The 110996-nt window shown below is 71.6% G+C and carries 110 protein-coding genes, 1 other RNA gene and 1 pseudogene (2 of these 112 only partly in view); 54 read left to right on the forward strand and 58 right to left on the reverse strand.

Translation table 11 applies throughout. The features are described from left to right. Positions 1-986, forward strand: the 3' portion of a protein-coding gene (locus tag ACFVQ0_RS20440; protein WP_390089919.1) for a PHB depolymerase family esterase. The gene continues 502 nt to the left of window position 1, outside the view; only the last 986 of its 1488 coding nucleotides appear in the window; its start codon lies off the left edge, out of view; its stop codon occupies positions 984-986. A gap of 53 nt (positions 987-1039) precedes the next feature. Here ACFVQ0_RS20440 and ACFVQ0_RS20445 read toward each other — a convergent pair whose 3' ends face one another. The 7 genes from ACFVQ0_RS20445 to ACFVQ0_RS20475 form a co-directional block, all read right to left on the reverse strand. Then, on the reverse strand, positions 1040-1924 hold the full coding sequence (locus ACFVQ0_RS20445; RefSeq protein ID WP_390089921.1) for an alpha/beta hydrolase: 885 nt from the start codon (positions 1922-1924) through the stop codon (positions 1040-1042). Next, on the reverse strand, positions 1921-3033 hold the full coding sequence (locus tag ACFVQ0_RS20450; protein WP_390089923.1) for a branched-chain amino acid ABC transporter permease: 1113 nt from the start codon (positions 3031-3033) through the stop codon (positions 1921-1923). Before ACFVQ0_RS20450 ends, ACFVQ0_RS20445 begins: the two co-directional genes overlap by 4 nt. Continuing rightward, on the reverse strand, positions 3030-3917 hold the full coding sequence (locus ACFVQ0_RS20455; protein WP_390089925.1) for a branched-chain amino acid ABC transporter permease: 888 nt from the start codon (positions 3915-3917) through the stop codon (positions 3030-3032). The genes ACFVQ0_RS20450 and ACFVQ0_RS20455 overlap by 4 nt, the downstream gene beginning before the upstream one ends. Then, positions 3917-4663 (reverse strand): ABC transporter ATP-binding protein, encoded by a 747-nt coding sequence (locus ACFVQ0_RS20460; protein ID WP_390089927.1) that lies wholly within the window; start codon positions 4661-4663, stop codon positions 3917-3919. Before ACFVQ0_RS20460 ends, ACFVQ0_RS20455 begins: the two co-directional genes overlap by 1 nt. Next, a complete protein-coding gene (locus ACFVQ0_RS20465) occupies positions 4660-5460 on the reverse strand; it encodes an ABC transporter ATP-binding protein (RefSeq protein ID WP_390089929.1) in 801 nt (266 codons plus the stop codon). The genes ACFVQ0_RS20460 and ACFVQ0_RS20465 overlap by 4 nt, the downstream gene beginning before the upstream one ends. A gap of 3 nt (positions 5461-5463) precedes the next feature. Then, a complete protein-coding gene (locus ACFVQ0_RS20470; protein WP_390089931.1) occupies positions 5464-6765 on the reverse strand; it encodes a substrate-binding domain-containing protein in 1302 nt (433 codons plus the stop codon). A 137-nt stretch (positions 6766-6902) separates the two neighbouring features. After that, positions 6903-7514 carry a TetR family transcriptional regulator gene (locus ACFVQ0_RS20475; protein ID WP_390089933.1) on the reverse strand — a complete coding sequence of 204 codons (612 nt, stop codon included), beginning with the start codon at positions 7512-7514 and terminating at the stop codon, positions 6903-6905. A gap of 230 nt (positions 7515-7744) precedes the next feature. On the opposite strand from ACFVQ0_RS20475, the gene ACFVQ0_RS20480 reads away from it, so the two are divergent. The 3 genes from ACFVQ0_RS20480 to ACFVQ0_RS20490 all read left to right on the forward strand — a co-directional run bounded on the left by ACFVQ0_RS20480 (position 7745) and on the right by ACFVQ0_RS20490 (position 10999). Then, positions 7745-9085 carry a glycosyltransferase family 4 protein gene (locus ACFVQ0_RS20480; protein ID WP_390089935.1) on the forward strand — a complete coding sequence of 447 codons (1341 nt, stop codon included), beginning with the start codon at positions 7745-7747 and terminating at the stop codon, positions 9083-9085. 67 nt (positions 9086-9152) lie between these two features. Then, a complete protein-coding gene (locus tag ACFVQ0_RS20485; protein ID WP_390089937.1) occupies positions 9153-9929 on the forward strand; it encodes a class I SAM-dependent methyltransferase in 777 nt (258 codons plus the stop codon). Further along, entirely contained in the window at positions 9926-10999 is a 1074-nt protein-coding gene (locus ACFVQ0_RS20490; RefSeq protein WP_390089939.1) for a prenyltransferase, read from the forward strand. Before ACFVQ0_RS20485 ends, ACFVQ0_RS20490 begins: the two co-directional genes overlap by 4 nt. Before the next feature lie 19 nt (positions 11000-11018). Here ACFVQ0_RS20490 and ACFVQ0_RS20495 read toward each other — a convergent pair whose 3' ends face one another. Beyond that, positions 11019-11309, reverse strand: coding sequence for a hypothetical protein (locus ACFVQ0_RS20495; protein ID WP_390089941.1), 291 nt, complete (start codon positions 11307-11309; stop codon positions 11019-11021). Between the two features lie 136 nt (positions 11310-11445). Between ACFVQ0_RS20495 and ACFVQ0_RS20500 the strand changes: the two genes are divergently transcribed. From ACFVQ0_RS20500 to ACFVQ0_RS20510, 3 genes are all read left to right on the forward strand, one after another. Beyond that, positions 11446-11997: a hypothetical protein gene (locus tag ACFVQ0_RS20500; RefSeq protein ID WP_390089943.1), complete on the forward strand. Its 552-nt coding sequence runs from the start codon at positions 11446-11448 to the stop codon at positions 11995-11997. Between the two features lie 39 nt (positions 11998-12036). Next, positions 12037-12816: a maleylpyruvate isomerase family mycothiol-dependent enzyme gene (locus ACFVQ0_RS20505; protein ID WP_390089945.1), complete on the forward strand. Its 780-nt coding sequence runs from the start codon at positions 12037-12039 to the stop codon at positions 12814-12816. A gap of 75 nt (positions 12817-12891) precedes the next feature. Continuing rightward, entirely contained in the window at positions 12892-13935 is a 1044-nt protein-coding gene (locus ACFVQ0_RS20510) for a PHP domain-containing protein (RefSeq protein ID WP_390089947.1), read from the forward strand. Here ACFVQ0_RS20510 and ACFVQ0_RS20515 read toward each other — a convergent pair. The 8 genes from ACFVQ0_RS20515 to ACFVQ0_RS20550 all read right to left on the reverse strand — a co-directional run bounded on the left by ACFVQ0_RS20515 (position 13925) and on the right by ACFVQ0_RS20550 (position 23426). Next, positions 13925-14935: an LLM class F420-dependent oxidoreductase gene (locus ACFVQ0_RS20515; protein ID WP_390089949.1), complete on the reverse strand. Its 1011-nt coding sequence runs from the start codon at positions 14933-14935 to the stop codon at positions 13925-13927. The two genes, ACFVQ0_RS20510 and ACFVQ0_RS20515, sit on opposite strands and share 11 nt — an antisense overlap. A 123-nt stretch (positions 14936-15058) precedes the next feature. After that, complete coding sequence (locus ACFVQ0_RS20520; protein ID WP_390089951.1) at positions 15059-15865, reverse strand: hypothetical protein; 807 nt, start codon at positions 15863-15865, stop codon at positions 15059-15061. 220 nt (positions 15866-16085) lie between these two features. Further along, positions 16086-17024: an N-acetylmuramoyl-L-alanine amidase gene (locus ACFVQ0_RS20525; RefSeq protein WP_390089953.1), complete on the reverse strand. Its 939-nt coding sequence runs from the start codon at positions 17022-17024 to the stop codon at positions 16086-16088. A 63-nt stretch (positions 17025-17087) separates the two neighbouring features. Beyond that, on the reverse strand, positions 17088-17732 hold the full coding sequence (locus ACFVQ0_RS20530) for a class I SAM-dependent methyltransferase (RefSeq protein WP_328867241.1): 645 nt from the start codon (positions 17730-17732) through the stop codon (positions 17088-17090). A gap of 158 nt (positions 17733-17890) precedes the next feature. Beyond that, positions 17891-19507: a chitobiase/beta-hexosaminidase C-terminal domain-containing protein gene (locus ACFVQ0_RS20535; protein ID WP_390089955.1), complete on the reverse strand. Its 1617-nt coding sequence runs from the start codon at positions 19505-19507 to the stop codon at positions 17891-17893. A 243-nt stretch (positions 19508-19750) separates the two neighbouring features. Next, positions 19751-21079, reverse strand: coding sequence for a M20/M25/M40 family metallo-hydrolase (locus ACFVQ0_RS20540; protein WP_390089956.1), 1329 nt, complete (start codon positions 21077-21079; stop codon positions 19751-19753). Then, positions 21076-22473, reverse strand: a complete 1398-nt coding sequence (locus tag ACFVQ0_RS20545) for a cytosine permease (RefSeq protein WP_390089958.1) — start codon at positions 22471-22473, stop codon at positions 21076-21078. The genes ACFVQ0_RS20540 and ACFVQ0_RS20545 overlap by 4 nt, the downstream gene beginning before the upstream one ends. Then, complete coding sequence (locus ACFVQ0_RS20550; protein WP_390089960.1) at positions 22473-23426, reverse strand: DUF1177 domain-containing protein; 954 nt, start codon at positions 23424-23426, stop codon at positions 22473-22475. The genes ACFVQ0_RS20545 and ACFVQ0_RS20550 overlap by 1 nt, the downstream gene beginning before the upstream one ends. Positions 23427-23582: 156 nt before the next feature. Between ACFVQ0_RS20550 and ACFVQ0_RS20555 the strand changes: the two genes are divergently transcribed. Further along, positions 23583-24410, forward strand: coding sequence for an IclR family transcriptional regulator (locus ACFVQ0_RS20555; protein ID WP_390090726.1), 828 nt, complete (start codon positions 23583-23585; stop codon positions 24408-24410). 59 nt (positions 24411-24469) lie between these two features. Then, a complete protein-coding gene (gene pepE, locus ACFVQ0_RS20560) occupies positions 24470-25198 on the forward strand; it encodes a dipeptidase PepE (protein WP_390089962.1) in 729 nt (242 codons plus the stop codon). On the opposite strand, the gene ACFVQ0_RS20565 is transcribed toward pepE, so the two are convergent. Next, the gene (locus ACFVQ0_RS20565; RefSeq protein ID WP_390089963.1) at positions 25161-26954 is read right to left on the reverse strand and encodes an MFS transporter; all 1794 of its coding nucleotides are present in this window, start codon (positions 26952-26954) and stop codon (positions 25161-25163) included. The two genes, pepE and ACFVQ0_RS20565, sit on opposite strands and share 38 nt — an antisense overlap. A 269-nt stretch (positions 26955-27223) precedes the next feature. On the opposite strand from ACFVQ0_RS20565, the gene ACFVQ0_RS20570 reads away from it, so the two are divergent. The 3 genes from ACFVQ0_RS20570 to ACFVQ0_RS20580 all read left to right on the forward strand — a co-directional run bounded on the left by ACFVQ0_RS20570 (position 27224) and on the right by ACFVQ0_RS20580 (position 32149). Continuing rightward, positions 27224-29413 (forward strand): acyl-CoA dehydrogenase, encoded by a 2190-nt coding sequence (locus ACFVQ0_RS20570; protein ID WP_390089965.1) that lies wholly within the window; start codon positions 27224-27226, stop codon positions 29411-29413. A gap of 12 nt (positions 29414-29425) precedes the next feature. Continuing rightward, on the forward strand, positions 29426-30622 hold the full coding sequence (locus ACFVQ0_RS20575) for a lipid-transfer protein (RefSeq protein WP_390089967.1): 1197 nt from the start codon (positions 29426-29428) through the stop codon (positions 30620-30622). Positions 30623-30724: 102 nt separating this feature from the next. Then, positions 30725-32149, forward strand: coding sequence for an MFS transporter (locus ACFVQ0_RS20580; RefSeq protein WP_390089969.1), 1425 nt, complete (start codon positions 30725-30727; stop codon positions 32147-32149). 12 nt (positions 32150-32161) lie between these two features. Here the strand turns inward: ACFVQ0_RS20580 and ACFVQ0_RS20585 are convergent, their stop codons facing one another. The 3 genes from ACFVQ0_RS20585 to ACFVQ0_RS20595 form a co-directional block, all read right to left on the reverse strand. After that, positions 32162-32794 carry a response regulator gene (locus tag ACFVQ0_RS20585; protein ID WP_390090728.1) on the reverse strand — a complete coding sequence of 211 codons (633 nt, stop codon included), beginning with the start codon at positions 32792-32794 and terminating at the stop codon, positions 32162-32164. A gap of 107 nt (positions 32795-32901) precedes the next feature. After that, a complete protein-coding gene (locus ACFVQ0_RS20590) occupies positions 32902-34056 on the reverse strand; it encodes a N(5)-(carboxyethyl)ornithine synthase (RefSeq protein ID WP_390089971.1) in 1155 nt (384 codons plus the stop codon). A gap of 143 nt (positions 34057-34199) precedes the next feature. Then, the gene (locus tag ACFVQ0_RS20595) at positions 34200-34853 is read right to left on the reverse strand and encodes a hypothetical protein (RefSeq protein WP_390089973.1); all 654 of its coding nucleotides are present in this window, start codon (positions 34851-34853) and stop codon (positions 34200-34202) included. 93 nt (positions 34854-34946) lie between these two features. Here ACFVQ0_RS20595 and ACFVQ0_RS20600 point away from each other — a divergent pair, with 93 nt between their 5' ends. Further along, positions 34947-35852 carry a serine hydrolase gene (locus ACFVQ0_RS20600; protein ID WP_390089975.1) on the forward strand — a complete coding sequence of 302 codons (906 nt, stop codon included), beginning with the start codon at positions 34947-34949 and terminating at the stop codon, positions 35850-35852. Here the strand turns inward: ACFVQ0_RS20600 and ACFVQ0_RS20605 are convergent. After that, positions 35832-36635, reverse strand: a complete 804-nt coding sequence (locus tag ACFVQ0_RS20605) for a hypothetical protein (protein ID WP_390089977.1) — start codon at positions 36633-36635, stop codon at positions 35832-35834. The genes ACFVQ0_RS20600 and ACFVQ0_RS20605 overlap by 21 nt on opposite strands. Before the next feature lie 116 nt (positions 36636-36751). Beyond that, on the reverse strand, positions 36752-37183 hold the full coding sequence (locus tag ACFVQ0_RS20610) for a MarR family winged helix-turn-helix transcriptional regulator (RefSeq protein WP_390089979.1): 432 nt from the start codon (positions 37181-37183) through the stop codon (positions 36752-36754). A 97-nt stretch (positions 37184-37280) separates the two neighbouring features. Between ACFVQ0_RS20610 and ACFVQ0_RS20615 the strand changes: the two genes are divergently transcribed. The 4 genes from ACFVQ0_RS20615 (at position 37281) to ACFVQ0_RS20630 (ending at position 40625) form a co-directional block, all read left to right on the forward strand. Next, positions 37281-38234, forward strand: coding sequence for a zinc-binding alcohol dehydrogenase family protein (locus ACFVQ0_RS20615; RefSeq protein WP_390090730.1), 954 nt, complete (start codon positions 37281-37283; stop codon positions 38232-38234). Between the two features lie 77 nt (positions 38235-38311). Further along, the gene (locus ACFVQ0_RS20620; RefSeq protein WP_390090776.1) at positions 38312-38695 is read left to right on the forward strand and encodes a hypothetical protein; all 384 of its coding nucleotides are present in this window, start codon (positions 38312-38314) and stop codon (positions 38693-38695) included. Further along, positions 38581-38841 carry a hypothetical protein gene (locus ACFVQ0_RS20625; protein WP_390089981.1) on the forward strand — a complete coding sequence of 87 codons (261 nt, stop codon included), beginning with the start codon at positions 38581-38583 and terminating at the stop codon, positions 38839-38841. Before ACFVQ0_RS20620 ends, ACFVQ0_RS20625 begins: the two co-directional genes overlap by 115 nt. A gap of 443 nt (positions 38842-39284) precedes the next feature. Continuing rightward, the gene (locus ACFVQ0_RS20630) at positions 39285-40625 is read left to right on the forward strand and encodes a hydrogenase expression protein HypA (protein WP_390089983.1); all 1341 of its coding nucleotides are present in this window, start codon (positions 39285-39287) and stop codon (positions 40623-40625) included. Between the two features lie 627 nt (positions 40626-41252). Here ACFVQ0_RS20630 and ACFVQ0_RS20635 read toward each other — a convergent pair. Genes ACFVQ0_RS20635 through ACFVQ0_RS20650 form a run of 4 tightly spaced genes read right to left on the reverse strand, consistent with a single transcriptional unit; the run spans position 41253 to position 42422 of the window. Further along, positions 41253-41582 carry a hypothetical protein gene (locus ACFVQ0_RS20635; RefSeq protein WP_390089984.1) on the reverse strand — a complete coding sequence of 110 codons (330 nt, stop codon included), beginning with the start codon at positions 41580-41582 and terminating at the stop codon, positions 41253-41255. Next, positions 41579-42031 carry a hypothetical protein gene (locus ACFVQ0_RS20640; protein ID WP_390089986.1) on the reverse strand — a complete coding sequence of 151 codons (453 nt, stop codon included), beginning with the start codon at positions 42029-42031 and terminating at the stop codon, positions 41579-41581. Before ACFVQ0_RS20640 ends, ACFVQ0_RS20635 begins: the two co-directional genes overlap by 4 nt. Then, a complete protein-coding gene (locus ACFVQ0_RS20645) occupies positions 42028-42219 on the reverse strand; it encodes a hypothetical protein (RefSeq protein ID WP_390089988.1) in 192 nt (63 codons plus the stop codon). The genes ACFVQ0_RS20640 and ACFVQ0_RS20645 overlap by 4 nt, the downstream gene beginning before the upstream one ends. An 8-nt stretch (positions 42220-42227) precedes the next feature. Continuing rightward, positions 42228-42422, reverse strand: coding sequence for a hypothetical protein (locus ACFVQ0_RS20650; RefSeq protein WP_390090732.1), 195 nt, complete (start codon positions 42420-42422; stop codon positions 42228-42230). Between the two features lie 201 nt (positions 42423-42623). On the opposite strand from ACFVQ0_RS20650, the gene ACFVQ0_RS20655 reads away from it, so the two are divergent. The 5 genes from ACFVQ0_RS20655 to ACFVQ0_RS20675 all read left to right on the forward strand — a co-directional run bounded on the left by ACFVQ0_RS20655 (position 42624) and on the right by ACFVQ0_RS20675 (position 44611). Next, positions 42624-43403 carry a helix-turn-helix transcriptional regulator gene (locus tag ACFVQ0_RS20655; protein ID WP_390090734.1) on the forward strand — a complete coding sequence of 260 codons (780 nt, stop codon included), beginning with the start codon at positions 42624-42626 and terminating at the stop codon, positions 43401-43403. Continuing rightward, entirely contained in the window at positions 43400-43615 is a 216-nt protein-coding gene (locus tag ACFVQ0_RS20660) for a DUF397 domain-containing protein (protein WP_390089990.1), read from the forward strand. The genes ACFVQ0_RS20655 and ACFVQ0_RS20660 overlap by 4 nt, the downstream gene beginning before the upstream one ends. 61 nt (positions 43616-43676) lie before the next feature. Beyond that, complete coding sequence (locus ACFVQ0_RS20665; RefSeq protein ID WP_390089992.1) at positions 43677-43886, forward strand: DUF397 domain-containing protein; 210 nt, start codon at positions 43677-43679, stop codon at positions 43884-43886. A gap of 244 nt (positions 43887-44130) precedes the next feature. Then, complete coding sequence (locus ACFVQ0_RS20670) at positions 44131-44340, forward strand: DUF397 domain-containing protein (protein WP_390089994.1); 210 nt, start codon at positions 44131-44133, stop codon at positions 44338-44340. 61 nt (positions 44341-44401) lie between these two features. After that, positions 44402-44611 (forward strand): DUF397 domain-containing protein, encoded by a 210-nt coding sequence (locus tag ACFVQ0_RS20675; protein WP_390089996.1) that lies wholly within the window; start codon positions 44402-44404, stop codon positions 44609-44611. Here the strand turns inward: ACFVQ0_RS20675 and ACFVQ0_RS20680 are convergent. After that, positions 44540-46168, reverse strand: coding sequence for a glycosyltransferase family 39 protein (locus tag ACFVQ0_RS20680; RefSeq protein ID WP_390089998.1), 1629 nt, complete (start codon positions 46166-46168; stop codon positions 44540-44542). The two genes, ACFVQ0_RS20675 and ACFVQ0_RS20680, sit on opposite strands and share 72 nt — an antisense overlap. 337 nt (positions 46169-46505) lie before the next feature. Between ACFVQ0_RS20680 and ACFVQ0_RS20685 the strand changes: the two genes are divergently transcribed. Next, the gene (locus ACFVQ0_RS20685; RefSeq protein ID WP_390090000.1) at positions 46506-47117 is read left to right on the forward strand and encodes a hypothetical protein; all 612 of its coding nucleotides are present in this window, start codon (positions 46506-46508) and stop codon (positions 47115-47117) included. Positions 47118-47352: 235 nt separating this feature from the next. Here the strand turns inward: ACFVQ0_RS20685 and ACFVQ0_RS20690 are convergent, their stop codons facing one another. Further along, a complete protein-coding gene (locus ACFVQ0_RS20690) occupies positions 47353-47925 on the reverse strand; it encodes a TetR/AcrR family transcriptional regulator (protein WP_390090002.1) in 573 nt (190 codons plus the stop codon). 83 nt (positions 47926-48008) lie between these two features. Between ACFVQ0_RS20690 and ACFVQ0_RS20695 the strand changes: the two genes are divergently transcribed. Further along, a complete protein-coding gene (locus ACFVQ0_RS20695) occupies positions 48009-48959 on the forward strand; it encodes an NADP-dependent oxidoreductase (RefSeq protein WP_390090004.1) in 951 nt (316 codons plus the stop codon). A gap of 142 nt (positions 48960-49101) precedes the next feature. Here the strand turns inward: ACFVQ0_RS20695 and ACFVQ0_RS20700 are convergent, their stop codons facing one another. From ACFVQ0_RS20700 to ACFVQ0_RS20710, 3 genes are read right to left on the reverse strand one after another with little or no spacing between them, the layout of a single operon-like run. Then, a complete protein-coding gene (locus ACFVQ0_RS20700; RefSeq protein WP_390090006.1) occupies positions 49102-50343 on the reverse strand; it encodes a histidine kinase in 1242 nt (413 codons plus the stop codon). Positions 50344-50354: 11 nt separating this feature from the next. Next, entirely contained in the window at positions 50355-51077 is a 723-nt protein-coding gene (locus ACFVQ0_RS20705; RefSeq protein ID WP_390090007.1) for an ABC transporter permease, read from the reverse strand. Next, positions 51077-52021, reverse strand: coding sequence for an ABC transporter ATP-binding protein (locus ACFVQ0_RS20710; RefSeq protein ID WP_390090009.1), 945 nt, complete (start codon positions 52019-52021; stop codon positions 51077-51079). Before ACFVQ0_RS20710 ends, ACFVQ0_RS20705 begins: the two co-directional genes overlap by 1 nt. Before the next feature lie 306 nt (positions 52022-52327). On the opposite strand from ACFVQ0_RS20710, the gene ACFVQ0_RS20715 reads away from it, so the two are divergent. From ACFVQ0_RS20715 to ACFVQ0_RS20725, 3 genes are all read left to right on the forward strand, one after another. Next, complete coding sequence (locus tag ACFVQ0_RS20715; protein ID WP_390090011.1) at positions 52328-53200, forward strand: MaoC/PaaZ C-terminal domain-containing protein; 873 nt, start codon at positions 52328-52330, stop codon at positions 53198-53200. 96 nt (positions 53201-53296) lie between these two features. After that, positions 53297-54373, forward strand: a complete 1077-nt coding sequence (locus ACFVQ0_RS20720; RefSeq protein WP_390090013.1) for a Zn-dependent alcohol dehydrogenase — start codon at positions 53297-53299, stop codon at positions 54371-54373. 48 nt (positions 54374-54421) lie between these two features. Beyond that, a complete protein-coding gene (locus ACFVQ0_RS20725) occupies positions 54422-55363 on the forward strand; it encodes a 3-oxoacyl-ACP reductase (RefSeq protein WP_390090014.1) in 942 nt (313 codons plus the stop codon). Positions 55364-55475: 112 nt separating this feature from the next. Here ACFVQ0_RS20725 and ACFVQ0_RS20730 read toward each other — a convergent pair whose 3' ends face one another. Both ACFVQ0_RS20730 and ACFVQ0_RS20735 read right to left on the reverse strand, forming a co-directional pair. Further along, the gene (locus ACFVQ0_RS20730) at positions 55476-55646 is read right to left on the reverse strand and encodes a hypothetical protein (RefSeq protein WP_390090016.1); all 171 of its coding nucleotides are present in this window, start codon (positions 55644-55646) and stop codon (positions 55476-55478) included. Between the two features lie 135 nt (positions 55647-55781). Continuing rightward, positions 55782-57140: a hypothetical protein gene (locus ACFVQ0_RS20735; protein ID WP_390090018.1), complete on the reverse strand. Its 1359-nt coding sequence runs from the start codon at positions 57138-57140 to the stop codon at positions 55782-55784. A 197-nt stretch (positions 57141-57337) separates the two neighbouring features. On the opposite strand from ACFVQ0_RS20735, the gene ACFVQ0_RS20740 reads away from it, so the two are divergent. The 4 genes from ACFVQ0_RS20740 to ACFVQ0_RS20755 all read left to right on the forward strand — a co-directional run bounded on the left by ACFVQ0_RS20740 (position 57338) and on the right by ACFVQ0_RS20755 (position 61341). Further along, on the forward strand, positions 57338-58381 hold the full coding sequence (locus ACFVQ0_RS20740) for an ABC transporter substrate-binding protein (protein ID WP_390090020.1): 1044 nt from the start codon (positions 57338-57340) through the stop codon (positions 58379-58381). 85 nt (positions 58382-58466) lie between these two features. Then, positions 58467-59303, forward strand: a complete 837-nt coding sequence (locus ACFVQ0_RS20745; protein WP_390090022.1) for a Nif3-like dinuclear metal center hexameric protein — start codon at positions 58467-58469, stop codon at positions 59301-59303. After that, positions 59300-60043, forward strand: coding sequence for a zinc ribbon domain-containing protein (locus ACFVQ0_RS20750; protein ID WP_390090735.1), 744 nt, complete (start codon positions 59300-59302; stop codon positions 60041-60043). The genes ACFVQ0_RS20745 and ACFVQ0_RS20750 overlap by 4 nt, the downstream gene beginning before the upstream one ends. Further along, positions 60043-61341: a bifunctional RNase H/acid phosphatase gene (locus ACFVQ0_RS20755; RefSeq protein WP_390090024.1), complete on the forward strand. Its 1299-nt coding sequence runs from the start codon at positions 60043-60045 to the stop codon at positions 61339-61341. Before ACFVQ0_RS20750 ends, ACFVQ0_RS20755 begins: the two co-directional genes overlap by 1 nt. A gap of 231 nt (positions 61342-61572) precedes the next feature. On the opposite strand, the gene eda is transcribed toward ACFVQ0_RS20755, so the two are convergent. Then, positions 61573-62193, reverse strand: coding sequence for a bifunctional 4-hydroxy-2-oxoglutarate aldolase/2-dehydro-3-deoxy-phosphogluconate aldolase (eda, locus tag ACFVQ0_RS20760; RefSeq protein WP_327336617.1), 621 nt, complete (start codon positions 62191-62193; stop codon positions 61573-61575). Positions 62194-62287: 94 nt separating this feature from the next. Further along, complete coding sequence (gene yaaA, locus ACFVQ0_RS20765; RefSeq protein ID WP_390090026.1) at positions 62288-63088, reverse strand: peroxide stress protein YaaA; 801 nt, start codon at positions 63086-63088, stop codon at positions 62288-62290. 280 nt (positions 63089-63368) lie between these two features. Here yaaA and ACFVQ0_RS20770 point away from each other — a divergent pair, with 280 nt between their 5' ends. From ACFVQ0_RS20770 to rnpB, 4 genes and pseudogenes are all read left to right on the forward strand, one after another. Next, positions 63369-64811, forward strand: coding sequence for an RNB domain-containing ribonuclease (locus ACFVQ0_RS20770; protein ID WP_390090028.1), 1443 nt, complete (start codon positions 63369-63371; stop codon positions 64809-64811). A gap of 109 nt (positions 64812-64920) precedes the next feature. Further along, a complete protein-coding gene (locus ACFVQ0_RS20775) occupies positions 64921-65451 on the forward strand; it encodes a TetR/AcrR family transcriptional regulator (RefSeq protein WP_390090030.1) in 531 nt (176 codons plus the stop codon). A gap of 122 nt (positions 65452-65573) precedes the next feature. Next, positions 65574-65963, forward strand: a pseudogene (locus ACFVQ0_RS20780) (Uma2 family endonuclease); the annotation flags it as partial. A gap of 44 nt (positions 65964-66007) precedes the next feature. Beyond that, an RNA gene (gene rnpB / locus ACFVQ0_RS20785) (RNase P RNA component class A) lies at positions 66008-66409 on the forward strand. A 73-nt stretch (positions 66410-66482) separates the two neighbouring features. On the opposite strand, the gene ACFVQ0_RS20790 is transcribed toward rnpB, so the two are convergent. Beyond that, complete coding sequence (locus ACFVQ0_RS20790) at positions 66483-67151, reverse strand: DUF998 domain-containing protein (RefSeq protein WP_390090032.1); 669 nt, start codon at positions 67149-67151, stop codon at positions 66483-66485. 325 nt (positions 67152-67476) lie between these two features. Between ACFVQ0_RS20790 and ACFVQ0_RS20795 the strand changes: the two genes are divergently transcribed. The 3 genes from ACFVQ0_RS20795 to ACFVQ0_RS20805 all read left to right on the forward strand — a co-directional run bounded on the left by ACFVQ0_RS20795 (position 67477) and on the right by ACFVQ0_RS20805 (position 70747). Continuing rightward, positions 67477-68583, forward strand: coding sequence for a winged helix DNA-binding domain-containing protein (locus tag ACFVQ0_RS20795; protein WP_390090034.1), 1107 nt, complete (start codon positions 67477-67479; stop codon positions 68581-68583). A gap of 254 nt (positions 68584-68837) precedes the next feature. Next, positions 68838-69803: a Ku protein gene (locus ACFVQ0_RS20800; protein ID WP_390090036.1), complete on the forward strand. Its 966-nt coding sequence runs from the start codon at positions 68838-68840 to the stop codon at positions 69801-69803. A gap of 185 nt (positions 69804-69988) precedes the next feature. Further along, on the forward strand, positions 69989-70747 hold the full coding sequence (locus tag ACFVQ0_RS20805; protein WP_390090737.1) for an HAD family hydrolase: 759 nt from the start codon (positions 69989-69991) through the stop codon (positions 70745-70747). Between the two features lie 123 nt (positions 70748-70870). Here the strand turns inward: ACFVQ0_RS20805 and ACFVQ0_RS20810 are convergent, their stop codons facing one another. Further along, the gene (locus tag ACFVQ0_RS20810; protein ID WP_390090039.1) at positions 70871-71248 is read right to left on the reverse strand and encodes a VOC family protein; all 378 of its coding nucleotides are present in this window, start codon (positions 71246-71248) and stop codon (positions 70871-70873) included. 104 nt (positions 71249-71352) lie between these two features. Further along, positions 71353-72015 carry a ScbR family autoregulator-binding transcription factor gene (locus tag ACFVQ0_RS20815; protein WP_390090041.1) on the reverse strand — a complete coding sequence of 221 codons (663 nt, stop codon included), beginning with the start codon at positions 72013-72015 and terminating at the stop codon, positions 71353-71355. Positions 72016-72269: 254 nt separating this feature from the next. On the opposite strand from ACFVQ0_RS20815, the gene ACFVQ0_RS20820 reads away from it, so the two are divergent. Together ACFVQ0_RS20820 and ACFVQ0_RS20825 are read left to right on the forward strand one after the other, a co-directional pair. After that, entirely contained in the window at positions 72270-73202 is a 933-nt protein-coding gene (locus tag ACFVQ0_RS20820) for a ScbA/BarX family gamma-butyrolactone biosynthesis protein (RefSeq protein ID WP_390090043.1), read from the forward strand. Then, positions 73199-74140, forward strand: coding sequence for an NAD-dependent epimerase/dehydratase family protein (locus ACFVQ0_RS20825; RefSeq protein WP_390090045.1), 942 nt, complete (start codon positions 73199-73201; stop codon positions 74138-74140). Before ACFVQ0_RS20820 ends, ACFVQ0_RS20825 begins: the two co-directional genes overlap by 4 nt. On the opposite strand, the gene ACFVQ0_RS20830 is transcribed toward ACFVQ0_RS20825, so the two are convergent. The 3 genes from ACFVQ0_RS20830 to ACFVQ0_RS20840 form a co-directional block, all read right to left on the reverse strand. Beyond that, entirely contained in the window at positions 74130-75029 is a 900-nt protein-coding gene (locus tag ACFVQ0_RS20830; protein WP_390090047.1) for a PhzF family phenazine biosynthesis protein, read from the reverse strand. The genes ACFVQ0_RS20825 and ACFVQ0_RS20830 overlap by 11 nt on opposite strands. A 59-nt stretch (positions 75030-75088) precedes the next feature. Then, positions 75089-75556, reverse strand: a complete 468-nt coding sequence (locus tag ACFVQ0_RS20835; RefSeq protein WP_390090049.1) for a lamin tail domain-containing protein — start codon at positions 75554-75556, stop codon at positions 75089-75091. Positions 75557-75722: 166 nt separating this feature from the next. Next, positions 75723-76496 (reverse strand): SDR family oxidoreductase, encoded by a 774-nt coding sequence (locus ACFVQ0_RS20840; protein WP_390090051.1) that lies wholly within the window; start codon positions 76494-76496, stop codon positions 75723-75725. 322 nt (positions 76497-76818) lie between these two features. On the opposite strand from ACFVQ0_RS20840, the gene ACFVQ0_RS20845 reads away from it, so the two are divergent. Next, positions 76819-78453, forward strand: a complete 1635-nt coding sequence (locus ACFVQ0_RS20845) for an alkaline phosphatase D family protein (protein WP_390090052.1) — start codon at positions 76819-76821, stop codon at positions 78451-78453. Positions 78454-78458: 5 nt separating this feature from the next. Here the strand turns inward: ACFVQ0_RS20845 and ACFVQ0_RS20850 are convergent, their stop codons facing one another. Then, a complete protein-coding gene (locus tag ACFVQ0_RS20850) occupies positions 78459-79463 on the reverse strand; it encodes a Gfo/Idh/MocA family protein (protein WP_390090054.1) in 1005 nt (334 codons plus the stop codon). Between the two features lie 78 nt (positions 79464-79541). Here ACFVQ0_RS20850 and ACFVQ0_RS20855 point away from each other — a divergent pair, with 78 nt between their 5' ends. Both ACFVQ0_RS20855 and ACFVQ0_RS20860 read left to right on the forward strand, forming a co-directional pair. Continuing rightward, on the forward strand, positions 79542-80843 hold the full coding sequence (locus tag ACFVQ0_RS20855) for a multidrug effflux MFS transporter (protein WP_390090056.1): 1302 nt from the start codon (positions 79542-79544) through the stop codon (positions 80841-80843). Positions 80844-80893: 50 nt separating this feature from the next. Next, positions 80894-81886: a small ribosomal subunit Rsm22 family protein gene (locus ACFVQ0_RS20860; RefSeq protein WP_390090058.1), complete on the forward strand. Its 993-nt coding sequence runs from the start codon at positions 80894-80896 to the stop codon at positions 81884-81886. Here the strand turns inward: ACFVQ0_RS20860 and ddaH are convergent. Beyond that, on the reverse strand, positions 81883-82791 hold the full coding sequence (gene ddaH, locus ACFVQ0_RS20865; RefSeq protein ID WP_390090060.1) for a dimethylargininase: 909 nt from the start codon (positions 82789-82791) through the stop codon (positions 81883-81885). The genes ACFVQ0_RS20860 and ddaH overlap by 4 nt on opposite strands. Positions 82792-82979: 188 nt before the next feature. On the opposite strand from ddaH, the gene ACFVQ0_RS20870 reads away from it, so the two are divergent. Then, positions 82980-83726 carry a bifunctional DNA primase/polymerase gene (locus tag ACFVQ0_RS20870; protein ID WP_390090062.1) on the forward strand — a complete coding sequence of 249 codons (747 nt, stop codon included), beginning with the start codon at positions 82980-82982 and terminating at the stop codon, positions 83724-83726. Positions 83727-83748: 22 nt separating this feature from the next. Here ACFVQ0_RS20870 and ACFVQ0_RS20875 read toward each other — a convergent pair whose 3' ends face one another. From ACFVQ0_RS20875 to ACFVQ0_RS20905, 7 genes are all read right to left on the reverse strand, one after another. After that, positions 83749-84732 carry a hypothetical protein gene (locus ACFVQ0_RS20875; protein WP_390090739.1) on the reverse strand — a complete coding sequence of 328 codons (984 nt, stop codon included), beginning with the start codon at positions 84730-84732 and terminating at the stop codon, positions 83749-83751. Further along, the gene (gene efeU / locus ACFVQ0_RS20880; protein WP_390090064.1) at positions 84614-85585 is read right to left on the reverse strand and encodes an iron uptake transporter permease EfeU; all 972 of its coding nucleotides are present in this window, start codon (positions 85583-85585) and stop codon (positions 84614-84616) included. The genes ACFVQ0_RS20875 and efeU overlap by 119 nt, the downstream gene beginning before the upstream one ends. A 39-nt stretch (positions 85586-85624) precedes the next feature. Further along, positions 85625-86899, reverse strand: coding sequence for an iron uptake transporter deferrochelatase/peroxidase subunit (gene efeB, locus ACFVQ0_RS20885; RefSeq protein WP_390090065.1), 1275 nt, complete (start codon positions 86897-86899; stop codon positions 85625-85627). 33 nt (positions 86900-86932) lie between these two features. Next, a complete protein-coding gene (gene efeO, locus ACFVQ0_RS20890) occupies positions 86933-88069 on the reverse strand; it encodes an iron uptake system protein EfeO (RefSeq protein WP_390090067.1) in 1137 nt (378 codons plus the stop codon). Between the two features lie 189 nt (positions 88070-88258). Beyond that, entirely contained in the window at positions 88259-89098 is an 840-nt protein-coding gene (locus ACFVQ0_RS20895; RefSeq protein ID WP_390090069.1) for a heme ABC transporter ATP-binding protein, read from the reverse strand. Beyond that, positions 89095-90192: a FecCD family ABC transporter permease gene (locus ACFVQ0_RS20900; RefSeq protein ID WP_390090071.1), complete on the reverse strand. Its 1098-nt coding sequence runs from the start codon at positions 90190-90192 to the stop codon at positions 89095-89097. Before ACFVQ0_RS20900 ends, ACFVQ0_RS20895 begins: the two co-directional genes overlap by 4 nt. After that, on the reverse strand, positions 90189-91268 hold the full coding sequence (locus ACFVQ0_RS20905; RefSeq protein WP_390090073.1) for a hemin ABC transporter substrate-binding protein: 1080 nt from the start codon (positions 91266-91268) through the stop codon (positions 90189-90191). The genes ACFVQ0_RS20900 and ACFVQ0_RS20905 overlap by 4 nt, the downstream gene beginning before the upstream one ends. A 134-nt stretch (positions 91269-91402) precedes the next feature. Here ACFVQ0_RS20905 and ACFVQ0_RS20910 point away from each other — a divergent pair, with 134 nt between their 5' ends. The 3 genes from ACFVQ0_RS20910 (at position 91403) to ACFVQ0_RS20920 (ending at position 95251) form a co-directional block, all read left to right on the forward strand. Continuing rightward, a complete protein-coding gene (locus tag ACFVQ0_RS20910) occupies positions 91403-92821 on the forward strand; it encodes an HtaA domain-containing protein (RefSeq protein ID WP_390090075.1) in 1419 nt (472 codons plus the stop codon). Positions 92822-92934: 113 nt separating this feature from the next. Continuing rightward, a complete protein-coding gene (locus ACFVQ0_RS20915) occupies positions 92935-94503 on the forward strand; it encodes an HtaA domain-containing protein (protein WP_390090077.1) in 1569 nt (522 codons plus the stop codon). A 76-nt stretch (positions 94504-94579) separates the two neighbouring features. Next, complete coding sequence (locus ACFVQ0_RS20920) at positions 94580-95251, forward strand: PhzF family phenazine biosynthesis protein (RefSeq protein WP_390090079.1); 672 nt, start codon at positions 94580-94582, stop codon at positions 95249-95251. Positions 95252-95336: 85 nt separating this feature from the next. Here ACFVQ0_RS20920 and ACFVQ0_RS20925 read toward each other — a convergent pair whose 3' ends face one another. Together ACFVQ0_RS20925 and map are read right to left on the reverse strand one after the other, a co-directional pair. Further along, positions 95337-96002 carry a heme oxygenase (biliverdin-producing) gene (locus tag ACFVQ0_RS20925; protein WP_390090081.1) on the reverse strand — a complete coding sequence of 222 codons (666 nt, stop codon included), beginning with the start codon at positions 96000-96002 and terminating at the stop codon, positions 95337-95339. 249 nt (positions 96003-96251) lie between these two features. Then, the gene (gene map / locus ACFVQ0_RS20930; protein ID WP_311306002.1) at positions 96252-97109 is read right to left on the reverse strand and encodes a type I methionyl aminopeptidase; all 858 of its coding nucleotides are present in this window, start codon (positions 97107-97109) and stop codon (positions 96252-96254) included. A gap of 58 nt (positions 97110-97167) precedes the next feature. On the opposite strand from map, the gene ACFVQ0_RS20935 reads away from it, so the two are divergent. Then, complete coding sequence (locus ACFVQ0_RS20935; RefSeq protein WP_024494784.1) at positions 97168-97401, forward strand: hypothetical protein; 234 nt, start codon at positions 97168-97170, stop codon at positions 97399-97401. Positions 97402-97438: 37 nt separating this feature from the next. Here ACFVQ0_RS20935 and ACFVQ0_RS20940 read toward each other — a convergent pair whose 3' ends face one another. Both ACFVQ0_RS20940 and ACFVQ0_RS20945 read right to left on the reverse strand, forming a co-directional pair. Continuing rightward, positions 97439-98749 carry an MFS transporter gene (locus ACFVQ0_RS20940; RefSeq protein WP_390090084.1) on the reverse strand — a complete coding sequence of 437 codons (1311 nt, stop codon included), beginning with the start codon at positions 98747-98749 and terminating at the stop codon, positions 97439-97441. Between the two features lie 78 nt (positions 98750-98827). After that, positions 98828-99430 carry a hypothetical protein gene (locus ACFVQ0_RS20945; RefSeq protein WP_390090086.1) on the reverse strand — a complete coding sequence of 201 codons (603 nt, stop codon included), beginning with the start codon at positions 99428-99430 and terminating at the stop codon, positions 98828-98830. A gap of 138 nt (positions 99431-99568) precedes the next feature. Between ACFVQ0_RS20945 and npdG the strand changes: the two genes are divergently transcribed. Together npdG and ACFVQ0_RS20955 are read left to right on the forward strand one after the other, a co-directional pair. Next, positions 99569-100279: an NADPH-dependent F420 reductase gene (gene npdG / locus ACFVQ0_RS20950; RefSeq protein WP_390090088.1), complete on the forward strand. Its 711-nt coding sequence runs from the start codon at positions 99569-99571 to the stop codon at positions 100277-100279. Between the two features lie 95 nt (positions 100280-100374). Next, complete coding sequence (locus tag ACFVQ0_RS20955; protein WP_389219738.1) at positions 100375-100551, forward strand: hypothetical protein; 177 nt, start codon at positions 100375-100377, stop codon at positions 100549-100551. A 4-nt stretch (positions 100552-100555) separates the two neighbouring features. Here ACFVQ0_RS20955 and ACFVQ0_RS20960 read toward each other — a convergent pair whose 3' ends face one another. After that, positions 100556-101344: a site-2 protease family protein gene (locus tag ACFVQ0_RS20960; protein ID WP_390090090.1), complete on the reverse strand. Its 789-nt coding sequence runs from the start codon at positions 101342-101344 to the stop codon at positions 100556-100558. A 203-nt stretch (positions 101345-101547) separates the two neighbouring features. Here ACFVQ0_RS20960 and ACFVQ0_RS20965 point away from each other — a divergent pair, with 203 nt between their 5' ends. Continuing rightward, the gene (locus ACFVQ0_RS20965) at positions 101548-104931 is read left to right on the forward strand and encodes a BTAD domain-containing putative transcriptional regulator (RefSeq protein WP_390090092.1); all 3384 of its coding nucleotides are present in this window, start codon (positions 101548-101550) and stop codon (positions 104929-104931) included. Positions 104932-104976: 45 nt separating this feature from the next. Here ACFVQ0_RS20965 and ACFVQ0_RS20970 read toward each other — a convergent pair whose 3' ends face one another. From ACFVQ0_RS20970 to panB, 3 genes are all read right to left on the reverse strand, one after another. Next, entirely contained in the window at positions 104977-105840 is an 864-nt protein-coding gene (locus ACFVQ0_RS20970) for an ABC transporter permease (protein ID WP_390090094.1), read from the reverse strand. Then, entirely contained in the window at positions 105837-106853 is a 1017-nt protein-coding gene (locus ACFVQ0_RS20975) for an ATP-binding cassette domain-containing protein (protein WP_311306017.1), read from the reverse strand. Before ACFVQ0_RS20975 ends, ACFVQ0_RS20970 begins: the two co-directional genes overlap by 4 nt. 121 nt (positions 106854-106974) lie before the next feature. Further along, complete coding sequence (panB, locus tag ACFVQ0_RS20980) at positions 106975-107871, reverse strand: 3-methyl-2-oxobutanoate hydroxymethyltransferase (protein ID WP_390090097.1); 897 nt, start codon at positions 107869-107871, stop codon at positions 106975-106977. A gap of 187 nt (positions 107872-108058) precedes the next feature. Here panB and ACFVQ0_RS20985 point away from each other — a divergent pair, with 187 nt between their 5' ends. From ACFVQ0_RS20985 to ACFVQ0_RS20995, 3 genes are all read left to right on the forward strand, one after another. Further along, positions 108059-109675 (forward strand): DHA2 family efflux MFS transporter permease subunit, encoded by a 1617-nt coding sequence (locus ACFVQ0_RS20985; RefSeq protein WP_390090099.1) that lies wholly within the window; start codon positions 108059-108061, stop codon positions 109673-109675. Between the two features lie 83 nt (positions 109676-109758). Next, complete coding sequence (locus tag ACFVQ0_RS20990) at positions 109759-110451, forward strand: TetR/AcrR family transcriptional regulator (protein ID WP_390090101.1); 693 nt, start codon at positions 109759-109761, stop codon at positions 110449-110451. Between the two features lie 190 nt (positions 110452-110641). Beyond that, positions 110642-110996 carry the 5' end (the start) of an endonuclease/exonuclease/phosphatase family protein gene (locus ACFVQ0_RS20995; RefSeq protein WP_390090103.1) on the forward strand. It continues 677 nt past the right edge of the window, so only the first 355 of its 1032 coding nucleotides appear in the window; it begins with the start codon at positions 110642-110644; the stop codon falls past the right edge of the window.

Here is a 110996-nt window from a genome sequence, read left to right on the forward strand (position 1 = left end):
ACCTGCTGGCCGCCTACCCGGACGTGTTCGCGGGCGGCTCTGTGGCCTCCGGGCTGCCCGCCCAGTGCGCGACGAGCCAGGCGGCCGCGTCGGGCTGCCAGACCGGCCCGCAGAAGCTCACCCCCGCCCAGTGGGGCGACAAGGTCCGGGGCGGCTATCCCGGTTACGGCGGGCCCTGGCCCCGGGTGGCGATCTGGCAGGGCACCTCTGACTACACCGTGTACCCGGCCAACGCCACGGCCCTGCGCGACCAGTGGACGAACGTGTGGGGCATCGGCCAGACGCCGTCCGCCACCGACACGCTCCCCGGCAACACCACGCGCAGCGTCTACAACGACTCCGCCGGGCGGCCGGCCGTGGCGACGTACTCCGTCTCCGGCATGGGCCACGGCCTCCCGGTGAGCCCCGGTACGGGGGCGGAGCAGTGCGGGAAGGCGGCCGCGTACTTCCTGAACACGGTCTGCTCCTCGTACTACACGGGGGTCTTCTGGGGCCTGGACGGTGGCACCCCGGGCGGGGGCGGTGACGACGGGCTCCCGGCCCCGGCGGGCGTGAGCGTCTCCGGTACCACCGACACCACCGCCTCGCTGTCCTGGAACGCGGTCACGGGCGCCGCCTCGTACACGGTCATGCGCGACGGTACGAAGATCGCGTCCCCGTCCGGCACGGCCTACACGGACACCGGCCTCACCGCCGGGACCGCCTACCGCTACACAGTGGCGGCCGTGGACTCCTCAGGTGCGGCGGGCGCCGCCTCCGCCCCGGTGACGGCGACCACCACCGGCGGCAGCGCCCCCGCGAAGTGCTGGACCGCGACCAACTACGCGCAGGTGGCCGCGGGCCGGGCCCACACCACCGGCGGGTACGTCTACGCCAACGGCTCCGAGGCGAACATGGGCCTGTACAACGTCTTCGTCACCCACACCCTCAAGGAGTCGCCCGCCGGGTACTTCGTGATCGCGGACAGCGGCTGCACCACGGGCTGACAGGTGCGGTGGTGCGGGGCCCGGCGGACAACCGCCGGGCCCCGCACCCCGGTTCAGGCCCGCGCGTACGCCACCAGCCGGTCGGCGATCTCGCGGGCGCCCCGGTCGCCCGTGAGCACCGTGTAGTGGTTCACGTCCGGTACCGCGACCGGTGTCAGCCGGGTCCCGGCGAGGTCCGCCGCCGCGAGGCGCTTCTCGTCGTACAGGCCCTGTTCCTCGTCCATCAGGCCGCGGGCGGCCCAGAGCAGGGTCGCCTCCACGGGCAGCTTCCGTACCGCAGAGAGCACCTCCTCGTCGAAGAGGCCGATGCCGTCCGTGCGGACCGCCTCGATCCGGCACGTCGAGCGCATGGCCGGTTCCGCGCCCGTCAGATCGCGCTGGATGTAGGCGTCCACCTCGTCCGACCAGGCGCCCGCGAACGCCGGGTGCGCCTGCCAGAAGGCCCGGTAGGCGGCCCGGTCCGGGAACGTCATCGACAGCCGGTCCATCGCCGGGCCGATCACCGCCGTCATCAGCTCGTCCGGCGACAGGTGCGTGGGAGCCGGGAAGCCGATGCCGCCGTCGACGAGCAGCAGCGGCCCGAAACGGTCCGGGTGGCGCACCGCGGCCAGCGCCGCGACGAACGCCCCCATCGAGTGGCCCGCCAGCACCACCCGGTCCAGGCCCAGCGCCTCGGTCAGGGCGGCGACGTCGTCCGTGTGCGCGGTGACGCCGTACGGGCCGGGAAGGTGCGAACTCCCCGCCCTGCCCCGCAGATCCGGGGCGACCAGGGTGACGCGCCCGGCCAGCCGCCGGGCCACCGGGCCCCAGGAGAGCGCGTTGGCCGTGATGCCGTGCAGCGCGACCACCACCGGCGCGTCCGGCTCCGCGGCCGGCCAGCGAACGGCCGCCAACTCGCCGCCGTTCACAGGGACTTTGATCTCCTCGTGCGGAATCACTGGTGTCCGGTCTCCTTCCGGTACGGGACGGCTCTCAGCCTGGACGGCAGTCGGGCCAGACCGCCGGGCAGCAGATGTACCACGGCCACGAACAGCACGCCCAGCAGGAACAGCGGCTGGGAGAGCGGGACCCGGAGCACCGCCGGGAGTCCGGCGACCGCGCCGGAACCGGCCAGGTCCCCGAGCCGGTGGTCGGCCCAGGTGTAGAGGATGCCGCCGGCCATCGGGCCCCAGCGGGTTCCGGAGCCGCCGAGCACCACCATCACCAGCAGCGACAGCGTGAAGTCGGACGTGGTCGTCTGCGGGGTGGAGCCGCCGGTCAGCAGCAGGTGCACGATGCCGCCGAGCGCGGCGAGGGCGCCCGCGAGGACGAAGGCCGTCAGCTTGAACCCGTACGGCTTCAGCCCCAGCACCTCCACCCGGCGCTCGTTCTCCTTGATGCCCTCCCAGACGCGTCCGGTGGGGGAGTGGACCGCCCAGTGGACGACACCCAGGGTGAGGACGAGATAGGCGAGCGCGATCCAGTAGAGGTTCGCGGTGTGGTCGATGCCGACCAGCCAGGACGGCAGCAGATCGGCGGGGGCCGCCCGGCCCTCCTCGCCGCCGGTGAAACCGCCCGGGTCGCGGGAGACCAGGATCGAGCCCGCCTGGGCGAAGGCGAGCGTCACCATGGAGAAGCCGATGCCGGTGACGCGCAGGCTCACCGAGCCCAGGACCAGGGCCAGGGCGATCCCGAAGAGCAGGCCGAGCACTGCGGCGAGGGCGAAGGGCAGCCCCGCCTCAAGGAGGAACACATTGGTGGCGTAGCTGCCCGCCGCGAAGTACAGGGCGTGGCCGAACGAGAGCAGCCCGGTGCGTCCGAGCAGCAGGTCGTAGCCGGTCGCCAGGGCGCCGAACAGCAGGCAGGTGGCCAGGAGTTGCAGGCTCCCGGCGCTGCCGAGCGGGCCGTCGAGCAGGCCCGGTACGGGGACGGCGCTGTAGGGCGCCACGACCAGGACGAGCAGGACGGCGGCGGGCCACCAGCGCAGCAGCCGGGCGCGGGCCGGGGGCGCTGGGGCCGCCGGGGGCGGGCCGTCGGTGCGTTCCGGTGTCTCGATGGTGGCGCTCACGCGAGCCTCCCCGTCAGTCCGCGCGGGCGGATCAGCAGCAGCGCGGCGAGCAGGACGACGACCGCGAGATCGCCGAGCCCCGCCGCGGTGTAGTAGTTGGCGAACTGCTGGACCAGGCCGATGACCACGGACGCCACGGCGGCGCCGGTCACCGAGCCCATGCCGCCGGTGACCACCACGACGAACGCGAAGATCAGCAGCGAGGTGCCCTGACGGGGGTCGACCGAGCCGAAGTACAGCCCGCCGAGCGCCCCGCCCAGGGCCGCGGCGCAGCCCCCGATCGCGAAGACGAGGGTGAACGCCCTGCGGACGTCGATGCCGAGCGCGGTGACCATCGCCCGGTCCTCGACCCCGGCCCGTACGACGAGTCCGTGCCGGGTCCGGCCGAGGAAGAGCCGCAGCGCCACCAGGACCACGACCGCCGCCGCCACCAGGACGAGCCGGTTGACCGGGACCTGCGCGCCCAGCAGTCCGAAGGTGCCGGACAGCGCCTTCGGACCGGGGAAGGTCCGGGCGTCCGCGCCCCAGATCCCGGACAGCAGCGCGGGGACCGCGAGCCCGACCCCCACGGTGGCGAGGACCTGCTCGCGCGGCCGGGTGTAGAGCGGGCGGACGACGGCGAGTTCGAGGAGCACCGCGGCGGCGGTGCCCACCGCCGTGCCGAACAGCACCGCGAGGACGAAGCCGGCCCCGCCGGGGCCCGCGCCGGGAAGGTTCCCGGACGCCGCCCACCAGGTGCCGTACGCGCCGATGGAGAGCAGGGCGCCGTGCGCGAAGTTGAGCACGTCCATCAGGCCGAAGATCAGCGAGAGTCCGGACGCGACGAGGAAGTAGAGGGCTCCCAGACCGAGTCCGGTCATGGTGAGCAGGACGAGGGTGGACATCAGGAATCCGCCTCCACGGAAGGTGCTTCGGTGACCGGCCCGTGCCCCACGCCGAGCAGCCGGCGGGCCGCCTCCGCGTCGCCGAGCAGCTCCGCTGCCGGGCCCCGGTGGGCGGTCCGGCCGTCGGCCAGCACCACGCAGTGCCCGGCCAGCCGGCGTACGACGGCGAGGTTCTGCTCCACGAGCAGCACCGGCACCGCCTCTGCGGCCCGCTCCAGCACCCGCGCCACCTCGGTGACCACCTTCGGCGCGAGGCCCTTGGTCGGTTCGTCCGCGGTGATCAGCCGGTTGGCGTTGAGCAGGGTGCGGCCGATGGCGACCATCTGCTGCTGACCGCCGGACAACGTTCCGGCCAACTGCCTGGCCCGCTGCTTGAGTTCCGGGAAGAGTTCATGGACCAGGGGGTAGTCGGGTTCGCCCGCGCCGGGCCGCTCGGCCAGCCGCAGGTTCTCCGCCACGGTCAGCCCGGCGAAGACGCCCCGGTCCTCCGGGGCGTACCCGACACCCCGCCGGACCACGGCGTGGGTGGGCAGGGACACGGTCTCCTCGCCGTCCAGCCGGACGCTGCCGCTGCGCGGGACGAGCCCGAGGATGCCCCGTACGGTCGTGGTCTTCCCGGCGCCGTTGCGGCCCAGCAGCGCGGTCACGCCGTGGGCGGCGACGTCCAGGGCGACGCCGTGCAGGATGTGCCGGCCGCCGATCAGGACCCGCAGGTCCCGTACGTCGAGCAGGGGGTGCTCGCTCACAACCCCTCCCCGAGGTAGGCCTGTTGCACGGTCGGATCGGCGGTGACGGCCTCCGGGGTGTCCAGGGCCAGCAGCCGCCCGTGGTGCATCACCGCGAGCCGGTCCGCCAGGCCCAGGAGCACGTCCATGTGGTGTTCGACCATGAGGACGGTGCGCCCCTCCTCGCGGTGCAGGGTGCGGATGAGCTCGGTGAGCGCGGGGACCTCCTCCGCGCTCACCCCGGCCATCGGCTCGTCGAGCAGCATCAGCCGGGGCTCGCCCACCAGCAGCACGGCCAGCTCCAGCTTCCGCTTCTCGCCGTGCGACAGTTCGGCCGCCGTCGCCCCGGCCCGGTGGCCGAGGCCGGTGCGCTCCAGCACGCCGGCCACCTGCGCGGTGTACGGGTCCGCGCGCCGCCAGAGCCGGTACGAGCCGCCCCGCGCGGCCTGCGCGGCCAGCCGTACGTGGTCGGCCACCGTCATCGCAGGCCAGAGGCTGGAGGTCTGGAACGTCCGGCCGATGCCGCGCCTGGCACGTACGTGCGCGGGCCGGTCCGTCAGATCGGCGCCGTCCAGCGCGACCGTGCCGCAGGTCGGCATGACGGTGCCGCTGATGAGGTTGAACAGGGAGGTCTTTCCGGCCCCGTTGGGGCCGATGAAGGCGAGGAACTCGCCCTCGTGGACGCCGAGCGTGATGTCCTCAAGGATCGTCGCGCCACCGACGCTCCAGCCCAGTCCGTCGAGGCTGAGCACGGGAGCGGCCGGGTGCGCGGCGTCCGCCCGGCCGTCCCGGCGGCCGAGGGGGTGCGGTGCGGTCATGGTTCAGCCCGCCGAGGGCTTCACGGGCGGCGCCACGGCGTCCATCGGCTCGGTGTCGAGCAGCTCCGGCTTCAGGGCGGCGCCCTTGCCGGTGAGCCGGGCCACGAACATCGGCTGCACCAGGGCGTGGTCCTCGGCCCTGACCTGTGCCTTGCCCTTGACGCCGTCGAAGGTCCAGCCCTCCAGGGCCTTCACCATCGCGGCCGGGTCCGTGGCGCTGCCCTCGGCCACGGCGCGCACGATCATCTGGGCCGCGGTGAAGCCGTCCGGGGTGAACAGGTCGGGGGTGCCGCCGGCCTTCTCCACCGAGCCGAGCATGGCCTTCTCCGCCGCGTTGCCGCCGCCGGCGCCGGGGAAGTAGTGGGCCAGGAAGGACACCTTGGCCCCGGCCGCCCCGAAGACCGGGTACGAGGCCGTCCCGGCCAGACCGGTGACGACCTTGCCCGCGCCCAGCACGCCCTGCTGGTCCAGCGCGGTCCACAGCGCCGGGGCGGTGGAACCGGCCCAGGCCACGAAGACCAGATCCGGCCCGCCCGCCTTCACCTGCCGGGCGAACGGCGTCAGGTCCGTCGCGCTCGGCGGCGCCAGTACGGAACCCACCTTCGCGCCCTTCGCGCCGAGCACCGCCTTCACCGCGGCGACGTTCGCCTGGCCGAACGTGGAGTCCTGGGCGAGCACCGTGACCTTCTTGCCCTTGGCGTCCCCGAGCATCGCCCCCGCCGTCAGGATGTCCTGGTAGGACTGGCGGCCCGAGCGGAAGGTGTAGTCGTTGATCCCGGTCACCGCGTCGGTGGCGGCCGGTCCGCTGATGTAGAGCACCTTGTTCTGGGCGGCGAGCGGCGCCATCTGGAGGGCGACGCCGGAGTCGGTGGTGCCGGCCAGCACCTTGTAGCCCTTGCCGATCAGGTTCTTCGCGGCGGAGACCGCCTTGCCGGGGTCGCCCGCGTCGTCCTGCTCCGTGACCTCGATGCGGTGGCCCGCGACCTTGCCGGTGCCCTTGGTGGCGTAGTCCAGGCCCGCCATGAAGCCGTCCCGGTACTGCTTGCCGTAGTCCGCGAGCAGCCCGGTCCTTGAGTAGACCAGCCCCACCTTCACGGCCGAGGCGCTGCCGGACTTCCCGGACCCGGCGTCCTCGCTGCCCGCCTTGCCGGCGGCGCTGCACCCGGTCAGCAGCAGTCCGGCCACGGCCAGTGCGGCGACGGCCGGCAGGGCCGCGGGCCGGACGGCGCGGGTGGTGCGGGCGGCCCCGACGGTGGTGCCGGCTCTGCTCGTGCTGCTGCTCGTTCTGCTGGCTCTGCGACCCATGACGACCGGCTCCTCGGCGTGTTCCTGTGATGTCGCCGAACCGTATGAACACCGTGCCGTCGTCGATATGGTGCAGGGCACCTCACCTGACCGGGGAGGCGTGTGGGCACCGCACATGGGCGGTGCCCGGGGGCCGCTCAGCGGGGCGGGTCCGGTGACGTCACGTCGATCAGCTGGCACACCGTCTCGATGTCTATCTTCACCTGCGCGATCGACGCCCGGCCGGACAGCCAGGTGATCAGTGCCGAGTGCCAGGTGTGCTCGATCACCCGGACGGCCGAGAGCTGCTCCGGTGTCGGGTGCTCAAGCCCCATCGCGTCCAGGATGATCGCCGTCGTGAGCCGCGAGACGGTGTCCACCTCGGGGCTCACGCTGCGGTCCGCGAAGGTCAGCGCGCGCACCATCGCGTCCGCCAGATGCGGTTCCCGCTGCATCGCGCGGAACGCCCGCATCAGGGTGTCGGCGACCCGGTCCGCCGCGTCGGCCCCGGCGGGGGGACGTTTGCGCAACGTGCCGTGCATGTGCTGGAGCTGGTCCTGCATGGTGGCGACCAGCAGGTGGACCTTGGACGGGAAGTAGCGGTACAGGGTGCCCAGGGCGACCCCGGCGGCCTCCGCCACCTCGCGCATCTGGACGGCCTCGAATCCGCCCCTGCTGGCGAGCTGCGCACTGGCGTGCAGGATGCGGCGGCGGCGGGCCTCCTGGCGTTCTGTCAGGGGCGGCGATGCCGGTCTGGCTTCCGCTGTCATGTGTCCCATCCCCGTGGCTTCTGTCCGCGACCGCGAGGACGCGAGGGCCGGTCCGGCGGCGCACAGCATGCCAGGGTGTGTGCCGTGGCGCGAATCACCTGATCCGGCCGTTGCACCGTCGCTACCTGCCGGTAGATTCGTAGCTCGTTGAACGATCCGGTCTATAACTTGTTCTAGATTAGCGTGAGCGGTTACGCTCCGGCGAACACGCAGTGAGAAGGGGGCCGAGTGTGACCGCTGAGGCCATAGAGTCGGGCCCCCGCACGGGCGTCGGTACGTCGGACACGGAGGCAGGCACCGAAGGCGACCGGCCGCTGCGCATCGCACTCCTCACCTACAAGGGCAACCCCTTCTGCGGCGGCCAGGGCGTCTACGTACGCCACCTCGCCCGCGAACTCGCCCGGCTCGGCCACAGCGTCGAGGTCATCGGCGCCCAGCCCTACCCGGTGCTCGACGAGGGCGTCCCGCTCACCGAACTGCCGAGCCTGGACCTCTACCGGCAGCCGGACCCCTTCCGCACCCCGAAGCGCGGCGAGTACCGCGACTGGATCGACGCCGCAGAGGTCGCCACCATGTGGACCGGCGGATTCCCCGAACCGCTCACCTTCAGCCTGCGCGCCAGACGCCATCTCGCCGCCAGGCGCGGCGAGTTCGACGTCATCCACGACAACCAGACGCTCGGTTACGGGCTCCTCCCGGACCTCGGCGCCCCCCTCGTCACCACCATCCACCACCCCATCACCGTCGACCGGCAGCTGGACCTGGCCGCGGCACCGAACCGCCGCCGCCGCGCCTCCGTCCGCCGCTGGTACGCCTTCACCCGGATGCAGAAGCGGGTCGCGCGCCGGCTGCCGTCCGTGCTCACCGTCTCGGGCTCGTCCAAGCAGGAGATCGTCGAACACCTCGGGGTGGACCCCGGCCGCGTCCACGTCGTGCACATCGGCGCCGACACGGAGCTGTGGTCGCCCGACCCCGCCGTCGAAGAGGTCGAGGGCCGCATCGTCACCACCTCCAGCGCCGACGTACCGCTCAAGGGCCTCGTCCACCTGGTCGAGGCGCTCGCCAAGCTCCGTACCGAGAACCCCGCGGCGCACCTCGTGGTCGTCGGCCGCCGGGCCGAGGACGGGCCCGTCGCGCAGGCCATCGAGCGGCACGGGCTCGGGGACGCCGTCGAGTTCGTCAAGGGCATCAGCGACGCCGAACTCGTCGACCTGGTGCGCGGCGCCCAGATCGCCTGCGTCCCCTCGCTGTACGAGGGCTTCTCGCTGCCCGCCGCCGAGGCCATGGCCACCGGCACCCCGCTCGTCGCGACGACCGGCGGAGCGATCCCCGAGGTCGCGGGCCCGGACGGCGAGACCTGCCTGGCCGTGCCGCCCGCCGACGCCGGGGCGCTGGCCGACGCGCTGGGCCGGCTGCTCCGCGATCCCGCGCTGCGCGAGCGGCTCGGGGCGGCGGGCCGCGCCCGGGTCCTCGCCCGGTTCACCTGGAAGCAGGCGGCGATCGGTACCGCCGCGCTCTACCGGGAGGCCATCGCCGCCCGTGCCGCCACCCGGCCCGACGGCCGCCGCTGACTCCGCACCGCCCCGGACGCCCCGGCGTCCCGCCCCCTTCGAACCCCGACCGCGAAAGCAGGCATTCGTGCTGACCGTGGATTTCACCCGCTTCCCGCTCGCCGCAGGTGACCGAGTGCTCGACCTGGGCTGCGGCGCCGGACGCCACGCCTTCGAGTGCTACCGGCGCGGCGCCCAGGTGGTGGCTCTCGACCGGAACGGCGAGGAGATCCGCGAGGTCGCGAAGTGGTTCGCCGCGATGAAGGAGGAGGGCGAGGCCCCCGAGGGCGCCACCGCCACCGCGATGGAGGGCGACGCGCTCAACCTGCCGTTCCCCGACGAGTCCTTCGACGTCGTGATCATCTCCGAGGTGATGGAACACATCCCCGACGACAAGGGCGTGCTCGCGGAGATGGTCCGGGTCCTGAAGCCCGGCGGCCGGATCGCCGTCACGGTGCCGCGCTACGGCCCCGAGAAGATCTGCTGGACGCTCTCCGACGCCTACCACGAGGTCGAGGGCGGCCACATCCGCATCTACAAGGCCGAGGAGCTGCTCGCCCGGATGCGCGGCGCCGGACTCAAGCCGTACGGCACCCACCACGCGCACGCGCTGCACTCGCCCTACTGGTGGCTGAAGTGCGCCTTCGGCGTCGACAACGACAAGGCGCTGCCGGTACGGGCGTACCACAAGCTGCTCGTCTGGGACATCATGAAGAAGCCGATGGCGACCCGGGTCGCCGAGCAGCTGCTCAACCCGGTCGTCGGCAAGAGCTTCGTCGCCTACGCGACCAAGCCGCACCTGCCCGCCGCGGCGGCCACCGACGCCCCCGCGAAGACCGGCGACTCCGTCAGGTCAGAGGCGTGACACTTCCCGAGCGGACCGAACACCTCGTACTGCCCGGAGTGCTCACCGCCGGACAGGCCGCCGAGACCGTCGCCGCGCTGCTGGCCGTGCAGCGCGAGGACGGCGCGCTGCCCTGGTTCCGGGGCCACCACCTCGACCCGTGGGACCACACGGAGGCCGCCATGGCGCTGGACGCCGCGGGCGAGCACGAGGCCGCGGAACGCGCCTACGAGTGGCTGGCCCGCCACCAGAACGGCGACGGCTCCTGGTACGCCGCCTACCACGACGGCGACCCGCGGCGGCCCACCGACCGGGGCCTGGAGACCAACTTCTGCGCGTACGTGGCCGTCGGCGTCTGGCACCACTACCTCGCCACCGGCGACGACGCGTTCGTCGACCGGATGTGGCCCACCGTCTTCGCCGCCGTCGAGTTCGTGCTGAGGCTCCAGCAGCCCGGCGGCCAGATCGGCTGGAAGCAGGAGGCCGACGGCACCCCGGTGACGGACGCGCTGCTGACCGGCTGCTCCTCCATCCACCAGGCACTGCGCTGCGCGCTCGCCATCGCGGAACGCCGCGAGGAGCCGCAGCCCGACTGGGAGCTGGCCACCGGCGCACTCGCCCACGCGATCCGCAGCCACCCGGAACGCTTCCTGGACAAGAGCCACTACTCGATGGACTGGTACTACCCGGTCCTCGGCGGCGCGCTCGAAGGACCGGCGGCCACCCGGCGCATCGAGGAGGGCTGGGACCGCTTCGTCGTCCCGGACCTCGGCGTGCGCTGCGTACTGCCCAACCCCTGGGTGACCGGCGGCGAGAGCTGTGAACTGGCCCTGGCGCTCTGGGTGATGGGCGAGTCCGACCGGGCCCTGGAGATCCTCCAGTCCATCCAGCACCTGCGGGCCGGTGACGGGATGTACTGGACGGGGTACGTCTTCGAGGGCAACCGGGCCTTCTGGCCGGAGGAGCGCACCGCCTGGACCGCCGGTTCGCTGCTGCTGGCGGTGGCCGCGCTCGGTGGGGACGAGGCGACCACCGCGGTCTTCAGCGGGGAGCGGCTGCCGAAGGGGCTGGAGCCGGACTGCTGCGGCTGACGTCCGGCCCCGGGCTTCCTCAGCGGCGGATGCGGCCCGCGACGGCGTGCCCGATGAACAGGTACACGACGGCCGCGAGGCCGTAACCGGCGACGACGTTGGCCCACGCCTTGTCGAACGTGAACAGGTCGTACGACCAGCCGGCGAGCCAGCGTGCGCTGTGCCGCACGAACTCGACCAGGTCGTTGCCCCGGTTCGCGTCGAGCAGGTACATCAGGATCCAGAGGATGATGATGAAAGCCATGATGTCCGCCACCACGGCTATGACACGTGCTGCGGTGCTGCTTCCGTTGCCTCTTCTGTACGCCATGGACACCGGATTGCCAGTTTCCCCGGGGTGAAACCCGGACGGCGCACCCCGGTGGCGGGTGGTCCGCGCCGGCGTGAGCCTGGCTGGGGAGTGCCGGGCTCCGGCACTCCCCAGTGCCGTGCCCGGGAGGCCCGCCGTGCCCCGTTCCGTACCGTTCCGCCGCCTGTTCATGGCATTCCTGCTGTCCTGCGCCGTGCTGATGGCCACCACCGCGTGCGGCGGCGACGACAGCACGACGAGCAGCAGTTCCGCGTCGCCCACGGGCACGTCGTCGGCGGAGGCGCAGAAGTTCGCCAAGACCCGGTTCGTCGCCAACGCCGGGCTGGCCGCGGGCGCCACCTACCAGTGGGTCGTCAAGCCGTACCGGGCGGGCAAGTTCAAGAAGGGCGCCGACGGGCGGACCTTCGCGCTCGTCAAGGCCGGACTCGCGGGCGGCTTCGCCTACAACCGGCTCAAGGCCGCCACCGAGAACGCCAAGGGCGACCCGCTCCTCTCGAAGGCCGTCGCACCGCTGACCGCCGGGATCGCCTCGCTCAAGGGCATGGCCACCAAGCTCCGCAAGGGCGAGGCGGGAGCGGGCGACATCGGCGCCTTCGAGAGCGTCATCAGCTCCATCAAGGACGCCGGGAAGAGCGCGGGCGCCGAGGTGAAGGACAAGGTCCCGTCCGCCTCGCAGCTCGGCGGATAACTTCTGGGACCGGGGCCGCGGAGACCTTAGGCTGCGGCCATGAACCCTCTCACCCATGAGCGCTACTGTGACGAAATCGTCCTGAGGACGGACGCGTTGAGGTCCGCGGTGGCCGACGGCGACCTCGACGCGACGGTACCGACCTGCCCCGACTGGACGCTGCGCGATCTCGCCGTCCACGTCGGCGGCGCCCACCGCTGGGTCGGTGAGATCGTGCGCACCCGGGCCACGGAGGAGGTCCCGGACGAACGGGTGCCGCACTTCACGCCGGACGGCGACGACCCCGACGTGCTGGACGCCTGGCTGGCGGAGGGGGCTGCGCGGACCGCCGGAGCGCTGCGGGAGGCCGGACCGGAGCTGCCGGTCTGGTCCTGGTCCTGGGAGCGCACCGCCGGGTTCTGGGCCCGGCGCATGGCGATCGAGACGGTCGTCCACCAGGCGGACGCCGCCCTGACCGCGAAGGTGCCCTACGCGATGGCACCGGAGCTGGCGGCGGACACCATCGACGAGTGGCTGGACATCGTCGCCTTCGCGGCGAGCTCCGGATACGACCCGCAGGCGGCGGAGCTGCGCGGCGGCGGGCGCTCCATCCATCTGCACGCCACCGACGTCCCCGGTGCCGAGTGGCTGATCGAGTTCGGCGAGGACGGCTTCACCTGGCGCCGTGCGCACGAGAAGGCGACCGTGGCCCTGCGGGGACCGCTCACCGACGTGATGCTGGTCTTCAACCGCCGCCTCGCCCCGGACAGCGACCGGGTCGAGGTCCTGGGCGACGCGGAGCTGCTGGACTTCTGGCTGGCGCGGTCGTCCTTCGGCTGACGGCCGGTGTGCGGGCCGGGCGCCGCTGGGCCAAGCTGGAACGGCAGCCCGTCCCCGTCCGGCGAGGAGGTTCCGATGGACCCGGTCAGGGCCCTGGAGCGGATCGCCTTCCTGCTGGAACGCGGCGGGGCCGACACCTACCGCGTACAGGCCTTCCGCACGGCCGCCCGCACCGTCGCCGCCATGGCCGAGGGGGAGGCCGTCCAGCGGGTGACGAACGGCTCGCTGGAGCGGGTCAAGGGCATCGGCCCCCGGACCGCTCAGGTCATCCGGGAGGCGGTGGCCGGGGAGGTGCCCGGCTACCTGGAGGGGCTGGAGACCGAGACCGAGGAGCACGGGCCGCTCGCGGAGGGCGGCGAGCGGCTGCTCGCGCTGCTGCGCGGCGACTGCCATCTGCACTCCGACTGGTCGGACGGCGGCAGCCCGATCGAGGAGATGGGCCGTACGGCGGCGGAGCTCGGCCACGACTGGGCGGTGCTCACCGACCACTCGCCCCGGCTGAAGGTGGCCAACGGGCTCTCGCCGGAACGGCTGCGGGAACAGCTCGACGTGGTGGCCGAACTCAACGAGCGCTGGGCGCCGTTCCGGCTGCTCACCGGCATCGAGTGCGATATCAACCTGGACGGCACCCTGGACCAGGAGGACGAACTGCTGGCGCGGTTGGACCTGGTGGTCGTCTCCGTCCACTCCAAACTGCGGATGGACCCCGGGCCGATGACCCGCCGCCTCCTCGCCGCCGTCCGCCACCCGCGGGCGAACGTCCTCGGACACTGCACCGGCCGGCTGCTCACCGGCCGGGGCCGCCCGGAGTCCCGGTTCGACGCGGAAGAGGTCTTCGCCGCCTGCGCGGAGGCGGGCACGGCGGTGGAGATCAACTGCAGACCCGAGCGGCTCGACCCGCCCAGGCGGCTGCTGCGCCAAGCCGTCGCGGCGGGCACCCTGTTCGCCGTCGACACCGACGCGCACGCCCCCGGCCAGCTCGACTGGCAGATCCACGGCTGCGCCCGCGCGGAGGAGTGTGGGGTCCCGGCGGAGCGCGTGGTGACGACGTGGACGGCGGACGAGCTGCTGGCCTGGACGGGGGACGGCGTGGTTCCGGACCGGGCGGCTACAGACTGAGCTCCGCGAGCACGCGCAGGGTGTGCGGGTCCGGCGCGGTCACCAGCAGGTCGGTGACCGGTCCCTTGCGCCACAACTCCAGCCGCTCCGCGATGCGTTCGCGCGGTCCGATCAGTGAGATCTCGTCCGCGAACGCGTCCGGGACGGCCAGCACGGCCTCCTGTTTGCGGCCCTCCAGGAACAGCTGCTGGATCCGCCGCGCCTCCTCCGCGAACCCCATCCGCGCCATCAGGTCCGCGTGGAAGTTGCGGGCGGCGGCGCCCATGCCGCCGATGTAGAAGCCGAGCATCGCCTTCACCGGCAGCAGCCCCTCCGCGACGTCGTCACAGACGTGCGCGCGGGCCAGCGGCGCGATCATGAACCCGTCGCGCAGGCCGGTGAGCGAGGTCTCGTACACGTCGGGGCGCAGCGGCGACCAGTACAACGGCAGCCAGCCGTCCGCGATCTTGGTGGTCTGCGCGATGTTCTTCGGGCCCTCCGCGCCGAGCAGCACCGGGAGGTCCGCCCGCAGCGGATGGGTGATCGGCTTCAGCGGTTTGCCGAGCCCGGTGGCGTCCGGCCCGTCGTACGGGTGGGAGTGGAACCGGCCGTCCAGCGCGACCGGTGCCTCGCGGGCGAGCACCTGGCGCACCACGTCGACGTACTCGCGGGTCGCGGTGAGCGGGCTGCGGGGGAACGGCCGCCCGTACCAGCCCTCGACGACCTGCGGTCCGGAGAGCCCGAGGCCGAGCATCATCCGGCCGCCGGAGAGGTGGTCGAGGGTCAGCGCGTGCATGGCGGTCGCGGTCGGGGTGCGGGCCGCCATCTGCGCGATGGCGGTGCCCAGCCGGATGCGGGAGGTGTGGGCGGCGATCCAGGTCAGCGGGGTGAAGGCGTCGGAGCCCCAGGCCTCCGACGTCCACACAGAGGTGTAACCGAGATCCTCGGCCTCGCGGGCGAGGTCGAGATGGGCCGGGTCCGGGCCGCGGCCCCAGTATCCGAGAGCGAGTCCGAGCCGCATTTTGCTGCCTCCCAGTGTCCCTGGCGATCTGACGCTTCATCAGATGTAGCCGGAGGGTACGACAGCGGCCCCCCGCCCGGAAGGGGCGGGGGGCCGCTGTCGGTGGTGCCGTTGTGCCGGGTGTCAGCCGCGCTGGATGCCCGTGGTGTCCTGGAGCACACCACGACGGCCGTCCTGGGTCTGGGCGATGAGGCCCGGACCGCGCTGCTCCACCGCGAGGTACCAGGTGCCCGGAGCCAGTTCGGCGATCGGGGACGGCGAACCGTCCTCGCCGTACAGCGGACGGGCCACCGGAACCGCGAACCAGAACGGGGTGAAGTCACCGGCGGGCGCGGCGTCGGCCGCCGGGGCCTGCTGGGCCGGCGCGGCCGCCTGCTGCGGCTCGGGCTGACCGGGCTGGCCGGGCTGCTGTGCGCCGTACGGCTGCGGCTGGCCGGGCTGCTGACCGCCGAAGGACGGCTGCTGCTGCGCGCCCGGGTAGCCGTAACCCTGGCCGGGCTGCGGGTGACCGCCGTACGGCGGGTGCACGGCCTGCGGCTTCGGGGCGCCCGCGAGCGGGGCCTTGAGCGCCGGAACCATCGGGGACGCGACCGCGGCACCCGCCAGCACCAGAGAGGCGATCATGCCGAGGATCAGACCGGCGCCGGCGTCGATCGAACCGAGGTCGAGGATCGTCCACAGGAGGTGCCAGGCGGTGATGACCGTGGCGGCCACACCGAACGCGGCCAGGTCCAGTCCGAGGACCTTGCGCGGCTGGGGCTGCGAGCGCGAGAGCACGATCAGCGCCGCGCCGGCCACCCCGACCAGGTAGACGCCGATCGCGATGCCCAGCGAATCCCAGGCATTCGGTGCGTCGATGCTGGAGTTCCCATAGGAGTAGTAGTCGAGGAAAGAGGCGATGAACAGCACGACCGCTGCTCCGATCACCACGCCATCGCCTCGACTGAGGGAGCGGATATTCACGTGAAGGTCCTTAATAGGTCGTCTCGTCGGGGCGGTCGTCGCTGCCACCGATACGGCGGGCACGGCGCGAAGCTCGGGGGCGGCTCCCCATCGTACGGATGAATCTATCGTCTGCCCGGTCGGGTTGTGCCCCCTGTCCGGACGTTGGCCGGGCATCCCCCCGAATTCATCGCAGAACCACCCCTTACTACCCGTTGAGGTAGCTGCTGATGCCGTCGGCGATGCCCTGGGCAGCCTTCTGGCGCCAACTCGCGCTGGTGAGCAGGGCCGCGTCCTTCGGATCACGCATATTGCCGCATTCGATGAAGACTTTGGGCACGCTGGACAAATTCAGTCCGCCCAGATCCTTACGGGTGTCCAGTCCGGTATTGCCGCCGATGTAATTGGAAGGCGCACTTCCGGTAGCCCGGACGAAGAGTCCGGCGATACGCGTACCGAGATCGCGCGACGGACCGACGATCTTGGAGGTGTCCGCGCCGCCGCCGCGCACCGATGCGGGGAGGATCACATGGAAGCCCCGGTTCCCCGCCGCCGATCCGTCCGCGTGGACCGAGACGACCGCGTCGGCCCCGGCCTTGTTGCCGATCCGGGCGCGTTCGTCCACGCACGGGCCGAACGGCCGGTCGTTGTCGTACGTCAGCACCACCTTCGCGCCCTGCGCCTTCAGCAGCGTGCGCATCCGGTGCGCCACATCGAGGGTGAACTCGGCTTCCGCGTAACCGCCGTTGGTGGAGGTGCCGGTGGTGTCGCACTCCTTGTGCGTGGTGCCGATGCTCACCTGGCGGGCGATCTCGGCGGTGTGCAGGTGGTTGCGCGGGTTGTGCCCGGGGTCGATCACGACCGTCTTCCCCGACAGCGGCCCGGACGGGGCGTCCGGCGCGGACGCGGAGGGGGCGGGCTTCCGCCCGGCGGGGGCCGCCGGGCCGCTGCGCGCCGGCGAGGGGGAGGCCGGGGCCGGTGCGGAGGCCGTCGCGGAGGACGGCGACGCGGCTTCGGGGCCCGGCCGGGCCTGCGCGGTGTCACCGCCGCCGCAGCCGGTGGCGCCCAGACACAGCACGGTCAGCGTCGCGGCGGCGAACAGGGCCGGGCGGCGCGGGGTGGGGGGAACGCTCTTGTCGTCACGCACCCGGCGATGCTATCCGGCGCCCCGTCCGGCGTCCGGAGGCCTCGGGACCGGTACCGGGGGCTGTCAGATCCCGGGCCCGGTGCGCCGCAGGACCCGCAGCGAGTCGGTGACCGAGATCTCGGTGAACGCCCCGGAGGCCAGCGCCCGCAGATAGATCCGGTACGGGGCCTGCCCGCCGTGCGCCGGGTCCGGGAACACGTCGTGGATCACCAGCAGCCCGCCCTCCGCCACGTGCGGGGCCCAGCCCTCGTAGTCGCCGTTCGCGTGCTCGTCGGTGTGGCCGCCGTCGATGAAGACCAGGCCGAGCGGGCCGCCCCAGACGGCCGCGACCTGCGGGGAGCGGCCCACCAGAGCCACCACGTGCTCCTCAAGACCGGCCGCGTGCAGCGTCCGGCGGAAGGTGGGCAGCGTGTCCATCCGGCCGACCTCCGGGTCCACCACGGTCGGGTCGTGGTACTCCCAGCCGGGCTGCTGCTCCTCGCTGCCCCGGTGGTGGTCGACGGTGAGGGCCGTGGACCCCGCGGCGCGGGCGGCGTCCGCGAGCAGGATGGTGGAGCGCCCGCAGTACGTGCCCACCTCCAGCAGCGGCAGCCCGAGCGCGGCGGCCTCCGCGGCGGCCGCGTACAGGGCCAGCCCCTCCACCACCGGCATGAAGCCCTTGGCGGCCTGGAACGCGGCGAGAATCTCCGGCTTGGGCTCGGCGGCCACGGGGTTCCTCCAGTTGGGGCGGGATACGGGGACGGGGCATGTCAACGGCGCCCCATCGTGCCGTACGCCCCCGCCGCGGCCTCGCGCGGGGTCCGTCCGGCCGCGGGGGTGTGCGCCGCCCCCGCGGCCGCCGGATCAGCCCTTGAAGGCCGCCCGGCTCAGCCCTTGAAGGCCAGCGACACGGGCCGGGAGGCGTTCCCGTACGCGTCGACGGCGACGACGTCCGCGCGGTAGCGGTGGCCGGCCACCGCGTCCGTGACCGGGATGTCCAGGGCGTTGGGGCGCGGCATGAAGTAGAAGTCGGACAGCACCTTGGACGAGACGGCCTTCGCGCCGGTCGTCGTGTCCGTGATGTCGACCGTGTAGTGGTGGACCATCTGGTCGTCCCTGGCCTGCGCGACCCGCAGCGCCGTGCCGCGCCCGGCGACGCGCACCGCCGTCAGCGGCTTGCGGGTGGTGAACTTCGGGGCCACCGTGTTGCGCCGGTCGGCGGTGTAGCGGAAGTTGTCCTTGATCTGCTGGTTCGTGCGGCCCTTCAGCCGTACCGTCCAGCCGGGACCGCTCAGCGTGCCGGCGCTCGCGTACGGCGGCTGCCAGCTCGCCGACCACTGGCCGCCGGTGTAGATGTCGTGCTTGTCGGCGGCCATGTTGAGCCGGTCGATCTCGGTGCGGTCCTTGTAGACCTCGACGAACAGCGCCTGCGCGGTGGGCGCCTCGAAACGGTCCGCGAGACCGTCCTCGGTCACCATCCGGTAGCCGTGGTCGACCTCCACGTACGACATCGAACCGTCGTTGACGGAGGTGAAGTCGCCCTGGTACATGGACCGGTCGTCGTTGTTGTTGAGGTGCGAGTGGCCGGAGAAGAGGATCGCCTGCGGGAAGGCGCTCAGGTCCGCCGCCAGCCCCGGGTTGGCGGCCTGCTGGCCGTCCATCGTGGTGCCCGTCGTGGGCCGGTGGCCCTGGACCAGGACCGGCTTGCGGGAGGCTCCCGGAGCGGTGGTGAGCGCGGCCAGCCGGCTCTTCAGCCAGGCGCGCTGCGCGCTGTCGCCGTCGTACGTCTCGGTGTTCACCGTGAGCAGGTGGACGCCCTTGACGTCGGACTCGTAGTACCCGCCGCCCGAGTCGGGGAACCAGGCCTTCGGGTAGCCGGCCCGGATCGCGGCGAGGCTGTCGTCGTGGTTGCCGTTGGACAGCAGCACCTGGGTGCCGGTCATGCCCTTGCGCTTCAGGTTCGCCCGGAAGATGTCGGAGACGATGCGGTGGTCGGGGCCCTTGCCGTCGCCGTTGTCGTTGATCATGTCGCCGTTGGACAGGATCGCGTCCGGGTGCGGGAAGACCGAGCCGATGGTGTCGAAGAAGCTCTCGTACTTCTTGTCGTTGTTCTTGTGGTCCCCGACATGGACGTCCGACATGACGACGAAGCGGGCGAGCGGCTTCTCCTTCGTCTTGATCAGATAGCCGTACGCGACGGGCACACTGGCCCGGTTGCCGTGGAAGGCGACGGCCGTGACGTTGGTGTCCTCGGCGATCCGCAGCGGCCGGCCGGGGGAGTAGGCGCGGCTCTCCCGGGTCGGGGTCGAACCGTCCAGCGTGTAGCGGACGGTCTCGCCGTGCCCGGCGCGGAAGTTCAGCGACACCGTGTGGTCGTACCGTCCGCCGGGGACGCTGACGCCGGGTGCGGCCGGCGGACCGGCGGGCTGCGGCCGGGCCTGCGCGGCGGCCGGGGCGGCGAGCGCCAGGCAGGAGGCGGCGATCACGAGCGGGGTGAGTCTCACGGGGGTTCCTTCTCTGCGCGAAATCGTGATAACGGACCGGTAACCGGTCTGAACCATCGACGTTAGGCAGCGCGGACCAGCCGGAGGGGAGGGCCGGCTGGCCTTCCGGTGAAGTGCCCGTGAATGTCCGTGGTGCGCCCCCCCGTGGGACGCCGTACGCCCCCGCGGACGAGGTCTGCGGGGGCGTACGGGTGGGGTGAGCCCGGGTCGGGGCGGGCCCCTGGCGGAGCCGTGACGGAGGGATCAGCAGCTCTGCCAGAGTCGGGTCATGACGCGGACGCCGAAGCGCAGTCCCTCCAGCGGGACGCGCTCGTCCACGCCGTGGAAGAGGCGGCCGTAGTCCAGGTCGTGCGGGAGCTTCAGGCCCTTGAAGCCGAAGCAGCGGATGCCGAGGTGGGTGAAGGCCTTGGCGTCCGTACCGCCGGGGTTGCAGTACGGCACCGGGTGGCCGTCCGGGTCCTCCGCGCGCACCGCGTCGCACATGGCGTCGACGAGCGGGCCGTCGAAGGTGGTCTCCATCGCGATGTCGTGGTTGACCCACTCGCGGCTCACCGACGGGAGGAGCAGCTTGTCGATGGTGTCGATCAGCTCCTGCTCGTGGCCGGGCAGGAAGCGGCCGTCGACGCGGGCGGTGGCCTTTCCGGGGATGACGTTGGTCTGGTAACCGGCGTTGAACATGGTGGGGTTCGCGGAGTTGCGGAGCACCACCTGCATGAAGTCGGAGACCGGGCCGAGCTTCGCGAGGCTGCCCTCGATGTCGTTCTCGTCGAACTCGACACCGTAGAGCCGGGCGGCCTCTTCGAGCAGCGCGCGGACGGGTTCGATCAGCCGGATCGGGAAGGTCTCGCGGCCGATCCGGGTCAGCGACTCCGCGAGGTCGGTGACCGCGTTCTCGTCGTTGGGGGAGGAGCCGTGGCCGGCCCGGCCGGTCGCGGTGAGCTCCATCCAGGCCATGCCGCGCTGGGCGTTCTCGATCGGGTAGAGGCGCCGGGTGTCGTCGATCGCGAAGGAGAACCCGCCACCCTCACCGATGGCTTCGGTGACCCCGGCGAACAGCTCCGGGCGGTGCTCGACGAGCCAGTGGGCGCCGAACTTGCCGCCCGCCTCCTCGTCCGCGAGGAAGGCCAGGACCAGATCGCGGGCGGGCTTCGTACCGGTGCGGGCGAAGTGCCGGGCGGTGGCCAGCATGACGGCCACCGTGTCCTTCATGTCGATCGCGCCCCGGCCCCACAGGTAGCCGTCCCGGATCTCGCCGGAGAACGGCGGCACCTGCCACTCGGAGGCATCGGCGGGGACCACGTCCAGATGGCCGTGGACCATCAGCGCGCCGCGCTCCGGGTCGCGGCCGGCGATCCGGGCGATGACGCTGGCCCGGCCCGGCGCGGACTCGACGAGCTCCGATTCGATGCCCACCTCCGCGAGGCGGCCCACCACCCAGTCGGCGCTGGCGCGCTCGTCGCTGGTGGGGTTGGAGGTGTCGAACCTGATCAGTTCGGCGCAGAGGTCGACGACCTCGGCCTGCGCCTCGTCGGAGGCGGGGACCAGGGGTGCGGTGGAATCGGTGGTGCTCATGCTGCTCCCACGGGGGTGCTGGTGCGGGCGTCGGGGGCGGTGCCGTCCGCGCCGTCCTCGTCGTCCAGGGTGGAGGTGCCGTACGGCTTCACCCAGCCCAGCAGGCCGAGCACGCAGTACAGGACGAAGGCGGTGGCCAGCGAGTTCAGGGCCGGTATGCCGCCGTCGTAGAACTTGCCGACGCAGAAGGCCACGATCCAGATGACGATGGACATCGGCACCCAGGTCGGCGAGGTCTTGGGCAGGGTCTGGGATTCCCGGGTGTCGTCCAGCGGCTTGCGCATCTTCTTCACGACCCAGTACTCGGCCACGATGATGCCGCCGATCGGCGGGATGGCGACCCCGAGGATCGTCAGGAACTCGGTGAAGTGGGTCATGATCCCGACCGCGGACAGCAGCGTGCCGGCGACGCCGAGGACGATGGTGACCGCGCCGCGGTGGACGCGCTTGCCGAAGACGACCTGGAAGAAGTTGACGACGCCGAGCGAGGAGCCGTACAGGTTCCAGTCGTTGATCTTGGCGGTGGACATCAGGACCACGATCACGCCGAAGGCACCGGAGGTGGAGAGCACGATGTGCGAGACCTCGTTGCTCTTCACCAGGTGGCCGAGCAGCACACCGGTCAGCCCGACGATGTACTCGGAGAGGATCATCGAGGAGGCGCTCTGCAGGAAGACGTGCGAGCCCTTGCGGTTGTAGCGGGTCATCTCGGGGGAGACGATCGCGCCGGTCATGTAGCCGCCCGCGATGGCGGTGGCGGCGACGGCGAGGGGGATCGTGTCGCCGGGCGGCGGCGAGTGGATCAGGTCGCTGAACGAGTGGTCGCTCAGGGTCCGGATGACGGAGAAGGCGACCATCGCGAAGAACAGCGGCGTGACGATCTTCGCGAAGTTGGCCATGTACTTGAAGCCGAAGATCACCAGGGCGGTGATGGCGATGCCCGCCAGCACGCACCACATCCAGGACGGTCCGCCGACCAGCGCGGAGACGCTGTCACCGAAGATCGTGTTCTGGACGCCGAACCAGCCGACCAGGCTGACCGCGATGACGAAGCTGACCAGCGCGGAGCCGTTGCGGCCGAAGCCCACCCAGCGGGTCAGCATCGGGGTCGCGAGGCCCTCGCGCATACCGGCCAGGCCGATCGCGAAGATCACGATCTCCAGGATCACCGCGCCGAGCGTGAAGGCGAGGAAGGCGTTGCCGAAGGTCATGCCGACGCCGATGGTGGCGCCCAGCGTGAACTGCGAGATCGAGCCGGACTGGGCCAGCCACTGGAGCAGCATGGACCAGAAGCCGAACCGCTTGTCGCGCGGGACGCGCGAGAGCGAGTAGTCGTCGCTGCCGATGCTCTTGGTCTCGTTGACCGCGGCGTCGGCCGGAGGGGCGGCAGCCATCAGGACTCCTGGGGTGTGCGGCCGAGGGTCTGCAGGTGGGACAGCGACCCGTAGCGGTTGACGAGGTTGTCGAACTCCACCGCGTCGTGGAAGTCCAGGTGGCCCGCGCCGTAGGCCTTGGCGACCTCCACGGCGTAGCGGGCGGCGGAGGCGATGTCGCTCTCGTGACTCGCGCCCGTCTGGCAGCCCGGCACTGCAGCGGCCGAGGTGACCGCGAGGCCGACCACGGGGGCGGCCGTGGCGGTGGCGGGCTGGAGGATCGAATTGATGTGGTGTGCCCCATTACCGTACGGGGTGATGTCCTGTGTGGTCACGGGGTACGTGACCAACGGCTCACCGGTCACCACGGCCAGCAGCTCACCGAGCTGCTCGCTGACCCGGAGCACCCAGCCCTCCTTGACGGTGGGCGACAGGGCGAGGCCCTTGTGGTTGATGATGCGGTTGCCCTTGGTGGTGTCGATGGAGAGCACGGCCTCCATGGCGTCGGTCACCTCGTGGCGGTTCATGGTGGCGATGTCCACGGGCGAGCCCATGAACGGCACCGGGTCGTGCGGCTCGGTCGGGGCGTCCGGGCAGATGTGCGTGGCGACGATCACATCGCCGGGCAGCACATCGCCGCGGCGGCGCATGTCGAGCAGCTTCGCGGCGGTGGCGACGGCGGAGACGGCCCCGTCGGCGTCGGAGACCATCCCGATCATCTCGGGCCGGGCGCCGATGCCGCCGAGCCGGCCGACCACACCGAGGGTGCGGGCGGTGCCGCCCGCGGTGCGTCCCCGGGAGCCCGGGATGCGGACCATCACGAAGTCCGTCGAGCCCCGCTCGCCGGTGACCGTGGTGACCTCGGCGGACGATCCCTCGGCCCCAGCCACGGAGTCGAGGTACTCGACGACCGTCTTCCCATTGGCCTGCGGGTCGTCGAGGAGGTCGACGATGTCCAGTACGTACTTCAACATGGGGGGCCTTTCTCGCGCATCCATCACACCCGTCCGGCGCCCGGCAGGGAGTGGGACGCCGGACGGGGTGCTGAGAGCAGATTCGGGATCGGATAGCGTTGAACGCAACTGTTTCCCGTTATCTGCAATTCAGGTCTGAATGGTGAGATGGGTGAAATGACGATGGCGGACTTCGATCTGGACCGGCGGACCCCGGCCGGTGCCCTGCAAACCGTCGACCGGGCGCTCCTCGTGCTGCTCGCGTTCGAGCGGACCAGACCCGACTGGGGCGTCACCGAGGTCGCGGAGGAGTTCGGCTGGGACACCTCGGTGGCCCAGCGGCTGCTCGCCACCCTCGCGGGCCGGGGCTTCCTGGTCTCCGACCCGGCCACCCGCCGCTACCGCATCGGCCCCGCCGTGCTGCGCCTGGGCAGGCTCTGGGAGCGCTCCGGATCGCTGGAGCTGCTCGCCGGACCCGTCCTGGAGGAGCTGCGCCGGGTCACCGGCGACACCGTGCTGTTCTGCCTGCCGGACAGCTTCCACATGCGGTGCGTGGCCGCGGAGGAGGGCGAGACGGGGCCGCTGCGCTACTACCCGCTGGTCGGTGAGCTCTACCCGGCGCACGCCGGGGCGACCAGCAAGTCGTACTACGCCTACCTGCCGGACGAGCAGCGCCACCGGCTCTTCCGGGGCCGCCCGATGGCCCGGTTCACGGACCGGACGGTGACCGATCCGGATCTGCTGGAGGAGGAGCTGCTGAAGGTGCGCGCCCAGGGCTACGCCTGGACGGTCGGTGAGTACGACGCAGGCATCGCGACCGTTGCCGTACCGGTCTTCCTCGGACGCGAACCGTACGGAAGTCTCAGTCTGGGCGGCGCGAAGGAACGGTTCGAGGGGGCGCCGGAGAACCGGCTCGACGCGCTGCGCAAGGCGGCCGACATGCTGGAGAGGCGCCTCACCCATCCACCGCAGCGCCCCAAACCCCGCTCCCGCCGCACGACCTGACCGGCAGCCGGACCCGCTCCACCCGCACGACCTGACCCAAGAGAACCAAGAGGAACCCCGTGAATCTGCTCCTGCTCTCCAACTCCACGCAGTACGGCTGCGGTTACCTGGAACACGCCCTCGACACGGTGCGGGCGTTCCTGCCCGCGGAGGCCCGGCTCGCCTTCGTGCCGTACGCGCTCGCCGACTACGCGGCGTACACCACCCGGGTCCGCGACGCCCTGGAACCGGCCGGCATCAGCGTCCGCGGCGTCCACGAGAACGCCGACCCGGTCGCCGAACTCGCCGCGTCCGACGCCGTGTTCATCGGCGGCGGCAACTCCTTCCGGCTGCTCAGCGCGCTCTACCGGACCGGGCTGCGCGACGCCGTGACCGAGGCGGTGCGCGAGGGGCTGCCGTACATGGGGGCCAGCGCGGGGACGAACATGGCCGCGCCCACCCTGCGCACCACCAACGACATGCCCATCGTGCAGCCGCCGTCCTTCGAGACGCTCGGCCTCGTCCCGTTCCAGATCAACCCGCACTACCAGGACCCGGACCCGGACAGCACCCACAAGGGCGAGACCCGCGAGGAACGGCTCACCGAGTTCCTGGAGGAGAACGACGTCCCGGTGCTCGGGCTGCGCGAGGGCTCATGGCTGCGGGTCAACGGGCGTCAGGCCCGGGTCCAGGGCGCCCGCCCCGCCCGGCTGTTCACCCGCGGCGCACAGCCGCAGGAGCTCCCGGCGGGGACGGACGTCTCTCATCTGCTCACGACGGCACCGAGGTTCGACGCGCCGGTGCGCTGAGCGTCAGCACCAGATCGGTCTCGGCGGGCCGGCCGCTCGCCGGATGCGCCGCCGGGTAGGCGCGCGGCGCGTATCCGGCGGCCGATCCGGCCAGCACGAAGCTGCCGCCGGCCGGGGCGGCCAGCGCGTACCGGCCCTCCGCGTCCGTCGTGGTGAGCCCGGCCTGGCGGCCCTGCCGGTCGATCAGGGTGACGTTGGCCCCGGCCACCGGCGTCCCGTCCGGGTCGGTGACCCGGCCGCGGAAGCCGGAGCCGGGCAGCGGCAGCGGGAGGCCGGACAGCCGGGCCGTCTCGTCTCCCGCGCTGCTCGCCAGCAGGACCGGCGCGGCGGCCGCCCGCTGCGAGGGCAGGAACGCGGCCAGCACCAGACCGGCCAGCACCGCGCCCGTCGCGATCATGAACGAGGTGCGGAACCCCTGCATGCTGGGCACCGCGACGGACCCCATCCGCGTCGAGGTGTGCGCCAGCACCATGCCGATCACCGCGCTCGACACCGAGGTGCCGATGGAGCGCATCAGGGTGTTGAGCCCGGTCGCCGCGCCCGTCTCCGAGGCGTCGACGGCCCCGATGATCAGTGCGGGCAGCGAGGAGTAGGCGAGCCCGATGCCGGCGCCGAGGACGACCGCGATCACGACGGTCTGCCAGGCGGCGCTCATCAGGCCGAGCCCGGCCCCGTATCCGATGGCGATGACCGCCATGCCGAGCATCAGCGACACCTTGGGGCCGTACCGGGCGGACAGCCGCGCGTACAGCGGGGCGACGAGCATCATCGTCAGGCCCAGCGGCGCCACGCACAGCCCGGCGACGACCATCGACTGGCCGAGCCCGTAGCCGGTGGACACCGGCAGCTGGAGCAGCTGCGGCAGGACCAGCGAGACGGCGTAGAAGGCGACCCCGACCATGATCGAGGCGAGGTTGGTGAGCAGTACCTCGCGGCGCGCGGTGGTCCGCAGATCGACCAGGGGTGCTTCGCTGCGCAGCTCGAACACGCCCCAGGCCAGCAGCACCACCAGTCCGGCGGCGACCAGCCCGAGGGTGGTGGGGGAGGTCCAGCCCCAGTCGCTGCCCTTGGTGATGGGCAGCAGCAGGAGGACCAGTCCGGCCGAGAGGCCGAGCGCGCCGGTCATGTCGAACTGGCCGGGGGCCCGCAGTACGGGTTCCGGCACCGCGAGCACGGTGAGCCCCATGGCGAGCACGCCGAGACCGGCCGAGCCGAAGAAGAGGGTGTGCCAGTCGGTGTGCTGGGCGACCAGGGCGGCGGCGGGCAGCGCGAGTCCGCCCCCGACCCCGATCGAGGAACTCATCAGGGCCATCGCGGAGCCGAGCTTCTCGCGCGGCAGCTCGTCGCGCATGATGCCGATGCCGAGCGGGATGGCGCCCATGGCGAAGCCCTGGAGCGCGCGGCCCACGATCATGATCACGAGGTCGTCGGTGAAGGCGCATATCAGGGAGCCGATCACCATGACGGCGAGGCTCGCCAGCAGCATCCTCCGCTTGCCGTTGAGGTCCCCGAGCCGCCCCATGATCGGCGTGGAGACGGCTCCGGCGAGCAGCGTCGCCGTCATCACCCAGGTGGCGTTGGACGGGTCGGTGTCGAGAAGGGTGGGCAGGTCCTTGATGACGGGGACGAGCAGGGTCTGCATCACCGCGACGGTGATACCCGCGAAGGCGAGCACGGGGACGATCCCCTTGCCGGTCTTCGACGTCCCCGGATCAGGAAGCTCCGCGGACTGCTGTTCGTGCGTCGTCTGTGGCATACGTGCGGCCTCCGGGCAGCGGAAGAGGGGGGACGGGGAAGGCGTGCGGGCTGTGCGGGCCGTGCTGCGGGCAGCTCCGCCCGCCAAGTGTGTGCACGGTGAAACCTTCCGCATGTCCGAGGTATTCCGGTGAACGGGGTGCGAACAGGACACAGTCGCGGCCGGGGCCCGGCGTCCGGCCGGAAACAGATGCCGATCTGACCTTCCGTCAGATTGAAACGTGTTCTACTCTTGCGCCGTTCCAGTGGCTGCGACCGGCGAGGATCCGCATGGGCATCGGAATCACCGAAGAACACAGGGAGCTCGCGCGGGCCGTAGGAGGATGGCTCTCGCGCGCCGTACCGCCCGGGGAAATCCGCAAAATTCTTGACGCGGACGCCCCCGCTGCCACCGGCGCACGCCCCGAATACTGGGACGGCCTGGCGGACCAGGGCCTCCTCGGCGTCCATCTGCCCGAGGAGTACGGGGGACAGGGCGGCGGACTGCTCGACCTCGCCGTCGTCCTCGAAGAGGCGGGCCGCGCCGCGCTCCCCGGCCCCTGCCTGGCGAGCACCCTCGCCTCGGCCGTACTGCACGCGTCGGACCCGCGCACCCCCGGCGCGGACGAACTGGTACGTGACCTCGCCGCGGGTCGCCGCATCGGGGCCGTCGCCCTCGGCCCCGGCAGCCTCACCGCCGTCGAGCAGGAGGACGGCCACCTGCTCGACGGGGAACTCCCGCCGGTCCTCTCCGCCGACGGGGCCGATCTGCTGCTGCTCCCCGCCGCCTCGGTCACCGGCACCCGCTGGTTCGCCGTCGACACCTCGGCCCGGGGGCTGACCGTCCGCCCGCACCGCAGCGCCGATCCGACCCGGCCCACCGCGGAGGTCAGGGCAGAAGGCGTCCTGGTCCCCGCCGGGCGGCTGCTGCCCACCGACTCCGCGCTCGTCCGCGACCTCGCCGCCGTACTCCTGGCCGCGGAGGCGTGCGGCACCGCGGCCCGTTCGCTGGACACCGCCACCGAACACGCCAAGGTCCGCGAGCAGTTCGGCCGCCCCATCGGACAGTTCCAGGGCGTCAAACACCTCTGCGCGGACATGCTCGTACGGGTCGAGCAGGCCCGCGCGCTGGCCTGGGACGCCGCCCGCGCGGCCACGGAGACCCCGGAGACACGGTCCATGGCCGCGGCCCTCGCCGCGTCGACCGCCCTGGACGCCGCGTACACCTGCGCCAAGGACGCCATCCAGATCCTCGGCGGCATCGGCTTCACCTGGGAGCACGACGCCCACCTCTACCTGCGCCGCGCCCTGGTCGCCCGGCAACTGCTCGGCTCCGGCGACGTCCACCGCCAGCGCGCCGTCCGGCTCGCCGCCGCCGGGGCCCGCCGCAGCCTCACCCTGGAGCTGCCCCCGGAGGCCGAAGCCCACCGCGCGGCGGCCCGCGAGGCCGTCGCCGCCGCCCGGGGCCTGGACCCCAGGGCCGCCCGCAGCGCCCTCGCCCCCACCGGCTACGCCGCCCCGCACCTGCCCGCGCCCTACGGGCTGAACGCCGGCCCCGTACAACAGCTCGCCGTACAACAGGAGTTGCGCGAACAAGGGGTGAAGCTCAGCGACCTCTCCATCGCCACCTGGGTGGTGCCCTCGCTCATCGCCCACGGCACGCCCGAGCAGCAGGACCGCTACCTCCTGCCCACCCTGCGCGGCGAACTCCAGTGGTGCCAGCTGTTCTCCGAACCCGGCGCCGGATCCGACCTCGCCTCGCTGCGCACCAGGGCCGAACGCGTCCCCGAGGGCTGGCGGATCAACGGCCAGAAGGTGTGGACGAGCGCCGCCCAGTGGGCCGACCACGGCATCCTGCTCGCCAGGACGGACCCGGACGCGCCCAAGCACCGGGGGCTCGGCTACTTCCTGGTCGACATGAAGAACACCGAGGGCATCGACATCCGCCCGCTGAAGGAGATCACCGGCGACTCCCTCTTCAACGAGGTCTACTTCGACGACGTGATCCTGCCCCCGGACGCCCTGGTGGGCGAGGCCGACGGCGGCTGGCGGGTCGCCCGCAACACCCTGGGCAACGAACGCGTCCACATGGCCGACCAGATGTCCTTCGACACCGGACTCGAAGCCCTGATCGACCGCTCCGCCGGACTCGACGGCGCCTGCCGCGCCCGGATCGGAGCACTCGCGGCGGAGGCCCACGCACTGGCCTGCATCGGGCTGCGCACCACGCTGCGACAGGTCTCAGGACTTGAGCCGGGCGCGGGCGCCTCCGTACGCAAACTCATCCAGACCGCCCACCAGCAGAAGGTCGCCGAACTCACCCTCGAACTGCTGGGCCCGGCGGGCGCGGTGGCGGAGGGAGCGGGGGAACGGGCCGTGCACGGATTCTTGATGTCCCGCTGCCTGACCATCGCGGGCGGCACCACGCAGGTTCAGCTCAACGTCGTCGCCGAGCGCATCCTCGGCCTGCCCAGGGACTGAAGGGAATCCATCATGAGGTCATACATCGTCGGCGTCGGCATGACGAAGTTCGAGAAGCCCGAGAGCCGCGACTGGCAGTACTGGGACATGGTGAAGGAGGCCGGCACGGCGGCGCTCACCGACGCCGGTCTCGGATACGAGGACATCCAGCAGGCCGCCGTCGGCTACTGCTTCCAGGCCTCCACCGCCGGACAGCGGGCCGTGTACGGACTCGGACTGACCGGGATACCCGTCTACAACGTCAACAACAACTGCGCCACCGGCTCCACCGCGCTGATGATGGCCCGCCAGTTCGTCGAGGGCGGCGGCAGCGACTGCGTCCTCGCGCTCGGCTTCGAGAAGATGGCGCGCGGATCGCTCGGCGGCGGCGGCTCCGACGGCGGCGCGGGTGATTTCAAGACGTCCCCGGTCGCCCGCCACTACGGGATCATGGCCGCCGCCCACGGCTTCGAGATGACCCCGCCCACCGCCCAGATCTTCGGCAACGCGGCCCGCGAGCACATGAAGAGGTACGGCACGACGGAGGCGCAGCTCGCCGCCGTCGCCGCGAAGAACCACCGCCACTCGACGGGCAATCCGCACGCCCAGTTCCAGGACCCGTACACGGTCGAAGAAGTCCTCGCCGCCAAGCCGATCCACCACCCGCTGACCCGGCTCCAGTGCTCACCGACCTCCGACGGGGCAGCCGCGGCCGTCGTCGTCTCCGAACGCTTCGTCGAGGAGCACGGACTCGGTGACCGGGCCGTCGAGATCGCCGCCCAGGCCATGACGACCGACACCGAGGCCTCCTTCGCCTCCGGGACCTGTATCGACGCGGTCGGACTGCCGATGTCACGGGAGGCGGCCCGCCAGGTCTACGAGAGCGCGGGCATCGGCGCGGAAGACCTCGACGTCATCGAACTCCACGACTGCTTCTCCATCAACGAACTCCTCACCTACGAGGCGCTCGGGCTGTGCGGCGAGGGCGAGTCCGGCCCGCTCGTCGAGTCCGGCGCCACCACCCACGGCGGCCGCTGGGTGGTCAACCCGTCGGGCGGGCTGATCTCCAAGGGGCATCCGCTCGGCGCCACCGGAATCGCCCAGGCCGCCGAACTCACCTGGCAGCTCAGGGGCGAGGCGGGCCCCCGCCAGGTGCCGGACGCCCGCACCGCGCTCGCCCACAACATCGGGCTCGGCGGCGCCGCCGTGGTGACACTCCTGCGCCGCTGACCCCTGTGGCCCATCCGGGCCCCGGTCCTACACCGCTGGACCGACGCCGGTACGGTCCGGAAACCGATGTACGGGGTGCTGGGCGGCTGCGAGTATGACGCCATGGTTGACGTCTCGACGCCCACACGCCGTACCGGCCGTACCCGTACCCGCACCTGGGCGGTGGTGCTCGCCGCCTGCGTCGGCCAGTTCCTCGTCGTCCTCGACGTGTCCGTCGTCAACGTCGCCCTCCCCTCCATGCGCACGGACCTGGGGCTGAGCACCACCGGGCTCCAATGGGTGCTCAACGCCTACTCGATCGCGTTCGCCGGATTCATGCTGCTCGGCGGACGGGCCGCCGACCTGTACGGCCGCAAGCTGATGTTCCTCGTCGGCCTCGGCCTCTTCACCGCCGCCTCACTGGCCGGCGGACTCGCCCAGGAGGGCTGGCAGCTGCTCGCCGCCCGCGCCGCGCAAGGCCTCGGCGCCGCCGTCCTCGCCCCCGCGACCCTCACCCTGCTCACCGCCGCCGTCCCCGAAGGACCCGCACGGGCCAGAGCCATCGGCACCTGGATGGCGGTCGGCGCGGGCGGCGGCGCGGCCGGCGGACTGATCGGCGGGGTGCTCACCGACGCGCTCTCCTGGCGGTGGGTCCTGCTGATCAACGTGCCGGTCGGCGTGCTCGTACTGGCCGGAGCCGCGGTCTACCTGGCCGAGGGCCGGACCGGCGAGCGGAGCCGGATCGACCTCCCGGGCGCGCTGCTCGTCACGGCGGGCCTGGCCTCCGTCGCGTACGGCATCGTGCAGACGGAGGAGTCGGGCTGGACCGCGTCCGCGACGCTGCTGCCGCTGCTCGGCGGAGTGGCGCTGCTCGCCCTGTTCGTCCTGGTGGAATCCCGTACGGCGAAACCGCTGATGCCGCTGCGGGTGCTCGGCGCACGGGCGGTGGCCTCGGCCAACGTGGCGATGTTCCTGATCGGCTCCGCCACGTTCTCCATGTGGTACTTCATGACCGTGTACGCGCAGAACGTGCTGGGCTACTCCGCGCTGGAGGCCGGACTCGCCCTGATGCCGACCTCGGTGGCCATCGTCATCGGCTCCAAGTGCGCCCCTCGGCTGATGGCCCGGGTCGGAGCGAAGAACCTCGCGCTCGTCGGCACGGTGGTCGCGGCGGCGGGCTTCGGCTGGCAGTCCACGATGACCGCCGACGGCGACTACCTCACCTCGATCTGCCTGCCCGGCGTGCTGATGATGGCCGGCACCGGCCTCGCGGCGACCCCGCTCGCCTCGCTGGCCACCTCGGGCGCGGCCCCCGGCGAGGCCGGACTGGTCTCCGGACTCGTCAACACCTCCCGCACGATGGGCGGCGCGCTCGGCCTGGCCGTGCTCTCGACCGTCGCCGCCGCCCGAACGGACGGTGGAACGGGCCCGGCGGACCTCACGGCCGGCTACGCCCTGGCCTTCCGGACGTCGGGCTCCGTCCTGCTGGGCGGCCTGCTGCTGATGATCTTCTGGCTCCCGCGCCACCGGCCCTCCGTGCGGCGCTGAACACGTTTCTTTCTAGAGCCAGCCCTGCTGCCGCGCGGCCCGGACCGCCTCCATCCGGTTACGGGTGGCGGTCTTGCCGATCGCGGACGAGAGGTAGTTGCGCACCGTCGACTCCGACAGGTGCAGCTTCGCCGCGATGTCCGCGACCGTCGCCCCGTCCACCGAGGCCATCAGCGCATCGCGCTCCCGGGCGGTCAGCGGACTGGGGCCCGCGCTCAGCGCGGCGGCGGCCAGCGCCGGATCGATGACGGTCTCCCCGGCCAGCACCCGCCGGATCGCCTCCGCCAGATCCTCCACCGGCCCGTCCTTCACCAGGAACCCCGCCGCCCCCGCCTCCATCGCCCGCCGCAGATACCCGGGCCGCCCGAACGTGGTGAGGATCAGCACCCGGCACTCCGGCACCTCCTCCCGCAGATCGGCGGCCGCGTCCAGACCGCTGCGCCCCGGCAGCTCGATGTCCAGCAACGCCACATCGGGCCGCGAGGAGACCGCGGCGGCCACGATCTCGTCGCCCGCCCCCACCTGGGCCACCACCTCGATGTCCGGCTCCAGCCCGAGCAGCAGGGCGAGCGCGCCCCGCATCATCCCCTGGTCCTCTGCGAGCAGCACTCGTACGGACTTGACCGGCCGGTGATCCTGCGGCATCTCGTTCACGGGGAACAGGTTATGGGGGGTGGGCGGTTGGGACGCGTCGACCGGCCCGGTCGGCGGCAGGCCCACTCCGGGTACGCCGCCGACCGGACCGCGCCGGGTCAGAGCAGCGCGTGCGGGTACTGCCCGGCGCGGTTCTGGAAGGCCAGGACCGCGGGGTTCTGCACGGTGCCGCCGCGGATCTCGATCGCCCGGCTGATGGTGCGGTCACCGTCCCAGCCGTCCGGCCCCGCGAGGACCGTCCACAGGAACGGGATCAGCGCCTCGCTGTTCTCCCAGGTGGCCGCGTCCCACAGGTAGGAGGGGCTGTGGTCCACGGCGTAGTAGTGGACGTTGTCGCCGACGGTGAACATCGGCTCGTCGAAGGTCGTGGGCCGGGCCCAGGCGAAACCCATGCCCTCGTCGCAGGAGACGTCGATGACGAGGGTGCCGGGCGCGAGCTTCGGCAGATCCTCCTCTATCAGGAACATCAACGGCGCGGCGGTGTCCTGGAGCACGCAGTTGACGATGATGTCGTGCCCTGCCAGGAACTCGGCCAACGGCTCCGGACCGTCCTCCGTGAGCGCGATGCTGCGCCGGGGGTCGAGGGTGTCGTCGGCGACGTCGTGGTCGAAACGCACGATCCGTGCCGAGTGGATAGGTGAGCTGACGGCGGTGGTGCCGCGGGCGGTGAGCACGTCCACGTCGTGCACGCCCAGCGCGCTGAGCGCGGTCACCGCGCCGCGCGCGGTGGCGCCGAAGCCGATCACCGCGGCACGCCGCCGGCGCCCGTAGTCACCGGTCGCCCCGGTCAGCTGCATGGCGTGCAGCACCGACGAGTAGCCGGCCAGCTCGTTGTTCTTGTGGAAGACGTGCAGGTTGAACCCGCCCTTCGGTGTCCAGTGGTGCATCGCCTCGAAGGCGATCAGGGTGAGCCTGCGGTCGATGGCGGCCTGCGTGACCTTCTCGTCCTGCACGCAGTGCGGCCACCCCCACAAAACCTGCCCGTCCCGCAGCTCCGCCACATCCTCGTGCAGCGGTTTGGCCAGCAGGATGACGTCGCACTCCGCGATCAGTTCCTCGCGCGGGCGGAAACCGGCTACATGCGGTGCGAGCTGGGAGTCCGGTACACCGAAGTGCTCTCCGTACCCGTTCTGCAGAAAGATGCTGGGGCGAAGATCGGCGTCGATGCGTTCGAAGTGCGCCGGGTGGATCGGCAGACGGTGTTCGTTCTCTTTGCGGGCCTGCGACACGATTCCGAGCTTGAGCTGCTGCAAAATACCCCTCTGGTTACCGCCTGTGTAACACACTCCGAGGGGGCACGGACCTGGCCGACGGGCGTCGGCGGCGCTCCTTCGGGCCGGAAGACGGCGTGAGCGCCGCGCTCGCCACCGGCTTTGCGTTACTCCTGCGGAAGAGGTCAGGGGATGAAGTCGGTCAGCGTGCAGCCGCCGACCAGCGCCTTCATCTTCTTGTAGCCGCTCGGGATTCGGGTCTCCGGATCACAGATGAGGGCCAGCAGCCCCGAATCCTTGAGGTTCTCCGTGGTCACACTGTGTCCGGTGACGGCGAAGTCCTTACCCAGGAGATACCCGCTGTCGTGACGCTTCTCCGCCTGGACCTGAAACGCCTTCATGTCGTCGATGGACATGAGGGTGACGTCGTTCCTCTCCTCATCCCAGCAGACGGCACGTTCCTTGATGCCCCACCCCTTGCCGACCGACTCGGCCTCCGGGTCGTCCTCGTCCACGCTGTCTTCCATGTGCAGATCCGCGCAGGTGGTGCGCTGGCTGACGAACGTCTCCAAGTCCGCCATCGTCGCGGCGCTGGGCCGCGGAGGTGGCTCGGCGTCCGCCAGCCGTCCACCGCTGCCGGCGGACTGCCCGTAGCCGTCGGACGAGCCGGAACTCCCCTCGTCGCCCTGTCCGTTGCCGATACTGTCGATGCCGCCGCCGCCGCCGTCGCCATTGCCACAGCCGCTGACGGTCGCCAGTGCCACGATGGCGGCGCCGACTGCCAGCATGCCCCCGAACCGCATGTGCTCCCCCTCGATCTCACCTACGTCAGCAGCCAACTTATCTTGATTGTGGCGGTGTTGAGGGGCCAGCTCCCAGCACTCCGGACCGACTTCGTGATCGTGCGCCTGGGGGCTGGCAGACTCGATGTCATGACGGACGGTATCGAGGAGATTTTCGAACGGGCCGGCTGTGAAGGCGCCCTGTGTGTAAAGCCGTTGGAAGGCGACGCCGAGTTCGGCCTGCGCGCCGACGAGCTTGTGGTCCCGGCCTCGGTGGTCAAGGTGCAGGTCGCCCTGGAGGTGGAGACGTGGTTCGCCGAAGGCCGGTTGGACCCGTGCGAGCGGGTGACCCTGAGTGCTGCCGATCGGACTCCGGGCCCGGTCGGAGTCTCGCTCTTCAATGACGATGCCGTGCTCTCATGGCGGGACATGGTCGTCCTGATGCTCACCATCAGCGACAACCACACCACCGACGCGCTCATCCGACGAGTAGGCGTTGACGCGCTCAACGGGGCAGCGACACGGCTCGGGCTGACCGGCACCGTGATCGACTCCGATCTGCGGACCATGCTCGACTCCATCGGCGAGGACCTCGGCTGCGCCGACTGGAAGGGCTTGCTGGACTGGGCGGCCGACGCGTCGGCAGAGGAGATGGCGCGCGCCGACGAGAGGCTTCTTGTCTCACGCGCCCTGGACCCGTCGCGGGGGACCCGGACCACGCCTCGTGACATGGTCGACCTGTTGCGGCTGATCTGGACGGACCAGGCGGGTCCCGCCGCCGCGTGTGAGCGGGTGCGCGCCGTGATGGGCAGGCAGTTGACCCGGCACCGGATCGCGAGCGGGTTCCGGCTACCGGTGCGGGTCGCGGCCAAGAGCGGCAGTCTGGTCGGCGTGATCCGCAACGAGATCGGCGTGATCTCCTACCCCGACGGTCGTCGATATGCCGCCGCTGTCTTCACTCGATCCCTGCCCGGCTCGGACGACGCGGCGATCAGCCGAGCCATCGGCACCGTCACCGCGCGGGCGGTGACCGCGCTACAGGAGGCGGGCGCCTGAAAGACGGTCATGTGCCGCGCGTGCCTCGGTGAGGGCTCGATGCCGGAGGTCGCCGCCGAACAACTGCATCGTGGTGGCGGCCAGGACGTCGTCCCTGCCGATGGTCCGCGCGTCACCTCGGCGGGTGGACAGGGCCCTGACGGAATCCGTGAGGGACGGGTCCGGGTCCTTGAGCGACGGGTCCGCGCCTGGTTCGTCCGACGTCACGAGGGTGACCGTGCCGAAGCGTTTGACCCCGCCCTCGCGGACGACCATGGCCGCATCCCGGGCGAGGTCCGCCAGGAACACGCTCGCGATCCCGTCCAGGTCGCGGACCATCACCGGGACGGCCGTCACCCCCTGGCTCCGCAGCAGCCTCTTGACCCCGGCCTCGAACCGGTGGGCGCCGGCCACAGCGCTCGGCCTGCGCGACCTGCTGCGCTTGGGAGGGGGCACGATGACACCGTCGTACATGACAACGGACAGCCCCTTGAACGTCGGGCTGTGGTCGTACCAGGTGCCGCCCACCTCAAGCTCGACGTTCCGGTCGATCGCCGAGATGAGGTCCCTGGGTATCAGCTTCTTCCGGGCCTCCTCCGCCGCGGCTCTCCTCGCGGCGGCGATGATCTCCGTGAGCACGGTCCGCGTCACCGAGGCGGCGGCCCACGTGGCCGACCGGGAGACGTGCATCGGCGTCACGTCCCTGAAAACCGCTTTGACGAGAGCGGGCTTGAACGGCGAGACGTCCACCACCGAGGCGGTCTCGGGACCGATGCGCTCAGGGCGTGCGGGCTGTGCGGTCATTGGAAGAACCTTCCTCGGGAGCGGGTGGCGATCCTGCACCCGCTGTCGGCCTAGGCCTGGCTGATCGAGAGATTTGCTGCGGTCGTACGGACCGGCTGTGGCACTGTCGGCTTCCGCTACGGCGCCTCGTGCACCCGGGACAGCAGGGCCATCAACTGGTGCTGCTCGTCCGGAGTGAGTGGCGCCAGCAGCTCGGCGTTGGCTGCCTCGGCCAGGGCCGCGCAGCGGGTGAGGGCGGCTGCGCCTTCCGCGGTGACCGTGATGGCGTTCTTGCGACGGTCGGCGGGGTCCGGGGTGCGCAGGACGAGTCCCGCCCGCTGGAGGTCGTTGAGGATGCCGACCATGTCCTTGGGGTCGACGGCGAGCCGGCGGCCCAGCTCGGCCTGGGCGACCGGCCCGTACTCGGCGGTCGCGGCCAGCACCGCGTGATGCATGAGCTTCAGCCCTTCCGCGGCGAGCGCGTCGGCGACCAGGCCGCGAGCGCGCGCCGCGACGCGGCCGACGAGCCAGCTCGGCAGGGACTGGATGCGCTGGAGTGCTGCGGTCACGCGGTCAGCCTATCCCGAAATTCATTGGGACTCCCTACGACTTCAAGCTATCGTTGGGACACCCAATGAAAATCGAAGGATGGACGGGGAGGTCCTTGTGCTGCGCATTCGCCATGAGGTCGGCGGCGGGCCCGCCGCACTGGTCGCGGAGGAGGCCGACAGACCCGAGCCGGGAGCCGGGGAGGTGCTGATCCGGGCCAGGGCGGTCGGGGTGACGCTGCCCGCCGTGCGCAAGGTCCGGGACGCCGGGGAACCTATCTCGCTCGCCGGCGAAGTCGCGGGGGAGATCACCGCCCTCGGCGAGGGCGTCACCGCATTCGGCGTCGGAGACCGCGTCACCGGGTTGTGCTTCACCGACGCCTACGCCGAGTTCGCGGTCCTGAACACCGCGATGGCCTCCCGGATCCCGGACCGCGCGAGCGACGTGGAAGCGGTGGCGCTGGTCCGCAGCGGCATGGTGGCACGCGGCGCCTACGAGGCCGCGCACGTGGAGCCCGGCCGGTCGGTCCTGGTGACAGCGGCGGCGAGTGCGGTGGGCACGCTCGCCCTCCAGTACGCGAAGGCAGCCGGCGCCGGACGTGTGGTGGCCGCTGTCAGCAGCGCCGACAAGGCCGACTTCCTGCGGGACTTGGGCGCCGACGAGGTCGTTCTGTACGAGGACGCCGACTGGGGCGCCCCGTACGACGCCGTCCTCGACGGAGTCGGCGGCGACCTGCTCGGCCGCGCCGTGCGAGCCCTGGCCGCAGGCGGCCGGCTGGTGGCCTTCAGTTCCGGCGGGGGCACGGTGGAGGCGTACGAACTCCTGGTCCGCGGTGCTTCGTTGATCGGCTTCCAAATGCGTGCCATCGCCGTCGGCAAGCCCGAACTGTACGACCGCTGGCTGCGCGAACTCTGGCAACTGCACGAGGCGGGCACCCTGCGCACCGCCGTGCACGAGGAGATCCCCCTCGCCGAAGCGGCCCGGGCCCACGCCCTCATCGAGCAGCGCCGCAACCTCGGCAAGGTCGTCCTCGTGCCCCCGCTGCGATGGTCGGAGCGTTCATCCGTCTGAGGGGACATCCGCCTCTTCGGTCCCGAAGCGGTGCCCTGTTGCGCGATGGTGCAGCGGTCCTACGAGAGGGGTTCATCATGGAGCGTTCGCTCGCGCCGCACGAGGCGGCCATCACCGCGGCCGATGTGCGGCTTGTCCTGTCCTGCGACGTGACGGGCGACCTGGACGATGCGGTCCTCGCGCAGGCCCTGACCCACCTGCAAACCAGTACGCCGCTGCTCACCGGAAAGATCACCCAGGGGCCGGGGAACCAGCCGCTGGTCCTCATCGCGGATGCGGCCGCAGGGCCGGTTCTCGGGCGCGGCACCGATTTCGACGAGGAGATCAACGCCCCTCTCACCTGGGAATGCGCTTCCGCGTCACCGGGATCGAACTCGGCGGCGACCGGTGCGAGGGGCTGGTGCGGCGCGCGAGGGAGGCCTCGCTGTCGGTCAATCCCCTGGTCTCGGGCGTCCTGTTGACCAGCCTGCGCACTCTGCTGCCGACTCAGGACGGCCCGGCGCGGCTGCTGTGCACCACGGCGGTCGACATGCGCCGCCGGCTCACCCCGCCCCTGCCGGCCGAGGTCCTGCAGTCCGCTGCGACCACCACGTCCCTTCGCCTGTAGGTCACTTGCGTGAAGCTGTGGCGACACCGAAGACGTTGACGCCCTTGAGCCCGATCGGCCGACCATGGTCCACGCAGTTCCTGTACGGTCGTTCCGGAACCGGGCCGTTCGGGCTTGCCTCGCGCCACCGCACGCCGGCGCGTGCCCGGTGCACTGCCCTGCCGATCGCCTGTCGATGGGTTTCGCCTCCTGCGAAGTCGTCTGCCCCGCCCGGCCCTTCGCTCCCCCGGAACGGCTGGATCGGATGACGTCCAGTCATGGGCGGGCGCCGTGGGTACCGGGTCGTGACACGAGCCCCAACCGAGACGTGAGTAAGGAACCGCATGGCACGCGAGCATGATCCGCCCAGCCACATACCGTCGCGGCGGGACGCATCCGCAGGCGCCTCCGGGGCAGTCGACCCGTCCGCGAGTTCACCGGTGTCTGTCCGCCGGGCGGTTCCGATGCGAGGAACGGCCGGAGACCCCGGCGACGCCCTGATGCCGGGCGGATCACGCAACGGCAAGGACATTTCCTCCCCTGCGGCCGACCCGGACGCGGGCGCGCGCAGCCCTTCGAGCGAGAGCGAGGAGAGCGAGGGCTCCGGCCACGAGGCTCCCGAGGCCGCGGGCAGCCAGAAGGAGACCGGGGATCAGGCGGGTGGCGAGGGCGCCGCCGGTGCCTCTTCGGCCGTCGGTGCCGCGCGGGCCGGCGGCACTCCGGAGCCGGCGGCGGAGGAGCCCTCCGAAGCCACGTCGACCACCTCCGCGCAGGCCGGGGCCACTTCGGCGACGTCGGCATCGTCCGCGTCCCCTGAACCGGACCCGGGCCCTGACCCGGCCGCAGCGCCCGCCACCACCCGCACCGTCGGGGGGACCCCGCCCGCCGCCGCTGCGGCAGCGGCGGGAGACAGCGGCGGCGGCGCGGGTACGCACGCGGACGACGTACCGCCCAACGGCCGTCTGAAGAAGCCGATGCTGGCCGCGGCGGCGATCGCCGGTGCGGTACTGATCTCGGTGCCGTTCCTCGTGGCGGGCCAGGACGACCGCAAGCCCGAGAAGGAGCAGACACAGAACGCGGCGGGCACGGTTCTGAACAGCGAACGCTCTGCGTCCCCGGAGACCTACACCAGCGAGTCACCGAAGCCCTCCGTGACGCCGAGTGAGAAGAAGAAGGAGAAGGAGAAGGAGAAGGAGAAGGAGAAGGAGACGGTGAGGCCGTCCACCACACCGACCCTCAAGGCGGCGATCGCCCCGCCACCGCCACCGAAGGCGCCCGCGACCCGGCCCACGGCCACTGTGACGGCGAAAGCACCGCCGGGGACGGCCGCCAGCGCTTTGAACAGCCTCGCGAAGAACGACCCCCGCGGGCGACACATCTGCTACCGGGCCTTCGTAGCAGCACACGGCTGGCAGCAGCCGGTGTGCGACGGGACCATCACCGGCACGACGGACCAGGGCAAGAAGATCACGGCCCTCAACATCGCGGTGTGGAACGTCGAAGGCTCCTCCGCCAACGCCTTGCTGCACGACCCGGGTTCGACGGGCGGCAATTCCAAATGGGCCCCGAACTGGACGGCCGTCGTCGCGGACGGCAAGAACAACTACATCGGCAGCTCGAAGAAGGGCGCCCCGTTCCTGACGGGCTTCGCCATGAACATCGGCAACGGCTCCGTCTGCCACACGGCCAAGATGGGCGGTGGTGGCTGGGGCCCACAGGTCTGCAAGAACAAGCGCCCTGAGTACATGTTCGTCGGCACCACCGCAAACGACCACTGGTTCGAGGCCGTGAGGCTCACGGTCTAACCCACCGGGCTGACACTTCGACCCACGAACGAAACCCCTGAACTGCACCGGGGACCCTGCGGCATCCGCTGGTGGCACCGCTCGTTTCCAGCAGCAGGATTCAGCACTCCCGGGTAACTCCGTTTGACGGCAGTTGCGTTCGAGGTCGAGTAATTGTCCTGCGGCTTCCATCCGGGAGCATCTCTTCAGGGGTGTGGGGTAGTGGCCCGCGTCGTTGCGGAGCTTCGTGCATTGGGTGCACGATTCACGCGGCGGACGGAGGTGGTCGAGGTGCTTGGAGGCTGCCCTGGGGACGCTTCCGCGCGGCTGGTACTGCTTGCGGGGGGTGTCTCTTCTGCGGCCGAGGACGCGGTCTTCGAGGCGATGCTGGAGGGGTGGACACGTCAGCAGCGCGGTAGACGGCGTCTGCGGCCGAAGACGATCGGTGATCGACTCTTCGCGAGTGCTTCACGTGCCGCTGTTGCCACCGTTGGCCTCACTGTTCGGGCGGGGGACTCCTGTGCCGTGGGGGACCCGTCGTCGGGAGGGTTGGGTCAGACCCCGGGAACTGTCAGAGGCAATGGGTGCTCCTGCACCGAGTCGGTTGCACGGGCGTCCATGAATGTCTGGGCTCCTGGGTGGCGGGCTTCAATCGTGCAGGAGGTCCTCGAACTCCCAGGAGTGTCCCGGCGCGTGGTCGACGAACAGCATGCAGGCCTGTCGCAGGTGGGGAGCGAGGACGGGGTCCGCCATCTCGCACGGCGCGGCACAGACGTAGGTGAAGTCGTCGCCGTTCCAGCGCACCCATACGTCGAACGTGCCGCGCCCCATGTCCTCCAGATGACCGGCGTGCTCGTCGGAATGCCCCTGGGCCAGTTCGCAGACCAGCGAGTCGGGGAGCCCTGGGCTACCCGCCTGCTGATGAGCCTGCGCGGTCTCGAACCAGGGCGGACAGACGCGGGAATTGCAGTGAATCACCGTATGGCCTCCGGCTGAGAGGATATGGGGACCGGTCCGTGCGGCGCGCGGCAGCGCACGGGTGGGGGTGGGGACCGCGCTCGGGGGGCGCCGTACCCGGTTGCGGCGCGGCGTTGTCGGACGGGCCACCCGGCGAGCGTCACCAGCAGCCCGGCCGCCGGGTCGAGCACGGTGAGTACATCGGAGCCCCCGGCCGTCAGCCGCGCCATCGCGTGCTCCTGCTGGTCCGGATCCTCCGCCCATGCCCGTAGCCCGTCCGGAACGGCGGGGCTCCGGAAGCTGGTCGAAGGTCGGGGCTCGGGAGTGCCGAGCCCGTCCGCGCGCCAATGCGCCTGCCGCCGCAGCCACCGGAGCGCGAGCCGGCGGTTCGGCAGGGTGACCCTGCCGAGCGAGATGGCCCTCCCGCCGGTCGTCGCGGTGACCTCCGCCGCGTACAGGACGCCGTTCACGCGGCCCGCTCCCCGGTCGGGAACCGGGCCAACGCCCGCAGCGATTCGGCCACTGCTTCGGTGAACGCCGTCAACGCGGCTTCCTGCGCGCAGTGTTCGGAAATCGCACGGTCCAGCTCCGCGCGGAACCTTGCGCGCGTCTCGGGGTCCGACGCGATGCGGTCCAACTCGGAGAGCAGGTCGTCCACGGGTGCTCTCACAGCACCTCACCCCGGCTCCGTGCGTTGCACCGTGCGTTCTGGGCGCGGAGGCGTTCTATGGGGTCCGCAGGGCGTACGTGCTCGGGCTCGGCTTCCCATTCCTGCCCGCCGCAGACCGGCCGCAGCGACCAGTACGGGCCGGCGAGGCCCCGGAACTCGCCCACTTGGTTGCCTCGGCCTATGTCCACCATGAGCGTGCCGGGTTCGGGTGCGGGATGAGCGTGTCCGCTCAGGGAGTCGATATCAGCGCACACGATCGTGCCTCTCCGTAGTCATTCCACTACCAAGGCGGCTCAGCGTGGCCTACGGTCAGGCCGTATTCAATGTTCTGAAAATGGAGGGAACGTTGGTAAACATCAAGGACTTGAACCCGGGCAGCGTTCGGTGCACGTCTGCGCAAGGCGCGGGAGGCACGTGGCCTGAAACAGGACGAGCTCGGCGCGCTGATGGGCTACTCGGGACGGCACATCTCAGGTGTCGAAACTGACAACAAACCGCCGAGCCGCAAGTTTTCGCGCAGCGTCGATGTTGCCCTCGGACTCGCCGGGACCGCCGAATCGTTCGAACGCGCGTGGGGGCGGCTGCGGAACGGAAGTCTCCTGGAGGGGTTCCCGGAGTACGTGGGGTATGAGGGGCGAGCAGCAGAGATCAGGCTGTTTGAGTGCGGCGTGATTCCTGGTCCACTGCAGACGCGAGAGTACGCGCGGGCCCTTGCTGGAAGCTCTGTCAGGCGGGGAGTCATTACGCGCGAACAGGCAGAGGAACGAGTCTCGTTCCTCATGGAGCGACAGGCGGCCTTGGTTCGCCCGATGCCGCCGTTGGTGATCGTGGTGCTGGATGAGAGTTGCATCCGTCGGCCGGTCGGTGGTCCGGCGGTTATGGACGCGCAGTTGAAGCGCCTGATCGACTTTGCCGAGCAGCCGAACACCATGCTCCAACTCGCCCCCTTCGACCTCGGGGAGCGTCGGACCTTAGATCGCTTGGTGAATCTCCTGACCCTCCAAGACCGGTCCGTGATCTCCTACGTCGAGTCGCAGACCCAGGGGCACCTGGACCGCGAACTCAACTCAGTGTTGCCGCTGGTGAGGGCCTACCATCAGCTACAGGCCGAATCGCTCTCCCAGAAGGCGTCCGTGGCCATGATCAACGAGGTACGAAAGGGCACCCCGTGACGACTGACTCTCCCCCCGCTCTCTGGTTCAAGTCCTCCTACAGCAACAACGGTGGTTCCTGTGTCGAGTGGGCTCCGAATCACGCAGCCGCTACCGGCGCCGTCCCTGTCCGCGACTCGAAGGATCTGAGCGGCCCCACGCTGTCCTTCCCGGTCGCCTCGTTCGCCTCGTTCGTGGCTGGTGTCAAAGCAGGCGAGTTCGGCGCCATCTGATCGCTCGGCAGGCGAACGCCGCCTCATTCGCGTCCACGTTGCAACGGTGAAAGGGCACCCCGTGACGACCGAATCCCCCCGCTGGTTCAAGTCCTCCTACAGCAGCAACGGCGGCCAGTGCGTCGAGATCGCAGCCAACCTTGCCGTCTCGCGCGGCGTCGTCCCCGTCCGTGACTCCAAGGATCTGGACGGTCCCGTTCTGGACATCCCCGCCCACGCGTTCAGCTCTTTCGTGGCGGGCGTGAAGGTCGAAGACTTCGGCACCGTCTGAGCAGGCCATCCGGCGCCGCTCCATCGTGTCCTGTGGGGCGGCGCTGTGACCACCTGATCGTCCACTTGCTGACCTCGGCGGACCGGGTTCAGCTTGTCTGTCCTGCCTCGGTACAGCGAGTTCGCCTGAGGCGCGATATGTACTTCGTGCAGACTCTGTTGACGGCCTACTGTCAAATGCAGGCCGAAGTTCCGTCCCAGCCGGCGTCCGTGGCCATGATCACCGAGGCACGAAAGGGCACCCCGTGACGACCGAATCTCTCCAGTGGTTCAAGTCCTCCTACAGCAACAACGGCGGCACATGCGTCGAGTGGGCGCCGGCACACGCAGCCGTTGTCGGTGTTGTTCCCGTCCGTGACTCGAAGAATCTGAATGGTCCCGTTCTGGACATCCCCGCCTACGCCTTCACCTCCTTCGTGGCAGGCGTCAAAGCAGGCGAGTTCGGCGCCATCTGATCGCCCGGCAGGCGTACGCCGCCTCATTCGCGTCCACGTTGCAACGGTGAAAGGGCACCCCGTGACGACCGAGTCCTCCCGCTGGTTCAAGTCCTCCTACAGCAGCAACGGCGGCGCCTGCGTTGAGATCGCAGCCAACCTTGCCGTCTCACGCGGCGTCGTCCCCGTCCGTGACTCCAAGGATCTGCGCGGCCCGGTCCTAGACGTTCCCGCCCACGCGTTCACCGCCTTCGTGGCGGGCGTCAGGGCCGGAGACTTCGGCACCGTCTGAGCAAGCCATCCGGCGCCGCCCCATCGTGTCCCGCGCGGTGGGGCGGCGCTGTGACCAGCCGGGCTGCCAGCGGCCCCGCGACGGTCGGGGCCGGTACACCGTGACCCGGCGGTCGTGTTCGCTGACCTCGGAGCAGCGGATGAAGCGCTCCCTGAGCATGCGCCATTTGGTGCGGTCGCGATCCGTGTGGGCGGACGGTGTGCCGTCGTCGCTGACGACCAGGATGCGGTCCACCATCAGCATCGCCGCCGCTATCTGCGCCGGGGTGCCCTCCACTCCGTTCATGGTGCTGGATTCCAGAGGGTCCCGGACCAGTGCCAGATCCCTGAGCCCGGCGAACGCGGCGGGCGAGACGAGGGCGGTGTCACGGCGTGCCGCAGGGATGTACAGCACCCCGTCGCCCGCCTCGCGAACCGTTGCGACATCCTCGGCCGTGGCGAGTACGTCGTCGATCCGGCCGGCCGGGGCGCGCAGTGACAGCTGGACGGGGAGCAGTCCGAGGAAGGCGAGGGCCGTGACCGCGACGATCAGCCGTCGTGGCGTTGTGCGCAGGCGGAGCGCGAGGCCCCGGCACGCGGCGCCGATGAGCAGGGCGAGCCCGAGGTAGCTGAACAGGACGTAGCGGGCCAGGTAGGCGGGGTGGATCAGTGACGCGGCGAGCAGCAGGAGTGGGGGTACGGCGAGCAGGGGTGCGGCCACCGCTGTGAGCGCGGCCCGGTCGCGGCGGGGCGCGCCGAGGGCCTTCCCGGGCCGGGCGAGCCGGGCGCAGAGGCCGCCCGCTAGGAGGGTCGGCAGGAGGCCGAGCAGGGTGCTCGGGCGGACCGGGGGTATCCAGGCGACCTGCCCCGTCTGGGACTTGCTCGCCACGATGAGGGGGAGCGTGCCGAGCCCGGCGGCGCAGGAGGCGGCTCCCCAGCGCAGGACGGTCGCGCGGGGCGCACGGATCAGGGCGAGTGTCACGGCGTGCGCGGGCAGCAGCAGGAGCGAGAACCAGTTGAGCAGCCCGGCCAGCAGCACGGTCGTGCCGTACGCCGCCCAGAGCCCCGCGCCACGCCTGCCGCCTGTCGCACCTGTCGCACCGGTCGTATCGGACGCACCGGTCGCACCGGTCGCGTCCATCGCCTCGACCAGCAGCAGGCAGGCGAGCGCCGCACATGCTGTGACCAGCGCGTACGAGCGTCCCTCCTGCGCGTACTGCTGCACCGCGGGGATCAAGGAGAACGCCAGGCCCGCCGCCAGTCCCGTGCACGGGTCGGCCAGCCGGGCGCCCAGGAGGGTGATCACGGCGGCGGCGCCCGCCATGGCCAGGACGGAGGGCAGTCGCAGTGCGAGGAGGTTGTCCCCGAAGACGGCGAAGATGCCGTGCGCGAACAGGTAGTAGAGGCCGTGCACGACCTCGGCCGTGTCCAGCAGGTGCCACATCTCCGGGATGCTCCGGTGGGCCACCTGCCATGTCGCCGCTTCGTCGCGCCACATGCTGTCCTCGCGGGTGATTCCCCACAGCCCGAGTAACAGGCTCAGGGCCGCTGGACCGGCCGCGAGTGTTGATTTCGGCATGGCGAAGCTCCGGCTCGGCGTGAGGCGTGAAGGGGGAGTTGACCGGTGGCCCTGACCGTTGCCGGAGGGCTCCGGATACCTTCAGCACGCTAAGCGGCGGTGGTGATCGGGGTCGTCACCTGCGCTGACGAGCCAGGGGGCCGCCGCAGGAGCTACGCGAGGTGCGGCCCGGGTCCGTCGCAGGTGCTACGCCGGGGCCTGCGTCGGCCGCGCGACCTACTCCCTGGTGCCTGGAGTCCGGTTCCGGTTCGTGCCCGGGCGGTTTCGTTCGGACCGTCGAGCGGACTTTCGTCGGTACCTGTGACGCGGCTCCAGTCATCGGGCCGGCCGCTTCCTGGTGGCCACAGCCCCGTACGCCCTGGCGGCTGCCGGGTCGATCGCCGCCGCCGGGCTGACCACCGCCGTGGCAGACACCGCGCGTGGCGGGAGCGCGGCCGGTACGAGCCTTCTCGGCGCAGCGGTGTACGTGACCGTGCTGGCGGCCGGAGCCATGGCCTGTCTGGGGCGCTGGTCGATGTCCCGGGTGCTGGGGGCGCTGCCCCTCGTGGCGCTGCTCGCGGGGGTCCAGGGTTCCGCCTGGCTGATCCCGCTGATGGCCCTGGTGGTGGTGATGCCCGCAGCGGTCGTGCCGGGAAGGATCGACCGCCGACTGGCCTCGGTCTACGCCGCCATCACCTGGCTGCCTTCCCTCTACGCGGCCCTCTCGGGCGACAGCGACTTCTTCCTCGGGATGATCCAGCAACTCGGTCCCGTCATGCTGCTGATCGCCATCCGCGCCGCGATCCCGGGAGTCCGTCCCCGGCACATCTTCGCGATCCTGGTGGCCGGTGCGCCATGGGTCACGACGGCTACAGGCTCACCGATCGGTGCTGCCATTGTCATCACAGTCCTCGCCGTGGCCTGGGGAGTCGGCCGGCTGTCCCGTAGGCGACTCCAGGTCACCACCTAATACCCCAGCCCGACTTCGTGCCGGTCGGCGGATGATGTTCGACCAGGCCATGGCCCGGATCGCGGGCCGCTTCGACGAGCGGGCCGGCCATGTCCGGCTCGGACCGATGTGGCGCCTGCTGCGTTATGCCTGTTGGGACGCTGATGCCGTCCGTGACGACCGACGCGGCTGCGCCGTCGGCCCCTTCCCGGACAGCCGGTTCCACGCTCACCCGCGAGGCGTGTCTGCGGCCGGCTCAGCGGATCGTTGGAGCTGGTGGCGCGACCACTTCGCGCAGCTCGGCAGCTGCCTGAGCCATGAGTTGAGCGAGAGTGGTGTCCGGCTCGGCCAGCCAGCGGGGGATGGCGCGTCGGTGGATCGCCAGCACCACGTCGATGATGAAGCGTGCTTTTCCGGGCGCGACGCCGCGGCGCTCAAGCGCCGGTGCCAAGGCTTCGGCGATGTCGGCGAGCTTGATCAGATCGCGCTCGGCCAGCGCCGGGTTGGCGGCGATCACTCTTCCACGGCGCTGCAGGAACTCGCGTGGACGGAAGATCTCCTCCGCGGTTCCCAGCGCGGTCAGCAGCGTCTCGATCGGCGTGAGGTCCGGGTCGGCCGCCTCGACCTGGGCGACGAGGTGAGCTTCGAGTTCGTTGCCGGCGAAGAGGACTTCCCGCTTGTCGGGGAAGTAGCGATAGAAGGAGCGCTCCTTCAGACCGGCGGCGCCTGCGATCTGCGCGACCGAGGTGCGCTCGAACCCCTGCGTCTCGAACAGGTCGAGCGCCGCACGTTCGAGCCGGCCCTGTGCATCGGATTCCCATCGCGGCATGCCCATCAGTGTACGACAACAGAAGCTGTCATCAGCTGGTACGGTCGATGACAACAGATGCTGTTATCACTCGGGAGATCGTCATGAAGGCTCTGCAATTCGACCGGTTCGGTTCGCCGGACGTGATCGTGCTCCGCGATGTCCCGCAGCCGGAGCCGGGACCCGGCCAGATCCGGATCGCTGTGCGGGCGTGCGGCCTGACACCGGCCGACTGGCATGTCGTCGACGGTCTCCTCGCCGACCATCTGCCGCCGCTGCCGCGCGGGCTCGGCCTTGAGGTCGCGGGCACCGTCGACGCGCTCGGCGAGGGCGTCACCGGCGTTCGGATCGGCGATCGCGTGTTCGGCCCGGCCTCCTTCGACGGCCCGACGGCTGGCGCCGCCGAGTACGCGCTGTTGCCGGCCTGGGCGCGCATTCCCGAGGGCGTCACCGCCGAGCAGGCCGCCGCGCTGCCGATGGCGGCCGAGACGGCGTGGCGCGCGCTCGACGACCTCGGCGTCCAGCCGGGTGAGCTGCTGCTCGTCCACGGCGCGGGCACCACCGTGGGCGAGGCGGCGGTGCGCTTCGCGCTGCACCGGGGTATCCGGGTGATCGCCACAGTCGGACCGACACGGGCCGCCGCCCTGAAAGAGATCGGCGCCCAGGTGACCACCTACGGCGAGGGCATGGCCGAACGCGTCAGCTCACTGACCCAGGGCGCCGTGGACCGCGCCCTGGACGCCACGCCGACCGGGGGCCGGATCGACCGCGCCGACCAGCCCAGCCCGGCCGGCGGCTCGCTGCCGACCTTGATCGAGCTGACCGGGGATCCCGACCGTGTCCTCACCGTCTCGGACTTCGCCGCCGCAGCCGAACTGGGCGTCCGGATCACCACCGAAATCCGCTACGACCGGATGAATGAGTTCGCCAGGCTCGCCGGCGAAGGCGTCCTGGTGGTACCGGTCGCCCGCACTTACACCCTCGACCAGATCCAGGAAGCGGCCAAGCTCAGCCAATCCCGCCGCCCCGGCGGCAAACTCATGCTCGTCCTGTGATCACCTCGCTGGCTTGGTCGGGCGAAAGGAGTCCACACACCCCGGTGATCACAAGGTGACCGCACCTGTTCCCGACCAGGGTCCCTGTAAGCAGTGGTGGTCTTCTCGTCGCGAGTGGCGAGGCCCTGCCACCGCCCCCCGTCTACGCGCCCGCGCCCGGGGCGGGACCCCTGTCGCCGTCCTCGTCGCCCTGGCCCCGGCCCCCGCCCGGCTCGTCCGCCGGAAGCTCCGCCGTCACCACGAAGCCGCCGCCCGGACCCGGTCCCGCCTCCAGGGAGCCGCCCGCTGCCGCCAGCCGTTCGGTGAGGCCCTTCAGGCCGGTGCCGCCGATGCCCGGGGTGGGCGCTGCGGCTGTGGTGCGGCCGTCGTCGGTCACCGTCAGGCGGACCCGGTCCGGGGTGCCGTCGATCACGAAGGCGCAGGCGGTGGCGGTGGAGTGGCGCAGGACGTTGGTGACGGCCTCCCGTGTCACCCAGCCCAGCAGCGCCTCCGCCTGCGGGGAGAGCGGCGGGCCGGAGCGGCGGACCGTGGGTTCGATGCCGGCGGCGATCAGCGCGGACCTGGCCCGGTCCAGCTCGGTGGCCAGGCTGCCCTCGCGGTAACCGGTGACCGCCTCGCGGATCTCGGTGAGCGCCTGCCTGCCCACCGACTCGATGTCGGCCACCTGCTGGAGCGCCTGGTCCATGTCGTGCGGGGCGAGCCTGCGGGCGGCCTCCGACTTGACGACGATCACCGAGATCGTGTGGCCCAGCAGATCGTGCAGATCGCGGGAGAAGCGCAGCCGCTCCCTCTCCACGGCGCTGCGGGCCAGTTCCTGCCGGGTGGAGCGCAGCTCCATCACCGTCTCCGACAGGGTGAGCAGCGCGGCCGTCACCGCACCGGAGATGAAGGTGCCGTACGCCAGTGTCCACGGGGTCCCGGTGCTGTCCTCACGCCAGACCGACACCACGCACGCGGTCACGGCGAGCACGAGCAGAGCGCCCGCCAGCCACTGCTTGCGCAGGATGGTCCCGCAGGCCAGCGAGAGCAGCGGGAAGAACAGCAGCCAGCTGCCGCCGTACCCGGCCGCGAGCCCCACCGTGATGGCTGCCAGCGCGGCGAGCATCATGTACGTCACGCGGCTCTCGCGTGACTCCTTGTGGAAGCCCCGGAACACCAAGGAGACGTAGAGGGAGTTGAACGCGAAGAGACCGATGCCGCCGACCCAGGGGTTGGGGCTCTCGCCCTGGAACAGATTGGAGAAGGCGCCGAGGCCGAGCAGCAGCCAGGGAAGCAGCACGTAGGGCCCGGGAGGCCCCGGACGCCGGTGCTCCCTGAGCCACGCCCGTCGCTCCGCACGTCGCCTGCGCCGTGCCTCGCGCGCTTCCGATCGGTTCCCGAACATGCTCACTCCTGTCACACGGTCCTCGCGGACCGACGGTACGAGACCACGGCGTACCCGCCGAACAGCAACAGCCACCCGGCGAGTACGCCGACGGTCGCTGCGCCGGGCGCGTGGCCCTCGGTCGCGGCCCAGCCGAGTTCGGCGAACCGGTTGGCGGGGGTGAACCCGCCGATGGAGCTCAGCCAGTCGGGGAGCAGCTCCAGCGGGAACCACAGCCCGCCGACGATCGCGAAGCCCATCAGACAGGCGACGTTGACCACGCCGGTGCCCTGCGGGGTCAACCGGTAGCCGTTGCCGATGCCGAGCAGGGTGAAGGGCAGCGCGCCGATCCACAGCAGCAGGACCAGCGCGGCCCACTGCCAGGCAGCCAGCTCGACCCCGTTGACCAGCCCGCCCGCCAGCAGCACCGTCAGGATCGTCGGAAGCACCGTCACCGAGCCGCTGATCGCGCGGCCCACGACCGCCTGCGCCGGGGAGAGCGGAGTGACCCGCAACTGCTGGAGCCAGCCGAGCGACTTGTCGGACGAGACCCCCGTACCGATCGCCATCGCGGAGCCGAGCGCCCCGTACGCGGCCATGCCGACCATCGAGCCGGTCTTCCAGTCGCCGTCGCCTCCGCCGCCGCCGATGTTGGTGAAGAGGAGATACATCATCACCGGCATTCCGGAGCCGAAGAGCAGGAAGAAGCCGTCGCGCAGGGTCCGGCGGATTTCGAGCAGTATGTACTGGAACATCAGACGGTCTCCTTCTGGCTCTGCGGGGCTGCGGACGGTTGCGCGGTGAGGGAGAGAAAGGCGGTCTCCAGCGTGGCGGGGGAGACCTGGAGGCTCCGGATCAGGCCCCGCCGGGCCAGCTCCACGACGGTGGCGTCCGAATCGGCCGTGCGCAGCAGCGCCCGGTCCCCGGTCACCTCGACGGTGGCCACGCCGGGCAGCAGCTCAAGGCCCTCGGTGGGCCCGCCCGCCAGGTCGAACGAGACCAGGTGCAGGCCGGCCGCCTCCTTGATGGAATCGGCGCTGCCGTCCGCGACGATCCGGCCCCGGTCGATGACGACGATCCGGTCGGCGTTCTCGTCGGCCTCCTCCAGGTAGTGGGTGGAGAAGATCACCGTGTTGCCGCGCCTGGCGTAGGCCTTCATGGAGTCCCAGAAGCCGCGCCGGGCCTCCACGTCCAGCGCCGCCGTCGGCTCGTCCAGCACGATGAGTTCCGGGTTGCCGGCCAGCGCGACGGCGAACCGGACGCGCTGGAGCTGGCCGCCGGAGAGCTTGTCGATCCGCCGGTTCGCGTACTCCGCGACGCCCGCCAGGTCCAGCGCCTCACCGATCGGCATCGGGCGCGGGTAGGTGGAGGCGACGAAGGCGATCAGCTCGCGGACGGTCACCCGGGGGATGGGCTGCCCCTCCTGGAGCATCGCCCCGATCAGACCGGCCCGGACCGCCTGGTCCGGGGTGCGGCCCAGCACCTGGACGCTGCCGGAGTCCGGCTCGTCCAGGCCGAGCAGCAGGCTGATGGCGGTGGACTTCCCGGCGCCGTTGCGGCCGAGCAGCGCGACCGTCTCACCCCGCTCGACGGTCAGCCCGATCCCGTCCACGGCCCGTACGCGCTCCTCGCCCCGGCCGAAGGCCTTGACCGCCCCGGTGAAGACCACCGCGGTCCCGTTCCCCGTTGTTGATTTCATGAACATGACGCTACGGAGGTGGGGCGCGGTCCCGGCAGAGGCGCATGTACGGACTCCGTGATGACAAATGTCATCGGCGGACAGGACGGCCCGGCCGCGCCGCGATCGGCCGGATCGCTTCGGGACAAGGTGATCTGACGACACGTCAGCAGTCTTCACAACTGCTGGGCGCTGCGTTATACATAGGGCCACCGGCTAGAACGCGTTCTAGAACGGACGCGGCTTCCGGTCCCGCACGACCTCGGTGCGGCCGACGGTGCGGAAGGCCGCGCCGAGGTCTTCCCACCATCAAGGAGCAGCTCTCCCATGCCCATTGATGCCGCAGAGGCGGTTGCCGCCGAACCCCGCTCGACCTCGATCAGCTGGGACCACAAGGACGTCCAGCTCTACCACCTGGGCCTCGGGGCGGGTACGGCCCCCGGCCGGCCGGACGACGCCACCGACCCGGACGAGCTGCGCTACACGCTGGAGTCCCGGCTGCACGTCCTGCCGAGCTTCGCCACCGTCGCGGGCGCCGGCCTCGCGATGGCCGGCGGCCTCGCGGCGCCCGGGATCGACGTCGACCTCGCCGCCGTACTGCACGGCGGTCAGTCCGTACGGCTGCACCGGCCGATTCCGGTTCGGGGCAACGCCGTTCAGACCTCGAAGGTCGCCGCCGTGTACGACAAGGGCAAGGCGGCCGTGCTCGTCCTGCGTACCGAGGCCGCCGACGACGACGGCCCGCTGTGGACCAACGACGCACAGATCTTCGTGCGCGGCGAGGGCGGCTTCGGCGGCGAGCGCGGCCCGTCGCAGCGGCTCGCCGTCCCGGACCGCGAACCGGACCGGGTGGTGGAGCGGCCGGTCCGGGCCGATCAGGCGCTGCTCTACCGGCTCTCCGGTGACTGGAACCCGCTGCACGCCGACCCGGAGTTCGCCAAGCTGGCCGGCTTCGAGCGGCCGATCCTGCACGGACTCTGCACCTACGGGATGACGCTCAAGGCGGTGGCCGACACCCTGCTGGACGGCGAGGTGTCCCGGATCGCCTCGTACAGCACCCGGTTCGCCGGGATCGTCTTCCCCGGCGAGACCCTCCGCATCCGGATGTGGGCCGATGAGGGCCGGGTCCAGGTGCAGGTGACCGCCGCGGAACGCGACGACGCCCCCGTCCTCGCGGACACGCTCGTCGAACACTCCTGAAGCACGTACCGCACGTACCGCACGCACTTATGTACCCGCACGTACCGCACGCACCCTTACGCACCCGCACGTACCGACCCCGAGGGGAGCCGCACCATGCGCGCAGCCGTACTGCACGAGACCGGCCAGGACAAACTCGAAGTCCTCGACGACGTCGAGGCGGTGGGCTTCGGCCCCGGCAAGGTCAGGCTCCGCATCCGGGCCACCGGGCTGTGCCACTCCGACCTGTCCGCGATGAACGGGGTGCTGCCGCAGCCCGCCCCCTTCGTCCCCGGGCACGAGGGCGCCGGTGAGGTGCTCGACGTCGGTGACGGGGTGACCGGGCTCAGCGCCGGGGACCGGGTACTCGTCTGCTGGCTGCCCGCCTGCGGCGCCTGCGCGTCCTGCAAGCGCGGCCAGACGCACCTGTGCCTGGCCGGATTCATGAACGCGGGCACCCCCAACTTCAAGCGCCCCGGCGGTGACGTCTTCGGCTTCGCGGGCACCGGCACGTTCACGGAAGAGGTCGTCGTCGGCGCGGACTGCGCGGTCCCGATCCCCGACGACGTGCCGTTCGAGATCGCCGCCCTGATCGGCTGCGGCGTCACCACCGGACTCGGCGCCGCGATCAACACCGCGCAGGTGGAGGCCGGTTCCTCGGTGGCCGTGATCGGCTGCGGCGGGGTCGGCATCTCCGCGATCCAGGGCGCCAGGGTGCGGGGCGCCGCCCAGATCATCGCCGTGGACCCGGTGGAATCCAGGCGCGAGGCGGCGCTGCGGTTCGGCGCGACGGAGGCGGTCTCGCCCGAGGCGTTCGCCGACGCCAAGGCGCGCGTCACCGCGGGCGAGGGCTTCGACTACGTCTTCGAGGTCGTCGGCAAGTCGGTCACCGCCCGCACCGCGTACGAGAACACCCGGCGCGGCGGCACCCTCTGCGTCGTCGGCGCGGGCGCCATGGACGACAACTTCCAGGTCAACATGTTCGAGCTGTTCTTCGACGAGAAGCGCATCCTGCCCTCCATGTACGGGGGAGGGGACGTGCTCCGGTCGTACGAGCGGGCCATCGCGCTCTGGCGGGCCGGCCGCATCGACCTCGAATCGATGATCACCCACCGGGTGCGGCTCGACGGCATCAACGACGCCCTCGACCAGATGCGGACCGGTGAGTCGCTGCGTACCTGCATCGAGCTCTGAGCCACCGACGTACCGCCCCGCCCCCTCCCGAGAGGACCCCGAGATCCGATGTCACTTCCCCTGGACGGACTGTCCGCGATCGTCACCGGAGCCGGCCGCGGCCTCGGACGCGCCGAAGCGCTGGAACTGGCGCGGCTCGGCGCGGCCGTCGTCGTCAACGACTACGGGCAGCCGGGCCGCGACGGCTCGGGCGAGGCGTCCGCCGCCCCCGCGGAGCAGGTGGCGGCGGAGATCCGGGCGGCCGGCGGGCGGGCGGTCGCGCACCTCGGTGACGTGTCCGGCCACGAGCAGGCCCGCGCCCTGGTCGAGCTGGCCGTCGAGACATACGGGCAGCTCGACATCCTGGTCAACAACGCGGGCATCCTGCGCGACCGGATGATCTTCTCGATGACCGAGGACGAGTGGGACTCGGTCATCAGGGTGCACCTCAAGGGCCACTTCAACACCACGCACTTCGCCGCCGCGCACTGGCGGTCCCGGTCCAAGGCGGCAGGCGGACCGGTCTACGGCCGGATCGTCAACACCTCCTCGGAGGCGTTCCTGGCCGGTTCCGCGGGCCAGCCCAACTACGCGGCGGCCAAGGGCGGCATCGTCGGGCTGACCACCTCCACCGCGCTGGCCCTGGCCAAGTACGGCGTCACAGCCAACGTCATCTGCCCGCGCGCCCGGACCCGGATGACCGAGGACGTCTTCGCGGGCTTCCAGGAACCGCAGGACGGGGGACTGGACGCGCTCGCACCCGAGCACGTCTCACCGCTCGTCGGCTATCTGGCCTCCCCGGCGGCCGCCAAGGTCAACGGGCAGCTGCTGGTGGTGCACGGCGGGATGGTCGCGATCGTGGAGCGGCCGAAGGTGGCGGCGAAGTTCGACGCGTCGAAGGAGACGTTCTCCTTCGACGAGCTGGACGAGCTGATCTCGCCGTACTACGCGGACCGCCCGCCGAACGAGACGTTCGCGGCGTCGGAGGTGCTCGGCCTGAAGCGGGGTTGAGCGGCCGGCCGCGGGGACACGTAAAGGCGTAAAAGAGTGGGCCCCCGCAGCCGGTCGCGCCGGCTGCGGGGGCCCACCGTTTTCCCCGTATCCCTCGTTGGTGTTCCGGCGGTCAGGCCGCCCTGCTCTCCTCTTCGGAGGTGCGGCGGTGGCGGCCGAGCGGCTGTGCTGCCGAGTCGTCCGGCGCCACACCCCCTCGGTGCTTTCCGGAGCCGCCGGCTTCGGCCCCCGCGCCCGCCCCCGGCGGACGCGTCTGGGTCGTGTCGGTTCGGGCTTCAGACATGTGGGAAGTCACCCCGTTGTGATCGCTTACGTTCTGTCTCCGGGGTCATCACGCCACCGCCACCGGGAAGCGGTCACCGTCGGCAACCGCGGTGCGCGAATACGTCATCCCCCGCCCAACTTTAGACCGGTGGGTCTAGCCAGTGGTGGTACGCCCCACAAGTGGCGCCTGCCCCAGAGGAACCGGCCTACACACAGAAGGAGGCGCCAGGGCCCCGGACGGTTGCATACCGCTTTCCGGATGTCCGGCAGGGGCCCGTACCGCACCCGGCTCCTCGTCGGCCGGTGCCGTCAGGAGCGCCACCGCGCAGGTCGTCTCCCCGTTGGAGTACGGAAGCGCGAGTACGCCCTCGCGGGACCAGACACCGCTGCCCGCCAGCCAGCCCTCCGGTACCGGGAGCTGGTGCAGCCGACGGCCGGCCGGCCGCCACACCCCCAGCCAGCTTCCCGTCGCTCCGTCGATCCGCAGGGCGACCGCGCAGCTCTCCGGCATCAGCATCTGCCCCGGCTGCACGGCGAACGGCGTCACCGCCACATCGGCCGGACGCAGGCACTCCGGGAAGCGCACCGGCAGACAACTGCCCAGCACCCCCCAGCCGAGCCGGTCGTGCCCCGGCGCGTTCGAGCGGATCAGCAGGAGACCGCTGTCCGGGTCCGCGAGCAGCAGCCGGTCGTCGCTGTCCGGCGCGATCTGGAGCAGCGGTGTCATCTCGGCGCCCCGCCCCAGGTCCACCGCGACCGCCTTCACCGGACCGCCCCCCGCCGGTTCCCGGTCCAGGGCCAGCAGCCGGCCGTCCCGGTCCAGCCAGACCCCGCCCGAGCAGCGCCCCGGAAGCTCCGCGATCTGCTCGGGCCCGTTCGGACCGCCCGCCACCAGCCAGAGCCCGGTGGAGTACTCACCGGTGGACAGGGCGTACGCGCTGACGCCGTCCGGTGAGGGCGGCAGCAGGGTCAGCTCTTCGCACTCGACCGCGCCCAGCAGCAGCTCACCGGTGCCGGGGCCGGTCGGGTAGAGCAGCGAGAGGGTGTGCCCGTCCGCGACCCGGCGCCGGATGAGCACCCGCCCGTCGGCCAGCGGCAGCACCTGGGAACCGGCGTCCTCCGGCTGGTTGAGGGGCAGCGGTACGGCGTACGGCTCGGGGCCGTCCAGCGTCCAGCGCTCCGGGAACCAGGCAGTGTCGCACGCGTCACCGCTTTCCGCGGCCTCGGGGTGCGCGGCGGTGAGCCGTGCCGCGTACGCGCCGTTCGCCGTGATGGTGAACGGCGGTGTCGGCAGGACCGTTTCAGCAGTCGGCCGTTCCAGCACCAGTGGCGGGCAGGCCGCCTCCGTCGCCGCGTCCACCGCACCCTTCAGCGCCGTGTCCGCCGGGTCCGCCGCCGGATCCGGGGGCTCCACGGCCCCGGTCGGTTCGTCGGACCCCGGCTCCGCCGGCTCCACCGTCTCGCCGGCTTCGACCGCCGCCGCGGTCCCGTCCTCGATGGCACAGGCAGTCATCGACTCGTCACCTCCGGCCACCGAAGCTAGTTTTCGCACTTCCTGCCGAACAACACGAGACCTGCCACTTCACACATATGGGTGGCGATGCCCGTATTCACCTGAGAGGGAGGGGGTGGGTGTGCTGCGTGATTGGGGCGCGGCTAAGGTTAGGCAGTCCTAAGTCTTGTCTGTGTAAACCGCAACTGGAGCAAGTCATGTCCCTTCGACGCCGCGGCACCGCCGCAGTCGGTCTGGCCGTAGTCGCCGCCCTGTCCCTCTCGGCCTGCGGAAGCGACGACGGCGCGTCGGGCGGCTCCGGCAAGTCCGAGGCCGGTGGCGAGAAGAAGGCCGCGGTCGCGACGGGCGGCAAGGACTTCGGGGACGCGGCGAAGAAGACGGCGGCGTACGGGACCGACGCCCCGGCGGGCACCTTCCCCCGCACCCTCACCCACGCCATGGGCAAGACCGAGCTGAAGGCAGCCCCGAAGCGCGTCGTCGTGCTCGACGTCGGCGAGTTCGACAACGTGGTCTCGCTGGGTGTGAAGCCGGTCGGCTACGCCCCCTCCGAGGGCGACGCGGCCATTCCCTCGTACCTGAAGAAGGACGCGGGCAACCCCAAGAACGTCGGCACGATCAACAACCTCAACCTTGAGGCGATCGCGGGCCTCAAGCCCGACCTGATCCTCGGCAGCCAGCTGCGCGCCGCCGACAAGTACGACGAGCTGTCCAAGATCGCGCCGACCGTGTTCTCCATCCGTCCGGGCTTCACCTGGAAGGAGAACTACCTCCTCAACGCCGCGGCGCTGGACAAGACCGCCAAGGCCAAGTCCGAGCTGGGCGCCTACGAGGCCAACGCGAAGAAGCTGGGCGAGGACGTCGGCCCGAAGAAGCCGACCATCTCGATGGTCCGCTACCTGCCGGACAAGATCCGCCTCTACGCCAAGGCCTCCTTCATCGGCACGATCCTCGACGACGCCGGCCTGCCGCGGCCCAAGAACCAGCAGATCAACGAGCTGGCCGCGGAGATAAGCCCGGAGAAGATCGACGAGGCCGACGCCGACTGGATCTTCACCGGTGTGTACGGCGCACCGAAGGCCACCAAGCGCGACACCACCCAGGCCAACCCGCTGTGGAAGAACCTCACCGCGGTCAAGGAGGGCCGGGCCAAGAACGTCTCCGACGAGACCTGGTACCTGGGCCTCGGCGTCACGGCCGCGAACCTGGTCCTCGACGACCTCCGCGCGGACCTGGTGAAGTAACGATTCATGACCGGCCGCCGGTCCGCCCCTGCGGGGTGCGGCGGCCATGGACTGCGGGGCACGGAGGACAGGTAGCCTTTCCTCCGTGCCCCGTCTGTCTGAAGTCATCTCCGAGCTCGACGCCCTCTGGCCGCCCGAGCGGGCCGAAGGATGGGACGCGGTCGGCACCGTCTGCGGAGATCCGGACGCCGAGGTCGACCGGGTGCTCTTCGCCGTCGATCCCGTCCAGGACATCGTGGACGAGGCGCTGAAGCTCGGCGCCCAGCTGATCGTCACCCACCACCCGCTCTATCTGCGCGGTACGACGACGGTCGCGGCCTCCACCTTCAAGGGCCGGGTCGTGCACACGCTGATCAAGCACGACATCGCCTTGCACGTGGCCCACACCAACGCCGACTCCGCGGACCCCGGTGTCTCCGACGCCCTCGCCGGCGCCCTCGACCTGCGCGTCGAGCGGCCCCTCGTACCGGACCCGACCGACCCCGCCGGCCGTCGCGGTCTCGGCCGGATCTGCACGCTCGGCCAGCCCGAGACCCTCGGTGAGTTCGCCGCCCGCGCCGCCGCCCGGCTGCCCGCCACCGCGCAGGGCATCCGGCTGGCCGGCGACCCGGACGCCCTCGTGCGCACCGTCGCGGTGAGCGGCGGATCCGGCGACAGCCTCTTCGACGCGGTGCGCGCGGCGGGTGTGGACGCCTTCCTCACCGCCGACCTGCGCCACCACCCGGCCTCAGAGGCCGTCCAGCACTCGTCGCTCGGCCTGGTCGATGCCGCACACTGGGCCACCGAATGGCCGTGGTGCGAACAGGCCGCGGCACAGCTCGACGCGATTTCCGACCGCCACGGATGGGACCTGCGGGTCCATGTCTCGAAGCAGGTCACCGACCCCTGGACCACCCACCACTCTTCTGGAGCCCCCAACTGAACGCCGCGCCCGCCGACCAGATCCGACTCCTCGACGTCCAGGCCCTCGACCAGCGCCTCTCCCAGCTCGCGCACAAGCGCGACACCCTTCCCGAGCACGCCGAGATCGAGTCGCTCACCACCGACCTCGCCCAACTCCGCGACCTGCTCGTCGCCTCCACGACCGAGGAGAGCGACACCGCCCGCGAGCAGACCAAGGCCGAGCAGGACGTGGACCAGGTGCGCCAGCGCGCCGCCCGCGACCAGCAGCGGATGGACTCCGGCAGCGTCACCTCGCCCAAGGACCTGGAGAGCCTGCAGCGGGAGATCGTCTCGCTGGCCAAGCGCCAGGGCGACCTGGAGGACGTCGTCCTTGAGGTCATGGAGCGCCGGGAGTCCGCGCAGGAGCGGGTCGCGGAGCTGACCGACCGGGTCGCCGCCGTCCAGGCGAAGGTCGACGACGCGACCGCCCGCCGGGACGCCGCGACGGACGGGATCGACGCGGAGACCGCGACGATCACCAAGGAGCGCGAGCTCGTCGCCGCTTCCGTCCCCGCGGACCTGCTCAAGCTGTACGACAAGCTCCGCGCCCAGCAGGGCGGGGTCGGCGCCGCCCGCCTCTACCAGCGCCGCTGCGAGGGCTGCCGCCTGGAGCTCAACATCACCGAGGTCAACGACGTGAAGGCCGCGTCCCCCGACACGGTGCTGCGCTGCGAGAACTGCCACCGCATCCTGGTCCGCACCGCGGACTCGGGTCTGTAGTGACCCCTGCGCGCCAGTTCGTCATCGAGGCCGACGGCGGCTCCCGGGGCAACCCGGGGCCCGCCGGGTACGGCGCGGTCGTCATCGACCCGGTGACGGGGGAGACGCTCGCGGAGGCGGCCGAGTACATCGGCGTCGCGACGAACAACGTCGCCGAGTACAAGGGGCTCATCGCCGGTCTGCGGGCGGCGAAGGCCCTCGTGCCGGACGCCGCGGAGTCCCCGGGCTCCCCGGACGGTGGAGTGCGGGTGCACGTCCGGATGGACTCCAAGCTGGTCGTGGAGCAGATGTCGGGCCGCTGGAAGATCAAGCACCCGGACATGAAGCCACTGGCGGCCGAGGCCGCCCGGATCCTCCCGGCGTCCGCCGTCACCTACGAGTGGATCCCGCGCGAGCGGAACAAGCACGCGGACCGGCTCGCGAACGAGGCGATGGACGCCGGTAAGCGGGGCAGGCAGTGGGAGCCGTCCTCCTCGACGGCCGCCCTCGACACCCCGCGCTCCTCGGTGGCTGCCGACCTCCCGCCGGTCTCCGGTCCGCCGGCTTCCGTCCCGCCGGTCTCCGGTCCGCCGGGCGACGCGGCGGCCGGAGCGGCGAGGGCCAGGGCGGCGCTGAACCGGCCCGCTCCCGCCGCCACGGCCACTCCGCGGACCGGCTGGGGCGCCCCCGACCTGGGCGCGCCCGCGACCCTCGTGCTGCTGCGGCACGGCGAGACCGCGCTGACCCCCGAGAAGCGGTTCTCCGGCAGCGGCGGCACCGACCCCGAGCTCTCCGCCACCGGCCGCGAGCAGGCCGCACACGCGGCCGAGGCGTTCGCCGCCCGGGGCACCGTGCAGGAGATCGTCAGCTCCCCGCTGCGCCGCTGCCGGGAGACGGCCGGTGCGGTGGCGGTCCGGCTGGGCCTTGAGGTCCGGATCGAGGACGGGCTGCGCGAGACGGACTTCGGCGCCTGGGAGGGCCTGACGTTCGGTGAGGTCAAGGAGCGGTACGGCGCCGATCTGGACGCCTGGCTGGCCTCCGCGAAGGCGGCCCCCACCGGCGGCGGGGAGAGTTTCGCCGAGGTCGCCCGCCGGGTAGCGGCCACCCGCGACCGGCTCGTCACCCGCTACGCGGGCCGCACGGTCCTCACGGTCACGCACGTCACGCCCATCAAGACCCTGGTCCGGCTGGCGCTCGGCGCCCCGCCCGAGTCGCTGTTCCGGATGGAGCTCTCGGCGGCGTCCGTGTCGACGGTGGCGTATTACGCGGACGGCAACGCCTCCGTACGGCTGCTGAACGACACGTCCCACCTGCGGTAGTGGTCATGAGGCCTTCCGGACGGCGCTCGGCCCCATCGGCGGGGGGAAGCCGATGGGGCCGAGGCGGTTCCGGCGGGCTGGGGGATTGCCTGCCGGAACCCGGGTCACCCGGAGTCCGGGTCACGTGTCCCTGAAGGTCTCGTGCCCCGGCTGCCGGGGAGCATGCACGCGAAATCGCGCCAAATGTTCCGTGCCTTTTCCCGCCCTTTTCCTGCCCCGGCCTTTCGTCGCTCAGCCGCGCAGCGCTGCGGCCTCTGCGGCCAGCCGCTCCACCCGGGCCCAGTCCCCGGCCGCCACCGCGTCGGCGGGCACCATCCAGCTGCCGCCCACGCAGCCGACGTTCGGCAGGGCGAGGTACGACGGTGCGGAGGCGAGCGAGATGCCGCCGGTCGGGCAGAACCGGGCCTGCGGGAGCGGGGCGGAGAGGGCCTTCAGATAGGCCGTGCCGCCCGCCGCCTCCGCCGGGAAGAACTTCATCTCGGTGACCCCGCGCTCCAGCAGCGCGACCACCTCCGACGTCGTGGAGACGCCCGGCAGGAACGGCACCCCCGACGCCTTCATCGCGTCCAGGAGGGCGTCCGTCCAGCCGGGGCTGACCAGGAAACGGGCGCCCGCGGCCACGGTGTCGGAGACGTTCCGCGCCGAGATCACCGTGCCGGCGCCGACCACCGCGTCCGGCACCTCCGCTGCGATGGCCCTGATCGCGTCCAGGGCGGCGGCGGTCCGCAGCGTCACCTCGATCGCCGGCAGCCCGCCCGCGACCAGGGCACGGGCGAGCGGCACCGCGTCGGCGGCGTCCTCCAGGACGACGACGGGCACGACGGGGGCAAGGTCCAGCACGGAGGAGGTCATGCCCTCATCCTGCCGCGAAGACCGCACTCCACGCAACGAGCGTTGCGCATGTTGCAACCAGCCCGCGAGCCGGCAAGCCCGCGGGCTCACGGACTCAGTGAATCTCCGTCACCACGACATCGAGCTCCCACGCCCGCCCGGCCCGCGCGGGCGCCTCGGCCTCCACCACGTACCCGAGATCACGCAGGACGCCCACCAGCTCAGCCGGCTCCTTCGGCGCGGCGCCCGACCGGAGGAGATCGCGGACAATCCGGCCCTTCGTGGCCTTGTTGAAGTGGCTGACCACCGACCGCTTCTCCACCCCGTTCACCAGCTGGGAGTGCAGCACCCGCACACTCGCCGTGCGCTCCGCGACCTCGCCCTTCGGCTTCCACGCCGCCGCGTACGCGGACGACCGCAGATCCAGCACGAGGCCGTCCCCGGCCGCCTCCGGCATGACCTCTGCCATCGGCGTGCGCCAGAACGCCCCGAGCGCGCCGAGCCCCGGCAGCTTCACCCCCATCGAGCAGCGGTACGGGGGAATCCGGTCGCCCACCCGGACCGCGCCCCACAGCCCGGAGAACACCAGCAGCGACTTCCCGGCCCGGCGGCGGGCGGCGGTGTCCAGGGACGCCAGGTCCAGCGCGTCGTACAGCACCCCGGTGTAGATCTCCCCGGCCGGGCGGGTGCCGGCCGTCCGCAGCTCGACGTTCTTCGCGATCTCGCCGCGCAGGCCTTCGCTCAGTCCCAGCACCACGCGGGCCTTCTCCTCGTCCGCCACGGACAGCTCCACGAGGGCCTCCAGCACGGCGGCCCGCGACTCGGCCAGACCCGGCAGCGACAGCGACTCGGGCTTCAGAGGTGCTCCCCGCCCCGAGGCGGCCTTTCCTTCGGAGGGCGGCAACAGCACGAGCACGGCGGTTCTCCTTCGTACGAACGGGAAGGGGGACGACGACCGGCGGTGCGGACCGGTCCACGGCTCCCGGCGGTGTCGCCCGGGTCCGTGAAATCCCCTCGCGCCAGCGTACGGGCAGTCCCGCCCACGCCCTTCCCGCGCCCGGGACGCGACCCTTCGCACGCCTTCCCCGCACCTTCTCCGCACGCTCTCCGAGCCGTCTCCGGACCCTTCCCGCCCCCTCTCCGAGCCCTCCCGCGCCCGGGATGCCGCCCGCCCCGCCCCGTCCTACGCTCGGCTCATGCCCCGCCGCCACCTCCACCTGACCGGCGCAGCCGGCACCCCGCTGCGGACGGCCCTGAGCGGGCTGCGCACCGAGCTCGGGCTCCCGGACGACTTCCCGCCCGACGTCCACGCCGAAGCGGCGGAGGCGGCGAGGAACCCGGCGGTCGCCGGACACGAGGACGCCACGGAGCTGCCGTTCCTCACCATCGACCCGCCCACCTCCACCGACCTCGACCAGGCGATGTACCTCGAACGCCGCGCGCACGGCTACCGCGTGCACTACGCCATCGCCGACGTCGCCGCCTTCGTCCGCCCCGGCGGCGCGCTCGACACCGAGGCCCACCGCCGGGTGACGACGTTCTACCTCCCCGACGGCAAGGTGCCGCTGCACCCCACCTCGCTCTCCGAGGGCGCCGCCAGCCTCCTCCCCGGCCGGACCCGCCCCGCCGTCCTCTGGGAGATCGACCTCGACGCCGAGGGCCGCGCCGTCACCACCCGGGTGCGCCGGGCGCTCGTACGCAGCCGCGCCAGGCTCGACTACGCGGGCGTGCAGCAGCGGATCGACGCGGGCACCGCAGAGGAGCCCCTCGCGCTGCTCAGGGACATCGGCACCCTCCGCGAGGAACAGGAGGTCGCCCGCGGCGGCATCTCCCTCAACGTGCCCGAGCAGGAGATCGTCGAGCGGGACGGCGGCTACGGGCTCGAATACCGCGCCCCGCTGCCCGCCGACGGCTGGAACGCCCAGATCTCCCTGCTCACCGGCACGGCCGCGGCCCACCTGATGGCCGAGACCGGAACCGGCATCCTGCGTACGCTCCCGGTCGCCCCGGACGGCGCCGTCGCCCGCCTCCGCCGCTCGGCGGAAGCCCTGCACATCGACTGGCCGCACCACGTCCCGTACGCGCGGATCGTCCGCTCGCTGGACCCGCGCAGGACCGACCACGCCGCCTTCCTCCAGGACTGCACCACCCTGCTGCGCGGCGCCGGATACACCGTCTTCGAACACGGCGAACTGCCCACCCCCGCAGTCCACGCCGCCGTCGCCGACCTCTACACCCACTGCACCGCGCCGCTGCGCCGCCTCGTCGACCGGTACGCCGCCGAACTCTGCGTCGCCGCCGCCGGGGACCGCGAGCCGCCCGAATGGGTCCTGGCCGCGCTGCCCGCCCTGCCGAAGGAGATGGCGGACGGGACCCGGCGGGCCAACACGGTGGAACGCGAGTGCGTGGACCTGGTCGAGGCCGCGCTGCTCAAGGACCGGATCGGCGCGGTCTTCGACGGGTACGTGGTGGACGTGAAGGAACAGGAACCGACCACCGGCACCATCCACATCGACGACCCGGCGATCATCGGCCGGATCGAGGGCGGCACCACGGTCCTGCCTCTCGGGGAACGGCTCCGGGTACGGCTCACGCAGGCGGACCCGGGCACTTCAAAGGTGCTGTTCGCACCCGCCTGAGCGCGCCTCGAACCCGGTCTCGTACGATCGCGCCTTCGACCTCTCCGCCTCCACGCATCCGCCTTCCACGGATCCACCCACGAATCCGCCCCACGAACGAAGGACCGGCGTGACCGACCCCGAGGGCCCGCCCGCCACCGACCGCCCCGGCCAGATCGTCACCGCCGCGCGCACCCTCCTGGAGCAGGAGGGCCCGGAGGCGCTCACGATGCGCCGCCTCGCCGCCCGGGTGGGCATCACGGCGCCCTCGCTCTACAAGCACTTCCCGGACAAGTCCTCGGTGGTGAACGCGCTGGCAGGCGTGATGTTGCGGGAGACGGCAGAGGCCCTCGAATCGGCCGAGTCCACCGCACCGGGCTCCTTCCCGGCGCTGGCCACCGCCTACCGCACCCACGCCCTCGCCCACCCCCACCTCTACCGCCTCACCACGGGCCGCCCCCTCCCTCCGGACCTGGAGGAACGCGCCGCGGCCCCCCTGTTCCGCGCCCTCGCGGACGACGCGGACCGCGCCCGCGCGGCCTGGGCCTTCGCCCACGGCATGGTGACGATGGAACTGAACGGCCGCTTCCCCAAGGGCTCCGACGTCGAGGCGGCGTGGACGGCGGGTATCACGGCCTTCGCCGCTTCGGTCCGCCTCTGACGCGGGCGCGACGGCCCGTGCCACGATCGGGTTAAACATCCCCATCTCACGGACAGCGGATTCCCCGCTGTCTCATTCTGGCGAGCGGCCGAGGAAGGGGCGGGACATGTCAGCCGTGCAGCACGAACGGCTCTTTTTCCGCGAACAAGGGTCTGAAGCTGCGTGGCGATCGAGGGTGCCCCAAGAACCACGCCATCCCCGACGGCACCTTCGCCCCCACCGAACTGCGCCTGTACCGGGGAGCGGACCCCTGGATGCCCTGCGAGGGCGTGGCCCTGGTCGTCGAGGTCACCTCGTCCAAACCGGCGGCCGACCGTACGGGCAAGCGCCACTGCTATGCCCGGGGGCCCGTGCCCCTCTACCTGCTGGTCGATCGCGAACAGTCATCGGTGACGCTGTTCAGCGACCCGCAGGGGGATGACTACCGTCAGCACTGCACCGTCCCGTTCGGCAAGGCCATCCGCCTTCCGGATCCCTTCGGGCTGGATCTGGAGACCGAGACGTTCCTCTGAACAGTCCGCCCGCCCCGGACAGGTAGCATGGGCGCCACGGCAGACGAGCCGGGCGGACGGCCGCGTGAGGATCTTCGGACCCTCCCGAGGAACGTCCGGGCTCCACAGGGCAGGGTGATGGCTAACGGCCACCCGGGGTGACCCGCGGGACAGTGCCACAGAAAACAGACCGCCTTGGACTTCGGTCCTCGGTAAGGGTGAAACGGTGGTGTAAGAGACCACCAGCGCCTGAGGTGACTCAGGCGGCTAGGTAAACCCCACCCGGAGCAAGGTCAAGAGGGGCCGTCGCAAGAGGGCCCTGCGCGAACGTTCGAGGGCTGCCCGCCCGAGTTCGCGGGTAGACCGCACGAGACCGGCAGCAATGCCGGTCCTAGATGGATGGCCGTCTCCCCGGCCGCCGCGAGGCGACCGGGCGACAGAACCCGGCGTACAGCCCGACTCGTCTGCCGTCACCAGCGGTTCTGCCTCCGAAGGGGCCTCCGGCCGAGTCGGTGACGGGCGCGGTCATGGTGACGGTGATCAGGCCGGCTGTCCGTCTTCGCCCGTCCACCGTGCGCATGAGACGACCACGACGAGAGGCCAGAACGACTGCGCGAACGTGGTGACGCGTTCGGCGGCCCCGGCCGAGCCGAGCGTCAGGAGTGCGAGCAGGAACCACGCACCCGCGAGCCACATCGCCACGCTGGCTCCGGCGGACGGCATGGGCCGCAGACCCCAGGGCATGGTCCTGCCGAGGGACGCGGCCGCTCGCCGGACCGGCGAGGTCGCTCGTTCTGCCGGCCGTCGGACGGTGGGGGCGCCGCGTCGTACAGCCAGCACCGGCCACATCGCCAGCAGCGCGAATCCCACCACCACCACGACACCGTGGGCGAACGAGCCGCCACTGGGCGGCGCGGGGAAGAGCGCGAGCAGCATCGCGGAGAGCCCGCCGCCCGCCAGCGCCACCCGTCCGAAGGGCGCGGCCAGCCGCAGCCCGCAGGCGGTGACCATATGGCACAGGCCGAGAGCCAGCAGGGCCGACGTCATCACCCAGTAGCCGGCGGCACCGTCGGCGGCGAGGATGCTGATCGTCGTCGAATCCGGGTCGTATCCGGGTCCCTGAAGTTCCGCCGCGACCGACCAGCCTCCGACGAGAAGGATCGGAGCGCACACCGAGGAGAACAGGACCCACCAGGGGACAGAGCGCACCGGAGAACGATAGAACGCCCCCGGTCCGCGCCTCCCGGTGTACACGCGGGCGCAAGCGGCCATCCCCCGTGTGGCCGTTTCCACCGGCCGCGCCCGGCACCCGTCTGCGCACGCTCTACGAGACCCACCCCGAGCCGGCGCACGCCGTGGTCGATGTCGAACCGCAACTGACGCGCGTCCTGACAGCACTGTTGAGAGGCATGGAAGCAACCGCAACCGCAACCGCGAGGGCGGTCCGGGCGCGGTAAGTCGCCATCCGTGTGAGACGGCGACCGGGCTACGGTTCGTAACCAGCCGCAGCCACGAGGCAGGGGAGGGAAGGGACGTGCGCGAACTCGGCCCCACCGAGGGGAGGCTGCTCCGCGCCTGGTCGCAGGGCGTGGGGGGCGACCGGCGCGCGGCATCGGTGCCAGAGGTGCTGGAGCGGTGCCTGGCCGTGCAGGCACAGGACGCGAGGGCGGCGGCGCTCGGCATCAGGGCGCGCGGCTCCGGGCTGACAGAGGCAGACGTGCACCGGGCGCTCGGCGCCGCGCGAACCGTGGTGCGGGGCTGGTTCATGCGGGGCACGCTGTACCTGGTCCCGGCCCGCGACGCGGTCTGGCTCCGCGAACTGCTCGCCCCGCCACAGCTGCGCCGCAGCGAGCGCCGGTACCGCGAGCTGGGGCTCGGACCGGCGGAGCTGGCCCTGGGGGAGCGGGTGATCACCGAGGCCCTCGCGGACGGCCCCCTGACCCGCGACGAGCTCGCGGCGCGGATGAACGGAGCGGGCCTCCAGGCCTCCGGGCAGGCCCCGTTCCACCTCGTCCGCCGGTCCGCCCTGCTCGGGAGCACGTGTTTCGGCCCGGTCCGGGAGGACGGATCCGCCACCTATGTGCTCGCGAAGGACTGGCTGTCCGACTCGGCCGGTCCCTCCGGTACGGACGCGCTCGTAGAGCTGCTGCGCAGATACCTGGAGGCGCACGGGCCCGCTACGGCCGCGGACTTCGCCACCTGGTCGGGGCTCGGGCTGCTCGCCGTCCGCCCGGTGTGGAAGAAGCTGCTCGCGGCCGGTGTGACCGAACCGTGCCGCGTCGACGGCCGGGACGACTACGCGCTGTCGGCCGGCGCGCCGTCCGGTCCGGAGCCGACAGACGATGTCCGGTTGCTGCCGGCCTACGACAACTACCTGCTGGGGTACGCCGATCGTCGGCTGTCCGTCGAGCCCGAGCACGCCCGTATGGTCCGGCCGGGCGGCGGCCAGATCAGCCCCACCGTGGTGGTGGACGGACTGGTCCGCGGGGTGTGGCGTCGTGACCGCTCACGTGCCGTCGCCCTGGACCTGTTCGGGGCCGCTCCGGACGGCACCGGCGTTAAGGCCCCGGACTCGCAGGCTCCGCACACGGCGGGCCTCGACGCCGAGGTCCGCGACATCTCCCGTTTTCTCGCTGAGTGAGCCCGAGGCGCCGAACCGGTCCCCGTCCACCGCTGTACGACCGGCGGCTCGCCCGACTGCCGGGGTCCGGTGTCCGGCCGCCACCCTCGTCCTGACCCCGGAATCGCCGGATCGCTCCGGATCCCGTAGTGCCATCCGCGGGCCCCGGCCGCCCGTGCGAGTCGCTGACCTCGGTGGACCGGTGGACACTGGTGGCCACGACAGGTCCTCGACGACCTTGAGCACGCACCCGCCAGGGGGGCCTGGAGGTACGTATGCCGCGGCCCTTGTGGACCGGAGCGATCAGCTTCGGGCTGGTCACGATCCCGATCAAGGTAATCAGCGCGACCGAGGACCACGCGATCCACTTCCATCAGTTCCACCTGTCGGACATGGGCCGGGTGCGGACCCGCAAGGTGTGCGACCTCGACGGCGAGGAGCTGTCGCAGGACGAGATCGGCAAGGGTTACGAGATCACGAAGGACGAGACCGTCCCGATCACGGACGAGGAACTCGACCAGATGCCGCTGCCGACCGCCAAGGCGATCGAGATCGTCGCGTTCGTCGGCGCGGACACCATCGACCCGGTCCGGATCGCCGACTCGTACTACCTCGCGGGCGACGGCCAGGTCGCCGCGAAGCCGTACCTCCTGCTCCGCCGGGCCCTGGAGCGCTCCGACAAGGTGGCCGTCGCGAAATTCGCCTGGCACGGCCGCGAGCGCCTCGGCACGCTCCACGTGCGCGAAGAGGCGATCGTGCTGCACGTCATGCACTGGCCCGACGAGATCCGCAGCCCGGAGTCCCTCGCGCCGAAGGAGGTGGAGCTGGACGACGACGAGATCGCACAGGCGGTCCAGCTCACCGAGACCATGGCCGCCGACGACATCTCCGGCTTCCGGGACCACTACCGCGAGGCCCTGGAGGAGCTCATCGAGGCGAAGTCCGAGGGCAAGGAGGCCCCTGAACCGGCCGCCGACGCGGCGGAGGGCGAGTCCGGGCAGGTCATGGACCTGATGGCGGCCCTGAACGCCTCCGTCGAGGCCGCGCAGGAGAGCCGGGGCCAGGAGAAGGACGCGACCGTACATACGATGCGGTCGCGCAAGAAGTCCACGGCCAGGAAGTCCACCGCCAAGAAGCCCACGGTGAAGAAGTCCACGGCCAGGAAGGGCGCGGCCAAGAAGTCCACGGCCAGGAAGTCCACGGCCGGGAAGACGGCTGCTGACAAGCGCAACGCCTCCTGACCGGATCAGGTGGGTGAGCCACCGCGACAGCACGCCGGTCGCTCAGCCGGCCGAGGCGTACCCGTGTGTGGTCCAGGAAGGTACTGTCGGCCCGCCGACCGGATCGAGATCGTCAACCGGTCGGGCCGCGGAGTGACCATGGCCACGCGCGCAGAGCGCCACGCTTTCTGGAGGCCCCCGAAATGATGCCCACACACGACGAGAAGGTCCGCGAGCCCGAGGACCTGGCGAAGCGCGGGTTCGGCGCCGAGCCCATCGAGCTCGTGGTCTTCGACTGCGACGGCGTACTCGTCGACAGCGAGCCCATCGCCGTGCGCACCCACGTGGCCCTCGGGGCCGAACTGGGCTGGCCGTTGAGCGAGTCCGACGTGATGGCCCGTTTCGTCGGCCGCTCCACCACGTCCATCGGCGAGCAGATCTCCGATCGCCTCGGTGCCGGGACCGCCCGTATCTGGGACGAGCGGTTCCGGGTGATGCACGCGGAGGCGGTCGACGCGGGCCTCACCGCTGTTGACGGCATCGTCGAGGCCCTGGACGGTCTGGAGGAGGCGGGCCTGGGAGCGCGGCACTGGTGCATCGCCTCCAGCGGCAGCCACGACAAGATGCGGCACACCCTGGGCCGGGTCGGTCTCTACGAGAGGTTCGCGGGCCGTATCTTCAGCGCCCATGAGGTCGAACGGGGCAAGCCCGCACCGGACCTCTTCCTGCACGCGGCACGGCAGTCGGGCGTCGACCCGTCCCGGTGTGCCGTCGTGGAGGACAGCAGATTCGGTGTCCAGGCAGCCGGTGCCGCCGGTATGCGTGCCTTTGGATACGCGGGAGGCCTCACTCCGGCCGACTGGCTCAGGAGCCCGACCGCAGTCGTCTTCACCGACATGCGGCGTCTGCCCGGCCTGATCATGGCGCACGGAGAGGCGAAGGCGCCGCATGGCGCCGGAGATTGAGCGCGCGGGGACATACCCGGGGCGTCCGGGTACGGCGGACCGAGCCCGCCGGACCCGGTCCGGCGCCCCGAGTCCGCCGGACCCGTGGCGGGCGGGTCCGCCGTCGAGCGGCTCCCGCCCGGATCAGCGGTGGCTCAGGACGTTGACGATCCGCCCGTTCGGGTCGCGTACGAAGAAGCGGCGCACGCCCCATTCCTCGTCGTGCGGGCCGTACACGATCTCCGCGCCCGCGCGCACCAGCGCCGTGTGGGCCGCGTTCACGTCCGCCACCTCCACGCTGACGTCCGGCGTGACGGGTGCGGTCAGGTCGGCGCTCATGAAGCTGATCTGGGCGGTGGGTTCGGCGGGCGGGGCGAGCGTCATGATCCAGCCCTGGTTCATGACCTCCTCGAACCCCAGCAGCCCGTAGAACGCGGCATTCGCCCGCATGGCGCCGGCCGTGCCTTCGGGGTCAGGGCCCGAGTCGACGGGGAGGTTGGGGACGACGCGGCGGACTGACATTGACGACTCCTGTCACCTGGCTGACTCGACGTCACCGACATTACGGCCCCTCGCACCGGACCGCCCGGTATGCTTTGGCCCTGCCAAGCGGACGATTCCGATGGTCAGTTGGGGGCGCCGGTCTGGGACGGTACGGTTTCGAGGGAGCGGAGCAGACGCTCACCGCGATCTTCGGCCATATCCAGAGTGGCCAGAACGGCCGGCGTCGAGATGCTCGGCAGTACGTAGTGCAGCAGCACCGAGATGCGCCGCCCGAGGTCCTCGCGGTGGGACAGGACCTGCGACATGACCTGGATGCCGGAGAAGGATCCGGCCAACATCTCGGCGGTCTCGCCCGGGTCGACATGCGGCAGCAGTTCGCCCTGGCCCTTCGCCGCGCTCAGCAGGTGTTCGAGCCGGTCTATCCAGGCACGGAAGGGCGTGCCCCGGTCGAGGCCCTCCACGGCCTGGTCCATGGCCAGGCCGACACTGGCCCGTACCAGCGGCTCATGGCGCAGCCGGTAGGCGAGGATCATGCCCTGGTCGACCAGGTCCTGGAGCTTGGTCAGCTGCGGCGGCAGCGGGTCGCTGTGCAGCTGTATGTCCATCACCCCGAGCGCGAGATCCTCCTTCGAGGTGAAGTGGAAGTAGAGCGCGCCCTTGGTCGCCCCTGCCCGCGCGAGGATCTCGCTGATGGTCGCGCTGCTGTAGCCGCGCTCGTCGAACACCTCGGCGGCCGCCACGAGGATCGACCGACGGGTCTGGATCGCGCGCGCCTGTTGTGCCATCAGCTTCTCTCTAGTGGTGGCGGGGTTGGTGTCATATGGGGTTGGCTGGAAAGTAAAACCGGGCTGTCAGTATCTTACTGCGGGGCGGCTCGGCCTTGTGACTCGGATCCTCCTGGGGGAACTTCATGGTTCAGATCACCTCACGCAGTGTCTCGGCACCGGCCGGCGGCGCCGGGGCCGCGAGGAACACCGGTCGTGCCGGGGCTCCGGGTGGAGTTCCGGATTCCGCCTCCGCCGCCGGAATGGAGCAATCGGTGCGAAGAAGGAGCTCCCCGGAACACCTGAGACAGATGGTCCACCGGCCCGACGCGCAGGACGTGTTCCCTACCGGGCTGACCAAGCTGACCGACTCCCAGTTCTCGGTGTCGGCCCACTGGCCGAGGCCGCACCGCTTCTTCACCCCGGTCGCGGGCCACCAGGACCCGCTGCTGATCGCGGAGACGATGCGGCAGACCACCATGCTGATCGCGCACTCCGAGTTCGGGGTGCCCCTCGGGGACGCGTTCGTGATGTGGGAGCTGCGGTACGCCTCAGAGGCCGGGCGCCTCGCGCTGGGCGAAGAGCCCTGGGACATCACGGTGGACGTGTCCTGCTCCCGGATACAGCGACGCGGCCGCAGCCTCGGCTCCATGCACCTGGAACTCCTCCTGCACCGCCGGGGCACCGTGCTGGCGTCCGGTGGCGGGCGGATCAGCTGCACCTCCGCCAGGGCCTACCAGCGGGTACGCGGACACCGCAGCGACATGCTCGACGCGCGTATACCCCTCCTGCCCGCCGTCGCACCCCGGACCGTGGGCAGGACCTCCGAGCACGACGTCGTCCTGGCTCCCGCGGCGGCTCCCAGCACCTGGGCGCTGCGGCTGGACACCCGGCATCCGACGCTCTTCAGCCATTCCAACGACCATGTTCCGGGCATTCTGCTGCTGGAGGCCGCCCGACAGGCGGCCCAGGCGGCCTCGCCCGGCCGCGCCTTCCTCCCGACATCGGTACAGGCCGACTTCCTCCAGTACGTGGAACTCGACCGCCCCTGCTGGATCGAGGCCCTGCCCGTCCCCGCCGACGGCAGCTCGCCCGCCGGGGTACGCATACGGGCCGTCCAGGACGACGAACCCGCCTTCACCTGCACCCTCCGTTCGCCGGATCTCCGTCAGACCGGCCTCAGCGACGCCCGGAGCCGCCGCCCATGACCACGCGCATCCTCATCACCGGGGCCACCGGCTTCGTCGGCAGCCGGGTGGCCGCCGCCGCCCGCGCGACCCCCGGCGTCAGCCTCCGGCTGATGACGCACCGCACCGAACCCGACACCCCGGCCATGACGGCCGACGGACCGGTCTTCGAGACGGTGTACGGGGATCTGGCCGACCCCGGGACGCTGCGCGGCAGCTGCGAGGGCGTCGACGCGGTGATCCACTGCGCCTCGCACGTCGGCTCCGGTGAACAGACCGCCCGGACCGTCAACGACCTCGGCACCCGGGCCCTGGTCGACGAGGCCGTACGCAGCGGCGTCGGCCGGATCGTCCAGCTCAGCACCGCCTCCGTCTACGGCCGGGGCCCCTTCAAGGCGCTGCTCCCCGGAATGGCCGAACCGGCCCCCGCCTCGGCCGTCAGCCTGACCAGGGCCGCCGCGGAACAGCACGTCCTCGCGGCCGGCGGGGCCGTCCTGCGCCCGCACCTCGTCCACGGGGCGGGGGACCGGTGGGCGATTCCCGGACTGGTCGCCCTGCTGCGGTACCTGTCGGCGGGACCGGTCGGCTGCGACGCCCGCCATTCGATGATCGACGTGGCGACGCTGGGCCGTGCGCTGCTGGGGGCGGCGCTCGCCGAGAAGGCCCCGGCCGGCGTCTACCACGTGAACCATCCGGAGCCGGTGAGCTGTTCTGAGGTCCTGTCCACTGTCCTCACCGAGCTCTCGCTGCCGTGGGCGAGCACGGAGATCGGGATGGAAGAGGCGCGTGCCCGGCTGGCCGGTGTCCCGTACGCCAAGCACCATTTCGAGATGCTCACCGTGGACCACTGGTTCGCCGACGAGCGGATCTGGCGGGACTTCGGCTGCGAACCCGGTCCGGATTTCCGTACGTCCTTCGCCGAACACGCCCCCTGGTACCGGAAGTTCCTCAGCCGCTGAACGGCTGCTGCCGGACCGGTGCCGGGATCCTGGTGCCCGTGCCGCTCACCCTGATCCGCGTGTCGCCCGCCCGCAGTGTGACGGTGAGCGTGCCGGGCCGGCCCATGTCCTCACCCTGGTGGAGGGTCAGCCCGGCCGTCTCCGGGACCAGGGACAGGGCCCGCAGATAGGCGCCGAAGGCGGCGGCCGCCGCACCCGTCGCCGGGTCCTCGACCACGCCGCCGACCGGGAACGGGTCGCGGACGTGGAAGACGGTCTCCGAGGCGCGCCACACCAGTTGCAGCGTGGTCAGGTCCAGCCGGTGCATGAGTGATTCGACGCGGCCGAAGTCGTAGTCGAGGGCGGCCAGCCGCTCCCGGGTCGCGGCGGCCAGCACCAGGTGCCGGGCGCCCGCGTAGGCGATGCGGGGCGGCAGGGCCGGGTCGAGATCGGTGGCCGGCCAGCCCAGTCCGGCGAGCGCCTCCGCCAGGTCGTCCGGGGAGACGTCGGTGATGTGGGGCTCCACGCTGGTGAGGGTGGCCCGCAGCTCGGCGCCCTCGCGGACGACGGTGACCGGCACCGGGCCGGCGGCGGTGGCGAACTCCAGGTCCCCCGGCCCGTCCCGCTCGGCGAGCGCCAGGGCCGTCGCGACGGTGGCGTGACCGCAGAAGGAAACCTCGGCCTTCGGGCTGAAGTAGCGGATCACGTAGCCGCGCGCGCCCGGCGCCGCCGCCTCGGTCCGCCCGGTCAGGAAGGCCGACTCGCTGTATCCGAGGTCCGCCGCGACGGCCAGCATCCGCGAATCATCCATACCGGACGCGTCCAGCACCACACCGGCCGGATTGCCGCCGTCCGGGTCGGCGGAGAAGGCGGTGTAGCGAAGGATCGAGGGCTGCGGGATCTCAGTCATGTGCCGCACAACCGTGCCGCGGCCCGGGGCATTCCCCGGTCCGCGGCACGGCTGCCGGTTCAGTGGCAGTTCTTGGTGCCCTTGCTCGACTTCGTCCAGGAGCAGGAGTCCAGCAGCTTGCCGTTCGGCTTGATCAGCCGCGCCTTGTCACCGGTGTTGTTCCAGACGTACGAACCGCGGTTCCAGTACACATGACCGGGGCTGGTCCTCCCCTTGCCCGTGTGGACCTTGACGGTCTTTCCCGGGCTGACGTTGTAGCTGCCGAAGGTGTAGGTGTACCCGGTGTTGTCCTTCAGCTTGTAGCCCTTGAGCTGGAACTTCGCCTTGGTGTTGTTGTGGATCTCGACCCATTCGGCGTTGAGCGAGGCGTTGGACCGGGTGTCCTTGCCGGGGCTGTCGTACTGGATCTTGCCGAGGTGCACTCCGCCCTGGTGCGCGGCGGCCGAGGCCGGTGCCGCGACGAGCAGCGAACCGGCGAGGGCGGTGGTGGCCGCCAGGGCGAGGGGCACCGCGGTGCGTATGCGCATGCTGTGTTCCTAGTGTGTAGTTCCGGTGAAGAACGATGAGCATAAGGGCAGCACGCGCTTACCGGGTCGGCCGGGACACCTTTCGGCCGGGATTGGCGGTTCTGGTGCGAGAGATGGTCAACCCCGGTCTTTCGGGGACCGGTTCCGACCCGGGCAGGTCAGGAGGTCAGCCCCGTCCCACGTACGGCATGGCCGTCGCCAGCACCGTGGCGAACTGGACGTTCGCCTCCAGCGGCAGCTCCGCCATGTGGACCACGGTCCTCGCCACGTCCGCGGCCGCTATCACCGGCTCCACGGCCAGCTCGCCGTTGGCCTGGAGGATTCCGGTCGTCATGCGCTCGGTCATCTCCGTCGCCGCGTTGCCGATGTCGATCTGCCCGCAGGCGATCCGGTACGGGCGCCCGTCCAGCGACAGCGACTTCGTCAGCCCGGTCAGCGCGTGCTTGGTCGCCGTGTACGCGACCGAGTGCGGGCGCGGCGTGTGGGCCGAGACCGAGCCGTTGTTGATGATCCGGCCGCCCTGCGGGTCCTGCTCCTTCATCCGGCGGTACGCCGCCTGCGCGCACAGGAACGCCCCCGTCAGGTTCACGTCGACCACCGTGCGCCAGTCCTCGTAACCGAGGTCCTCGACCGGCACGCCGCCCGGACCGAAGGTGCCCGCGTTGTTGAAGAGCAGGCCGAGGTGGCCGAAGGACTCGTGTACGGAGGAGAAGAGCGCGTCGACCTCCTCGGGGCGCGAGACGTCGGTGGGGACGGTGATGACGCGGGCGTGCTCCCCGGCCAGCGCGGCGGTCTCGGTGAGCGGTCCGGGGCGGCGGCCCGCGAGCGCCACCGACCAGCCGGCGCCGGTCAGGGCGAGTGCCACCGCGCGGCCGATCCCGGAGCCCGCGCCCGTGACCACGGCCGTCTTCGTCGCGGAGTTCAACAGTTTGTTGCTCATGGTGCGGCAGCGTACGCCCAGGGCCCGGTGCCGGTGGGGCGCCCCGGCCGTCCGGTGGCGTCCGGCCGGGCCAAGGAGTGCTCCCGGAGGGCGGGTTCGTGCCTCCGGGGGGTGAACCCGGGGCCGGTTTCCGGCGATTCCCCGGCAGTCCGGGCCGGAGTTAATGATCATGGTTCTGGCCGCATATGCGGACTTTGCCCCCGGGGACCCATTCCCGCCGCAATCCTCATCCCGGCGACGCCCGCACGACGCGAGCGCGACAACCGCCGGATGTGCTGGACCGGTGGACTTCCCCTCACACCACCAGTCAGGGGAGGGACAGATGACGCACTCATCGCACCAGCAGGAGCAGGAGTTGCGCGACGCCGCCCGGCACACGGGCCGCCGCCGATTTCTCACCGTCACCGGTGCCGCCGCCGCGCTCGCCTTCTCGGTCGGCCTGCCGACAGCGGGCTCCGCGGCCGCCGCCGAGCTGGACGCCCGGCGGATCGACGAGGACCCGTTCACTCTCGGCGTCGCCTCCGGCGACCCGCTGCCCGACTCCGTCCTGCTGTGGACGAGGCTCGCGCCCCGCCCGTTCGAGCCCGACAGCGGACTGCCCCGCGCCCGCGTCGAGGTGAGCTGGGAACTGGCCCGCGACGAGCGCTTCACCCGGGTCGTCCGGCGCGGCTCCGCCACCGCCCACCCCGAGTTCCACCACAGCGTCCACGTGGAGGTCAGGGGGCTGGACGCCGACCGCGTCCTCTACTACCGCTTCCGCACCGGCAAGTGGACCAGTCCGGTCGGCCGGACCCGCACCGCGCCCGCGAACGGCGCCCACAAGCGCGAACTGACCCTGGCCGCCGTCACCTGCCAGGCCTACCACGACGGCTACTTCACCGCGTACAAGCACCTCGCCCAGGAGGACGTCGACGTCGTCTTCCACCTCGGGGACTACCTCTACGAGTACGCGGTGAACGCGACCGGCGGGGCCCGCAACTACACCGACCGCACCCTGCCCGCCCTCTTCAACCGGGAGACGACCACGCTGGAGGACTACCGGCTGCGGTACGCCCTCTACAAGTCGGACCCCGATCTGCGTGCCGCCCACGCCGCGCACCCTTTCGTCGTCACCTGGGACGACCACGAGACCGAGAACAACTACGCCGGGGACACCTCCGAGGACAACCTGCCGCCGGAGGAGTTCCTGATCCGCCGGGCCGCCGCCTACCGCGCGTACTGGGAGAACCAGCCGCTGCGCGCCCCGCAGCGGCCGACCGGTCCTGACATGAAGCTCTACCGGCGCCTCCAGTTCGGCCGGCTCGCCCAGTTCGACATCCTCGACACCCGCCAGTACCGCAGCGACCAGGCGTACGGCGACGGCTGGCAGACCCCCGGACCGGAGTCCGAGGACCCCTCGCGCACCATCACCGGCGCCACCCAGGAGCGCTGGCTGACCGACGGCTGGCGCCACTCCAGGGCCACCTGGAACGTCGTGCCGCAGCAGGTCACCTTCGCCCAGCGGCGCGACGTACCGACCGACGCCTACAAGCTCTCCATGGACTCCTGGGACGGCTACACGGCCTCCAGGGACCGCGTCCTGAAGGGCGCCCGGTCCGCCGGGGTGGACAACCTGATGGTGCTGACCGGCGACGTGCACGTGAGCTACGGCTTCGACATCAAACAGGACTTCGACGACCCGGCGTCCCGCACCCTGGGCACCGAGATCGTCACCACGTCGATCACCAGCGGCAAGGACGGCTCGGAGAAGCCGGCCAACTGGAACAACCTGATGCAGGCCAACCCGCACCTGAAGTTCTACAACGGGCGCCGCGGCTACGCCGTCGTCACCCTCCAGGAGCGCCAGGCGCGCGCCGACTTCCGCACGGTCTCCGCCGTCACCAAGCCGGGCGCCCCCCTCAGCACGGCCGGCTCGCTCGTCACGGAGGTGGGCAACCAGGGCCTCACCCCGGCCTGATCCGCTCAGCGCACGGCCTGGTCCACCGGGTAGCGGACGCCGACGCGGTCACGTACCGCGTCGAGCGTCCGCATCACCGCGAGCGAACCGTCCAGCGGCACCAGCGGGGACTCCGTCTCACCCGCCCGGACCGCCCGCATCACCTCGGCCGCCTCGAACTGCATCCCCGACAGGCCCTGCGGTCCCGGCCCCGAGGTGACCTCCTCGGGCTCGTGGCCCGCCCGGTGCAGCACGAAGCGCCGCGGATAGAAGAAGCTGTCCGGGAAGTCGATGCGTCCGGCCGTCCCGATGACCGTGGCGGCCGTCGGGTGGTGCCCGACGATCGAGCAGGAGAGCAGGGCGGTGGCGCCCGAGTCCCAGCCCAGCAGCATCCCGGTGTTCAGGTCGACGCCCTCCGGTGACAGCAGCGCGTCCGCCCGCACCCGGTCCGGCTCACCCAGCAGCAGCTGCGCGAACGACACCGGATAGACCCCGAGGTCCAGCAGCGCACCGCCGCCCAGCGCGGGATCGCGCAGCCGGTGCTCCGCGCCGAAGTCCCCGGCGAAGCCGAAGTCGGCCTGCACGGTGCGGATCTCACCGATCGCCCCGTCCCGCACCAGCTCGGTCATCCGGCGGATGACCGGGTTGCAGTACGTCCACATGGCCTCCATCAGGAAGAGGCCCCGGCCGCGCGCGAGCTCCACCAGCTCCCGCGCCTCGCGCTCGTTGAGCGTGAACGCCTTCTCGCACAGGACGTGCTTTCCGGCCTCCAGCGCGAGCCCGGCCGCCTCCCGGTGCGCGGAGTGCGGAGTGGCCACGTACACCACGTCGACCTCGTCGTCCGCGACGAGTTCGGCCCAGCTGCCGTAGGCCCTCGGTATCGCGAACCGCTCGGCGAACGCCTTCGCGGCGGTGTCCGTACGGGAGGCGACAGCCACCACCTCCGCATCGGGCATCGCCAGCAGGTCGGCGGTGAAAGTCGCCGCGATGCCACCGGTCGCCAGCACGCCCCAACGGACAGTCCTGCTCATGCACGCTCCCAAAAAGGTGTCGACCATTCCGGCTGAGCTGAGAGCATAGAGGCGGATTCAACAACAATGGAGATCAGAATGCCGGAGAGCGGCGTCAGCCGAGCCCAGCACGTACACATAACCGACACTGCCCCCGTCACCTCTCCACCCCGGCCCACCGCCACTGCGGCGGCCCGGCGCACCGGACTTCTCGTCACCCTGGTCCTCGGCGGCCTGACCGCGCTGCCGCCGCTGTCCATGGACATGTACCTCCCGGCACTGCCCGCCGTCACCGACGCGCTGCACGCACCCGCCTCGACCGTCCAGCTCACCCTCACCGCCTGCCTCACCGGCATGGCGCTCGGACAGGTCGTCGTCGGTCCGATGAGCGACCGCTGGGGCAGGCGCCGCCCGCTGCTCCTCGGCATGATCATCTACGTCTTCGCCACCGCGATCTGCGTCTTCGCCCCGACCGTCGAACTCCTCATCGGCTTCCGGCTGCTCCAGGGGCTCGCGGGCGCGGCCGGCATCGTCATCGCGCGCGCGGTGGTGCGCGACATGTACGACGGCATGGAGATGGCCCGGTTCTTCTCCACCCTGATGCTGATCTCCGGCGTCGCCCCGGTCATCGCCCCCGTCATCGGCGGACAGGTCCTGCGGCTCACCGACTGGCGGGGCATCTTCGCCGTCCTCACCGTCGTCGGCACCCTGCTCACCCTGGTCGTCTGGAAGTGGCTGCGGGAGACCCTGCCACCGGAGGAGCGCCACACCGGAGGCATCGGTGACGCCCTGCGCACCATGCGCGCCCTGCTCGCCGACCGCGTCTTCACCGGCTACATGATCGCGGGCAGCCTCGCCTTCGCCGCCCTCTTCGCTTACGTGAGTGCCTCGCCGTTCGTCGTGCAGGAGATCTACGGCGCCTCGCCGCAGACCTTCAGCATGCTCTTCGGCATCAACTCGATCGGCCTGATCGCGGTGGGCCAGATCAACGGCAAGATCCTCGTCGGACGGATCAGCCTCGACAAGGCGCTCGGCTTCGGGCTCTCCGTCATCGTGCTGGCCGCGACGGCGCTGCTGCTGATGACGTCCGGGGTCTTCGGTGACGTCGGACTCGTCCCGGTGGCGGCGGGGCTGTTCGTGCTGATGTCCGCGATGGGCCTGGCGATGCCGAACACCAACGCCCAGGCCCTGATGCGCACCAAGCACGCCGCCGGATCCGCCTCCGCGCTGCTCGGCACGTCGTCGTTCCTGATCGGAGCCATCGCCTCGCCGCTCGTCGGGATCGCGGGGGAGGCGACGGCCGTACCGATGGCCGTCGTGCAGCTGGTGTGCGCGGTGGGCGCGATGGGCTGCTTCCTGGCGCTGTGCCGGCCCTGGCAGCAGGTGGCCGCCCGGCCGTGACGGGCCACGGCCCGGGGGAGGGGCGGCCGGGATCCGCCTACACTTCGTCGGTGAACGACACCCTCCCCACCGCGGACACCCTGCGCGCGGCCCTGGCCGGACTCCTCGACGGGCTGCCGCCCCGCCAGGCCGCCCAGGCCGTCGACCGGCTCATCGCCAACTACCGGGGGACCACTCCCACCGGCACCCCGCTGCTCCGCGACCGCTCGGACGTCGCCGCGTACGCCGCCTACCGGATGCCCGCCACCTTCGAAGCGGTACGGTCCGCCCTGCACGCCCTGCGCGAGGCCGCCCCGGACTGGGTGCCCGCCACCCACACCGACGTCGGCGGCGGCACCGGAGCGGCGAGCTGGGCGGTCGCCGGGGCCTGGGAAGGGCCCAGGAGCACCGTGCTGGACTGGGCGGAGCCCGCGCTCGCGCTCGGCCGCGAACTGGCCGGCGCCGCCGGTATCCCGGCGCTCGACGCCGTCGAGTGGCGGCGGGCCCGGATCGGCGAGGACCTCGATCTCGGCCCCGCGGACCTGGTGACCGTCTCCTACGTGCTCAACGAGCTGACGCCGCAGGCCCGCACCGCGCTCGTCGACGCCTCGGCGCGTGCGGCGCAGGCCGTGGTGATCGTCGAGCCCGGCACCCCCGACGGCTACGCCCGCGTCATCGAGGCCCGCGACCGGCTGACCGCCGCCGGGTTCACCGTCGCCGCGCCCTGCCCGCACAGCGACGCCTGCCCCATCGAGCCCGGCACGGACTGGTGCCACTTCTCGGCCCGGGTGAGCCGCTCCTCGCTGCACCGCAAGGTGAAGGGCGGTTCGCTGCCGTACGAGGACGAGAAGTTCAGCTACGTCGTGGCGACCCGGTTCCCGGTGGCCCCGGTGGCGGCCCGGATCACCCGCCGCCCGCAGATCCGCAAGGGCCAGGTGCTGCTGGAGCTGTGCACCCGTGACGAGGGTCTCCAGCGGGCCACGGTCACCAAGCGGCACGGCGAGCTGTACCGGGCCGCCCGGGACATCGACTGGGGCGACGCCTGGCCGCCGGAAGCCGGCTAGGCGCTGTCCTGTCCGCGCAGCTCCTGGGTGCAGCACTTCACGCTGCCGCCGCCCTTGAGCAGCTCGCTCAGGTCCATCGGCAGCGGCTCGAAGCCGCGGGCCCGCAGCGGGTCGAAGAGGCCGGTGGCGGCCTGCGGCAGCAGTACGTTGCGGCCGTCGCTCACCGCGTTCAGCCCGAGCGCGGCGGCGTCCGCCTCGTCGGCGATCAGCGCGTCGGGGAAGAGCCGGGCCAGCACCGCCCGGCTGCCCGGTGAGAAGGCGTCCGGGTAGTACATGATCTCGTCGGACGCCTCGTCGAGCACGCTCAGCGCCGTATCCAGGTGGTAGTAGCGCGGATCGACGAGATCCAGCCCGATCACCGGCCGCCCGAAGAACTCCTGGGCCTCGTCGTGCGAGAGCGGGCTCGACCGGAAACCCCGGCCCGCCAGCAGGTACGAGGACGTCACCGCGAAGTCGCCCTCGCCCTCGTTGACGTGGTCCGGCTCATGGATCTCCGTGAAGCCGTGCTCGCGGAACCAGTCACGGTGGGCGGCCGCCTCGGCGAACCGCTCCTGGTAGGCGAACCGGGCGCCCAGCACCCGGCCGTCGACCACGGTGGCCCCGTTGGCCGCGAAGACCATGTCGGGCAGCCCGGGGTCGGGGGTGAGCAGCTCCACGGTGTGCCCGAGGGCACGGTAGCGGTCGCGCAGATCCTCCCACTGGGTCTGGGCCAGCGGGAGGTCCACCGGCTTGGTGGGGTCCATCCACGGGTTGATGGAGTACGTCACCCTGAAATGGGCCGGGGCGCACATCAGGTAGCGGCGGGGTGTGGCTTCACGAGGCAACGGGGGCTCCTCACGAATCGTCGCGGCGGCGTTGGTGGCCGCCGCGGCCGGTGCGTCGCACGGGTATGTGCGTGAGCCCATGGTGCGCCCGCCGGGGCCCGGCGCGCAGTGAACCGATCGGGTGGTTCCTCGCCGTGCATTTCATGACAGAAGATGTGATAGCGCTCACCCCGCGCGCCCGATCCGCCCACCCCGCTTCCGGAGTCTGGCCACCCGAGGCGCAGGATGGTGGGACGATGGACAGGGGCAACGCTGAGGTAAGGGGATAGATGGGCGCCGATTTCGGCCGTAGTCGCGGCTCAGAGAGCAGGTTTTCCCACTGGCTGCGCCGACGACCCAAACCGCAGCAGAGCGAGGTCGACGACACCGCACGGGAGGCACTGCTCCTGGCTGTCGCGGAGGCCGGAATGCCGATCGCGCCCGCTGCCCACCCGGTGGGCTACCGATGTTCCTGCGAACGCATGGGCTGTCCGACCCCCGCCAGGCATCCGATCTCGTTCGCCTGGCAGACGCAGTCCACGACCGACCGGTCCCAGATCGAGCGGTGGGCCCGCAGCCAGCCGCAGGCGAACTTCATCACGGCGACCGGCATGATCCACGACGTTCTGGACGTCCCGCTGTCGGCGGGTGAGCAGGCGCTGGAGCGGCTGCTCGCCGCCGGGATCGAGGTGGGCCCGGTGGCCAGGTCCGGCGACGACCGGATGCTCTTCTTCACGGCGACGCGGGGTACGCCGGAGGACGAGGACGAATGGTGGCCGTGCGAGCTGGACTGCCATCCCGAGACGATGGACGAGCACCCCGGGCTGCGGTGGCACTGCCGGGGCAGCTATGTGCTGCTGCCGCCCGCCCGGCTTCCGGGTGAGCTGGACGTGCGGTGGGTGCGGGGGCCGGAGAACCCGCTGCCCGATCCGCTGACGCTGCTGGAGACGCTGACGGACGCGTGCGCGCGGTTCGTGGGCTCCGCGGAGCAGAGCGATGTCGACCACGAGTCGGTGGCCTGGCCGCTGAGCCGGTAGGCGGCGGCCGGGCGGGCCCGGTTCAGGATCCCTTGGCCGAGGTCAGGCCCGGGAGGCGGTTCAGTACGGTCACCTTGCCCGTACCGGCGCCCTTCTTCGGGACGTACACCAGCTGGCTGGAGACCCGCTCCTTGGTGAGGGTGCTCTTCACCTCGCCGGACAGCAGCGCCCGCACATCCGGGGTGACCGTCGGTCGCAGCCCCTTCGCCGCGGTCTGGCGTTCGAAGTGCTTGCTGCTGAAGAAGACCAGCGCCCCGCCGTCCGCCGTCTCCAGGCCGAGCGGTCCGAACGCGCCGCTGTCCAGCGGCTGGTCGATGTACTGGTACGAGAAGCCCGCCCGCCGGGTGTTCTGGCGCGTGGTGCGCCAGAGCGAGGTGGAGGCGCCCGGGGTGAAGACGTCGGGTGTGCCCTTCTGCAGGTAGTCCGTATACTGCTTGCTCAACTCCTGCGGGGCCACCGTCAGTTGGGTGCTGTCCGCCGGGACCGGCTCGGCCCGGCCGTCGTCGTCCTTCGCGAAGCCGGGCAGCCGCGACGGGGCGACGACCGACAGGTAGATGGCCTTCCAGCCCGCGCCGGGGCCGGACTTGGCGAAGACGACGAGCCAGCGGGTGTCCAGCTTGCCGCTGTCCTGGTCCCGGTTGGAGTCAGTGTCCGCGACGAACCACCTCGGCCAGCCCGCCTTCTTCGGGATGACGTAGTGCGCGTCGGTCAGCTCCAGCGGCTGGTGGTTCGCGTTGCCGTCCGGGTTGTTCTTGTGCCGGGCCTTCAGGCCCGCCTGGTTGATCGCCCCGAGCGAGCCGCCGATCTCGTCCGCGTCCAGCGCTGGATCGTAGGCCTTGTCCGCCGCGTTGTACGCGGCGGTGAACGTCTTCAGGGCCTGCGCGGCCTCAGACTTCGTCGCCGCCGGCACGACTTCCAGCTCGCCGTGCACCGTCACGCATCCGCTCGCCGTCACGCTCAGCACCGTCGCCGCCGCGAGCCCCGTCGCCAGCCGAACCGGCCTCAGACTTCTCATCCGTTGCTTTCTGCGCCTTCTGATCCGTCGCCCCCACTGACCGTGCGAACCCTACCGGGGCGAGGAAGAGCGCGAGCGTGGGGATCAGATACAGCGCCCACACCGTGATCTGGAGAACCGTCGGATCGGGCTGGAAGTTGAAGGTGCCCTTCAGCAGCGTGCCGTACCAGCTGTCCGGCGGGATCGTGGAGCTGATGTCGAACGCCCGGTTCTGCAGGCCCCCGAGGAACTCGGCCTCCTGGAGGTCGTGCACCCCGTACGCGAGCACGCCCGCCGCGACGACCACCAGCATGCCGCCGGTCCAGCTGAAGAACTTCGCCAGGTTGATCTTCAGCGCACCCCGGTAGAACAGCCAGCCCAGCACCACCGCGGCGGCGATGCCCAGCACCGCGCCGATCATCGGATGCCAGCCGTCGTCCGCCGCGTGCACCGCACGCCAGACGAACAGCGAGGTCTCAAGACCCTCCCGGCCCACCGCGAGCAGCGCCGTGGCGACGAGCGCCCCGGTGCCCATCGCGAGCGCGGCGTCGAGCTTGCCGTGCAGCTCCGCCTTCAGGTGCCGGGCGGTGCGCCGCATCCAGAAGACCATCCAGGTGACCAGGCCGACCGAGAGGATCGACAGCGAGCCGCCGAGCGCCTCCTGCGCCTTGAACGTCATCTCCTGGGAGCCGAACTCCAGCCCCGCGCCGAACGCCAGGCTGACGACGATCGCGATCCCGACACCGACCCAGATGGGCAGCAGCCTGTTCCGGTTGCCCGTCTTCACCAGGTACGCGATGAGAATGCAGACGACCAGGCTGGCCTCAAGGCCCTCGCGAAGGCCGATCAGGAAGTTACTGAACACGATTCGGATCCCTTTCCGCTTCGGGGTGCTTGAGAACGGCTACGAGAACAGCGCCCGGCCCCACCAGTCGTCCTTGTCGCGGACGCCCGGCGGGACGGCGAAGTGCGCCGAACCCACGTGCTGGATGTACTCGTTGAGCGCGTCGTGCGCCGCCAGGCGGCGCTGGAGCGGCACGAACGCCTTCCGGGTGTCGCGCTGGTACGCGAGGAAGAACAGTCCGGCGTCGAGGCGGCCCAGGCCGTCCGTCCCGTCGGTGAAGGAGTAGCCGCGCCGCAGGATCGTCGCCCCGTCGTTGCTGTCCGGGTGCGCGAGCCGTACGTGCGCGCTCGGCAGCATCGCCTTCAGGAACGGCTCGTCGCGCTCCTTGGCCTTGCCGACCGGGGCGCCCTCGCCCTTGTCGCGGCCGAAGACGTCCTCCTGCTCCTGGAGCGGGGCGCGGTCCCAGGTCTCGATGTGCATCCGGATGCGCCGGGCCACCAGGTAGGAGCCGCCGGTCATCCAGCCCGCCCGGTCCTTCCCGCCGACCCAGACGTGCGCGTCCAGGGCCGCGGTGTCGGTGCCGGAGATGTTCCGGGTGCCGTCCTTGAAACCCATCATGTTGCGCGGGGTCTGGGCGCCCGGTGTCGTCGAGGACGTCTTGCCGAAGCCCAGCTGCGACCAGCGGATCGCGGTGCGGCCCATGCCGATCCTGGCCAGGTTGCGGATGGCGTGCACCGCCACCTGCGGGTCGTCCGCGCAGGCCTGGACGCACAGGTCGCCGCCGCTGCGGGCCGCGTCCAGATTGTCGCCGGGGAACTTGGGGAGGTCGACGAGCGCGTCGGGCCGCCTGTCCTCCAGGCCGAACCGCCCCTTCGCGAACAGCGAGGGGCCGAAACCGATGGTCAGCGTCAGCCGGGACGGTTTCAGGCCGAGCGCCTCTCCGGTGTCGTCCGGCGGGGCCTCGGCCAGCCCCCCGTACGCCCCGTCACCGACCGCGTGGCCGGCCGTCATCCGCTCGGCGGCCCGGGTCCACTCCTTGAGCAGCGCGACGAGTTCGGCCCGGTCCTCCGTCGTCACGTCGAACGCGGCGAAGTGCAGCCGGTCCTGGACGGCGGTGGCGATCCCGGCCTGGTGCGCACCGTGGAACGGCACCGCCGCCCCGCTGTCCGCGGCCGGGACCTGCTCGTCGTCGGAGCGGACCGCGGCGACCGTCGCGCCCGCCGCGACCGCGCCCAGGGCGAGTCCGGCGCCGCCCCAGCCGAGCAACGCCCGCCGTGAGGGGGCGCCGCCGGGGCCCGGGGCGGGAGCGGCCGTGTCCCGCGTCTCCTCTGACATGCCCGGATCCTCTCTGCGTCTGTCCGCGTCGGGTTACTTGGTGACCGCGGCGGCGAGCCTGGAGAGCGGTTCCGCCAGCGCGTTGACCGCGTCCGACAGGTCCTTGCGGTCCGCCTTGCCGACCTTCTCGTACGAGGTGAAGTCGTAGGACGTCTTGTCCTTGCGGTAGGTGTCCAGCAGCTTGTTCAGCTCCGCGAACCGCTTGTCCAGGGTGGCCGACAGGGCCGCGTCGTTCTTCGAGGCGATCGGCTTCAGCAACTCGTAGGACTTCTCCGCGCCCTCGACGTTGGCCTTGAAGTCGATGAGGTCGGTGTGGCTGTAGCGCTCCTCCTCGCCGGTGACCTTGCCGGTCGCGACCTCGTCGAGGAGTTCCTTGGCGCCGTTGGCCATCGAGGTCGGGGTGATCTCCGCCGTGCCGACCCGCTTCTGCCAGTCGAGCAGGTCCTTCTGGAGGGTCGGCGCGAGGGCCTTCTCCTCCGTGCCCAGCTTCTTGTCCTGCCACAGCGCCTTCTCCAGGCGGTGCCAGCCGGTCCACTTCTGGCCGTCCTCCAGCCCGTCCGCGCGGACGTCGACCTTCGGGTCGATGTCACCGAAGGACTCCGCGACGGGCTCGGTCCGCTCCCAGCCGAGCCGGGATTCGGCGTAGGCCTTCTTGGCGGCCTCGATGTCCCCGGCGGCGACCGCGTCCGTGAAGAGCTTGGCCTTCGGCAGCGTCGCGTCGGCCTGGTCCTGGACGTAGGTGCGGTAGGCGGCGACGGCCTTGTCCATCTCGGGGCTGCGCTTGGCCGCGCTGCCGCCGCTGATCTCCAGCTTCTGCCGGATGCCGTGGCCCTTCATGCCGGGCTTGCAGGCGATCTCGTACGAACCGGCCTTGATCTCGGCCGTGATGGTGGCCTTGGTGCCGGGGCCGATGTTCTCGCGCTCCGCGACGATGCGGTCGTCCGGGAACAGCACGTAGACCTCGGTGACCTTGGAGCCCTTGTTCTGCACGGCCAGTTCGACGTGCCCGGCCGGCAGCTTCTTCTTCGACACCTCGCAGGAGTCGTCCTTCGCGACGACCTGGACGGCGCCGTCACCCTTGCCGTCGCTCTTCTCGGCGCAGCCCGTGACAGCGGTCAGAGCGGCCACGGTGGCGGCGGCGGTGACGACGGAGAGACGAACGGCTCGCATACGGGCTCCACATGAGGATGAAGGAAGAAAAGCGGAAGGACGGACAGGGCAGGTGAGGCGGACCTAACTTAACCGACCCTTACCTGACCGATACCCACGCACGCAGTGATTCAGCTCTCACCGCGCACGCGGGGGAACGGGGCGATCACGACCGACCCATGGACGAGCCCGGCACGGGTAAAGCGATGGTCAAGCGGTCCGGTCGGGCACCACGAGCGGCACCCCGGTCCGCGGATGCGGGAACACCTCGACGGGCTGCCGGTAGACCTCTCCGAGCAGCGCGCCCGTGAACACCTCTGCGGGCGGTCCGTCCACCGCGATCCGCCCGTCGTGCAGCACGGCGGCCCGGTCGGCGTACGCGGCGGCCAGTCCCAGATCGTGCAGGACGACGACGACCGCGTCACCGGCGGCGGCCCGCTCCCGGCAGATCCGCAGCACCAGTTCCTGGTGGCGCAGGTCCAGCGCGGCGGTCGGCTCGTCGAGCAGCAGCAGCGGGGCCCGCTGCGCCAGCACCCTGGCCAGCGCGACCCGGGCCCGCTCGCCACCGGACAGCGCCGAGAACGGGCGGGCGGCGAACGCGGTGACCTCGGTGGCCGCCATCGCCGCGCGGACCGCCGGATCGTCCTCGTCCTCGCGTTCCGTACCGGCCCAGGGGGCCCGCCCCATCCGGACGACGTCCGCCACCGGAAAGGGGAAGGAGAGCGCGGCGGACTGCGGCAGCACCGCCCGGCGCAGGGCGAGTTCGGGCGCGGACCACTCGGTGACCGGCCGCCCGTCGATCCGTACGGTGCCGCTCGTGGCGGGCAGGTCGGCGGCCAGTGCGGCCAGCAGCGTCGACTTCCCGGCCCCGTTCGGGCCGACGAGCGCCAGCACCTCGCCCGCGTGCACCGTCAGCTCGATGGAGTCGAGCACCTGACGCCCGCCCAGCCGGACCCGCAGCCCGCGTGCCTCCGCGACCGCGGCGCCGGGGGCGACCGGCACGGGGAGCAGCCGTTCGCGCACCGCGAAGAGATCCCGCAGCGTCCTCATGCCCAACCACCTTGCTTGCGACGGGTCCTGCGCAGCAGCCAGAAGAAGAACGGGCTGCCGATCAGCGCGGTCAGTACCCCGAGCGGCAGCTCGGCCGGGTCCGCGACGGTACGGGCCGCGAGATCGCCCGCGACCAGCACCAGCGCACCGCCGAGCGCACTGCCGGGGACGAGGAAGCGGTGTCCGGGGCCGTTCGCCATCCGCAGCAGATGCGGCACCAGCAGCCCCACGAACGAGATGATCCCGGCCACCGCGACCGCGGCGGCGGTCAGCAGCGCCACGACGAGCACCAGCACGACGCGGAGCCGTTCCACATCGACGCCCAGGTGCCTGGCGGGCCGTTCACCGAGCGCCAGCAGGTCCAGCTTGCGGGCGTAGAACGGCGCGATGACGAGTCCGAGCACCGCGCACGGAAGCACGGCCAGCACCTTCGGCCAGGTGGCCTGGGCCAGCGAACCGAGCTGCCAGAAGGTGATCTGGCTGATCTGCGCGTTGTCCGCGAAGAAGATGAACAGCCCGATCAGCGCGCCCGCGAAGGCGTTGACGGCGATGCCCGTGAGGATCAGCGTCACCACCTCCGTCCGGCCGCCGGAGCGCGACAGCGCGTAGACGAGCAGCACGGTCAGCAGACCGGCGGCGAACGCGCAGACGGTGATGGTCCAGTTGCCGAAGAAGCTCAGCCCCAGCGCGATCGAGGCGACCGCGCCGACCGCCGCGCCCGCCGAGATCCCGATGACGCCCGGCTCCGCGAGCGGATTGCCGAACACCCCCTGCATCAGGGCGCCCGCACAGCCCAGGGACGCGCCGACCAGCAGCGCGAGGACGACCCTCGGCAGCCGGACGTTCCACAGGACGCTCTCCCCGACCCGGTCCAGGGCGTGTCCGCCGAGTCCGATCCGGTGCTGGACGGAGGCGAGGACATCGCCGAGCGGAATGCTGTACGCGCCGAGTCCGGCGGAGAGCAGGGCGCACAGCACAAGGGCGGCGAGCAGCCCGGCGGTCAGGGTGACGGCCGTCGAGCGCCGGGCGCGGGGCGGCGCGGGCGCCGGTTCCGTATCCGTGCGCCCGGTGGGTGTTTCACAGGTGGTGGTCACTTGGCGGCACCGTCCTCCGGGTAGAGCTGGGCGACCAGCTCGCTCAGCACCCGGTCGGTGCGCGGCCCGTAGTTCAGCAGCACCCCGTCGTCGACCGAGACGATCCGCCGGTCCATCCCGGCCGGGGTCTCCGCGACGCCCGGGATCTTCACCAGGCCGTCGACACCGCCGACCGAGTCGAGCCCCTTCGTCATCACCAGGATCGCGTCGGGAGCCGCCTTGGCCAGGGCCTCGCTGGTGATGGCGGTGAAGTCCTTCTTCAGCCCGGACGCCTTGCCCGCGTCGACCGCGCCCGCCGCTTCGAGCAGCGAACTCGCGCCGGACTCACTGCCCCCCAGCAGATAGACGGAGGCGGAGCCGCGCAGGTAGAGGAAGGCGACCCGGGGCTTCTCCGCCCCGTCGGCCGGTGCGGGCACGGACTTCCGGACGGCGTCGATCCGGTCCTGGGTGCGCTGCTTCAGCTCATGGCCGGACTCCGGTACGCCCAGGGCGGCGGCCACCGTCTCGATGCGGCGGCCGACGTCCGCGAGTTCGGTGGCCGGTTCGACGACGACGAGCGGAATCCCGGCGTCCCGGATCTGGCCGATGGCCTCCGCCGGGCCGGTCGTGGTGTCCGCGAGGACGACGGTGGGCCGCAGGGAGAGCACGCTCTCGGCCGATACGTCATGGGCGCGGGTCACCACCGGGAGCTTCTCGGCCTGCTGGAAGGTGGCGGTGATGTCGCGGGCCACCACCTGCTTGCCGAGGCCGAGGGTGAAGACGATCTCGTTCAGGCTGCCGGTCAGCGGCACGATCCGGTCGGCCGAAGTGATCGTGGTCCGCTTGCCGTCCGCCGATTTCACCGTGACGGGCAGACGGGGCGCGGGCACGGTGGCCAGCGGCTCGATCCGGTCGGCGTCGGCGGCCGAGGCGTTCTCGACTCCCGCCGTCTTCGCCGCCGGCGTCCCCGTACCCCCGCAGCCGGTCAGCAGCAGCGCGGCCGCCAGGGATATCGCGGCCGTGAGGACGCCGGTGCGCCCGCGCCTCGGTCGCCGGGTGTCGCGGCCCGGCGGGGCGAAGTCCTGCGAGAAGCGCACTGGGGCACCGTCCTGTCGTTCTGCGGCGTGCAGTTGGGGATGGATTGCGAGGAATGTGACGGAAGGGGGTACCGACACACGATGTACATACCTTAGGTTAGCCTTACCTCATCTACTAGACCTCGGAGGGGTTCATGCCGCCGTTCAGACCTGCCCGCGCGCTCGCCGTCGCGCTTCTCGCGGTACTGCTGGGAGCCCTGCTCCCGGCCACCGCCGCGCAAGCGGCGAGCCGGACGGTGCAGGGCGGCCGGCTGGACTGGGGAATCAAGTCCTCCTTCCAGAGTTACGTCACGGGCCCCATCGCCCACGGCAGTTGGAACCTGACGGGCGGCGCGGCCACGGTCGGCGGAAGCCAGTTCCGCTTCCACTCCGCGACCGGCTCCTACGACCCGGCGAGCGGCGCCCTCACCTCCGGGTTCTCGGGAGGCGTCCACTTCACCGGTCACAGGAAGTCCGACGGTTCCAACGAGCTGGACCTCACGATCAGCCGCCCGACCGTCCGCATCCAGGGCGGCGGCGGCACCCTGTACGCCGACATGGTCAGCAAGGACCGGGGGACCGGCCGGGTCACCTCCGCGGCCCAGGTGCCCCTGGCCACGCTCGGCCTGTCCGGGATCGACATGCGGGGCGGCTCCACCCCCGTCGCCCTCAACAACGTCCCGGCGACGCTCACTTCACAGGGCGCCAAGTCCTTCGCCGGCTACTACACGGCCGGTACGCCGCTGGACCCGGTCAGCCTCTCCGTGGACACCTCGGCCCCGGCCGGGAAGCCCACCGCGTCCAGGCCCCCGGAGAAGCCCGCGGACCGGGCGAAGCCGAAGGAGACGGCGGGCCGGATCGAGGACGGTGCCGTGGACTGGGGCGTGCGCCGCACGTTCCGGGAGTACGTCACCGGCTCGATCGGCCGGGGCGAGTGGACCCTGGCCGGGGGCGCCCAGGACGGCGGCGCGCTCTTCCGCTTCCCGAAGGGGCAGGGCACGTACGACGCGAAGAAGCAGACCCTGGCCGCCGCCTTCGCGGGCAGCGTCCGCTTCACCGGGGCGGACGGCCTCGACCTGACGCTCTCCCGGTTCGCGGTCGGGCTCAAGGCGGACCGGGGCACCCTCAGCGCCGACGTCCGGACCAAGGGCGACACCCGGAAGGCCGTACCGCTCATCACCTTCACCGCCAAGGACTTCGCGCCGAAGGACGGCCTCGCGGTCCTCACGGAGGCCCCCGCGAAGCTGACCGCCGACGGCGCCAAGGCCTTCGGCTCCCTCTACAGGGCGGGCACCGCGATGGACCCGGTCTCGCTCGCCGTGGCCCTCGACGCGAAGGCGAAGCTGCCCGCGCTCCCCGACCTGGGCAGCGACCCGGCCCCCGCCGCGCAGCCCTCGGACACCCCCGGACCGAAGACCACCGCCGCCACGGCGTCCGTGGCATCGGCGGCGGACAAGGGCTCCTCGACCGGGCTCTACCTGACGCTCGGCGGGGCCGCCGTGCTCGCCGCGGCAGCGGGCGTCGTGCTGTTCCTGGTGCGCCGCAACCGCTCGACGCCGGGCACCCCTTCCTGACCTCGGACCTCTCCCCGTCCCCCCACGCGCACATCACCCATCCCGCTCCACCCCTGTCCCCACACCCCCACCCCCCCCGCTGATCCTGTTCATCCCTGAGGAGACCACCGACCATGGCAGCCACCCGCCGCCCCATAGCCCTCGCCGCAGCCGTCGCCACCGCGGCCGCCCTCGGCACCGCCTTCGCACTCCCGGTGTTCGCGGCCGGCCAGTCCGGCTCGGAGGGCGCCACCGCGGCCGCCCCGACGATGGAGCTGAAGGACGGCACGCTGGACTGGGGCTTCAAGGAGTCCTTCCGCAAGTACATCGGCGCCGCGGGCAAGATCACGGTCAAGGACGGTGCCACCCAGGCGGCCGGCAACGGTGTCTTCACCTTTGTCAACGGCAAGGGCACGTACGACATGACCACCCACGGCACCGACACCGCCTTCGAGGGCGGCGTCAACTTCTCCGCCCACGGCGGCGTCCTCGACATCACGCTCTCGGACGTCAAGCTGTCCACCGCCGGCAAGGGGGGTGCGATCACCGCCGACGTGGCGACCCCGCAGGGCACCCAGAACGATGTGGCGGTCGCGGACCTCGACCTGTCGGCCGTGAAGCCCGGTCAGGGCGCGGGCGGCGCAATGGTCTTCAAGGACATTCCGGCCAAGCTGACGAAGGCGGGCTCCGAGGCCTTCAACGGCCAGTACCAGGCCGGGGAGGTCCTCGACCCGGCCACGCTCACGGTGAAGGCGGTCACGCCCCCGACCGAGGAGCCGACCGAGAAGCCCACGGAGAAGCCGACCGAGAAGCCGACCGAGAAGCCCACGGAGAAGCCGACCGTGAAGCCCACGGACCGGCCCACCACCCAGCCCACCCGGCCGACGCCGAAGCCCTCCCCGAGCACCACGGCCACCGACAAGCCGGCCGCGGACCCGGGTGCCATCGTCGACGGCAGCCTGAACTGGGGCGTGAAGGCCTCCTTCCGTGAGTACGTCACCGGCCCCATCGCCCACGGCAAGGTCGAGACGACGGGCGGCGCGACCGCGTCCGGCGACGGCTACCGCTTCCCCGACGCCACCGGCCACTTCGACGCCGACAAGAAGACCCTGAACGCGGAGTTCGACGGCAAGGTCCGCTTCCTCGGCCACCAGGAGGACGGCGCCTACACCCTCGATCTCTCCCTGAGCAACCTGGAGATCCAGGCCGACGGGACCAAGGGCAAGCTCATCGCCGACGTGTCCGCCAAGGACCGTGAGACGAAGAAGGTCGCCACCTACACCGGTCTCGCCGTCGCGGACCTCAAGCTGCCCGCAGGCGAACTCGCCGCCAAGGACGGCGTGGTGACGCTCTCCGCCGTTCCGGCCACTCTCACCGCCGACGGCACCAAGGCCTTCGGCGGCATGTACGAGGCGGGTAAGCAGCTCGACCCGCTGACGGTCGCGGTCGCCCTCGACAAGAACGCCGAACTCCCGTCCAGCGGCGGCGCGTCCACGGGCGGCTCGTCCACCGGCGGCATATCCACCACCGGCGGCTCGTCCACCGGAGGCACCGTGGGCGGCGCCGGTACGGTCGGCGGCTCCGGCGCGCTGGCCTCCACCGGCTCCGACATCCCGGCCGGTGCGCTGTTCGCCGCCTCCGGGCTGATCGTGGCGGCCGGCGCCGGCGCGGTCGTCGTGGCCCGTCGCCGCCACACCGCCTGACAGCACCGCGCGACACCACCGCCCGGGTGCGGCCCCTCTCGCGGGGGCGGCACCCGAGCGGTGCTTGAATGCGCACGTGAGCGACTACGACGTACCCGCCGGCATCGACGTACTGCGGGTGTTCTGCGGCCCGGACGGCCGGCACGGCAACGCCCTCGGTGTCGTACGCGACGGGCGGGACCACCCGGAGCGGGCCTCACGGCAGGAGCTGGCCCGGCGACTCGGCTTCAGCGAGACCGTGTTCGTGGACGATCCGGAACGCGGTCACCTGGAGATCTACACCCCGGGCCTGCGGCTGCCGTTCGCCGGACACCCGCTGGTCGGCGCCGCCTGGCTGCTCGACCTGGAGGTCCTGGAGCTTGAGGTGGGGGAGGTCTTCGCCCGTCAGGACGGCGAGTTCAGCTGGATCACCGCCCGCCCCGAGTGGGCTCCGCCGCGCACGCTGGAGCAGTACGGCTCGGCGGCCGAGGTCGAGGCGCTGACCGGCCCGCCGCCCGGTGAGGGCTGGCTCTACGTATGGGCGTGGGAGGACGAGGCGGCGGGCCGGATCAGGGCGCGGGCGTTTCCCCGGCGGGACGACGGCATCGTCGAGGACGAGGCGACGGGGGCGGCGGCGCTGCTGCTCAGCGACCGGCTGAACCGGGCGCTCAACATCAGGCAGGGCCGGGGCTCCCAGATCCTCACGGCCCCCGCACCGGACGGCACGGTGGAGATCGGCGGCCGGGTCGTACTGGTGGTCCAGGGCTGAAACCAGGCCCGTCCGGCGACTGAGGACAGAACGAAGCGGTGCGGTCGCCCGAGCCCGAGCAACCCCACCGCCGGCCGCCAGAGGCCTACGCGCTGAGCGGGAACGCCTCTCCCAGCTCCCGGAACACCGCCGTGTTCAGCGCGAACGCCCGCTTGCACTCGTCCACGATCCGCTGCTTCTCCAGGTCGTCCGCGTCCACCGCGTCCAGCAGCTCGCGGTAACCCCGCTTGAACGAGGCGGGGTTGGCGATCCCCTCGAAGACGTAGAACCGCACCCCGTCGCCCTTGCGCTCGAAGCCCCAGGTGCGCTCCGCCTTGTCGCGGATGATCTGGCCGCCCGACAGGTCGCCCAGGTAGCGGGTGTAGTGGTGCGCGATGTATCCGGCGGGCCAGCTGCGGGCGCACTCGGCCACCCGCTCCGCGTACGCGGCCGTGGCCGGCAGCGGCTCCAGGCCCTCCCGCCAGTCCGCACCCCGCAGATGGGCCAGATCGCGCTCCAGCTCCGCGGTGCGCATCAGCTCGGGCTGGATGAACGGACCGGCGACCGCGTCCTCGCGCAGCGCCCCGGCACCGTCCTCCAGGGCGCGGTACACGAACCACAGCTGCTCCGTGTAGCGCGTGTACGCGTCCACGCCGAGGCGCCCGCCGAGCAGGTCGCTCATGAAGGTCGAGGTCTCCGCCTCGGTGTGCTGCTCGTGCGACGCGGTGCGGATCAGCGTCGAGAAGGGCGTGGCGGTGACGGTTGCGTCCAAGGCGGGCCTCCGGGGACCAAGGGGGACGGGAAGTCCAGAAAGAGACGGAGATACCGGCCCGCCCCGGCTGTGTACCGCGGCGCCGGCCGATGTCCCGATCTTCCTACTTAGGCTTACCTAAGTCAACTGTTTCCCGACGCTCTGTCGGTAAAAACGGCCGGGGAGCCGCCGGAGAGGTGCCGGGGAGACGAAAACGGCCGCCCGGGAGGGGCGGCCGTCGTAACTCGGGGTCCGAGGTGGGCTGAGGGGCTACGGGAGCGTGAGGATCTCGGCGCCCGTCTCCGTCACCACCAGCGTGTGCTCGAACTGCGCGGTCCGCTTGCGGTCCTTGGTCACCACGGTCCAGCCGTCGTCCCACATGTCGTAGGTGTGGGTCCCGAGCGTCAGCATCGGCTCGATGGTGAACGTCATGCCCGGCTTCATCACCGTGGTGGCGTGCTCGCTGTCGTAGTGCGGAATGATCAGACCGGAGTGGAACGAGGAGTTGATCCCGTGCCCGGTGAAGTCCCGCACCACCCCGTACCCGAAGCGCTTCGCGTACGACTCGATGACCCGGCCGATCACGTTCACCTGGCGGCCCGGCCGGACCGCCTTGATCGCGCGCTTCAGCGATTCCTCCGTGCGCTCCACGAGCAGCCGCGACTCCTCGTCCACGTCGCCGCAGAGGTAGGTGGCGTTGTTGTCGCCGTGCACCCCGTTGATGTACGCCGTCACGTCGAGGTTCACGATGTCGCCGTCGCGCAGCACCGTCGAGTCCGGGATGCCGTGGCAGATCACCTCGTTGAGCGAGGTGCAGAGCGACTTGGGGAAGCCCCGGTAGCCGAGCGTGGACGGATAGGCCCCGTGGTCGCACATGAACTCATGGGCGACCCGGTCGAGTTCGTCCGTCGTGACGCCCGGGGCGATCAGCTTCGCGGCCTCACCCATCGCCTGCGCGGCGATCCGCCCCGCGACGCGCATGCGCTCCACGGTCTCGGCGTCCTGCACCTCCGGGCCGGTGTACGGCGTCGGGGCGGGCTTGCCGACATACTCGGGGCGCCGGATGTTTCCGGGCACGGAACGGACGGGAGTGATCTCCCCTGGTACAAGCAGCGACTGGCCAGACATGCCAGCGAGTCTAACCAGCGAGTCCGGGGCACCATGGCACCAAGGAAAGGAGCCGGTAATGGCCCTGTTCAAGAAGCGCACGGTCGGCAAACCGGGCGAGTGGTATTACTGCCTGGAGCACAAGAAGGTCGAGGAGGGCCCCGAGTGCCCGGCCAAGGACCGCTTCGGTCCGTACGCCTCCCGCCAGGAGGCCCAGCACGCGATGGACACCGCGCGGGAGCGCAACCTTGAGTGGGAGACCGATCCCAGGTGGCACGACCGCCAGGGGCCGGACGAGAACGCCGGCGGCTGAGGGCCGAGGCGGCGGCCGAGGGGCCCGCGCCCCGGGCTCAGCCCGCGGCCGCCGCCTCCAGTCCCCCCTCGCGCTGCGCGCGCCTGCGCAGCGCGTCCGCGTCGGTCTCCGAGTCGTAGGTGAGGAGCTTCGGCAGGGCGGCCGCCAGCAGCGCCACCGAGGCGACGCAGGCCACCCCGCCGCTCCAGACGGCCGTACGGGTCCCCGTCCAGCCGGCCATCCCGCCGGCCCGGACCTGGCCCAGCTGCGGTCCGACGCTGTACGAGAGCACCTCGATGCCCGCGAGGCGGCCCCGGAGCTCCTCCGGGATGGTCTGGTTCCAGATGGTGGAGCGGCCCAGGCCGCTGAGCATGTCGCCCGCACCCGCCACCGCCAGGCAGACGAGCACCAGCCACACGTTGCCGAACCAGCCCGCCGCAGCGATGGCCAGCCCCCAGACGGCCGCGCCGGACACCACGAACAGCCCGTGTCTGCGCACCCCCTTGGTCCAGCCGCTGGTCAGCCCCAGCACCAGTGAGCCCACCGAGCCCGCCGCGTACATCAGCCCCAGCGACCACTCGGCGTCCAGCTCGTCGCTGAGGAACGGGAAGATCGCGTTCGGGAACGCGAAGAACATCGCGGCCATGTCGATCGCGTACGTCCCCAGCAGCACCGGCCGGCTCCAGGCGTACCGCGCCCCCTCCGCGATGCCGCGCAGCGACGGCTTCCGCCCCTTCTCCACGGGCGGTGCGGGCGCCAGCCGGCGGCACAGGACGACCGAGACGGTGAACGTGACGACCGTGACCGTGTAGGCGGTTGCGTGACCGGCGTACGCGACCACCACACCGGCCAGCGACGGGCCCATGATCGCCCCGAACTGCCAGCGCAACGAGTTCAGCGCGGCGGCGGCACCCAACTGGTCGTGCGGCACGATCCGGGCCATCAGCGAGTCCAGCGCGGGCCGCTGGAGCCCGGAGAGCGCGGAGACCCCGCCGGCGACCACGTAGAGCGGCCAGAGCAGCGGGTCCGGCAGGGCGGCGTTGACCAGCAGGACGAGCGCGAGCAGTCCGAGCCCCGCCTCTGTGCCCAGGATGACCTTGCGGCGGTCTACGGCGTCGGCGAGCGCGCCGCCGTAGAGCCCGAACACGACCAGCGGCACCAGCTCGACCGCGCCCATCGCGCCCACCGCGAGCGGCGAGCCGGTGAGGTGCTTGATCTGGAGCGGCAGCGCGATCAGCGCCATGGAGCTGCCGAAGAAGGTGACGAGCCCCTGCACCCACAGCAGCCGGAAGTCGGCGGAGGACCGCCAGGGCGAGAGATCGGGAAGGAGCGCGGAGAGCCTGGCGGCGAGGGAGGAGCGAGAGGTCACGAGGACATATGGTCCGTCGAGGTACGTGGCCGGGGCAAACGCATTTCCGGAATTGCGGGCGCGGGATCCCGCGCCCCCTCACCAGCGTGGCGGCGGCGGAGCCGTCAGCTGGTCGGCGAGCCGGGACAGCCGGTCGCGGAAGCGCCGCCGGCCACGCGGCACGGGCGCGCCGTTCTCCCCGGCCGCCGCGCTCACCAGGTGCTGGACCGTGTCCAGGTCCACCTCGTCGCCGCCCGCCACGGACAGCGCCTCATGGGCCAGGCCCCGGACCTCCGGATCGCCGTTGTCCAGCGAGAGCACCGTCGCCCCTGCCCGCCGCGCGTCGTGCACCCGCTCCAGCAGGCCCCCGCCCGGCGAGCTGGGCGCCACCACGAGCAGCGTCTCGCCCCGCCCGGCCGCCTCGATCCTGCCCAGGCCCACCGCCAGATGGGCCGGGTCCCCGGGCGCCACCCGGTGCCGTACCAGCGTGGGCGCCAGCTCGGGCAGCCCCGACCAGGTGGACTCGTCGACCAGGTGCGCGGCCAGATGCCACGGCTCGTACTCCTCGCTCCCCACCAGCAGCAGCCCGCCGCCGTGCGGGACGACGGACGAGCGCAGCGTCCCGGCGAACCGCCGGGTGGCGGCGGGCCACTCCGTCCCGGCGAGCACCTCACGCAGCAGCGCCACTCGTACGGCATCCATGGCCCGGCATCCTGCACCACCGGCCGGGTCCCCGTGGCGGAACGGTCGCCGGACCACCCGAACGGGGCCGTGAACGTGATCCGGATCGCGGTCCGGCGGCGGGGCGGCTCCCCGCCGGCTGGAAGTACTGTCGGGGCCATGACTACGAATGACAGCGGCAGCGCGCCCAAGCCCCCGGCCAAGGACCCCTGGGACCTCCCCGACGTGTCCGGACTGACCATCGGCGTACTCGGCGGCACCGGCCCGCAGGGGCGCGGACTCGCCTACCGGTTCGCCCGCGCCGGACAGCAGGTCGTCATCGGCTCCCGCGCGGCCGACCGCGCGCAGACGGCGGCGGAGGAGATCGGCCACGGCGTCCGGGGCGCGGACAACGCCGGATGCGCCCGCGACAGCGACGTGGTGATCGTCGCGGTGCCGTGGGACGGGCACGCCAAGACCCTGGAGTCGCTGCGCGAGGAGCTCGCCGGGAAGCTCGTCATCGACTGCGTCAACCCGCTCGGCTTCGACAAGAAGGGCGCCTACGCCCTGAAGCCGGAGGAGGGCAGCGCCGCCGAGCAGGCCGCCGCCCTGCTGCCGGACTCCCGGGTCACCGCCGCCTTCCACCACCTCTCGGCGGTGCTGCTCCAGGACGAGGCGATCGAGGAGATCGACACCGATGTGCTGGTGCTGGGCGAGGCCCGCGCCGACACCGACCTCGTCCAGGCGCTGGCCGGCCGGATCCCCGGAATGCGCGGCATCTTCGCGGGGCGGCTGCGCAACGCCCACCAGGTCGAATCGCTGGTCGCCAACCTGATCTCGGTCAACCGCCGCTACAAGGCACACGCGGGGCTGCGCACCACCGACGTGTGAGCCGCACCGCGGGGGCCGTACCCCGCTCGGATCGGCCCGGGGCATGGGGGACACTGGAGGGGACCGCGCACCACCCCCCGACAGGAGCCCTCCCCATGCCCCGCCTCGCTCTCTACGCCGTAGCCGTCTGCGTTCTCGCCGTCGTCGCGGCCGTGATCTCCTTCGTGCAGGGCAGCTGGCTCCTCGGGGTCCTCTGGGTGCTCCTGGTCGGCCTCTCGTCCAACATGGCCTGGTACTACCTGCGCCGCCGCCGCGCGACGCAGAACGCGTAGCTCCTCAGGAGCAGCGCCAGTCCTGCGTCTGCCAGAACCGGTAGGCGTCGAGGCCGCAGTACGTGTCGAAGTCGCTGACGCCGAGCGACCGCAGCAGCGCGTCGACCGCGTCGAAGAACGCCGCGTTCACCCCCGGCACCCACAGCAGGGCGAAGACGGCGATCAGCCCGAACGGGGCGAAGGGCTCCACCTGCCTGCGCACCCTGTACGAGAGCCAGGGCTCGATCACCCCGTAACCGTCCAGACCCGGCACCGGTACGGAGTTCAGGATCGCCGCCGTCACCTGGAGCAGCGCCAGAAAGCCCAGCGCGTACCGGAAGGCCGCCGGGACGCCGCTCAGCGCGTCCAGCCAGAACGGCGCCGTGCACACGATCGCGAACAGCACATTGGTCAGCGGGCCCGCCGCCGAGATCAGGCTGTGCCGCCAGCGGCCCCGGATCCGGCCGCGCTCGATGAAGACCGCGCCGCCCGGCAGCCCGATCCCGCCCATGATCACGAACAGCACCGGCAGCACGATGCTGAGCAGGGCATGGGTGTAGCGAAGGGGATTGAGCGTGAGGTATCCCTTGGCGCCGATGGAGATGTCGCCGCTGTGCAGCGCGGTCCTGGCGTGGGCGTACTCATGGAGGCAGAGCGACACCACCCAGGCGGCCGTGACGAAGAGGAACGTGGCGAACCCCGGCTGATCCGCGAAGTCCGTCCACACCGCCCACCCGGACACCGCCGCGACGGCGGCGATCCCTAGGAAGACCGGGCTGATCCGCCGGTCGCTGCGCGCTGGTGCGGTGGTCATCGGGGGCTCCTGGTGGCTGCGGGGAGGAACGGGAGCGGGCGGGCTGCGAGCCCCGACCGTACAGGCGACACGGCCAGAACGTCTGGCATCCTGCCGGTGGTTCCGTAAAGGGTGGGGGCATGACAGGCAGTACGGCGGGCGGCCCGCGCGCATCCGGCGGGGCCGTGGTCCCGCTTCCGGCCCCGGTCACGGAGAATGGGCGCGTGCGCTACAGCATTCTCGGTACCACCCAGGCACTCCGCGACGACGGCACGGCCGTCGCCGTCGGCGGGGCGCGGCTGCGCGCCCTGCTCACCGTCCTCGCGCTGCGGGCCGGCCGGACGGTGCCCGCCGCCGTGCTCGTCGACGAGGTGTGGGACGGGGACCCGCCCGCCGACGCGCCGGGCGCCCTCCAGGCACTCGTGGGCCGGCTCCGCCGGGCGCTCGGGCACGCGGCGGTCGCCTCCGGGGAGAACGGCTACCGGCTGGCCGCCGAGCCGGACACCGTCGACCTGTACCGCTTCGAGCGGCTCGCGGGGGAGGGGGCGCGGGCCCTGGCGGAGGGCGATCCGGCCAAGGCCGTGGGCGTCCTCGACGACGCGCTCGGCCTGTGGCGCGGGCCGGCCCTCGCCGACCTGCCCGACCGGCACGCCGAAGCGTCCCGCTGGACCGCCCGCAGGCTCGACGCCCGCCGCACCCGGCTCACCGCCTCGCTCGCCCTCGGCCGGGCCGAGCAGGTGCTGCCGGAACTGGCCGCGCTCTGCGGTGAGCACCCCCTCGACGAACCCCTCCAGGCACTGCGGCTGCGCGCCCTGCGCGACGCCGGACGCACCGCCCAGGCGCTGGCCGCGTACGAGGAGGTGCGTACCGTCCTCGCCGACCGGCTCGGCGTCGATCCCGGCGCCGAACTGAAGTCCGTGCACGCGGAGTTGCTCCGCCAGGAGCCGGTGCTTCCGGTCATACCCGAGGCTGCGGCAAAGGCCGCCGCAGCCCCTGACCGCCGCACGGCCGCTGACCGCCGCACGCCCCCGGGCCGTCCCGCCGCCGCTCCCGCCGTCGCCCCGCCCGGCAACCTCCGGGCCAGGCTCACCAGCTTCGTCGGCCGGGAGGGCGATATCGAGACCCTGCGCGGCGACCTCGCGGAAGCCCGCCTCGTCACCCTGCTCGGCCCCGGCGGCGCGGGCAAGACCCGGCTCTCCCAGGAGGCCGCCGAATCCGTCGACCCGGCCACCTGGCCGGACGGGGTCTGGCTGGCCGAGCTGGCACCGGTCGACGACCCCGAGGCGGTGCCGGAGGCCGTCCTCACCGCGCTCGGCGGCCGCGAGACCGTACTGCGCGGTGCGGGCGCGGAGGAGCTCAGGGCGGTCGAACGCGGCGGCGCCGAACCGCTCGCCCGGCTCACCGAACACCTCTCCGGGCGCCGCGTGCTGCTGCTCCTGGACAACTGCGAACACGTCATCGAGGCCGCCGCAGCCCTCACCGACCACCTGCTGGCCCGCTGCCCCGAACTCACCGTGCTCGCGACCAGCCGTGAACCCCTGGGTGTGCCGGGCGAGTTCGTCCGGCCCGTCGACCCCCTGCCCGACCCGATGGCGCTGCGCCTGTTCGCGGACAGGGGCGCCGCCGCGCTGTCCGGCTTCCGGGTCGACGCGGACGAGCGGACGGCGGCCGCCTGCGCCGAGATCTGCCACCGTCTCGACGGGCTGCCGCTCGCCATCGAGCTGGCCGCCGCCCGGCTCCGGATGCTCACCCCGCGCCAGATCGCCGACCGGCTGGACGACCGTTTCCGGCTGCTCACCGGCGGCAGCCGCACCGTACTGCCGCGCCAGCAGACCCTGCGGGCCGTCGTCGACTGGTCCTGGGACCTCCTGGACGGACACGAACGCACCGCCCTGCGCCGGATGTCGGTCTTCTCCGGTGGCTGGACCCTGGCCGCCGCGGAGGCCGTCTGCGCCGACCGGCCGGACGACGCGCACGATGTCGCCGCGCTGCTCGGTTCACTTGTCGACAAGTCGCTCGTCGTCGCCGCCCCCGCCTCGGACGGCCGGATGCGCTACCGCCTCCTGGAGACCGTCGGTGAGTACGCCGCCGAACGGCTCGACGAGGCGGCGGAGCGGGAGACCGTGGAGCGTCAGCACCTGGTGTTCTTCCGGGAGCTGGCCCGTACCACCGACCCCGGACTCAGAGGCGCCGGACAGCTCGCCGCGATCGAGCAGTTCCAGTACGAGTACGAGAACCTGCGCTCCGCCCTGCGGCGCGCCGTCGCCGCACGGGACGAGCAGGAGTCGCTCTGCATGGTGCTCTCGCTCTCCTGGTACTGGCACATACGCGATCTGAGCACCGACGCCCAGCACTGGGCCGAGGCCGCCTCCGGCCTCGGCCCCGATCCGTTCGCCCCGCCCGGCGGCTCCGCGCCCTCCCTGCACGACCGCTGTATCGACGCGCCCCCGCCGATGAGCCCCGAGCTGCTCCAGGAGGCGCGGCGCCAGGTGGCGCTGGTCCGGATGGTCAGCTCGGACAACGGCATGGACGAGTGGACGAGCGTCGACAGCATGGCGCGGCTGCGCGTCATCGCGCACACCTACCGGCCGGGCCAGCCGCAGACGTGCCGCTTCCCGGCCTCGCTCTGGTTCTTCGCGGTGCTCGTCACCGGGGACATGAACGCACTGCGCGACCTGCTGGAGGAGACGGTCCGGGCCGCGCGTGGCTTCGGCTACGAGTGGGAGCTGGCCGCGGCGCTCCAGATGCGCGCCAACGTGCTGGCCAACCGGCTGGACTGGGCGGGCGAGGCCCGTGCGGACGCCGACGAGAGCCTGGAGATCTTCCTCCGGCTCGGGGACGACTGGGGTGTCGCGGAGGCGCTCTCCTCGCGGGGCGAGGCCAACGAGAAGCGGGGCGACTACGGCCGGGCGGCCGAGGACTACCTGGCCGCCGTCGGCTACGCGCGGAAGATCGGCGCACGGGCCCAGGTGTCGGTGCTCCGCACCCGGTACGCCGCCGCCCTGACCGAGCTGGGCCGCGGCCCGGAGGGCGAGGCCATCCTGCGGGAGGTGCTTGAGGAGACGTGGCACGTGGGGCACGGGGCGAAGTCGTTCGCCCGGCTCTTCCTGGCCATCTGGCTGGGGCGGTCCGGCCGAACCGGCGAGGCCCGCGTGCACCTCGGCGCCCTGTGCCAGGAGTTCACGGCGGAGACAGAGGCGGTGTTCCACGGTTTCGTGGTGGGCGGGGTCGCCTGGCTGGACAACCTGGAGGGGCTGTACGCGGACGCCCTGGACCGGAGCCGCCAGGCACTGGAACGGTCCGGCGACCCGCTGTCGCAGATGGTGGCGCCGCACATGGCCGCGACCCACCTGGTCACCGCCGCGCGGGCGCTGGGCGGCCTCGGCGGGGAGCGCGCCGCGGCCCTTGCGGTGCGGCTGCTGGCCGGCTGCCGGGAGCTGCTGCCGAGCGGGCACGTGCAGACGTCGATGGAGCGGGAGAACTACGAGGCGGCCGAGGAGCTGGTCCGGGCCGCTCTCGGGGACACCGCCTTCGAGGCCGCGTACGCCGAGAGCGGCGGCCTCTCCGTGAAGGAGGCCACCGCTCTCGTCGAGGCATACCTGAACTGATCCCCGTCCGCCGGGTTCAGGACTTCAGGTCTCAGGACTTCCGGGTCAGGACTTCTTGCGGAACTTGGACACCGCGAGCGGGGCCATCACCGCGGTGATCACCACGGTCCAGCCGAGCGTCAGCCAGACCGAGTGGCCGAGCGGGCCGCCCATCATCAGGCCGCGGGCCGAGTCGGCCAGGTTCGACAGCGGGTTGTAGTCGGTGAACGCCTGGAGCCAGCCGGGCATCGTCTGCGGCGGGGCGAAGATCGAGGAGCCGAACTGGAGCGGCATCATGACGAGCATCCCCATTCCCTGGACCGCCTGGGACGTCTTCATGCTCAGTCCGAGCAGGATGAAGATCCACATGATGGCGGCGCCGAACGCGGCCGCCAGTCCGATCGCGCCGATCAGCCCCAGCACCGAGCCGTGCAGCTGCATGCCGAGCGCGAAGCCCATGCCCAGCAGGATCAGCGTGGCAACCATCATCCGGCCGAGCTCGACCACGATCTTGGCGATGAGCACGGAGGACCGGGCGATCGGCATGGTGCGGAACCGGTCCATGACCCCCTTGCGGAAGTCGTCGTTGACACCGCTGCCGACGGCCATGGCGATGTTCATGCCCATCATCGCCATCAGACCGGGGATCAGGTAGTTCAGGTACTCCTGCCGGCCGCCGCCCATGCTGCCGCCGACGGAACCGCCGAAGACGTACACGAAGAGCAGTACGAAGATCACCGGCATCAGGAGCGCGTCGAACATCGACTCCGGATCCTTCTTGATCTGGAGCAGATTGCGCCGCACCAGCGCCCCGATGTGCCGCAGGTTGTTCCGGAGTCCTATCCCGCCCTCGTCGTGGAGCTTCGCGGCGGGGGCGGCGGACGTCGTGCCGGTGGGGGCGGGGGTGGGCGTCAGAGTCGTCGTGCTCATGCCGCGACCTCCTGGGGAATCGTCTCGGTCTCGGTGACGGTGGCCTTGCCGCCGGTGATGGCGAGGAACACCTCGTCCAGGCTGGGCAGCGCGGTGGCGACGTGCGCCAGCGAGAAGCCCCGGGTGCCGAGCAGGCCGATGACGGCGGTGAGCTGCTCGTCGCTGAGGATCGGTACGTACAGCAGTCCCTCGTCCGGGACGGCCTGCGCGCCCGCGACGCCGTCGAGACCGGCCTCGCGCAGGGCCTGTGCCATCGCGGCCAGTTCGGCGGGGTCGGAGGGGCGGATCTGCAGCGTGCGGCCGCCGACCTTGGCCTTCAGCTCGTCGACACCGCCGCGGGCGATGATCCTGCCCTGGTCGATGACGGTCAGCTCGCTGGCGAGCTGCTCGGCCTCTTCCATGTACTGGGTGGTGAGCAGTACGGTCGCCCCCTCCGCGACCATGCGCTGCACCTCGTCCCAGACCTCGTTACGGGTACGGGGGTCGAGCCCCGTCGTCGGCTCGTCCAGGTACAGCACGGCCGGGCTGCCGATCATGGACGCGGCCAGGTCCAGCCGGCGCCGCATGCCGCCGGAGTAGTCCATGGCGGCCTTCTTCGCCGCGTCGGTGAGCGAGAAGCGCTCCAGCAGCTCGTCGGCGCGCGAGCGGGCCTTCTTGCGCGGCAGGTCGAGCAGCCGCCCGATCATGTAGAGGTTCTCCCAGCCGGAGAGCTTCTCGTCGACCGAGGCGTACTGCCCGGTCAGGCCGATGGTGCGGCGCAGCTGGCGGGGCTGGCGCACCACGTCGTAGCCCGCCACGACCGCGTGTCCGGCGTCGGGCAGGATCAGGGTGGACAGGCAGCGTACGAGAGTGGTCTTGCCGGCGCCGTTGGGGCCGAGCACGCCGAGAACGGTGCCCTCGCGTACGTCGAGGTCCACGCCGTCCAGAGCCTTGGTCGAGCCGTAGTGCTTGACCAGTCCCCGTACCTCGACGGCGTTTCCGCCGCTCCTGGGGTTCTTGTCGATTCGCGTCATGTCCACTATCAGAACAGCCGCCACCGACAGCCCACCGACAAGCGGCCGACAGCCCGCCGACGGGGGAAGTCGGCGGGCTGTCGGTGGTGCCGGAAGTGGTCGTACGAGCGGTGGGATCCGGTCAGTGGAAGGTGTGCTCCGGCGCCGGGAAGGTGCCGCCGACGACCTCGTCCGCGTACGCCTTGGCGGCGTCGCCGAGGATCTGCCGCAGGTTCGCGTACTGCTTGGTGAAGCGCGGCACCTTGCCGCCGGTCAGCCCGACCATGTCGGTGTAGACGAGCACCTGGGCGTCGGTGTCCGGACCGGCGCCGATGCCGACGGTCGGGATGTGCAGGGTGCGGGTGACCTCGGCGGCCAGCTCGGCCGGTACGAGCTCCAGGACGACGGCGAACGCGCCCGCGTCCTGCACGGCCTTGGCGTCGCGCAGCATCTGCTGGGCGGCCTCCTCGCCGCGGCCCTGCACCCGGTAGCCCATCGCGTTGACGGACTGCGGGGTCAGGCCGATGTGGGCCATCACCGGGATGCCGGCGTCCACCAGGAGCTTGATCTGCTCGTGGCTGCGCTCGCCGCCCTCCAGCTTGACCGCGCCGACCCCGGACTCCTTGATCAGCCGGGTGGCGTTGCGCAGGGCCTGGACAGGGCTCTCCTGGTAGGCCCCGAAGGGCAGGTCGGCGACGATCAGGGCGCGCTTGGTGCCCCGTACGACGGCGGCGGACAGGATGGCGATCTCGTCCATCGTGACGGGCACGGTGGTCTCGTAGCCGAGGTGACAGTTGCCCATCGAGTCCCCGACGAGCATGACCGGGATGCCGGCCTCGTCGAAGACGGACGCGGTCATCGCGTCGTAGGCGGTGAGCATGGGCCACTTCTCGCCGCGCTCGGTGGCGGCGGCGATGTCGTGGACGGTGACGCGGCGGTTGCTCTTTCCTCCGTACAGCGCCTTGCTGCTGTCGGCGGGGGCTCCCGCGGGGGGTGTGGCGGGTGTGGCGGGCTGGTTGTGCGCAGCCTGAAGCGACATGGCCAACGGCTCCTTCGTCATCTCGAGGCGCCCTGACGGCGTCCCCGGATCCCTTCCATGGTGGCATCCCGGAGCCGGTCACGGGAAGTGGGCCCGCGCACCTGCCCGGCACCGAGTGCCATTTCACCCGGTAAAGACTTTCCAATACGAGACGGTCTCGTATCGAAATGAGGTTAGGCTTTCCTTCATGTCCATACCGTCCGGCGCTCCCGCCGTCGTGCCCCAGGTCCCGGAGGCGGTCCACCGCCGCCGCTGGGCGATTCTCGTTGTCCTGATGTTCAGCCTGCTCATCGTGGTGCTGGACAACTCGATCCTCAACGTCGCCGTCAAGACGATCGCTTCCCCCGCACCCACCGGACTGGGGGCCACCCAGAGCGAGCTGGAGTGGGCGATCAACTCCTACACCCTCGTCTTCGCCGGACTGCTCTTCACCGCAGGACTGCTCGGCGACCGTATCGGGCGCAAGAAGATGCTCCTCCTGGGCATCGTGCTCTTCGGTATCGGCTCCGCCTTCGCCGCCATGTCCGGCTCGCCCGGCGAACTCATCGCCTGGCGCGCCGTGATGGGCTTCGGCGCCGCCTTCGTGATGCCGGCCACCCTCGCCGTCCTGATGAACGTCTTCGAGCGCGACGAGCAGCCCAAGGCCATCGGCATCTGGGCGGGCAGCGTCGGCCTCGGCATCGCGATCGGCCCGATCACCGGCGGGCTGCTCCTCGAACACTTCTGGTGGGGCTCGATCTTCCTGGTCAACGTGCCCGTCGTGATCATCGCGTTGATCGCGATGCTGATCCTCGTACCGGACTCCAGGGACCCGAAGCCGGGCCGCCTGGACCCGCTCGGAGTCGTACTCTCCATCATCGGCCTGGTGCTGCTGGTGTACGGGATCATCCGAGGCGGCGAACTGGCCGACTTCACCGACGTCTCGGTACTCCTGCCGGTCATCGGCGGACTCGCCGTCCTGGTGGTGTTCGTCCTCCACGAGAAGCGCAGCGCCAGCCCGGCGATCGACATCACGTACTTCAGGAAGCCGGCCTTCTCCGCCGCCGTCGCCGCCATCGCGCTGGTCTTCTTCGCGCTGATGGGCGTGACGTTCTTCTCCGCCTTCTACATGCAGAGCGTGCGAGGCTGGAGCGCCCTGCAGTCCGGGCTGCTGATCCTGCCGCTGGCCATCGCCCAGATGGTCTTCGCGCCCAGGGCCCGGCTGGTGGTCGCGCGGTTCGGCGCCCGCGCCGTGTGCACCGTCGGCATGCTGCTGGTCGCGGCCGGACTCGCGGCGTTCGCGCTGTTCGACGCCGACACCCCCGTCTGGCTGATGTGTGTGGTCTTCTTCGTGCAGGGGACCGGCATGGCCCATGTGATGCCGCCGGTCACCGTCGCCGTCATGCAGGCGCTGCCGCGCGAGAAGGCCGGCTCCGGCTCCGCCGTCAACAACACGTTCCGCCAGGTCGGCGGCGCGCTGGGGATCGCCGTCCTCGGCTCCGTGCTCTCCGCCGTCTACCGGAGCGACATCGAGAGCCACCTCGGGGCGCTCCCCTCCGCCGCCAGGGACACCGCGGCGGAGTCGATCGAGGCGACGCTCGGCATCGCGGAGAAGATGGGGCCGAAGGGCGCCCCGCTGGTCGCCGCCGCGCACGACGCGTTCCTCGGTGCCATGCACGTCACGGCCATCAGCTCGGCCTTCGTCGCTTTCCTCGGGGCGATCGTGGTCGCGGTGTTCCTGCCGGGCCGCACGCCCGCCGCGCGGCCGCCCGCCCAGGGCGGCGCCCAGGAGGATCCGTCGGTGTCCGCGCCCGCGGCACGCTGACACCGGAACGGGCCGGTCGCGGGGGGATGCCGCCGCGACCGGCCCGTTCGGGGAGAATCGGGGGTGGCGAAAGGTGGTTTCACGTGCAGGCTCAGGCAGCGGACCGGGACGAGCGGGCCCCGGGCGAGCGCGACCGCGACCCCGGTGAGGACCAGGAGCCCCGCCGAGGGCGGCCGCGCAGCGCGGCGGCCGAGCGGTCCATCCTGGACGCCGTCGTCGATCTGCTGGAGGCGGGCGAACCCCTCGCCGGCCTGTCCATCGAGCGGATCGCCCGCACCGCCGGGGTCGGCAAGGCCACCATCTACCGGCGCTGGGCCGACAAGGAGGAGCTCTTCGTCGACGTCCTGCGCGACATCGAGCCCCCGGAACCCGACGTCTCCGGCACGGCGGGCCTCGGGGACCTGCGCCTCCTGCTGGAGTCGATGCGCAGACGCGGACTCGCCCAGCGCTCCTCCGTACTCCTGCACAACGTCTTCGCCCAGATGAAGAGCCACCCCCGGCTCTGGGCCGAGTACCAGGGCACCGTCATAGCGCCACGCCGGGCCGCCATGCTCGCGGCCGTCCGGCGGGCCGTCGAGGCCGGTGAGCTGCGCGGCGACACGGACGTGGAGCTGATGGACGACATGTTCGTCGGCCCCATGCTCGTCCGCACCATCCACCGGCCCGACGCGCCGCTGCCAGAGGACCTCACGGAGCGCATCATCCAGCTGCTGGTCGAGGGGGTCGGGCCGCGCCCGCCGGGCGGCGGCCCCGGCACCGCCGCGCACCGGGGCTGACGCGCCCGGACCCCCACGAGTGTGATCGTTCTGTCACAAGCCCCCGCAGACCGCCTCCCGCCGGAACCCGCCGCGCCCCCTCGTTCGTCCTGGTGGCAGTACGGCCGTCGTCGACGGCGGGAATCGCGTCGCTCATCGCCTAGGGTCGTTGGCGCGGCGATGTGCACGGCAAGGCAGTGAGGACAGCGCGATGGTGCAGGCGTACAGGGCGGACACGGAGAACGGCGGCGGAGGACCGCAGCCCACCGACACCCGCTTCCGGGACCTGCGCGACAGGCTGGGCCGGCTGGCGCGGGACCGGGGCATCTGGCGGCGCGGGCTGGTCCTGGCGGGCTGCTCCGTCCTGCTGACCTTCGTCATGCTCCTGCACTCCCACATCCCGAACACCATCGGCAACCTGGGCAGCCTCACCGAGACGTTCCTGCCGTGGATCGCCGTCTTCGTCCCCGTGCTGTTCGTCCTGGGCCTGGTGCGGCGCTCCGCGACCGCGCTGATCGCGCTCCTGCTGCCGGTCATCGTCTGGTTCAACGTGTTCGGCGGACTGC

Source organism: Streptomyces sp. NPDC057900, from assembly GCF_042887885.1.
GTDB lineage: Bacteria > Actinomycetota > Actinomycetes > Streptomycetales > Streptomycetaceae > Streptomyces.

What these genes read in the sequence shown, in the direction of transcription:
- ACFVQ0_RS20455 (WP_390089925.1), bottom strand. Translation starts at nt 3,917, where the DNA reads ATGTCCACCCTCGTCCTGCTCACCATGACCGGACTCGGTCTGGGAGCC.
- ACFVQ0_RS20465 (WP_390089929.1), bottom strand. Translation starts at nt 5,460, where the DNA reads ATGACCGCACCGCACCCCCTCGGCCGCCGGGACGGCCGGGCGGACGCC.
- ACFVQ0_RS20470 (WP_390089931.1), bottom strand. Translation starts at nt 6,765, where the DNA reads ATGGGTCGCAGAGCCAGCAGAACGAGCAGCAGCACGAGCAGAGCCGGC.
- ACFVQ0_RS20475 (WP_390089933.1), bottom strand. Translation starts at nt 7,514, where the DNA reads ATGACAGCGGAAGCCAGACCGGCATCGCCGCCCCTGACAGAACGCCAG.
- ACFVQ0_RS20495 (WP_390089941.1), bottom strand. Translation starts at nt 11,309, where the DNA reads ATGGCGTACAGAAGAGGCAACGGAAGCAGCACCGCAGCACGTGTCATA.
- ACFVQ0_RS20505 (WP_390089945.1), top strand. Translation starts at nt 12,037, where the DNA reads ATGAACCCTCTCACCCATGAGCGCTACTGTGACGAAATCGTCCTGAGG.
- ACFVQ0_RS20510 (WP_390089947.1), top strand. Translation starts at nt 12,892, where the DNA reads ATGGACCCGGTCAGGGCCCTGGAGCGGATCGCCTTCCTGCTGGAACGC.
- ACFVQ0_RS20515 (WP_390089949.1), bottom strand. Translation starts at nt 14,935, where the DNA reads ATGCGGCTCGGACTCGCTCTCGGATACTGGGGCCGCGGCCCGGACCCG.
- ACFVQ0_RS20540 (WP_390089956.1), bottom strand. Translation starts at nt 21,079, where the DNA reads ATGAGCACCACCGATTCCACCGCACCCCTGGTCCCCGCCTCCGACGAG.
- ACFVQ0_RS20545 (WP_390089958.1), bottom strand. Translation starts at nt 22,473, where the DNA reads ATGGCTGCCGCCCCTCCGGCCGACGCCGCGGTCAACGAGACCAAGAGC.
- ACFVQ0_RS20550 (WP_390089960.1), bottom strand. Translation starts at nt 23,426, where the DNA reads ATGTTGAAGTACGTACTGGACATCGTCGACCTCCTCGACGACCCGCAG.
- ACFVQ0_RS20555 (WP_390090726.1), top strand. Translation starts at nt 23,583, where the DNA reads ATGACGATGGCGGACTTCGATCTGGACCGGCGGACCCCGGCCGGTGCC.
- ACFVQ0_RS20565 (WP_390089963.1), bottom strand. Translation starts at nt 26,954, where the DNA reads ATGCCACAGACGACGCACGAACAGCAGTCCGCGGAGCTTCCTGATCCG.
- ACFVQ0_RS20570 (WP_390089965.1), top strand. Translation starts at nt 27,224, where the DNA reads ATGGGCATCGGAATCACCGAAGAACACAGGGAGCTCGCGCGGGCCGTA.
- ACFVQ0_RS20575 (WP_390089967.1), top strand. Translation starts at nt 29,426, where the DNA reads ATGAGGTCATACATCGTCGGCGTCGGCATGACGAAGTTCGAGAAGCCC.
- ACFVQ0_RS20580 (WP_390089969.1), top strand. Translation starts at nt 30,725, where the DNA reads ATGGTTGACGTCTCGACGCCCACACGCCGTACCGGCCGTACCCGTACC.
- ACFVQ0_RS20585 (WP_390090728.1), bottom strand. Translation starts at nt 32,794, where the DNA reads ATGCCGCAGGATCACCGGCCGGTCAAGTCCGTACGAGTGCTGCTCGCA.
- ACFVQ0_RS20600 (WP_390089975.1), top strand. Translation starts at nt 34,947, where the DNA reads ATGACGGACGGTATCGAGGAGATTTTCGAACGGGCCGGCTGTGAAGGC.
- ACFVQ0_RS20605 (WP_390089977.1), bottom strand. Translation starts at nt 36,635, where the DNA reads ATGACCGCACAGCCCGCACGCCCTGAGCGCATCGGTCCCGAGACCGCC.
- ACFVQ0_RS20620 (WP_390090776.1), top strand. Translation starts at nt 38,312, where the DNA reads ATGGAGCGTTCGCTCGCGCCGCACGAGGCGGCCATCACCGCGGCCGAT.
- ACFVQ0_RS20625 (WP_390089981.1), top strand. Translation starts at nt 38,581, where the DNA reads ATGCGCTTCCGCGTCACCGGGATCGAACTCGGCGGCGACCGGTGCGAG.
- ACFVQ0_RS20630 (WP_390089983.1), top strand. Translation starts at nt 39,285, where the DNA reads ATGCGAGGAACGGCCGGAGACCCCGGCGACGCCCTGATGCCGGGCGGA.
- ACFVQ0_RS20650 (WP_390090732.1), bottom strand. Translation starts at nt 42,422, where the DNA reads ATGGTGGACATAGGCCGAGGCAACCAAGTGGGCGAGTTCCGGGGCCTC.
- ACFVQ0_RS20680 (WP_390089998.1), bottom strand. Translation starts at nt 46,168, where the DNA reads ATGCCGAAATCAACACTCGCGGCCGGTCCAGCGGCCCTGAGCCTGTTA.
- ACFVQ0_RS20690 (WP_390090002.1), bottom strand. Translation starts at nt 47,925, where the DNA reads ATGCCGCGATGGGAATCCGATGCACAGGGCCGGCTCGAACGTGCGGCG.
- ACFVQ0_RS20695 (WP_390090004.1), top strand. Translation starts at nt 48,009, where the DNA reads ATGAAGGCTCTGCAATTCGACCGGTTCGGTTCGCCGGACGTGATCGTG.
- ACFVQ0_RS20700 (WP_390090006.1), bottom strand. Translation starts at nt 50,343, where the DNA reads ATGTTCGGGAACCGATCGGAAGCGCGCGAGGCACGGCGCAGGCGACGT.
- ACFVQ0_RS20705 (WP_390090007.1), bottom strand. Translation starts at nt 51,077, where the DNA reads ATGTTCCAGTACATACTGCTCGAAATCCGCCGGACCCTGCGCGACGGC.
- ACFVQ0_RS20710 (WP_390090009.1), bottom strand. Translation starts at nt 52,021, where the DNA reads ATGAAATCAACAACGGGGAACGGGACCGCGGTGGTCTTCACCGGGGCG.
- ACFVQ0_RS20715 (WP_390090011.1), top strand. Translation starts at nt 52,328, where the DNA reads ATGCCCATTGATGCCGCAGAGGCGGTTGCCGCCGAACCCCGCTCGACC.
- ACFVQ0_RS20720 (WP_390090013.1), top strand. Translation starts at nt 53,297, where the DNA reads ATGCGCGCAGCCGTACTGCACGAGACCGGCCAGGACAAACTCGAAGTC.
- ACFVQ0_RS20725 (WP_390090014.1), top strand. Translation starts at nt 54,422, where the DNA reads ATGTCACTTCCCCTGGACGGACTGTCCGCGATCGTCACCGGAGCCGGC.
- ACFVQ0_RS20730 (WP_390090016.1), bottom strand. Translation starts at nt 55,646, where the DNA reads ATGTCTGAAGCCCGAACCGACACGACCCAGACGCGTCCGCCGGGGGCG.
- ACFVQ0_RS20735 (WP_390090018.1), bottom strand. Translation starts at nt 57,140, where the DNA reads ATGACTGCCTGTGCCATCGAGGACGGGACCGCGGCGGCGGTCGAAGCC.
- ACFVQ0_RS20740 (WP_390090020.1), top strand. Translation starts at nt 57,338, where the DNA reads ATGTCCCTTCGACGCCGCGGCACCGCCGCAGTCGGTCTGGCCGTAGTC.
- eda (WP_327336617.1), bottom strand. Translation starts at nt 62,193, where the DNA reads ATGACCTCCTCCGTGCTGGACCTTGCCCCCGTCGTGCCCGTCGTCGTC.
- ACFVQ0_RS20770 (WP_390090028.1), top strand. Translation starts at nt 63,369, where the DNA reads ATGCCCCGCCGCCACCTCCACCTGACCGGCGCAGCCGGCACCCCGCTG.
- ACFVQ0_RS20800 (WP_390090036.1), top strand. Translation starts at nt 68,838, where the DNA reads ATGCCGCGGCCCTTGTGGACCGGAGCGATCAGCTTCGGGCTGGTCACG.
- ACFVQ0_RS20805 (WP_390090737.1), top strand. Translation starts at nt 69,989, where the DNA reads ATGCCCACACACGACGAGAAGGTCCGCGAGCCCGAGGACCTGGCGAAG.
- ACFVQ0_RS20810 (WP_390090039.1), bottom strand. Translation starts at nt 71,248, where the DNA reads ATGTCAGTCCGCCGCGTCGTCCCCAACCTCCCCGTCGACTCGGGCCCT.
- ACFVQ0_RS20815 (WP_390090041.1), bottom strand. Translation starts at nt 72,015, where the DNA reads ATGGCACAACAGGCGCGCGCGATCCAGACCCGTCGGTCGATCCTCGTG.
- ACFVQ0_RS20825 (WP_390090045.1), top strand. Translation starts at nt 73,199, where the DNA reads ATGACCACGCGCATCCTCATCACCGGGGCCACCGGCTTCGTCGGCAGC.
- ACFVQ0_RS20830 (WP_390090047.1), bottom strand. Translation starts at nt 75,029, where the DNA reads ATGACTGAGATCCCGCAGCCCTCGATCCTTCGCTACACCGCCTTCTCC.
- ACFVQ0_RS20835 (WP_390090049.1), bottom strand. Translation starts at nt 75,556, where the DNA reads ATGCGCATACGCACCGCGGTGCCCCTCGCCCTGGCGGCCACCACCGCC.
- ACFVQ0_RS20840 (WP_390090051.1), bottom strand. Translation starts at nt 76,496, where the DNA reads ATGAGCAACAAACTGTTGAACTCCGCGACGAAGACGGCCGTGGTCACG.
- ACFVQ0_RS20845 (WP_390090052.1), top strand. Translation starts at nt 76,819, where the DNA reads ATGACGCACTCATCGCACCAGCAGGAGCAGGAGTTGCGCGACGCCGCC.
- ACFVQ0_RS20850 (WP_390090054.1), bottom strand. Translation starts at nt 79,463, where the DNA reads ATGAGCAGGACTGTCCGTTGGGGCGTGCTGGCGACCGGTGGCATCGCG.
- ACFVQ0_RS20855 (WP_390090056.1), top strand. Translation starts at nt 79,542, where the DNA reads ATGCCGGAGAGCGGCGTCAGCCGAGCCCAGCACGTACACATAACCGAC.
- ddaH (WP_390090060.1), bottom strand. Translation starts at nt 82,791, where the DNA reads ATGGGCTCACGCACATACCCGTGCGACGCACCGGCCGCGGCGGCCACC.
- ACFVQ0_RS20870 (WP_390090062.1), top strand. Translation starts at nt 82,980, where the DNA reads ATGGGCGCCGATTTCGGCCGTAGTCGCGGCTCAGAGAGCAGGTTTTCC.
- efeB (WP_390090065.1), bottom strand. Translation starts at nt 86,899, where the DNA reads ATGTCAGAGGAGACGCGGGACACGGCCGCTCCCGCCCCGGGCCCCGGC.
- efeO (WP_390090067.1), bottom strand. Translation starts at nt 88,069, where the DNA reads ATGCGAGCCGTTCGTCTCTCCGTCGTCACCGCCGCCGCCACCGTGGCC.
- ACFVQ0_RS20895 (WP_390090069.1), bottom strand. Translation starts at nt 89,098, where the DNA reads ATGAGGACGCTGCGGGATCTCTTCGCGGTGCGCGAACGGCTGCTCCCC.
- ACFVQ0_RS20910 (WP_390090075.1), top strand. Translation starts at nt 91,403, where the DNA reads ATGCCGCCGTTCAGACCTGCCCGCGCGCTCGCCGTCGCGCTTCTCGCG.
- ACFVQ0_RS20915 (WP_390090077.1), top strand. Translation starts at nt 92,935, where the DNA reads ATGGCAGCCACCCGCCGCCCCATAGCCCTCGCCGCAGCCGTCGCCACC.
- map (WP_311306002.1), bottom strand. Translation starts at nt 97,109, where the DNA reads ATGTCTGGCCAGTCGCTGCTTGTACCAGGGGAGATCACTCCCGTCCGT.
- ACFVQ0_RS20935 (WP_024494784.1), top strand. Translation starts at nt 97,168, where the DNA reads ATGGCCCTGTTCAAGAAGCGCACGGTCGGCAAACCGGGCGAGTGGTAT.
- ACFVQ0_RS20945 (WP_390090086.1), bottom strand. Translation starts at nt 99,430, where the DNA reads ATGGATGCCGTACGAGTGGCGCTGCTGCGTGAGGTGCTCGCCGGGACG.
- npdG (WP_390090088.1), top strand. Translation starts at nt 99,569, where the DNA reads ATGACTACGAATGACAGCGGCAGCGCGCCCAAGCCCCCGGCCAAGGAC.
- ACFVQ0_RS20955 (WP_389219738.1), top strand. Translation starts at nt 100,375, where the DNA reads ATGCCCCGCCTCGCTCTCTACGCCGTAGCCGTCTGCGTTCTCGCCGTC.
- ACFVQ0_RS20960 (WP_390090090.1), bottom strand. Translation starts at nt 101,344, where the DNA reads ATGACCACCGCACCAGCGCGCAGCGACCGGCGGATCAGCCCGGTCTTC.
- ACFVQ0_RS20970 (WP_390090094.1), bottom strand. Translation starts at nt 105,840, where the DNA reads ATGAGCACGACGACTCTGACGCCCACCCCCGCCCCCACCGGCACGACG.
- ACFVQ0_RS20975 (WP_311306017.1), bottom strand. Translation starts at nt 106,853, where the DNA reads ATGACGCGAATCGACAAGAACCCCAGGAGCGGCGGAAACGCCGTCGAG.
- panB (WP_390090097.1), bottom strand. Translation starts at nt 107,871, where the DNA reads ATGTCGCTTCAGGCTGCGCACAACCAGCCCGCCACACCCGCCACACCC.
- ACFVQ0_RS20985 (WP_390090099.1), top strand. Translation starts at nt 108,059, where the DNA reads ATGTCCATACCGTCCGGCGCTCCCGCCGTCGTGCCCCAGGTCCCGGAG.